This window comes from Arthrobacter zhaoxinii (assembly GCF_025244925.1).
In the GTDB taxonomy this organism is placed as follows: domain Bacteria; phylum Actinomycetota; class Actinomycetes; order Actinomycetales; family Micrococcaceae; genus Arthrobacter_B; species Arthrobacter_B zhaoxinii.
On sequence record NZ_CP104275.1, the window covers coordinates 1711974 to 1827316 of the forward strand.

The 115343-nt window shown below is 66.2% G+C and carries 101 protein-coding genes (2 of these 101 cut by a window edge); 62 read left to right on the forward strand and 39 right to left on the reverse strand.

Going from position 1 to position 115343, the window contains the following annotated elements:
• On the reverse strand, window positions 1-820 hold the 5' portion of the coding sequence (locus tag N2K95_RS08025) for an arginase family protein (protein WP_260653657.1). It extends 74 nt beyond the left edge of the window; 820 of the gene's 894 nt are visible here — the first part of the coding sequence; it begins with the start codon at window positions 818-820; its stop codon lies beyond the left edge, outside the window.
• An 85-nt stretch (window positions 821-905) separates the two neighbouring features.
• Between N2K95_RS08025 and abc-f the strand changes: the two genes are divergently transcribed.
• From abc-f to N2K95_RS08070, 9 genes are all read left to right on the forward strand, one after another.
• A complete protein-coding gene (abc-f, locus tag N2K95_RS08030) occupies window positions 906-2543 on the forward strand; it encodes a ribosomal protection-like ABC-F family protein (RefSeq protein ID WP_260653658.1) in 1638 nt (545 codons plus the stop codon).
• 143 nt (window positions 2544-2686) lie between these two features.
• On the forward strand, window positions 2687-3028 hold the full coding sequence (locus tag N2K95_RS08035; RefSeq protein ID WP_260653659.1) for a hypothetical protein: 342 nt from the start codon (window positions 2687-2689) through the stop codon (window positions 3026-3028).
• 134 nt (window positions 3029-3162) lie between these two features.
• Complete coding sequence (locus N2K95_RS08040; protein WP_260653660.1) at window positions 3163-4680, forward strand: carboxylesterase/lipase family protein; 1518 nt, start codon at window positions 3163-3165, stop codon at window positions 4678-4680.
• 95 nt (window positions 4681-4775) lie between these two features.
• Window positions 4776-6176, forward strand: a complete 1401-nt coding sequence (gene lpdA / locus N2K95_RS08045; protein WP_260653661.1) for a dihydrolipoyl dehydrogenase — start codon at window positions 4776-4778, stop codon at window positions 6174-6176.
• Window positions 6177-6287: 111 nt separating this feature from the next.
• A complete protein-coding gene (locus N2K95_RS08050; RefSeq protein ID WP_260653662.1) occupies window positions 6288-7859 on the forward strand; it encodes a DUF4389 domain-containing protein in 1572 nt (523 codons plus the stop codon).
• A 69-nt stretch (window positions 7860-7928) separates the two neighbouring features.
• A complete protein-coding gene (locus N2K95_RS08055) occupies window positions 7929-8753 on the forward strand; it encodes a hypothetical protein (protein WP_260653663.1) in 825 nt (274 codons plus the stop codon).
• 102 nt (window positions 8754-8855) lie between these two features.
• Window positions 8856-9299, forward strand: coding sequence for an acyl-CoA thioesterase (locus N2K95_RS08060; RefSeq protein ID WP_255792198.1), 444 nt, complete (start codon window positions 8856-8858; stop codon window positions 9297-9299).
• Between the two features lie 69 nt (window positions 9300-9368).
• A complete protein-coding gene (locus N2K95_RS08065) occupies window positions 9369-10505 on the forward strand; it encodes a glycosyltransferase (RefSeq protein WP_260653664.1) in 1137 nt (378 codons plus the stop codon).
• A gap of 12 nt (window positions 10506-10517) precedes the next feature.
• Window positions 10518-11621, forward strand: coding sequence for a glycosyltransferase (locus tag N2K95_RS08070; protein WP_260653665.1), 1104 nt, complete (start codon window positions 10518-10520; stop codon window positions 11619-11621).
• On the opposite strand, the gene N2K95_RS08075 is transcribed toward N2K95_RS08070, so the two are convergent.
• Window positions 11605-12510 carry a glycosyltransferase family 2 protein gene (locus tag N2K95_RS08075; RefSeq protein ID WP_260653666.1) on the reverse strand — a complete coding sequence of 302 codons (906 nt, stop codon included), beginning with the start codon at window positions 12508-12510 and terminating at the stop codon, window positions 11605-11607. The genes N2K95_RS08070 and N2K95_RS08075 overlap by 17 nt on opposite strands.
• Before the next feature lie 88 nt (window positions 12511-12598).
• On the opposite strand from N2K95_RS08075, the gene N2K95_RS08080 reads away from it, so the two are divergent.
• Window positions 12599-13699, forward strand: coding sequence for a glycosyltransferase family protein (locus tag N2K95_RS08080; protein ID WP_260653667.1), 1101 nt, complete (start codon window positions 12599-12601; stop codon window positions 13697-13699).
• A 138-nt stretch (window positions 13700-13837) separates the two neighbouring features.
• The gene (locus N2K95_RS08085; protein WP_260653668.1) at window positions 13838-15496 is read left to right on the forward strand and encodes an ABC1 kinase family protein; all 1659 of its coding nucleotides are present in this window, start codon (window positions 13838-13840) and stop codon (window positions 15494-15496) included.
• Between the two features lie 100 nt (window positions 15497-15596).
• Here the strand turns inward: N2K95_RS08085 and N2K95_RS08090 are convergent, their stop codons facing one another.
• Window positions 15597-16943: an MFS transporter gene (locus N2K95_RS08090; RefSeq protein ID WP_260653669.1), complete on the reverse strand. Its 1347-nt coding sequence runs from the start codon at window positions 16941-16943 to the stop codon at window positions 15597-15599.
• 231 nt (window positions 16944-17174) lie between these two features.
• Between N2K95_RS08090 and N2K95_RS08095 the strand changes: the two genes are divergently transcribed.
• The 3 genes from N2K95_RS08095 to N2K95_RS08105 are packed head-to-tail and all read left to right on the forward strand — an operon-like array spanning window position 17175 to window position 20715.
• Window positions 17175-18047 (forward strand): shikimate dehydrogenase, encoded by an 873-nt coding sequence (locus N2K95_RS08095; protein ID WP_260653670.1) that lies wholly within the window; start codon window positions 17175-17177, stop codon window positions 18045-18047.
• Between the two features lie 19 nt (window positions 18048-18066).
• Window positions 18067-19959 carry a bifunctional sugar phosphate isomerase/epimerase/4-hydroxyphenylpyruvate dioxygenase family protein gene (locus N2K95_RS08100; protein ID WP_260653671.1) on the forward strand — a complete coding sequence of 631 codons (1893 nt, stop codon included), beginning with the start codon at window positions 18067-18069 and terminating at the stop codon, window positions 19957-19959.
• A complete protein-coding gene (locus N2K95_RS08105; RefSeq protein WP_260653672.1) occupies window positions 19960-20715 on the forward strand; it encodes an IclR family transcriptional regulator domain-containing protein in 756 nt (251 codons plus the stop codon).
• Here the strand turns inward: N2K95_RS08105 and glsA are convergent.
• The 3 genes from glsA to N2K95_RS08120 are packed head-to-tail and all read right to left on the reverse strand — an operon-like array spanning window position 20712 to window position 24763.
• Window positions 20712-21662, reverse strand: a complete 951-nt coding sequence (glsA, locus tag N2K95_RS08110) for a glutaminase A (protein WP_260653673.1) — start codon at window positions 21660-21662, stop codon at window positions 20712-20714. The genes N2K95_RS08105 and glsA overlap by 4 nt on opposite strands.
• Window positions 21659-23365, reverse strand: coding sequence for a putative glutamine/gamma-aminobutyrate antiporter GadC (gene gadC / locus N2K95_RS08115; RefSeq protein WP_260653674.1), 1707 nt, complete (start codon window positions 23363-23365; stop codon window positions 21659-21661). The genes glsA and gadC overlap by 4 nt, the downstream gene beginning before the upstream one ends.
• An 18-nt stretch (window positions 23366-23383) precedes the next feature.
• Window positions 23384-24763 (reverse strand): glutamate decarboxylase, encoded by a 1380-nt coding sequence (locus N2K95_RS08120; protein WP_260651163.1) that lies wholly within the window; start codon window positions 24761-24763, stop codon window positions 23384-23386.
• Between the two features lie 299 nt (window positions 24764-25062).
• Here N2K95_RS08120 and N2K95_RS08125 point away from each other — a divergent pair, with 299 nt between their 5' ends.
• From N2K95_RS08125 to N2K95_RS08140, 4 genes are all read left to right on the forward strand, one after another.
• The gene (locus tag N2K95_RS08125; protein ID WP_260651164.1) at window positions 25063-25473 is read left to right on the forward strand and encodes an Hsp20/alpha crystallin family protein; all 411 of its coding nucleotides are present in this window, start codon (window positions 25063-25065) and stop codon (window positions 25471-25473) included.
• Between the two features lie 43 nt (window positions 25474-25516).
• On the forward strand, window positions 25517-27526 hold the full coding sequence (locus tag N2K95_RS08130) for an MFS transporter (RefSeq protein ID WP_260651165.1): 2010 nt from the start codon (window positions 25517-25519) through the stop codon (window positions 27524-27526).
• A gap of 163 nt (window positions 27527-27689) precedes the next feature.
• Entirely contained in the window at window positions 27690-29021 is a 1332-nt protein-coding gene (locus N2K95_RS08135; RefSeq protein WP_260653763.1) for an inorganic phosphate transporter, read from the forward strand.
• Complete coding sequence (locus N2K95_RS08140) at window positions 29018-29260, forward strand: hypothetical protein (protein ID WP_304659252.1); 243 nt, start codon at window positions 29018-29020, stop codon at window positions 29258-29260. Before N2K95_RS08135 ends, N2K95_RS08140 begins: the two co-directional genes overlap by 4 nt.
• 87 nt (window positions 29261-29347) lie before the next feature.
• On the opposite strand, the gene N2K95_RS08145 is transcribed toward N2K95_RS08140, so the two are convergent.
• On the reverse strand, window positions 29348-30421 hold the full coding sequence (locus N2K95_RS08145) for an alkene reductase (RefSeq protein WP_260653764.1): 1074 nt from the start codon (window positions 30419-30421) through the stop codon (window positions 29348-29350).
• A gap of 188 nt (window positions 30422-30609) precedes the next feature.
• Here N2K95_RS08145 and N2K95_RS08150 point away from each other — a divergent pair, with 188 nt between their 5' ends.
• Window positions 30610-31155, forward strand: a complete 546-nt coding sequence (locus N2K95_RS08150) for a dihydrofolate reductase family protein (RefSeq protein ID WP_260651166.1) — start codon at window positions 30610-30612, stop codon at window positions 31153-31155.
• Here the strand turns inward: N2K95_RS08150 and N2K95_RS08155 are convergent.
• The gene (locus N2K95_RS08155) at window positions 31152-31640 is read right to left on the reverse strand and encodes a PaaI family thioesterase (RefSeq protein ID WP_260651167.1); all 489 of its coding nucleotides are present in this window, start codon (window positions 31638-31640) and stop codon (window positions 31152-31154) included. The two genes, N2K95_RS08150 and N2K95_RS08155, sit on opposite strands and share 4 nt — an antisense overlap.
• A 64-nt stretch (window positions 31641-31704) precedes the next feature.
• On the opposite strand from N2K95_RS08155, the gene polA reads away from it, so the two are divergent.
• From polA to ligA, 4 genes are all read left to right on the forward strand, one after another.
• Window positions 31705-34473: a DNA polymerase I gene (polA, locus tag N2K95_RS08160; RefSeq protein WP_407080144.1), complete on the forward strand. Its 2769-nt coding sequence runs from the start codon at window positions 31705-31707 to the stop codon at window positions 34471-34473.
• 51 nt (window positions 34474-34524) lie between these two features.
• Window positions 34525-35856, forward strand: coding sequence for a GNAT family N-acetyltransferase (locus tag N2K95_RS08165; RefSeq protein ID WP_260651168.1), 1332 nt, complete (start codon window positions 34525-34527; stop codon window positions 35854-35856).
• Window positions 35857-36124: 268 nt separating this feature from the next.
• Complete coding sequence (rpsA, locus tag N2K95_RS08170) at window positions 36125-37597, forward strand: 30S ribosomal protein S1 (RefSeq protein ID WP_146362043.1); 1473 nt, start codon at window positions 36125-36127, stop codon at window positions 37595-37597.
• A gap of 255 nt (window positions 37598-37852) precedes the next feature.
• The gene (gene ligA / locus N2K95_RS08175; protein ID WP_260651169.1) at window positions 37853-39826 is read left to right on the forward strand and encodes an NAD-dependent DNA ligase LigA; all 1974 of its coding nucleotides are present in this window, start codon (window positions 37853-37855) and stop codon (window positions 39824-39826) included.
• A gap of 2 nt (window positions 39827-39828) precedes the next feature.
• On the opposite strand, the gene N2K95_RS08180 is transcribed toward ligA, so the two are convergent.
• From N2K95_RS08180 to N2K95_RS08210, 7 genes are all read right to left on the reverse strand, one after another.
• Window positions 39829-40845, reverse strand: coding sequence for a LacI family DNA-binding transcriptional regulator (locus N2K95_RS08180; protein WP_260651170.1), 1017 nt, complete (start codon window positions 40843-40845; stop codon window positions 39829-39831).
• A gap of 70 nt (window positions 40846-40915) precedes the next feature.
• Window positions 40916-42373 carry a GH1 family beta-glucosidase gene (locus N2K95_RS08185; RefSeq protein ID WP_260651171.1) on the reverse strand — a complete coding sequence of 486 codons (1458 nt, stop codon included), beginning with the start codon at window positions 42371-42373 and terminating at the stop codon, window positions 40916-40918.
• Window positions 42373-43281, reverse strand: coding sequence for a carbohydrate ABC transporter permease (locus N2K95_RS08190; RefSeq protein ID WP_407080145.1), 909 nt, complete (start codon window positions 43279-43281; stop codon window positions 42373-42375). Before N2K95_RS08190 ends, N2K95_RS08185 begins: the two co-directional genes overlap by 1 nt.
• Window positions 43282-43286: 5 nt before the next feature.
• Window positions 43287-44270, reverse strand: a complete 984-nt coding sequence (locus N2K95_RS08195; protein WP_260651173.1) for a carbohydrate ABC transporter permease — start codon at window positions 44268-44270, stop codon at window positions 43287-43289.
• Between the two features lie 59 nt (window positions 44271-44329).
• Window positions 44330-45652 (reverse strand): ABC transporter substrate-binding protein, encoded by a 1323-nt coding sequence (locus tag N2K95_RS08200; protein WP_260651174.1) that lies wholly within the window; start codon window positions 45650-45652, stop codon window positions 44330-44332.
• 296 nt (window positions 45653-45948) lie between these two features.
• The gene (locus N2K95_RS08205; protein ID WP_260651175.1) at window positions 45949-47124 is read right to left on the reverse strand and encodes a class I SAM-dependent methyltransferase; all 1176 of its coding nucleotides are present in this window, start codon (window positions 47122-47124) and stop codon (window positions 45949-45951) included.
• Window positions 47117-47794 carry an IMPACT family protein gene (locus tag N2K95_RS08210; RefSeq protein ID WP_260651176.1) on the reverse strand — a complete coding sequence of 226 codons (678 nt, stop codon included), beginning with the start codon at window positions 47792-47794 and terminating at the stop codon, window positions 47117-47119. The genes N2K95_RS08205 and N2K95_RS08210 overlap by 8 nt, the downstream gene beginning before the upstream one ends.
• A gap of 54 nt (window positions 47795-47848) precedes the next feature.
• On the opposite strand from N2K95_RS08210, the gene coaE reads away from it, so the two are divergent.
• The 5 genes from coaE to N2K95_RS08235 all read left to right on the forward strand — a co-directional run bounded on the left by coaE (window position 47849) and on the right by N2K95_RS08235 (window position 52511).
• Complete coding sequence (gene coaE, locus N2K95_RS08215) at window positions 47849-48469, forward strand: dephospho-CoA kinase (RefSeq protein WP_313771002.1); 621 nt, start codon at window positions 47849-47851, stop codon at window positions 48467-48469.
• A gap of 82 nt (window positions 48470-48551) precedes the next feature.
• Window positions 48552-50630 (forward strand): excinuclease ABC subunit UvrB, encoded by a 2079-nt coding sequence (gene uvrB / locus N2K95_RS08220; RefSeq protein WP_260651177.1) that lies wholly within the window; start codon window positions 48552-48554, stop codon window positions 50628-50630.
• Window positions 50631-50734: 104 nt separating this feature from the next.
• Complete coding sequence (locus tag N2K95_RS08225; RefSeq protein ID WP_260651178.1) at window positions 50735-51856, forward strand: NDMA-dependent alcohol dehydrogenase; 1122 nt, start codon at window positions 50735-50737, stop codon at window positions 51854-51856.
• A 60-nt stretch (window positions 51857-51916) separates the two neighbouring features.
• Window positions 51917-52363 (forward strand): hypothetical protein, encoded by a 447-nt coding sequence (locus N2K95_RS08230; protein WP_260651179.1) that lies wholly within the window; start codon window positions 51917-51919, stop codon window positions 52361-52363.
• Window positions 52326-52511 carry a hypothetical protein gene (locus N2K95_RS08235; RefSeq protein WP_260651180.1) on the forward strand — a complete coding sequence of 62 codons (186 nt, stop codon included), beginning with the start codon at window positions 52326-52328 and terminating at the stop codon, window positions 52509-52511. The genes N2K95_RS08230 and N2K95_RS08235 overlap by 38 nt, the downstream gene beginning before the upstream one ends.
• Window positions 52512-52585: 74 nt before the next feature.
• Here N2K95_RS08235 and N2K95_RS08240 read toward each other — a convergent pair whose 3' ends face one another.
• The 3 genes from N2K95_RS08240 to N2K95_RS08250 are packed head-to-tail and all read right to left on the reverse strand — an operon-like array spanning window position 52586 to window position 56926.
• On the reverse strand, window positions 52586-53851 hold the full coding sequence (locus tag N2K95_RS08240) for an alpha/beta hydrolase (protein ID WP_260653766.1): 1266 nt from the start codon (window positions 53849-53851) through the stop codon (window positions 52586-52588).
• A gap of 47 nt (window positions 53852-53898) precedes the next feature.
• Window positions 53899-54375, reverse strand: a complete 477-nt coding sequence (locus tag N2K95_RS08245) for a GNAT family N-acetyltransferase (RefSeq protein ID WP_260651181.1) — start codon at window positions 54373-54375, stop codon at window positions 53899-53901.
• Window positions 54376-54385: 10 nt separating this feature from the next.
• Window positions 54386-56926 (reverse strand): DEAD/DEAH box helicase, encoded by a 2541-nt coding sequence (locus N2K95_RS08250; protein WP_260651182.1) that lies wholly within the window; start codon window positions 56924-56926, stop codon window positions 54386-54388.
• Window positions 56927-56994: 68 nt separating this feature from the next.
• Between N2K95_RS08250 and N2K95_RS08255 the strand changes: the two genes are divergently transcribed.
• On the forward strand, window positions 56995-57774 hold the full coding sequence (locus tag N2K95_RS08255) for a trans-aconitate 2-methyltransferase (RefSeq protein ID WP_260651183.1): 780 nt from the start codon (window positions 56995-56997) through the stop codon (window positions 57772-57774).
• A 21-nt stretch (window positions 57775-57795) separates the two neighbouring features.
• Here N2K95_RS08255 and N2K95_RS08260 read toward each other — a convergent pair whose 3' ends face one another.
• Complete coding sequence (locus N2K95_RS08260; RefSeq protein ID WP_255792131.1) at window positions 57796-58434, reverse strand: MBL fold metallo-hydrolase; 639 nt, start codon at window positions 58432-58434, stop codon at window positions 57796-57798.
• Between the two features lie 73 nt (window positions 58435-58507).
• Between N2K95_RS08260 and N2K95_RS08265 the strand changes: the two genes are divergently transcribed.
• The 6 genes from N2K95_RS08265 (at window position 58508) to N2K95_RS08290 (ending at window position 67152) form a co-directional block, all read left to right on the forward strand.
• Window positions 58508-60241 (forward strand): ABC transporter ATP-binding protein, encoded by a 1734-nt coding sequence (locus tag N2K95_RS08265; RefSeq protein ID WP_260651184.1) that lies wholly within the window; start codon window positions 58508-58510, stop codon window positions 60239-60241.
• Window positions 60238-62187, forward strand: a complete 1950-nt coding sequence (locus N2K95_RS08270) for an ABC transporter ATP-binding protein (RefSeq protein ID WP_260651185.1) — start codon at window positions 60238-60240, stop codon at window positions 62185-62187. The genes N2K95_RS08265 and N2K95_RS08270 overlap by 4 nt, the downstream gene beginning before the upstream one ends.
• Window positions 62188-62196: 9 nt before the next feature.
• Window positions 62197-62613, forward strand: coding sequence for a GntR family transcriptional regulator (locus N2K95_RS08275; protein WP_260651186.1), 417 nt, complete (start codon window positions 62197-62199; stop codon window positions 62611-62613).
• 201 nt (window positions 62614-62814) lie between these two features.
• Window positions 62815-65718: an excinuclease ABC subunit UvrA gene (uvrA, locus tag N2K95_RS08280; protein ID WP_260651187.1), complete on the forward strand. Its 2904-nt coding sequence runs from the start codon at window positions 62815-62817 to the stop codon at window positions 65716-65718.
• A gap of 80 nt (window positions 65719-65798) precedes the next feature.
• Window positions 65799-66497: an HAD hydrolase-like protein gene (locus tag N2K95_RS08285; protein ID WP_260651188.1), complete on the forward strand. Its 699-nt coding sequence runs from the start codon at window positions 65799-65801 to the stop codon at window positions 66495-66497.
• Window positions 66484-67152 (forward strand): lysophospholipid acyltransferase family protein, encoded by a 669-nt coding sequence (locus N2K95_RS08290; RefSeq protein WP_255792123.1) that lies wholly within the window; start codon window positions 66484-66486, stop codon window positions 67150-67152. The genes N2K95_RS08285 and N2K95_RS08290 overlap by 14 nt, the downstream gene beginning before the upstream one ends.
• Before the next feature lie 40 nt (window positions 67153-67192).
• On the opposite strand, the gene N2K95_RS08295 is transcribed toward N2K95_RS08290, so the two are convergent.
• Window positions 67193-68296 carry a DUF2510 domain-containing protein gene (locus tag N2K95_RS08295; protein ID WP_260651189.1) on the reverse strand — a complete coding sequence of 368 codons (1104 nt, stop codon included), beginning with the start codon at window positions 68294-68296 and terminating at the stop codon, window positions 67193-67195.
• 206 nt (window positions 68297-68502) lie between these two features.
• Window positions 68503-70230: a DUF4041 domain-containing protein gene (locus tag N2K95_RS08300; protein ID WP_260651190.1), complete on the reverse strand. Its 1728-nt coding sequence runs from the start codon at window positions 70228-70230 to the stop codon at window positions 68503-68505.
• Window positions 70231-70350: 120 nt separating this feature from the next.
• Here N2K95_RS08300 and uvrC point away from each other — a divergent pair, with 120 nt between their 5' ends.
• The 9 genes from uvrC (at window position 70351) to secG (ending at window position 79810) form a co-directional block, all read left to right on the forward strand.
• A complete protein-coding gene (uvrC, locus tag N2K95_RS08305) occupies window positions 70351-72357 on the forward strand; it encodes an excinuclease ABC subunit UvrC (protein WP_260651191.1) in 2007 nt (668 codons plus the stop codon).
• Between the two features lie 82 nt (window positions 72358-72439).
• Window positions 72440-73339 carry an RNase adapter RapZ gene (gene rapZ, locus N2K95_RS08310; RefSeq protein ID WP_260651192.1) on the forward strand — a complete coding sequence of 300 codons (900 nt, stop codon included), beginning with the start codon at window positions 72440-72442 and terminating at the stop codon, window positions 73337-73339.
• Window positions 73339-74355, forward strand: coding sequence for a gluconeogenesis factor YvcK family protein (locus tag N2K95_RS08315; protein ID WP_260651193.1), 1017 nt, complete (start codon window positions 73339-73341; stop codon window positions 74353-74355). The genes rapZ and N2K95_RS08315 overlap by 1 nt, the downstream gene beginning before the upstream one ends.
• A 10-nt stretch (window positions 74356-74365) precedes the next feature.
• The gene (gene whiA, locus N2K95_RS08320; RefSeq protein WP_255792114.1) at window positions 74366-75346 is read left to right on the forward strand and encodes a DNA-binding protein WhiA; all 981 of its coding nucleotides are present in this window, start codon (window positions 74366-74368) and stop codon (window positions 75344-75346) included.
• A 108-nt stretch (window positions 75347-75454) separates the two neighbouring features.
• Window positions 75455-76081, forward strand: a complete 627-nt coding sequence (locus tag N2K95_RS08325) for a superoxide dismutase (protein WP_260651194.1) — start codon at window positions 75455-75457, stop codon at window positions 76079-76081.
• A gap of 238 nt (window positions 76082-76319) precedes the next feature.
• A complete protein-coding gene (gene gap, locus N2K95_RS08330; protein ID WP_260651195.1) occupies window positions 76320-77324 on the forward strand; it encodes a type I glyceraldehyde-3-phosphate dehydrogenase in 1005 nt (334 codons plus the stop codon).
• Window positions 77325-77348: 24 nt separating this feature from the next.
• The gene (locus N2K95_RS08335) at window positions 77349-78575 is read left to right on the forward strand and encodes a phosphoglycerate kinase (RefSeq protein ID WP_260651196.1); all 1227 of its coding nucleotides are present in this window, start codon (window positions 77349-77351) and stop codon (window positions 78573-78575) included.
• Between the two features lie 105 nt (window positions 78576-78680).
• Window positions 78681-79496 (forward strand): triose-phosphate isomerase, encoded by an 816-nt coding sequence (tpiA, locus tag N2K95_RS08340; RefSeq protein ID WP_260651197.1) that lies wholly within the window; start codon window positions 78681-78683, stop codon window positions 79494-79496.
• A gap of 62 nt (window positions 79497-79558) precedes the next feature.
• A complete protein-coding gene (gene secG, locus N2K95_RS08345) occupies window positions 79559-79810 on the forward strand; it encodes a preprotein translocase subunit SecG (RefSeq protein WP_255792108.1) in 252 nt (83 codons plus the stop codon).
• Window positions 79811-79895: 85 nt separating this feature from the next.
• Here the strand turns inward: secG and pgl are convergent, their stop codons facing one another.
• The 6 genes from pgl to tkt are packed head-to-tail and all read right to left on the reverse strand — an operon-like array spanning window position 79896 to window position 88163.
• On the reverse strand, window positions 79896-80723 hold the full coding sequence (pgl, locus tag N2K95_RS08350) for a 6-phosphogluconolactonase (RefSeq protein ID WP_260651198.1): 828 nt from the start codon (window positions 80721-80723) through the stop codon (window positions 79896-79898).
• Window positions 80720-81655, reverse strand: coding sequence for a glucose-6-phosphate dehydrogenase assembly protein OpcA (locus tag N2K95_RS08355; protein WP_260651199.1), 936 nt, complete (start codon window positions 81653-81655; stop codon window positions 80720-80722). The genes pgl and N2K95_RS08355 overlap by 4 nt, the downstream gene beginning before the upstream one ends.
• Complete coding sequence (gene zwf, locus N2K95_RS08360) at window positions 81652-83196, reverse strand: glucose-6-phosphate dehydrogenase (protein WP_260651200.1); 1545 nt, start codon at window positions 83194-83196, stop codon at window positions 81652-81654. Before zwf ends, N2K95_RS08355 begins: the two co-directional genes overlap by 4 nt.
• Window positions 83197-84825, reverse strand: a complete 1629-nt coding sequence (locus tag N2K95_RS08365) for a glucose-6-phosphate isomerase (RefSeq protein WP_260651201.1) — start codon at window positions 84823-84825, stop codon at window positions 83197-83199.
• Window positions 84826-84831: 6 nt separating this feature from the next.
• The gene (tal, locus tag N2K95_RS08370) at window positions 84832-85947 is read right to left on the reverse strand and encodes a transaldolase (RefSeq protein WP_260651202.1); all 1116 of its coding nucleotides are present in this window, start codon (window positions 85945-85947) and stop codon (window positions 84832-84834) included.
• Window positions 85948-85973: 26 nt separating this feature from the next.
• Complete coding sequence (tkt, locus tag N2K95_RS08375) at window positions 85974-88163, reverse strand: transketolase (RefSeq protein ID WP_260651203.1); 2190 nt, start codon at window positions 88161-88163, stop codon at window positions 85974-85976.
• 480 nt (window positions 88164-88643) lie between these two features.
• Between tkt and N2K95_RS08380 the strand changes: the two genes are divergently transcribed.
• Complete coding sequence (locus N2K95_RS08380) at window positions 88644-89540, forward strand: heme o synthase (RefSeq protein ID WP_260653767.1); 897 nt, start codon at window positions 88644-88646, stop codon at window positions 89538-89540.
• A 683-nt stretch (window positions 89541-90223) separates the two neighbouring features.
• Here the strand turns inward: N2K95_RS08380 and N2K95_RS08385 are convergent.
• Genes N2K95_RS08385 through N2K95_RS08395 form a run of 3 tightly spaced genes read right to left on the reverse strand, consistent with a single transcriptional unit; the run spans window position 90224 to window position 92951 of the window.
• Window positions 90224-91237 (reverse strand): COX15/CtaA family protein, encoded by a 1014-nt coding sequence (locus tag N2K95_RS08385; RefSeq protein WP_260651204.1) that lies wholly within the window; start codon window positions 91235-91237, stop codon window positions 90224-90226.
• Between the two features lie 5 nt (window positions 91238-91242).
• Window positions 91243-91986 (reverse strand): ABC transporter permease, encoded by a 744-nt coding sequence (locus N2K95_RS08390; RefSeq protein WP_260651205.1) that lies wholly within the window; start codon window positions 91984-91986, stop codon window positions 91243-91245.
• A complete protein-coding gene (locus tag N2K95_RS08395) occupies window positions 91983-92951 on the reverse strand; it encodes an ABC transporter ATP-binding protein (protein ID WP_255792094.1) in 969 nt (322 codons plus the stop codon). The genes N2K95_RS08390 and N2K95_RS08395 overlap by 4 nt, the downstream gene beginning before the upstream one ends.
• A 112-nt stretch (window positions 92952-93063) precedes the next feature.
• Here N2K95_RS08395 and N2K95_RS08400 point away from each other — a divergent pair, with 112 nt between their 5' ends.
• From N2K95_RS08400 to N2K95_RS08435, 8 genes are all read left to right on the forward strand, one after another.
• A complete protein-coding gene (locus tag N2K95_RS08400; RefSeq protein ID WP_407080072.1) occupies window positions 93064-93855 on the forward strand; it encodes a helix-turn-helix transcriptional regulator in 792 nt (263 codons plus the stop codon).
• Window positions 93855-95330, forward strand: coding sequence for a Fe-S cluster assembly protein SufB (sufB, locus tag N2K95_RS08405; RefSeq protein WP_255792092.1), 1476 nt, complete (start codon window positions 93855-93857; stop codon window positions 95328-95330). Before N2K95_RS08400 ends, sufB begins: the two co-directional genes overlap by 1 nt.
• Window positions 95330-96664, forward strand: coding sequence for a Fe-S cluster assembly protein SufD (gene sufD, locus N2K95_RS08410; protein ID WP_260651207.1), 1335 nt, complete (start codon window positions 95330-95332; stop codon window positions 96662-96664). Before sufB ends, sufD begins: the two co-directional genes overlap by 1 nt.
• A gap of 109 nt (window positions 96665-96773) precedes the next feature.
• Window positions 96774-97547 (forward strand): Fe-S cluster assembly ATPase SufC, encoded by a 774-nt coding sequence (gene sufC / locus N2K95_RS08415; RefSeq protein WP_255792090.1) that lies wholly within the window; start codon window positions 96774-96776, stop codon window positions 97545-97547.
• 23 nt (window positions 97548-97570) lie between these two features.
• The gene (locus N2K95_RS08420; protein ID WP_229948292.1) at window positions 97571-97900 is read left to right on the forward strand and encodes a metal-sulfur cluster assembly factor; all 330 of its coding nucleotides are present in this window, start codon (window positions 97571-97573) and stop codon (window positions 97898-97900) included.
• Between the two features lie 91 nt (window positions 97901-97991).
• Window positions 97992-98390 (forward strand): nuclear transport factor 2 family protein, encoded by a 399-nt coding sequence (locus tag N2K95_RS08425; RefSeq protein ID WP_260651208.1) that lies wholly within the window; start codon window positions 97992-97994, stop codon window positions 98388-98390.
• A 113-nt stretch (window positions 98391-98503) separates the two neighbouring features.
• Window positions 98504-99064 carry an RNA 2'-phosphotransferase gene (locus tag N2K95_RS08430; protein WP_260651209.1) on the forward strand — a complete coding sequence of 187 codons (561 nt, stop codon included), beginning with the start codon at window positions 98504-98506 and terminating at the stop codon, window positions 99062-99064.
• A gap of 386 nt (window positions 99065-99450) precedes the next feature.
• Window positions 99451-101277, forward strand: a complete 1827-nt coding sequence (locus N2K95_RS08435) for an HNH endonuclease signature motif containing protein (protein ID WP_260651210.1) — start codon at window positions 99451-99453, stop codon at window positions 101275-101277.
• A gap of 166 nt (window positions 101278-101443) precedes the next feature.
• Here the strand turns inward: N2K95_RS08435 and ypfJ are convergent, their stop codons facing one another.
• The 4 genes from ypfJ to N2K95_RS08455 are packed head-to-tail and all read right to left on the reverse strand — an operon-like array spanning window position 101444 to window position 104381.
• Entirely contained in the window at window positions 101444-102346 is a 903-nt protein-coding gene (gene ypfJ / locus N2K95_RS08440; RefSeq protein WP_255792084.1) for a KPN_02809 family neutral zinc metallopeptidase, read from the reverse strand.
• Between the two features lie 9 nt (window positions 102347-102355).
• Window positions 102356-103012, reverse strand: a complete 657-nt coding sequence (locus N2K95_RS08445; protein WP_260651211.1) for an energy-coupling factor transporter transmembrane component T — start codon at window positions 103010-103012, stop codon at window positions 102356-102358.
• Complete coding sequence (locus N2K95_RS08450) at window positions 103009-103722, reverse strand: energy-coupling factor ABC transporter ATP-binding protein (protein WP_260651212.1); 714 nt, start codon at window positions 103720-103722, stop codon at window positions 103009-103011. The genes N2K95_RS08445 and N2K95_RS08450 overlap by 4 nt, the downstream gene beginning before the upstream one ends.
• On the reverse strand, window positions 103722-104381 hold the full coding sequence (locus N2K95_RS08455; protein ID WP_260651213.1) for a biotin transporter BioY: 660 nt from the start codon (window positions 104379-104381) through the stop codon (window positions 103722-103724). Before N2K95_RS08455 ends, N2K95_RS08450 begins: the two co-directional genes overlap by 1 nt.
• A gap of 254 nt (window positions 104382-104635) precedes the next feature.
• On the opposite strand from N2K95_RS08455, the gene N2K95_RS08460 reads away from it, so the two are divergent.
• Window positions 104636-106234 (forward strand): ABC-F family ATP-binding cassette domain-containing protein, encoded by a 1599-nt coding sequence (locus tag N2K95_RS08460; RefSeq protein WP_255792079.1) that lies wholly within the window; start codon window positions 104636-104638, stop codon window positions 106232-106234.
• Window positions 106235-106308: 74 nt separating this feature from the next.
• Here the strand turns inward: N2K95_RS08460 and N2K95_RS08465 are convergent, their stop codons facing one another.
• Genes N2K95_RS08465 through N2K95_RS08475 form a run of 3 tightly spaced genes read right to left on the reverse strand, consistent with a single transcriptional unit; the run spans window position 106309 to window position 107835 of the window.
• Window positions 106309-107181, reverse strand: a complete 873-nt coding sequence (locus tag N2K95_RS08465) for an SURF1 family cytochrome oxidase biogenesis protein (RefSeq protein WP_260651214.1) — start codon at window positions 107179-107181, stop codon at window positions 106309-106311.
• Window positions 107182-107430 carry a hypothetical protein gene (locus tag N2K95_RS08470; protein ID WP_255792077.1) on the reverse strand — a complete coding sequence of 83 codons (249 nt, stop codon included), beginning with the start codon at window positions 107428-107430 and terminating at the stop codon, window positions 107182-107184.
• Between the two features lie 9 nt (window positions 107431-107439).
• Complete coding sequence (locus N2K95_RS08475) at window positions 107440-107835, reverse strand: DUF3099 domain-containing protein (protein ID WP_260651215.1); 396 nt, start codon at window positions 107833-107835, stop codon at window positions 107440-107442.
• 137 nt (window positions 107836-107972) lie between these two features.
• Here N2K95_RS08475 and N2K95_RS08480 point away from each other — a divergent pair, with 137 nt between their 5' ends.
• On the forward strand, window positions 107973-108701 hold the full coding sequence (locus N2K95_RS08480; protein ID WP_260651216.1) for a beta-ketoacyl-ACP reductase: 729 nt from the start codon (window positions 107973-107975) through the stop codon (window positions 108699-108701).
• Between the two features lie 121 nt (window positions 108702-108822).
• Window positions 108823-109599 carry an SDR family oxidoreductase gene (locus N2K95_RS08485; protein WP_260651217.1) on the forward strand — a complete coding sequence of 259 codons (777 nt, stop codon included), beginning with the start codon at window positions 108823-108825 and terminating at the stop codon, window positions 109597-109599.
• 13 nt (window positions 109600-109612) lie between these two features.
• On the opposite strand, the gene serB is transcribed toward N2K95_RS08485, so the two are convergent.
• The gene (gene serB / locus N2K95_RS08490) at window positions 109613-110518 is read right to left on the reverse strand and encodes a phosphoserine phosphatase SerB (RefSeq protein ID WP_260651218.1); all 906 of its coding nucleotides are present in this window, start codon (window positions 110516-110518) and stop codon (window positions 109613-109615) included.
• Between the two features lie 128 nt (window positions 110519-110646).
• On the opposite strand from serB, the gene N2K95_RS08495 reads away from it, so the two are divergent.
• The 6 genes from N2K95_RS08495 to N2K95_RS08520 all read left to right on the forward strand — a co-directional run bounded on the left by N2K95_RS08495 (window position 110647) and on the right by N2K95_RS08520 (window position 115231).
• Window positions 110647-111435 (forward strand): ABC transporter ATP-binding protein, encoded by a 789-nt coding sequence (locus tag N2K95_RS08495; protein ID WP_255792072.1) that lies wholly within the window; start codon window positions 110647-110649, stop codon window positions 111433-111435.
• A 15-nt stretch (window positions 111436-111450) separates the two neighbouring features.
• Window positions 111451-112254 (forward strand): TrmH family RNA methyltransferase, encoded by an 804-nt coding sequence (locus tag N2K95_RS08500; RefSeq protein WP_260651219.1) that lies wholly within the window; start codon window positions 111451-111453, stop codon window positions 112252-112254.
• Window positions 112255-112349: 95 nt separating this feature from the next.
• Window positions 112350-113249 (forward strand): hypothetical protein, encoded by a 900-nt coding sequence (locus N2K95_RS08505; protein ID WP_260651220.1) that lies wholly within the window; start codon window positions 112350-112352, stop codon window positions 113247-113249.
• Window positions 113250-113379: 130 nt separating this feature from the next.
• A complete protein-coding gene (locus N2K95_RS08510) occupies window positions 113380-113637 on the forward strand; it encodes a type B 50S ribosomal protein L31 (RefSeq protein ID WP_146361982.1) in 258 nt (85 codons plus the stop codon).
• A gap of 117 nt (window positions 113638-113754) precedes the next feature.
• Window positions 113755-114831 carry a lipoate--protein ligase family protein gene (locus N2K95_RS08515; RefSeq protein WP_260651221.1) on the forward strand — a complete coding sequence of 359 codons (1077 nt, stop codon included), beginning with the start codon at window positions 113755-113757 and terminating at the stop codon, window positions 114829-114831.
• Window positions 114832-114892: 61 nt separating this feature from the next.
• On the forward strand, window positions 114893-115231 hold the full coding sequence (locus N2K95_RS08520; protein WP_255792068.1) for a cupin domain-containing protein: 339 nt from the start codon (window positions 114893-114895) through the stop codon (window positions 115229-115231).
• 9 nt (window positions 115232-115240) lie between these two features.
• Here N2K95_RS08520 and pepN read toward each other — a convergent pair whose 3' ends face one another.
• Window positions 115241-115343, reverse strand: the final stretch of a protein-coding gene (pepN, locus tag N2K95_RS08525) for an aminopeptidase N (RefSeq protein ID WP_260651222.1). Its footprint extends 2507 nt past the window's final position; only the last 103 of its 2610 coding nucleotides appear in the window; the start codon falls outside the window, past its right edge; the stop codon is at window positions 115241-115243.

Sequence of the window (115343 nt, forward strand, 5' to 3'; positions counted from 1 at the left end):
CCACTATCTCGCCGGCATCGCCCAGGGCATCGATGATCCGCAGCAGATCAGGCACCCGCATACCGCGGGTGCCGCCGCCCGTCGCCCCGGAGAAGTCCCGCCGGTCCAGCACATCCAGGTCAACATGGACAGCCAGTTTGGCGGCGCCCGTCAGTGCCAGCCAGTCCAGGATCTTCCGGGTGTCCTCCGGGGTGTCCGTGATGCCCACGCTGGCGATGCCCATCCGCTGTTTGTTGGCAATGCCGGGGTCCTGCCAGTCCTGCAGGCCGACATGGAGGATGTTCGACGGCGGCACCACCGCGGGCAGGGCGGCGAGGAACTCCGGGTCGCCCTCTCCGGCCAGCGTTGCCAGGGACATCGAACGGAAGCCGGTGTAACTGTCACCCGGCATCCCGGTGTCAGGGTGCGCGTCCACCCACAGCACCGCCAGATCCGCTCCGTATCGCGAGGCAAGGTAGCTGAAGGGTGCCACGGACACCGAGCATTCCCCGCCGAAAGTGACCACCGAGGCCGGAGCGTGTTCGGACACCACCCGCAGCCCGTCCCGGAGCTGGCGCAGGACCGCAGCGCGGGCATAAATACCGTTGACCGTCTCCACGGCCTCATCCGACGTGTCGGTGCTTACCGTCACGTAACCCGTGGGACCGTCGTGCTCGGGGGAAAGCAGCTCGAGCAGGGCCGGCCCGAGATGGTAGGAGAGCTGGGTCTGGTGCGGCTGCCCCGCGGGCAGCGACCCGACCGCGCCTGCTCCGGCAGCTCCCTGCCACTGCGGAAAGATCAGCCGAAGGTTTCCGGGGCCGGATGGATGCATGGAGGTCATGATCGTCCTTTGCTGCGGGTCAGATGCCACCTTACCGCTGCGGAACCGGGGCAAAACAGGTGCGGACACAAAATAGAATGGAGGAATGACTGCAACCCTCGTCGCCCGGGACCTTTCCGGCGGCCACGCGCACCGCACCCTTTTCGAGCATCTTTCCCTCACCGTCTCCCCGGGGGATGTCGTGGGTGTGGTGGGTGCCAACGGTGCCGGGAAATCGACGCTGCTGCGGCTGCTGGCCGGGGCAGCCGAACCGCAGGCCGGCACGGTCAGCACCTCGCCTGTTGATGCCTTCGTAGGCTGGCTTCCGCAGGAACACGTCCGGCTGGCCGGCGAAACCGTGGGCCGCTACCTGGCCCGCCGCACCGGGGCGGCAGCTGCCACCGAGGCTATGGAGACGGCGGCCGAAGCGCTGGGATCGGAACTGCCGGGTGCTGACGATACCTACGCTGCCGCCCTGGACCGGTGGCTGGCCTCCGGCGCCGCCGACCTGGAGGACCGGGCACCTGCGGTCCTGGCGGATCTGGGCCTGGGGCTCGGCCTGGACACCCCAATGGCCGGGCTCTCGGGCGGGCAGGCGGCGCGTGTGGCGCTGGCCGCACTGCTGCTGAGCCGCTTCGACATTGTCCTGCTTGACGAACCCACCAATGACCTCGACCTGGACGGGCTGGAACGCCTGGAACAGTTTGTCCGGGGCCTGCGCGGCGGCGTCGTCCTGGTCTCCCATGACCGCGAATTCCTGGCCCGGTGCGTGACGACGGTTGTCGAGCTGGACCTGGCGCAGAACAGCACCGCGGTCTATGAAGGCGGCTATGAGGCGTACCTGGAGGAACGCGCCGTCGCCCGCCGGCACGCCCGCGAGGCCTACGACGAATTCGCCGACAAGAAGGCAGATCTGGTCTCCCGCGCCCGGACCACCCGGGAATGGAGTTCGCAGGGCGTGCGCAACGCCATGAAGAAAAACCCCGACAATGACAAGATCCGGCGCAAGGCCAGCACCGAATCGTCCGAAAAACAGGCGCGGAAGGTCCGGCAGATGGAATCCCGCATCGCCCGGCTGGACGAGGTGGAGGAACCGCGCAAGGAATGGCAGCTGCAGCTGCGCATCGGATCCGCGCCCCGCTCCAGCTCGGTGGTCTCCACCCTGAACGACGCCGTGCTGAACCGCGGCGGGTTCACCCTGGGCCCCGTGTCGGTGCAGGTCAACGCGGGGGAGCGGATCGGCATTACCGGTCCCAACGGTGCCGGGAAATCCACCCTGCTGCAGCTGCTGCTGGGACGGGAGGTGCCCGATTCCGGCACCGCCTCCCTGGGCGCCTCCGTGGCCGTGGGGGAGATCGACCAGGGCCGCGGCCAGCTCCCTGCGCATCTCCCGCTCGGGGACGCCTTTGAAGCCGCCGTCCCGGAACTCTCCTCCGCGGAAGCGCGGACCCTGCTGGCCAAGTTCGGGCTCAAGGCGGACCAGGTGTCCAGCCGGGTCGACGCGCTGTCTCCGGGGGAGCGTACCCGCGCTTCACTGGCTCTCCTTCAGGCCCGCGGGGTGAACCTGCTGGTCCTGGACGAGCCCACCAACCATCTGGACCTGCCCGCCATTGAGCAGCTCGAAGAGGCACTGGAAAGCTATGAAGGAGCACTGCTGCTGGTGTCCCACGACCGCCGGCTGCTGGAGAACGTGCGCCTGGACCGACGCTGGGAAGTGAAGGACGGGGTGGTCCGCGCAGGGTAGCCCGGACCATTCCCGGCCCGTCCCGAAGCGGCGGGAACGCCCCGGCGCGCGGAATGTGATACAAAGTATGCTGTGAGGCACCCTTGGGAGGTGTGGCACGCAGGTCTCGGGCGATTTCACGGAAGAAGTGTCCTCATGGCTTCATGGATGAGAAAGCGCAGCTCAGCTGCAGCGCACGGCAGCAGGGGCAGCCGCAGCGCAACGACGGTTCGACATGGGCTCGCGGTGACTACACACGCTTCCTTCGGGCAATTCGGAACCGGCCAGTGAAGGCGCTGCGGTCGGCGGATGTGCCGGTCCTGATCCTTGTCTGGATGCTGTGCGTGGGAACCGACTGGTCCACCGGCACGAAGATCGCCCTTAACGTTGCAGCGGTTGCTGCCCTTTGCCTCAAGGAAGCGGTCATGCACCGCCGCCTGATGTCCCGCCCGGTGCATGGGCGGCGCAGCGCAGGGGTACGCCGGCAGCTCGTCTCCGCCGCTTAGGCACTTCTCCGGCGTGCCGGACCCTGATGTTGGGCCGGTACCACCGGTAACCGACGCCGTCTCTGGTGGCCTCCCCGGGGCGCGCCTATCGTAGATAGTCGCAAGGCAGCTTCCCCGGCTGGAAAGAGTCGACCGTGGCTATTGACGTTGCATCGCTGGTGGTTGAGACCGGCAACGGACTGGTGCAGGGCATTGTGGACCACGGCGTGCGCACCTGGCGCGGCATCCCTTACGCGGCGCCGCCGGTCGGCGGACTCCGGCTCCGTGCGCCGCAGCCGCCCCGCAGCTGGAACGGCATCCGCGACGCCGCGAGGTTCGGCCCGGTGCCCCCGCAGTCCAAGGCGCCGAGCCTCACCGGGACCCGGCGAAGGGTGGCCATGGATGAGGACTGCCTGTCCCTGAATGTCTCCGCACCGCTGGATCCGGCGGACGGACTGCTGCCGGTGCTGGTCTACCTGTACGGCGGCGCCTTCAGTTCCGGTTCCTCCGCGGAGCCTACGTACCGGGGAACCAAGCTGGTCCGGGACGGCGGCGTCCTCTACGTCTCGCTCAACTACCGCATCGGGGCGCTGGGGTTCATGGACTTCCGCGCGTACTCGACGCCGGAACGGCCGTTCGACGCCAACATGGGCCTGCGGGACCAGCTCGCCGCCCTGGAATGGGTGCAGCAGAACATTGAAGCCTTCGGCGGCGACCCGGACAATGTCACCCTGTTCGGCGAATCGGCGGGAGGTCTCGCCGTCACCACCCTGATGTGCGTTCCCGCCGCCCGGGGCCTGTTCCATCAGGCCTATGCACAGAGCGCGGCGCCGTCGGCAGCCTATTCATCGGACCTGCATGCGGCCTGGGCGGCCGACCTGCTGGAGATTCTGGGGGTTGAACCCTCTGCAGCCGCGGAAGCCCTGACCAGCATTGACGCGGCGAAGCTGGTCAACGCCACCCGGAAACTGACGACGAAGATCGGCCCGGCCAAGCAGCCCGGCTCGCTCAGCGTCTCTCCGGTCATTGACGGGGACTTCCTCCCCAGGCATCCGATCGACGCCTTCTTTGCGGGCGAATCCGCTCCGGTTCCCCTCGTGCTGGGCACCATGGCCCGGGAAGGTGCGCTTTTCGCCAAGGTCTCCAACATTCTGCCCTCCACACCCGAACTCATCGAAAAAATGTTCGCGGGCACCGACCCGCTGGCCCGGGACCGGGTGGTTGCCGCCTATCCGGGCTACCCGTCCCGCAGGCGGTCGGAGGAGATCAGCGGTGACCTGGTGTTCTGGTATCCAAGCCAGATGGTTGCCGAAGGGCATTCACGCATTGCTCCCACGTGGTCATACCGCTATGACTATGCAACGCCGGCGATGAACCTGCTGGGGTTCGGCGCGACCCATTCCTTCGATGTGCCGGTGATGTTCGGCGACATCGGAACCGGGACGGCGAGGGCCCTGACCCTGTTGGGCGGAACCGACGAGCTGAAGGCCCTGTCCGAACGGTTCCAGGGCTCGCTGCTGAGCCTGGCCAGGCATTCGCACCCCGGCGCCGGCTGGCCCGCCTACGACGAGTTCCACCGGCACACCCGCGTGTTCGACAAGCATGACCGGATCGAATCGGATCCGTTCCCGGAACGGCGCCGGGCCTGGTCAGGCTACCGGGGCTACATCTGAAGGTTCCCGGCACCCGTGCCCTCAGCGTCACCGCGTGAGAGCCTTAAGCCGGCTGAGAGATTTTCCCGCACCCCAGGCAAGGAGAGTTGGTTCCCATGAGCGAACATTACGACGTCGTGGTCCTGGGGGCCGGCCCGGGCGGATATGTGGCGGCCATCCGTGCCGCCCAACTGGGGTTGAAGACGGCAATCGTCGAGGAGAAATACTGGGGCGGGGTCTGCCTCAACGTGGGCTGCATTCCCTCCAAGGCGCTGCTCCGCAATGCCGAACTCGCACAGATCTTCACCAATCAGGCCAAAACCTTCGGCATGACAGGCGAGGTCAGCTTCGATTTCGGTGCTGCCTTTGACCGCAGCCGCCAGGTGGCTGACGGCCGGGTCAAGGGCGTCCACTTCCTGATGAAGAAAAACAAGATCACCGAATATGACGGGCACGGCGTTTTTTCCGATGACCACACGCTCGAGGTGGCCCTGTCCAAGGGCGGCAGCGAGACGATCACCTTCGACAACGCGATCATCGCGACCGGCACCTATGTGCGGCTGCTTCCCGGCGTCGAACTAAGCGAGAACGTGGTGACGTATGAGGCCCAGATCATGGACCGGGAGCTGCCGAAGAAGATCGTGATTGTCGGTGCCGGCGCCATCGGCATGGAGTTCGGCTACGTGCACCGCAGCTACGGCGTGGACGTGACCATCATCGAATTCCTGGACCGTGCACTGCCGAACGAGGACGCGGACGTGTCCAAGGAAATCGCCAAGCAGTACAAGAAGCTCGGTATTCCCATCCTTACCTCCACAAAGGTGGAAACGGTGAAGGACAACGGGTCTTCCGTCACCGTGACCTACACGGATAAGAACGGCCAACCGGGCAGCATCGAAGCGGACCGGGTGATGATGTCCATCGGCTTTGCCCCGCGCACCGAGGGCTACGGGCTGGAAACGACAGGGGTGCAGTTGACCGAACGCGGAGCCATCGGCATTGACGACTACATGCGCACCAACGTCCCGCACATCTACGCGATCGGTGACATCACCGCCAAGCTGCAGCTCGCCCATGTGGCGGAGGCGATGGGCGTGGTGGCGGCCGAAACCATCGGCAAGGCGGAAACCCTGCCGCTGGGCGATTACCGCATGATGCCGCGTGCCACGTTCTGCCAGCCGCAGGTGGCCAGCTTTGGACTCACCGAACAGCAGGCCCGCGACGAAGGGCACGATGTGGTGGTGAGTACCTTCCCGTTCACCGCCAACGGCAAGGCACACGGCCTGGGTGAACCGGTCGGCTTCGTGAAGCTCGTGGCGGACAAGGAGCATCTGGAGCTCCTGGGCGGTCATCTGATCGGACCGGATGTCTCCGAGCTGCTGCCTGAACTGACGCTGGCGCAGAAATGGGACCTGACCGCCCATGAGCTCGCCCGCAACGTGCATACCCATCCCACCCTGAGCGAGGCCCTGCAGGAAGCCTTCCACGGATTGACAGGCCACATGATCAACTTCTAGCCGGGCGGCGGCAGCAGGCCATGCCGGCTTGACTCTGTTCCGGACGCGGCGAACGCTTGAAGACGAACCCGCCGGGAACTTTCCGCCTTGCTGAAAGCGAAGGGCACCGTCATGAACCCGGGCAGAATCGTCCTGATCGTTATCGGCTCCCTGCTGGTCCTTGCCGGGCTGACCGCAGGGGCGGCTGCCGCTGCGCTCGGGCTCCTGGCTGCCGCCCAGCGCGACGACGGGTACCTGTCGGTTCCCGAAGAGACCTACAGCGTCGGCTCGTATGCCCTGACCAGCGAAAACATTGAGGTGAGCTCCGGTATCAGCGCCGGGGACAACGTCGGCACGGTGCAGATCCGGGGCACCAATCCGGACGGCGAGCTGTTCATCGGGATCGCCTCAGACACCGACGTCGACCGGTACCTCGCCGGAGTGGCCCACTCCGAACTCGGCGACGTGACCTTTGAACCGTTCTCCGCCGAGTATGAGGAGACCCCGGGCACCGCAGCACCGGCACCGCCCGGGGAGCAGGATTTCTGGGCTGCGTCCTCCGAGGGAGCCGGAACCCGGGAAATAGACTGGCCCCTGCAAGAGGGGGAATGGACCGTCGTCGTGATGAACGCCGACGCCGCGCCCCGGGTCACGGCCGAACTGCAGGCGGGTGTGCGCTCTGACGTGTTCGGTCCGCTCACCTGGTGGCTCATCCTCGGAGCCGTTGTCCTGGTGCTCGGCGGCGTGGCGCTGATCCTTGCCGGCATCCTCACCGGCCGGAAGCCCGGCAGCGCATATCCGGCGGCCGGCGCGTATCCGGGCCCCGAAGGAGGACACGGTCCCTACGGGTACGGCGTGGCTGCGGCCGCCCCCGAGGTGCCCGTGTTGTCCGCCGCGGGGGCGGGGCAGCTGACCGCGGGAGGATACGGCGGGCCGTACCCGGCGCGGCTCTACGGGGAACTCGATCCGGGGCTGTCCCGCTGGCTGTGGCTCGTGAAGTGGTTCCTGGCCATCCCGCACTACATCCTGCTTGCCTTCCTGTGGATTGCGTTTGGTGTGGCGACCGTTGTTGCCGGATTCGCCATCCTCTTCACCACCCGCTATCCACGGGCACTGTTCGATTTCAATGTGGGTGTCATCCGGTGGAGCTGGCGCGTGGCCTTCTATGCCACCGGAGTATTGGGCACGGACCGGTATCCGCCCTTCAGCCTGGAACGGACCGACTATCCGGCGGACTTCGACGTCGCATACCCGGACCGCCTCTCCCGCGGACTGGTGCTGGTGAAGTGGTGGCTGCTGGTCCTCCCGCAGGCACTGATCGTGGGGGCCTTCAGCGGTTCCGGCTACGTTGTGGTGCGGCAGGCAGGGCCGCTCGGCGGCTGGGACCGGAGCATGGGCGGCGGGGACTGGGACGGGCCGGTGGACTGGGTGACGGACCCTGCAGCCGAAAGCCTGCGCTCAGTGGGCGGCTGGACCGCCTCCCTGCTGGCCCTGCTGGTGGTGGTTGCCGCCGTCGCGCTGCTGTTTACCGGCCGCTATCCGCGTGCGCTCTTCGACCTCGTGATGGGTCTGCAGCGGTGGTCCTACCGGGTCCTCGCCTACACGGCGCTGATGCGCGACGAGTATCCTCCGTTCCGGCTGGACCAGGGGCCGGTTGATGCCCGCGACCTGCCGCCCGCCGGTGACGTGGCCCGTGCCGGCTAAGGGCTGCATCGGCGCATTTCTGGTCCTGCACCGGGGTCCGCGGCGCGGTCCGTAGGGCATACTGGCCCGATGACCAGGTTGGAAGGGCCGCTTGCCGACCCTCAGTCGGGGGCTTGGATTGCCGCGCGGCTGGCTCAGGCCGGAACCGTCTCGGGTACGGTTCCGCAGGGGTATGCCGCCTATGCCCGGATTTTCCATCCGATCCGTGCGCAGCTGCTGGATTGGCGGCCGGACGGACCGGTAACCGTCGAATCCCGCAACATGCGGTGGGAGGAACTTGCCGAGGCGCGGGGAACAGTTGCGCACCCGCTGATGCAGTGGTCCGCCATCCTCGCCGGTTACCGCAATCCGGTATGGAACGAACGCGGATGGCATTATGAAGACCCGCTGGTGGGTGCATTGCCCGCCGGAACATTGGCCGAGGTGGTCCGCCTCCTCGCCGCACACACGCAGCCCCCCGGCCGTTGCCTGGCCGGGCTGTGGGACGGGTGGGGCTGGGTCACCGGTGCCGGGGAAACCTCCGCTGTTTCCGCCGGCGGCCCGGCGCCGCAGGAGGCACTGCCGCTTCCGGGATATGCCGCGGCGGACCGTGTACCGCGGCTGGAACTGCCGGCTCGCGACTACCTGCTGTTTACCGGGGACCTGGCGGTCTTCGCCGACCCGGGATGGCAGGAACGCAACGGCTGGGATCCGCTCCAGAGCCCCAACCTGCTGTGGCCCCAGGACGCGGCATGGTTCCTCGCTTCCGAGATCGACTTCGATTCCACGCTCGTAGGCGGCTCGGTTGAACTAATCACCGACCTGCTGCAGGCCGGCACGTTCGAAGCCATGGCGGTACCGCTGGACGGCGATCTGACCCGGCTCGGAGACCTCAGAAACGAGACCCCGGACTGAGGCCCCGGCCGCCACAGAGGGTCGGGCAGCTAACACGGGTCTGTGATCAAGGCATCCACGGATCGGTCCGGTCCGCCCCGGACCTGTGGATAAGCTGAATATATGGCCCTTGAGAACATCAATTTCCACACCCGTAAGTGGGTCCGCCCCGAGGATCTGAACGCCAACGGCACCCTGTTCGGCGGCAGCCTGCTGCGCTGGATCGACGAAGAGGCCACCGTGTACGCCATCCTGCAGATGGGCAACGGCCGGGTGGTCACCAAGTTCATGTCGGAGATCAACTTCGTCAGCTCGGCGGTGCAGGGAGACCTGATCGAAATGGGGCTTACCGCCACCAAGTTCGGCCGGACGTCGCTCACCATGCAGGCCGAGGTGCGGAACATGATCACCCGCCGCAGCATCCTGACGATCGACAAGATTGTGTTCGTCAACCTGGATGAGCACGGCAAACCCGTCCCGCACGGCTACACCACCATCAGCTACGACCGCGACCGCATCCCGTCCCAGCACATTCCGCCGGTGCCTTTCGGCACGGAGCCGTTCTAGCCGCAACGCCCGTCCTGCCAGCCTGCGCCCTCCCGGCCCGGGCGGGGGATTCAAGGCATACTTACTCATATGAGTCTCGACTTCCCCCTGCCGCAGGGGCGCGCGGCGGCCGGGAAGCCGCTGCGGATAGCCATCCTGGCCCACCTGCACCATCCGATCTCCAGTCCGTTCCTCGGCGGCCTGGAAATGCACACCTCGCTGATGGCGGACGAGTTCGCCTCGCGCGGCCATGACGTCACGCTTTTCGCCAAGGCCGGGTCCGTTTCCCGGGGCCGGGTGGTCGATGTCCTCCCGGAAAGCTTTGACTTCCACCGCAGTCCTGCCCCGGACCGCCGGCAGGAGACCCTGGACAGCGCGCTGGGCACGGCCATTGCGGCTGTCCGGGACGGCGGGTTCGACGTCGTCGTCAACAACTCGCTGAGCCTGCTGCCGTATCTCGAGCTCGCGGATGTGCCCATGCTGACCATCCTGCACACACCGCCGCTGCCGTGGATCGTCGACGCAGTCGAGGACGGCCGGGCACCCCTGTCACCGCTGCACCGGTTTGTCAGCGTTTCCGCCCGCAATGCCACCGGCTGGTCCACCCACCTGCCGGACCTGCACGTCATCCACAACGGCATCCGCCTGGCGGACTGGCCCGCCGGCACCGGGTCCCGCCCGGGGACCGCAGTCTGGGCCGGACGGGTCACCCCGGAAAAGGGCCTGCACATTGCCATCGACGCGGCGCGGACGGCAGGCATGGAACTGCACTTTGCCGGGCCGATCAGCGACGCGAAGTACTTTGAACGCACCGTGGCCCCGCATCTGGGCCGCGGGGTTCGCCACGTCGGCCACCTCGACCACCGGAACCTGGCCGCCTTCCTCGGATCGGGGGAGGTCTTCATCGCCTCCCCGGTCTGGTCCGAGCCTTTCGGACTCACCGCGCTTGAAGCCATGGCCTGCGGCACCCCGGTGGCGGCCCTGCCCCTGGGCGCCATGCCGGAGATCATCGACGACGACGCCGGCCGGCTCGCCGAAGGCCTCGGTGCGGATGCCCTGGCCGCCGCCGTCACCGCCGCACGCCGCCTGGACCGGGACCGCGTGCGGAATTCGGCGGCCCGCTTCAGTGCGGCGGCCATGGTGGACTCCTACGAAGAGCAGGTGCGGTTCCTGCTCAATCCGGACTGGCTGCCGTCCGCCCCGCCCGCCGAAGCCCTCGTCCCGTAACCGGAGTTGTCCTTGCCTTCCCCGCGCCTGCCCCGCGTCGCCTATTACGCCCACCACCACGGCACCGGACACCTGCGCCACGCCGCCAACATTGCCCGGCTGGGCGGGGTGGAGCTGCTGGTCACCGGGACCGCCCCTGCCGCAGGGGAACCCCGGCTGCCCGGCGGCGCACGGTTCGCTCCGCTGCCGCCCGACGTCGGCCCGGGCGGCCCCTACGCGCCCGGACCGGGGGAGTTCCTGCACTATGCACCCTCGGGTCCGGCACTGCAGGCCCGGTTTGGACAGCTTCTCCGGCTCTGGGAGGAGTTCTCCCCGGACGTAGTGGTAGTGGACGTGTCCGTGGAGGCGGCCGTCTTTGCCCGGCTGGCCGGCTATCCCGTGATCCACCGGCGGATGCACGGGGAGCGGACGGATCCGCCCCACCGGCTGGCCTATGAGTCCGTGCACCGGCTGATCGCCTACTTCCCGGAAGCTATCGAGGACCCGGCGCATCTGCAGGCCTACGGAGCAAAGAGCACGTATCTGGGCATGCTTGGCCCGGATACGGCACCGCCCGCCGGGCTCGTCCCCGTGCAGCCCCGGACCGTTGCAGTGCAGACCTCCCTGGGCGGCAGCGGCGTGTCACTCGAAGACGTGCTCGCCGCGGCCCGCCAGACCCCGGAATGGCAGTGGGAGGTTATGGGGCACACCGCCGGCGCACCCGGAAAGATACCGGCGAACGTGTCGCTGCCGGGCGTAGTGGCGGATCCGGGACCCCGGCTTGCCGCCGCGGATGTGGTGGTCACCTCCGCCGGACACAACGCCGTGGCCGCAGCGGCTGCCGCCCGGCGTCCGGCACTGCTGATCCCCGAACCCCGCCCGTTCCGCGAACAGGCGGTCTTCGCCTCTTCGCTGGCTGCGGCGGGGGCAGCCTCCGCTGCGGACTTCGCCTCCGTGCAGGATTGGCAGCGCACACTGGAGGACCTGCGCGGAACCGATCCGGAGCTGCTGGCCCGGACGCTGCTGGTATCCCCGGAAGATTTCCGGAAGCGCTTCCTGGCCGCGGTGGACGCGGCCGTGTCCGGCGGAGCCGGGAACGCGGACGCTGCCGGCAGGGTGGTCAGTACGGCGCGTTGACCCGAACCGCTGCAAGCTCAGCGGAACCGGGACGGCGCAGCAGACGCAGCTCCCGGCCGCCGCGGTCCCAGGAGACGTAGCCGTCCCGGGCAAAGGCCTCGAGCCAGCCGGTCATCGGCCAGGTGCCCCATTTGCGCCGGAACGCTTCGGCGTTGATCACGATCGATTCCAGGTGCTGCAGCGGCGGCCGGTGCACCCCGTGGTGCTGGTGGAACATGGTTGCCGCGGAGAACGCCAGGGGGACGGCTTCCCGCCGGGCCGTGAAGGCGAAGTCCGTGTCCTCGCCGCCGTAGCCGGCGAAGGATTCGTCAAAGCCGCCGATCCGGTCGAAGGTGTCCCGGCGGACCGCAAATCCCAAAGACCAGAACAGGGCGTATTCCTGCGAGGCTGCTGCGGGCTCTCCCGGCGCCGGTGCCAGGGCAGCGCGGGCATGGTGCGGCACGGAATCGCGCAGCAGCACTGACTCGTCGCCGTCGGCTACCCAGGCCTGGACGTCCGCGTCCGCCGCGAGATAGCGGGGCGCGGCCATCACCAGGCCGCCTGTGCGGTCCAGGTCGGCCAGCAGCTGTTCGAACATCTCCGGGCCGGGAATGCAGTCCACGTCCAGGAAGACCAAAGTGCGGGACCGGGCGGCGGCAGCGGCGGCATTCCGGCCCGCTCCCAGCGGCAGCGGTCCGCCGGGCTCCGACGCCGTGTGGACCACCCGCAGAGGCACTTCACTGGGCGGGGGAACAGCCGAGGGCTGGTTCAGGTAGCAGACCACGATTTCGGCGGGCCGGCACGTGGAGCGGCCGATGCCGCGGACTGCATTGGCCAGATGGGCGTCCCGTCCCGAGCTGATGATCAGGACCGAAAACTCCTGGGGGGAGCCCGTATGCCGAGGCTGCATTCTTCCCTTCCGCCGGGGGTACCCGACCCGGGCGCCCGAAACCACTAAGTATACTGAAGAAGGTTTTTTCGGCGGAGAAGGAGCAGGCGTGGGCACGGCGGCAGATTCAATGATCAGGGTGGCGTCAGTGCCGCACAGCCAGGTCTACATCCGGCATACCGGTGCCGTCCCCGGCGAGCGGAATCCCGTAGTGCGCCTGCCGGACCCCGATCCCCGCAATCCGGGCCAGTCCACGGAAGCGACGTGGTGGCCGCCGGTCATGCTGGACGCGGCCTGGATCCGGGAGAACGCGGACAGCTTCGACCTGATGCACATCCACTTCGGCTTCGATGCCATTTCCCCCGCGGATCTCCGGGCCGTCACCACGGAGTTGAAGGCGCAGGGAAAACCGCTGGTCTACACGGTCCACGACCTGCGCAATCCGCACCACCTCACGCCGGAGGCGCACGACGCGCAGCTTGACGTGCTGATTTCCGCAGCCGATGCGCTGATCACGCTCACGCCCGGGGCGGCCGACGTCGTCGAGCGTCGATGGGGCCGCCGCCCGCAGGTGCTGCCGCACCCGCACGTTGTCGGGCTCGACGAGCTGGAGCGGCGCCAGGCCCGGCGGCTCGCGGCCGGTCCCCGCGGGGAGTTCCGCGTCGGGGTGCACCTGAAGAGCCTGCGCCCGAACATGATGGACGGGGCGGTGCTGCCGGACCTGCTCGACGCCGTGGAGCAGCTTCCCGGTGCCGTGCTGCAGGTGAACGGGCACCCGGACATCCTCACTCCCGGAGGGGAGAAGTTCCGTCCGGAACTGCACCGCTGGCTTACGGAAGCCGCCGACGCCGGGCGGCTGGAGCTGCAGGTCCGCGACTACTTCGACGAGCCTGCACTGTGGGACTACCTGTCGGGCCTGGATGTGTCCGTGCTGCCGTACCGGTTCGGCACCCACTCCGGCTGGCTGGAGGCCTGCACCGACCTGGGTACGAGTGTGCTGGCGCCGTCCTGCGGTTTCTATGCCCAGCAGCGCTCCACCGTTACCGAATTCGTCCACGACGAAGAGGGACTGGATGCCCAGTCCCTCGCCAGGGGGCTCAAGCAGCTGCATTCATCCCGTTCCTGGCCCGGACTGAGCCGGGAGGAACGGACCGCCGAGCGCCGCCGGGTGGCCGCCGCCCACGAAGACATCTACCGCTCCCTGCTCTAGGCTTCCGGGATTGGGTCGGCGGACCGCCGCGCATGCGTCGCACGGGACCCGGGGCCTGTCGGCGGAACCTGTCCTCCCGCTAGTGTTTCGGTAACGAAGCGCAGCCCACCTGAGGATCGTCGCGGACGGAGCAGAGCCATGATCAGCCAGCTGGACCGTTACCGGCAGATCGCCGAGATCCTGTCCCGCAACGGTTTGGGCTTCCTGGTGTCCGCTCTCGGCCTCGAGGGCAGGCTGCCGTTCCGCAGGCAGCAGGAGCCGGTTCCGGCCGGGCGGCCGCGCACCCGGCCCCAGTACCTGCGCACGGCCCTCGAGGAGCTCGGCCCCACGTATGTGAAGATCGGCCAGCTGCTCTCCACCCGCCCCGACCTGCTCCCGCCGGATTACCAGCGGGAGCTGGCGAAGCTGCAGGACAATGCCGAAGCGGTACCGTGGCCGCAGATCGTGGAAGAGCTGCGTCAGGAACTGGGCGGGGACCCGCTGGAGGTCTTTGGCTCCTTCGACACCACCGTCATGGCGAGCGCCTCGATTGGACAGGTCTATGCCGCGACACTGAAGGACGGTACGGAGGTGGTGGTCAAGGTGCGCCGGCCCGGGATTGCAGCCCAGGTGGACCAGGACCTGGAGATCCTGCAGAACCTGGCCAATGCGGCCGGCAAACGCTGGGAGGCGGCCCGGGACTATGACATCACCGGGCTGATGGATGAATTCGCCGCCACCCTCCGCTCCGAGCTGGACTACCTCCAGGAAGGACGCAACGCGGACCGTTTCCAGGTCAACTTCGAAAACGACGCGGCGATTACCATTCCTGCGGTGTACTGGGACCACAGCACCTCCCGGGTCCTGACGATGGACCGGATCCGGGGAATGAAGGTCACGGATGTGGACGCGCTCGACGCCGCGGGGATCGACCGTCCCGCTCTCGCGGTGGCTGCGGCCCGCGTGGAAATGAAAATGGTCTTCGAGGACGGGTTCTTCCATGCAGACCCGCACCCCGGGAATCTTTTCGTGCAGCCCGGCGGCCGGGTGGGACTGATTGACTTCGGGATGGTGGGGGAGGTGGACGAGAAGCTCCGCAGCCAGCTCTCGGCCCTGTTCATCGGCATAGTGCGCAAGGACCCCGAGCGGATTACCAATGCACTTGTTCGGATCAACGCTTCCGGCATGCGGGTGAACCGGGTAAAGCTGAGGATGGACCTGGGACCGCTGATCCGTCTGTACTCCGGCAAGGACCTGGGCAGCGCGCCGGTGGGGACCATCATCAGCACCGGACTGGGCATCCTGCGTACGCACCACATCCAGCTTCCCCGCGAAATGGCGCTGCTGCTTCGGATGCTGATCATGACCGAGGGCATGGGCGAGGTGCTGGATCCCCAGTTCCGGCTGGGCCCCACCCTGGGCCCGTACGCCCGCAGGATGGCGCTGCAGCAGCTGAACCCCGTGAACTACGCCCGCAGGCTCGGCCGTGCGGGAACGGAGGTCCTGGAGCTGGGAGCGGAACTGCCGGACCAGGCACGCCGGCTGCTCAACACCCTGGAAATCGAGGGCGTGGAGGTCCACCTCCGCGGTGAGGAACTGCTGCCGCTGGTGATGCGGCTGGAGCGCGTGGGAAACCGGCTGGTGGCGGCGATCTTCGCTTCGGCGTTTATCCGGGGTGTGGGCGAGCTGACGCTGGGTGACTCGTCCCGCTGGAAATCGTGGCAGGCACCGCTGATGAGCGCCGGGCTCGCGTCCACCGGCGCGCTGGGCGGGTACATTGCCTGGACTTCGCGACGGGCCCGGCTGCGCGGCATGTGACCCGGCGGCACAGTATCCACCCGGATATGCCACAGGGCCGGGGCGGGAAATTTTCCCGCCCCCGCCCTGTGGCTGATGCGTAGGCTGCCGGGGGAATTCCCTATGCCGTGGCCGGGCGCACCGGGGCGGCGGTCTTGGCCGGGCCCAGACCCAGTTCGGCGGTGGGGGTGTGCGCGGTTTCCTTGGCAGTGAGGGCGGAAATCGCAGCGATGGCACAGATGACGCCGGTGAACATGCTGGTCACCACCCATCCGCCGGGTTCCAGCCCCCCGATGGCCGCAACGATGGACGGTGCAAAACCGGCCATCAGGAAGCCGAGCTGCGTGCCGATGGCCAGGCCGGAGAAGCGGACCTTGGCGCTGAACATCTCTCCGTAGAAGGACGGCCAGACGGCGTTCGCCGCGGCGTAGCCGAAGGAGAAGACTGCTACGGAAAGGGCGAACTGCAGCAGCGTGTTACCGGATTCCATGGACAGTAGGTAGAACGGCATGATCACTGCACTGGAGACTGCGCCGTAGACGAAGACCGGACGGCGCCCGATCCGGTCGGCCAGCCGGCCGAACAACGGCTGCGTGAACAGTGCAAAGACGTTGCCGGCCACCACGAGCCAGAGCGTAATATTCGCGTCCACGTTGCCCACCTCGGTGCCGTACTTGATGGCCAGCGTTCCGTACACGGTGGACACCGCCGCAATGAAGGCGCAGCAGATGACGCGAAGCACATCGCGCCAGTGGTCCTTGAGCAGGACGCCTACCGGCAGCTTCACAATCTCGTTGCGTTCCTTTGCCTCCGTGAAGGTGGGGGTTTCGTGCAGCGAGCGGCGGATGAAGAAGGTGACAATAACAACCACGGCGCTGAGCCAGAACGGAATGCGCCAGCCGATGCCGTATTTGATGTCGTCCGGCAGGGCAACCACGGGGATGAACACCAGTGCGGCAAGGATCTGCCCGCCCTGGGTTCCCGTGAGTGTCCAGGACGTGAAGAACGAGCGCCGGTTGTCCGGTGCGTGTTCCAGGGTCATGGAACTGGCGCCGGCCTGCTCGCCGGCTGCGGAAAGGCCCTGCATCAGGCGGCAGAAGACCAGCAGGACCGGAGCCCACCAGCCGATCGTGTTGAAGTCCGGCAGGCAGCCGATCAGGAAGGTGGACCCGCCCATCAGCAGGAGGGTGAACATCAGGACCTTCTGGCGGCCCACCCGGTCACCGAAGTGTCCGAGGATGACGGCGCCCACCGGACGGGCGATGTAGGCGAAACCAAAGGTGGCAAGCGACATAACGCTGGCCTGGGTGTCGGCATCCGGGAAGAACACGCGCGGAAAAATGAGCGCGGCGGCGGAACCGAAAATGAAGAAATCGTAGTACTCGACGGCACTGCCCATAAAGCTGGCAGTGGCGGCCTTGCGCGGGGTCTTACCCGTCGCGGGTCCAGCGGGGGCGGATGCGTCCATTGCATCTCTCCTGACGGTGGCTGAAGTGGGGGGCAGAGCGGAGATGGAAAGTGTGCTGCGGAAGCCTGGATGGGACGCCCGGTGTGCACTATGCGCACCTGTGTGCATTCTCCGTACACTTGAAGTAATGTAGCCCACAGTTATGGGCCGGGCAAGCCGCGGCCAAATCGGCCCGCGTTCGTCGGAACCGGCCCTGCACACGTATGCACATGCACCGGAAGGAACAGCACCATGAGCGGCACCGGGGAATCATTCGTTGTCGGATTGATCGGGGAGGGCATTACGGCTTCCCTCACTCCTCCCATGCATGAAAAGGAAGCGGATCAGCAGGGCCTGCGCTACATCTACCGGCCCATCGACCTCACCGTCCTGAACCGCCCGGGCACCGACGTGGGAGCGCTGCTGCGCGCCGGCCGGGACCTGGGCTTCAACGCTTTCAACGTTACCCATCCCTGCAAGCAATTGGTCCTCGCTGAACTGGATGTTGTGTCCGACGACGCCGCCCGGCTGGGCGCTGTCAACACGGTCCTGATCCGGGACGGCCGGTTCATCGGACACAACACCGATTTCTCCGGCTTCGGCGGGGCGCTGGCCGGCGGGCTTCCGGATGCCGCACTGGATTCGGTGGTCCAGCTGGGCGTGGGCGGGGCCGGTGCGGCCGTGGCCTATGCCCTGCTCAAGGCGGGTACCGGCGAGCTGACCCTGCTGGACCTGGATCCTGTGCGTGCTGCCGAGCGCGCCGCAGCGCTGTCCGGGCTTTTCCCGGACCAGCGGATCACCGCAGGCACGCCGGCGGACCTCCCCTCGGTCCTGCCCGGAGCCGACGGCCTGGTCCATGCCACACCGGTGGGGATGCATTCCCATCCCGGCATCGCCGTGGACCTGGACCTGCTCAGTTCCTCCCAGTGGGTGGCCGACGTCGTCTACCGTCCGGTGGAAACGGAACTGATCCGCGGAGCCCGGGAGCGCGGGTGCCGGGTGCTGGACGGCGGCCGGATGGCCGTGGGCCAGGCCGTGGACGCCTTCGAACTGATCACCGGCATCCGTCCCGACGCCGCGCGGATGCTCACCCACTTCCACGAACTGATTAGCCAGGGCCGCTGAAGGCCGGGACCGGAGCACCATGCGTACGTCAATTGCCACCGTCTGCCTGAGCGGGACGCTCGAAGAGAAAATGCGCGCCTGCGCGGATGCCGGTTTCGACGGCATTGAAATCTTCGAGCCGGACCTTTTGGTGTCCCCGTCCAGCCCGGAGCAGATCCGCGCCCTGGCGGACACCCTGGGACTGACCCTGGACCTGTACCAGCCGTTCCGCGACTTCGAAGGCGTGGAGGAGCCCCTCCTGACTGCCAACCTGGACCGGGCCCGGGCCAAGTTCGAGCTGATGAACCGCCTGGGCATCGGGACCATGCTGCTGTGCAGCAACGTGGGCACGGCGACCATTGACGACGACGCCGCGGCGGCGGACCAGCTGCGCCGGCTGGGGAAGCTGGCTGCAGGCTACGGGGTAAAGGTTGCCTACGAAGCCCTTGCCTGGGGCCGCTACGTGAATGACTTCGAGCATGCCCAGCGCATTGTGGACCTCGCCGACCACCCGCAGATCGGCACCTGCTTGGACAGCTTCCACATCCTCTCCCGCGGCTGGGACCCGGCTGCGATCGAAAAAATCCCCGCGGAGAAGATCTTCTTCGTCCAGCTCGCCGACGCGCCGGAACTGTCCCTGGATGTCCTCTCCTGGAGCCGGCACTACCGGGTCTTTCCGGGAGAGGGCGCATTCGACCTGGTGCGGTTCATGGCCCACCTGGTCCGCAGCGGCTATGACGGGCCGGTGTCCCTGGAGATCTTCAACGACGTGTTCCGGCAGACCGCCGAGGACCGCACCGCCGTGGACGCCATGCGGTCCCTCATCTGGCTGGAGGAGCGCACGGCGTCGTACCTCGCACGGCACGACGCCGGCACGCACTATCCCATGTCCCTCGCGACCCTGCCGAGCGTGGCCGAGCCCACCGGCTTCAACTTCGCCGAGGTCAAGGCCGGGAGCCCGGACACGGTGTCCGCGCTCCTGCATCAGCTGGGCTTCACCTTCGCCGGGCGGCACCGGACCAAACCCGTGCAGCTGTGGACCTCCGGCACGGCGCGGGTGATCATCAACGGGCAGCAGGCCGGGGGAATGGAACCGGGCATCTCCGCGCTGGGGCTGGATGTGCAGGACCCGCAGGCTGCGGCGTCCCGTGCGGTGCAGCTGCGCGCCCGGCCTGTCAGCCGGCGCAGCCAGGCGGACGAGCAGGTGCTGCAGGCCGTGTTTGCCCCGGATTCCACGGAGGTCTTCCTCTGCGAGGCCACCGCCGACGGCACGGCCGCGTGGGCGGACGAATTCGGACCTGCGGCAGAGAACGGTCCCGGCGGAACCGGCCCTGACGAACCCGCCGGACAGCCGCTGATTTCGGCCATTGACCATATCAACCTGTCGCAGCCCTGGCAGCACTTCGACGAAGCCGTCCTTTTCTACGAATCCACGCTTTCCCTGACTCCCATTGCCTCGCAGGAGGTTCCCAGCCCCATGGGCCTGGTCCGCAGCCAGGTGATGCGCAGCGCCGACGGCGGGGTGCGGCTGGCGCTGAACATCGCCCCGCTGATCGTGGAATCCGAGCCCGGCGGCGCGGAGTACCCCCAGCACGTGGCCTTCACCTCCACCGATCTGGTCGCCACCGCCCGCCAGGCCGCCGAAAGGGGGCTGCGGTTCCTGCCCGTGCCGGCCAATTACTATGAGGACCTGGCCGCCCGCTTCCGGCTTGATCCGGGGTTCCTGGCCGAACTACAGGATCTGAACCTGCTGTATGACCGCGACGGCGACGGCGAATTCCTGCACTTCTACACGGGCACCGTGGGCAATGTGTTCTTCGAAGTGGTGGAGCGGCGCGGCGGGTATGAGGGCTACGGTGCACCCAATGCCCCCGTCCGGCTGGCGTCCCAGTACCTTGCCTCCCGCGGGGAGCCGAAACGGAAGGCAGGTTAAGTGGAGGCCGCAGACGGCTATTACGTGAAGTCGGTGGAGAAGGCCTTCGCCGTGCTGGGCACCTTCACGTTGAACGTGCCCGAACACACCGTCAGCTCCGCAGCCGCGGCGGCAGGCATCAGCCGGGCTGCGGCTCGCCGGTTCCTCCTTACCCTCCGGGACCTGGGTTACCTGGGCTTTGACGGAACCACGTTCCGGCTGGCGCCGCGCACCCTGGATATCGGTTCCTCGTTCCTGGCACACCTCTCGCTGCCGCACGCGGCTGAGCCGCACCTGAAGCAGCTCTCCGCGGACCTCGGTGAGACCACGTCGCTGTGCATCCTGGACGGGTCCGACGTCGTCTACGTTTCGCGGATCACCTCGCCCCGCCTGATGCGGGTGGCAGTCAACGTCGGCACCCGGTTCCCGGCCTGGGCCACGTCCATGGGCAGGGTGCTGCTGGCGTCCCTCCCTGAGGCGGAGCAGGAAGCGTACTTCGACACGGTGGAACTGCTGCCCTACACCGCGCACACCGTCCGCACCGTGGAGGAGCTGCGGAAGGCAGTGCACGACGCCGGCGATCGGGGCTGGTCACGGGTGGCCGACGAGCTGGAAGACGGCCTGCGGGGCGTGGCCGTTCCGGTCCGCAGCGGCGACGGCACAGTTGTGGCCGCTGCGAACGTGTCGCTGCAGCTGCACAGCTCGGCACGTGCGGAGGAGACCGTGATCCCGCCGCTGCGGGCAGCCGCGGACCGGATCGGCCGCGACCTCGGCTAGTCGCTGTACTCGCTGGCCTTGTAAATGCTCAGGCCCAGCGCCGCGGCAACCTGCGCGACCGCCCGCTGTGCCTTGACGCTGTTGCCCACCTCATCCAGCGGCGGCGCGAACCCGGCAATAGCCAGTTTGCCGGGCATGATGGCCAGGATGCCGCCGCCCACGCCGGACTTACCGGGCAGCCCCACCCGGTAGGCCCAGTCTCCGGAAGCGGTGTACATGCCTTCCATGGTCATTTCCGCGAGCATGGCCGGGATGTTAGCCGCGGAGACCACCCGGTCTCCGGTCAGGGGGTTGATGCCCTTGTTCGCGATGGTGGCGCCCATGGCGGCCAGGTCCCGGGCGGTGACCAGGGTGGAACACTGCCGGGTATACACGTCGCACGCCTCCATTGGATCCGAATACATGGTGCCGCCCGAATACAGCAGCCAGGCTATGGCCCGGTTGTGGAAGTTGGTGGACTGTTCGGAGTCGTTCACCTCGTCGCTCAGACTGATTCTCCGGCCGGCGAAAGCACTCTGGACCTGCAGGATCGCCTCCCACCGATCCTCGGCGTTGTCTCCCGGAATCAGTGAAACGGTGGACATGGCCCCCGCGTTGACCAGGGGAGACACCGGAGTGTCGCCGTGCAGCGCAACGGAGATCACCGAGTTGAACGGTTCCCCGGTGGGGTCCGCCCCGACCTTCTCCTGGAAGGTTTCCAGTCCCACCTGTTCCATCGCCCATGCCATGGAGAACACTTTGGAAATGGATTCCAGCGCGAACTCGAACCCGGTGTCACCGGCTTCGAACAAGGCTCCGTCCGCCGTCATCGCGCAGACCCCGAAAAGGTCCGGATTTACCGACGCCAGATACGGGATGTAGCCGGCGTTCCTGCCCCCGGAGTCGTTCCGGTGGTCCGCATAAGCGGTCCGGACAGCAGCTTCTACCGCGGAATCGTTCAGCCTCATACCGCGGAGCTCCCGCCTGAGGTTCCCTTGCCGCGCCTCGTGCCCGTTGGCGCCGCCGGGACGGTGTCCGGTGCCGCTGCGGCAGGCTCCCCGTGCCCCCCGCCGCCGTCAGCGTGCGAGAACGTCATCGGTGAACCTGAAGCCTCAGCTTCACGGGTGAGCTGCTGGGTGGAAATGCTGGACTCGGTGACCGTCCCGGGATGCGTATGTTCAATCTGCCAGGTGAACGGAACGAACGCGCTGGAGCCGTCGCGCCAATGCGGTTTGCGGAAGGCATAGATCACGAACGGCAGGATCACCATCACCACTGCTCCGCCCACCAAGATGCCCACGTACACTTCCGGGGATCCCACGGAGATCTGGTCCGGCGGGATGAAGCTGAAGGCGAAAGCCATCAGCGAACCGAGGAAACCCACGCCGCCGATGATCCACATTCCCACGTCGCCTCCGGGCACGCGGTAGGGCCGCGGACGGTTCGGCTGGCTGTAGCGCAGGTAAATCGCGGCAGCGAACATCAGCATGTACATGATGAGGTACAGGATCACCGTCAGCTGGCTCAGGATCTGGTAGGCGGCCTGCACCGAGGGCAGCACTACATAGGTCAGTCCCAGGCCGGTGACCATGAAGGCCTGGAAGAACAGGATGTGGGTGCCCATGCCGTTCTTGTTGGTGTGCTGCCAGAAGCGGGGCAGGTAGCCTGCTTTCGCCACGGCGAGCATGCCTGTTGACGGACCTGCCACCCAGGTCACCACACCCGCGAGGACGCCGATCAGCAGCATAAACGCGACTATCGGTCCGGCCCAGCCGATGCCGGCCCACTCGAACATGTCGTTGTAGGAGGTCAGCAGGGACTGGGTGAGGTTGATGTCGGCCTGGGGCACCACGAACGCGATGGCCAGGGTTCCCAGCACGAAGATGATGACCGTGCCCGCCGCCGCGGTCAGCACCGCGATCGGGTAGTCCCGGGTGGGGTTCTTGACCTCTTTCACGTGGATGGCGTTCATTTCCATGCCGGCGTAGAACAGGAAGATCGATGCCGCGAGCACCACGTTGGAGAAGTTGCCGAAGTCCGGAATAAGTTCGCCCCAGCCCATCTGGATCTGCGGGGTATTGCCCGCAAAGAAGTAGGCGAAACCGAGAACGATCAGAATCACCGCCGGGATGATGGTGCCGATGATGCCGCCCCATTGGCTCACCCGCGAGAAGGCCTTCGCGCCCCGGAAGGCAATGAACGTGGCCAGCCAGTAGACCACCAGGACAACCGCCAGGACGAAGAGCTTATTGCCGGCCAGCTGCGCATCCAGGTTCTGGTTGTCCCCGGTGTACGCAAGCGACACGGCGCCGAACGTCAGGACAGTGGGGAACCAGATGGTGACCTCGATGAAGAGCATAAACATGGCCAGGAAGGCCCACCGCGGTCCGAAGGCCTCGCCGACCCACCGGAAGACCCCGCCCGTTTCCGGCCAGCCGGTGGCCAGCTCGGCCGCCACGATGGAGACCGGAATCAGGAAGACGACGGCGGCCAGGACGTAGTAGAAAATCGAGCTCAGGCCGTACTCGGCCTCCGACGGAAGTCCGCGGAGACTGACCACGGCCACAATGTTCATCACGGCCAGGGCGCCGATGGTGATTTGCGCATTCTGCTTCGACTTCGCCCGCTGCTGGTTCGCTGCGGAGGAATTTGCTGCCTTCGAATCGCTCATATAACCCACCTCCTGGGATTAGTGATGGAATCCGGGATGCTCCGCCTCGCGGGGCATCGGGGCGCTGAGCTGCTCGAGGTACGTCGTTTCGCGGCGGATGTCCGCCAGCAGCTTGTCCGCCAGGTCCATGCTCAGGCCGTTGCGGACCACAATCCGTTCCACCGTCAGGTTCGAGAGGTCGTCCGGCAGGGGATAGGCGGGCACCAGCCAGCCCCTGGTGCGGAGCCGGTCGGCCAGGTCATACAGGTTCCACTTGTCCGTATGGCCTTCCTTCAGGCGCCACGCGAAGACCGGGATGTCCGAACCGTCGTTCCACAGCTCGAAGGGGCCCAATTCCGCGATCGCTCCGGAGAGATGCAGCGCAACGTCCTGCGATGCCTGCTGGATCCGCGCATACCCGTCGCGGCCCAGGCGAAGGAACAAATAGAACTGCAGGACTACCTGCGCGCCGGGGCGGGAGAAGTTCAGGGCGAAGGTCGGCATGTCCCCGCCGAGATAGCTGACATAGAAGATCAGGTCCTCCGGAAGCCACTGCCGTTCCCGCCAGACCACCCAGCCGAGGCCCGGATAGACGAGGCCGTATTTATGGCCGGAAGTGCTGATTGAGTGGACCCGTTCCAGCCGGAAATCCCATTCCAGGTCCTGTTGGATGAACGGAGCGATCATGGCACCGGACGCCCCGTCCACATGGATGGGAATGTCCAGGCCCGTGGAGGACTGGATTTCGTCGAGCTTGGCGGCGATCTGCTGTACCGGCTCATACATGCCGGTGTAGGTCACACCCATGATCGCGACGACGCCGATGGTGTTTTCATCGACGTAGTTCTCCAGCCCGAAGCCGTCCAGGCATTTATGCTCCTCGCTGATGGGCACCAGCCGAGGCTCCACGTCGAAGTAATTGCAGAACTTCTCCCAGCACACCTGCACCGCTGAACTCATCACGAGGTTGGGCTTATCCGTCGGTTTTCCCTCGCTGCGGCGCCGGTGCTGCCACAGCCGCTTGAATGCCAGTCCGCCCAGCATGCAGGCTTCGGAGGAACCGACGGTCGAGGTGCCGATGGTTTCCCGGGGGGACGGCGCATGCCACAGATCGGCAAGGATCTGCCAGCAGTTCTGCTCAATCTGCGCGGTCTGCGGGTACTCGTCCTTGTCGATCATGTTCTTGTCGAACGTCTCGCTGTAGAGCCGGTTCGCGTGGTCGTCCATCCAGGTACTGACGAAGGTCGCCAGGTTCAGCCGGGCGTTGCCGTCCAGCATGGTCTCGTCGTGGACAATCTGGTAGGCCGTTTCCGGCAGCATTTCGCCGTCGTTCAGCCGATACTTCGGGGCGGCGGTCTCTTCGCCGGGACGGGCAAAAAGTGGATTTACGGAAAGGGAATCAGGATTATTGTGCGCCATTTGGAGGCCTCTCATTGACAGGATGCCTACCGGCATCGGGCCGTAGTGAACGGCGGTGGGTGTCCACAAAGGGCTGCGCGCAGGAAAAACTCTACGCGCGCCGAAAATCCATGACTAGGCCCGGCCGCCGCTTAGTAGCGGCGCAGGCCAAAACGCGCAAAAAGCCGGCCGGGGCCGGGGAAAACCCCGGCATTCCATTGAGGACGGCACGCGGCCGGACGTAGCCTTGCTGCACCGTTTGTTCCTTCCGGCGCCCCGGCCCTCCGCCGCCGGGCCGGGCAAGAGAGAAAGAGAATTCCATGGCTTCCCTTGCACGACGCGAGCGTTTTGAACTGCCCGACCAGGTCCGCAGGTTTTTCGAGGGGGACTGGGAGGTTCCGGCATTCCCGGTCGAGGAATACCAGGACGGTTCGGCCATGGTGATCCGGGCCGAACTGCCCAACATCAATCCCGAGCAGGACCTCGACGTCACCGTCAGCGACGGGATCCTGCACATCAAGGGGGAGCGGAAGGAACGAACCGAGCATAAGGGAAAGCACGGGTACCGTTCCGAATTCCGCTACGGGTCGTTCACCCGGGAGATCGCGCTGCCCTCCGGCGCCAGCCAGGACAACGTCACGGCCTCCTACAACGACGGCGTCCTGGAAATCCGTGTGCCGGTCCCCGAATCCGGACCGTCGTCCACCAAGATTCCCGTCTCGCGGGGCTAGTCCGTCCTTCCGCAGCCTGCATCACCGAGCCTGAAGGACCGGTATGAGCGCCGAGCCCGCAGCACGCAGGAGCGCGCGGAGGTTCCCCGACTGGCTGGTCATCGCCACGCTGGGGTGCGGCGGGATTGTGGTCTCGCTGGAGAAAACGGCCGTGGTCCCGCTGCTGCCGGAGTATCCCCGGATTTTCGGGGTCACTTCTGATGACGTCTCCTGGATGGTCACCGTCACCCTGCTCTCCGCAGCGGTGGCCACCCCCATCGTGTCCCGTCTGGCGGACATGTACGGCAAGCGCCGGATGCTGCTGCTGGCAATGGTCCTCATGGTTGCCGGCGCTTTCACGGCCTCGATCGGGGGGACGTTTACCTGGGCCCTCATCGGACGGGGGCTGCAGGGGGCCGCCGGTGCCGTGATCCCGGTGGGCATCAGCATCCTCCGGGACGCCCTGCCGCAGCAGAAAATCGCCGGGGCGGTGTCGCTGATGAGCGCGAGCTTCGGCATCGGCAGCGCCCTGGGACTTCCCCTCTCCGGGCTGGTCTACGAACGGCTCGGCTGGCAGGCCACGTTCTGGGTGGTGGGGGTCGTCGGCGTGCTGCTGATTGCCGCCGTCGTTGTTTTCGTTCCGGAGTCCACGGTCCGCAGCCCGGCCCCCTTTGACTACGCCGGCGCGTTCCTGCTGTCCGCCGGCATGACGGCGGTGCTGCTGGCCATTACCAAGGGCGGGGTCTGGGGGTGGAGCAGTTATCCGGTCCTTGGGCTGTTAGCCGCCGCGGCCGTTTCCTTTGCCTTGTGGTTTCCCGCGGAGCTGCGCACCGGCCAGCCCCTGGTGGACCTGCGGACCTCCGCCCGGCGGCCGGTGCTGCTCACCAATATCGGAGCCGTCCTGGTCGGGTTTTCGATGTACGCCAATATGCTCGTCACCACGCAGCAGCTGCAGCTGTCGAGGGAAACCGGTTACGGCTTCGGGCTCAGTGTGCTGGCCGCCGGACTCACCATGATCCCCTCGGGGCTGGCGATGGTGGCAGTTGCCCCGGTGTCTGCGCGCATCACCAACACCTACGGAGCCAGGGCCACCCTGGTCACCGGCTGCTCGGTCATGGCCGCCGGGTATCTCGTCCGGGTCCTTTTCGTGCAGACCGTTCCGGAAATCATTATCGGGGCGGTGATCGTCTCGGTGGGCACCGCAATTTCGATGGCAGCCATGCCGACCATCATCATGAGCAACGTTCCGCTGACCGACACCGCGGCGGCGAACGGCGTCAACACCCTGCTCCGGTCCGTAGGCACCTCCACCTGCAGCGCCGCAGTGGCAACGATCCTTGCCTCGCTGACGGTCAGTATCGGCGGCGGCACCTTTCCGGGCCTGGATGCCTTCCGCACCATTTTCGTGCTGGCCGGCTTCGCCGCCCTGGCCGCTACGGGCGTGGCCTGCCTCATTCCGCGCTCCGGCAGCCGGGAAGCCACCCATCCGGACCTGCACTCCGGCACCGGTACCCGGGAGCCGCGGCCGGCGGAGCAGAAACGGGAGATCCTGGTCCGCGGACGGCTCCTTGCGGCAGCGGACGGCAGGCCCGTGGGCCGGGGCACCGTCACGGTGCTGGACAGCGAGGGCGGGCCGGTGGACTGGGGCCGGGCCGACGACGACGGCCGCTATGCCGTCCTGCTTCCGGGCGGCGGGCGGTACGTCATGGTGGCCAGCCAGGTCCGCTGGCGGCCGGTTTCCGAGGTGCTGGCCTTCCCGGATGCGTCCGCCAGCCATGACATTCACTTCCGCGAGCAGCTGTCCCTCACCGGCCGGGTCCGGCACGCCGGCCGCCCCGTGGCAGACGCCCTCGTGATCCTGGTCCGGCCCGGAGGCGGGAGCACCGTGTCCACCCGCTCGGACACCAGGGGCAACTACGAGCTGCCCCTGCCGGGTCCCGGCCTGTATGTCCTGGGCATCGTTGAGCCGGACGGACGGACTACGCACTGCCGGCGGGTCCTCCTGCCCGCACCGGACACCGTCATAGACCTGGAACTCGCAGGGCGGGAGCCGCACACCGGCCTGAGGATCTGAGCTCTGCCGCCGCCGGCGAGATTAAGGGCACATCCGCCGCTTTGGTCCGCGCCCGCCTCAGCGCATACGATCAATCTGGCGCAGAGCGGGCGTCGGCAGTTCTACATGCCGAGGCATGACCCGCTGCGCGGATTCTTTCACTCGTCTTTAGATAGGGTATTTGGTGGACCTCACCCTCATGGTCGCGCTGGTGATCGCGCTAGCACTATTCTTCGACTTCACCAACGGTTTTCATGACACCGCCAACGCGATGGCTACCCCCATCGCCACCGGTGCCATCAAACCAAAAACCGCCGTCGCACTGGCGGCCGTGCTTAACCTGGTGGGTGCTTTCCTCTCCACGGAGGTAGCCAAAACCATTTCCGGCGGACTCATCAAGGAAGGTGAGGGCGGGATCCAGATCACTCCGGTCATGATCTTCGCCGGCCTGATGGGTGCAGTCATCTGGAACCTGATCACCTGGCTGCGGGGACTGCCGAGCAGTTCCTCCCACGCCCTGTTCGGCGGTCTCATCGGTGCCGCCATAGTCGGTGCCGGATTCGGTTCGGTGGATTACTCCGTGCTGATGTCCAAGGTTGTCCTGCCGGCGCTGATCGCTCCGTGCATCGCCCTGTTCGTGGCTTACCTCGCCACCAAGCTGGCGTACCGGATCACCCGCCGGCATGATCCCGATTCCGGCAGCAAGCTGCCCCGCAAGCGCGGCGGCTTCCGCTACGCCCAGATCTTCTCCTCCTCCCTGGTGGCCCTGGCACACGGCACCAACGACGCCCAGAAGACCATGGGTGTGATCACCCTTGTCCTGGTTGCCGGCGGCCTGCAGACCTCCGGAACCGGCCCCGAGTTCTGGGTTGTCGCGTCCTGTGCCATTGCCATTGCCGCCGGAACCTACGCCGGTGGCTGGCGCATCATCCGCACCATGGGAACCGGCCTGACCGAGGTCAAGCCGGCACAGGGCTTTGCTGCCGAAACCAGTACGGCCGCCGCCATCCTGGCGTCGTCCCACCTGGGCTTCGCGCTGTCCACCACACAGGTGGCCTCCGGCTCCGTGATCGGTTCGGGCCTGGGCCGCAAGGGCGCCGAGGTCCGCTGGGGCACCGCCGGTAAGGTCGGCGCCGGCTGGCTCCTTACGCTTCCCGCCGCCGCCGCCATGGGTGCCGTCGCGGCCCTCATCGCGTCCATCGGCACTGCAGGTGTGGTCGCAATCGCCATCATCGGCACCCTCACCATCCTCGGCATGTTCCTGTGGTCCCGCCGCAGCCCGGTGAACCACGACAACGCGGTGAGCGACATTGAGAACGCGGGCGAAGTGGTCCGCATCAAGAAGAGCCGCGGCAAGAACAGCGGCAAGGGCAAGCGCAAGTCCGGCGGGAACCGCACTTCCGGCGGCAACCGCACGTCCGGTACGTCCGCCTCCGCCGGTACCCCGGGCAACAACTCCAGCACCACGGGCACGGACGGCAGCTACGCCGGCACCGTCCAGGAAGGTTCCAAATGAATATCCACTGGATGGACTACCTGACGGTCTTCGGCGTCACCCTCGCCGCGGCCCTGACCGTGGTCTGCATCTATTCGTTCGGGGTCCGCCTCTACGCGGTCTCGCTCGACGCGGAGACAGACTCCACCCCGCGCAACCGCGTTGCCCTGGCCAAAGCCGGCGCGTTTGCCTGCTTCGCCCTCAGCGCCGCAGCGGTACTGTTCGGCATTTACCTGATTGTCCCGGCCCTGCACAGCTAGGACCTCCAACACCGGCCAACGCCTCCGGGATAGTCAAAGGCCCGCAGGATCCCTACGGATCCTGCGGGCCTTTGACGTTGCCGGAGCTTAGTTCTGCGACGCAGCTTCGGGAGCGTAGAACGGGTAGTCCGTGTAGCCCTCGGGGCCGAACGAGTAGAACGTGGCGGCGTCCGGCGTGTTCAGCGGCAGGTCTTCCTGCCAGCGGCGCACGAGGTCCGGGTTGGCAATGGCCGGCCGGCCAACGACGACGGCGTCCCCGAGTCCGTCTTCCATGATCGCCAGGGCTTCCTCACGGGTGGTGAGCGGGCCGAACCCCGTGTTGAGCAGTACCTTGCCGCCGAAGCGGGTGCGCAGGGCCTGGACCAGGTCGCCGGCGGGGTCGCGGTGCAGGATGCTCAGGTAGGCGAGTCCCAGCGGAGCCACGGCATCCAGCAGGGCGCCGTAGGTGGCGAGCACATCCTCGGCGTCCATTTCCAGGCAGCCCTGGACATTGTGTTCCGGTGAGATGCGCAGGCCCACCCGGTCGGCGCCGATTTCGGCCGCCACTGCGGAAAGTGTCTCAATGACGAACCGGGCACGGTTCTCCGGGCTGCCGCCGTAGTTGTCCGTCCGCTGGTTCGCCACCGGGGACAGGAATTCGTGGAGGAGGTAGCCGTTGGCGCCGTGCAGTTCCACGCCGTCGAACCCGGCGTCCACCGCTGCCCGGGACCCGCGGACAAAGTCAGCGGTCACCGAAGCCAGTTCCGCGGTCTCCAGCGCGCGCGGCACCGTGTAGGTCTGCTTGCCCTCGTAGGTGTGGGACATGCCGTCCACGGCAATGGCGCTCGGAGCCACCAGATCCAGCCCGCCGTTGATGTTCGGGTGGGTCACGCGGCCTGCGTGCATCACCTGCGCAACGATGCGGCCGCCGGCTGCATGCACGGCGTCCGTGACCTTCCGCCAGCCCTCCAGCTGCTCCGGATCCACGAGCCCGGGCTGGCCCGGGAAACCCTGTCCTTCGCGGCTGGGGTAGGTGCCCTCGCTGACGATCAGGCCGAGGGAGGCACGCTGGCTGTAGTGCTCAACCATCATCGGGCCGGGGATACCCTCGCGGCCGGCGCGCTGGCGGGTCAGCGGAGCCATCACGAGGCGGTTGGACAGCTCGAAGCTGCCCGCGGTCATCGGGGAAAACAGGTTCACTAAATAACTCTTCCTATAGTTGCCGCCGCCGGCACCCGCAGAGGCAGGCCCGGGAACGGCAGTCACGTTCCATAGGCGGCAACCGGGACCCCGCTGAACCTATTCCGCCCGAGGTGTGTTCTGTGGCGCAGCCCATATCTGTTCGGCCTCCGGATGGCTAACATGGCGGCATGGTGCGCACCGTGTACTACGCCTCCGTGTCCCTGGACGGATTCAACGCCCACAACGACGCCGAGCGGCGGGGCAACGGGGGATTCCAGGTGGCGGAATCACCCGCAAACGCCGGCGCCGTCGTGATGGGTGCGGGTACCTATGCCCGGCTGCAGGAGCCGGGGGAGAGCGGTTCCCCTGCGTGGGACTGTCCGCCCAAACCCGTGTGGGTCTACACACACCACGAATTTCCCGGCGTCCCGGGGGCCGACATTATGTTTGTCCGCGGCCCGGTGGGGGAATTCGCCGCGGACATCTCGGAGTCGGCCAACGGGGGAGAGATATGGGTGCGCGGCGCCGACCTGGCCGGCCAGTATCTGCATCACGGTCTGCTGGACGAACTGCGCCTCGTGGTGCATCCGGTCCTGCTCAGGCAGGGCCGCCCCCTGCTGCCCCTGCCCCTGCTGCCGGCCGCGGCGCGGCCGGCCGTGCTGCTCAGCGCCGGCCCGTCCGCCGACGGCAGCATCCGCCTCTGCTATGGATTCGGCGCGCGCCCGGACGCTTAGCGGGACTCGCGGATCATGTTCGTGATGCGGGCCGTGGAGAGCCTGCGGCCGTCCTCGTCGGTCATGACTACTTCATGCGTGGTGAGGGTGTTGCCCAGGTGCACGGCGGTGGCCGTTCCGGTGACCAGCCCGGAGGACGCGGACCGGTGGTGCGTGGCACTGATTTCTATTCCGACGGCGTGCCGCCCGGGCCCGGCGTGGATGCCGGCGCCGAAGGAGCCGAGGGTCTCGGCGAGGACCAGGTGCGCGCCGCCGTGCAGGATGCCCGCCACCTGTTCGTTGCCCTCCACGGGCATGGTCGCCACCAGCCGGTCCGCAGTCATTTCGAGGAAGCGGATGCCCATCTTTGCCACCAGCCGGCCGACGCCGTGCGCGGACAGCCAGTCATGCATCTCCTCCGGCACACCGGCGTCGATGAGTTCCTGCTTGTGGGGGTTGGTGTCCGCCTGACGGCCGGCAGGGCCCGGCGTGAAAATCTCGCTCATGGCAACTAGGCTTGCATTTGTGAGTGAATCTACCAAACTGGCCACGACCCCCCTTAACGGCAACATGAACGGCGACACGGAAGACAGCACTACCACCGTCGAAACCTCCAGCACCCCGTCTGCCGGTGCAGCCGCCGCTTCCCTGGGAACCGTGAACGCCGGAGGGCACAACCGGTTGCTGGTGATTGACGGGCACTCCATGGCGTTCCGGGCCTTCTACGCGCTCCCCGCCGAGAACTTCTCCACCGACACCGGCCAGCACACCAACGCCGTCTACGGTTTTACCTCCATGCTGATCAACCTGATCAAGGAGGAGAAGCCCACTCACGTGGCCGTCGCCTTTGACCTGGATACCCCTACGTTCCGGTCGGAGGAATACACCGAATACAAGGGCGGGCGGAACAAGACCCCCGAGGAGTTCCACGGCCAGATTGACCTGATTATCAAGGTCATGGAAGCCATGCGCATTCCCACCCTGTCGATGGACGGGTACGAAGCGGACGACATCCTGGCAACCCTGGCGGAAAAGGCCTCCGCCCTCAACTGGGACGTTATGGTCGTTTCCGGAGACCGGGATGCCTTCCAGCTGGTGGATGACCACGTCACCGTGTTCTACCCGAAGAAGGGGGTCTCCGACCTGCCGCGGATGGACGCGGCAGCCGTGGAAGCCAAGTACCTGGTTCCCCCGGACAAGTACTCCGACCTCGCCGCCCTCGTGGGTGAGAGTGCGGACAACCTCCCCGGCGTTCCCGGCGTCGGACCCAAGACCGCTGCGAAGTGGATCAAGCTTTACGGCGGGCTCGAGGGGATTCTCGAGAACCTGGACTCCATCAAGGGCAAGGTCGGCGATTCCCTGCGCGAGAACATCGAAGACGTCAAGCGGAACCGGCGCCTGAACCGGCTGCTCCGGGACCTGGACCTTCCCGTGGAGCTTGAGGCCATGGCTGCCCGCCGGCCGGACCGGGAGGCCATCGAGGAACTCTTCGACGCCCTGCAGTTCAACGCACTGCGCAAGCGGCTCTTCGACGTCTACGGGGAAGAAGAGGGCGAGAGCGCCGCGCACAACGAAGTGGCCGCGCCCGCACACAGCATCATCACCGACGCCGGGGAGCTCGCGACCTGGATCCGCGCCACCAACCAGGCCCGGACAGCCGTGCAGCTGGTCACCGAGGGTGCGGCAGGGGCACGCGACGTCGTCGGCCTTGCCCTCGTCACCGATGCAGCCGCCGCCTACGTGCCCCTGACCGAACTCGACGCCGACGCCGAGCAGGTCCTCGCGGCCTGGCTGGCGGACCGGGACGCGCCGAAGGTGGTGCACGATTTCAAGGAGGCCTACAAGGCCCTCGCCGCCCGCGGCCTTCACCTGGCCGGGGAAGTCGACGACACCGCCATTTCCGGCTACCTGATCCAGCCGGACCGCCGCAGCTACGAGCTGGCGGACCTGGCCCAGTACCACCTGCGGATGAACATTGTGCCGGCCGTGGCCGCCAGCAACCAGCTGGAACTGTCCCTCGGCGATGAGGACGCAGCCACGCCCGCCGTATCCAAGGCCTTTGCCGCCCTGCGGCTGAGCGAGCACTTTGCCGGCCAGCTCGTGGAGCGCGGTGCCTACCAGCTGCTCGGCGGGCTGGAACTGCCGTTGTCCGAGGTCCTCGCGGAAATGGAACTGGCCGGCATTGCCGTGTCCTCCGAGAAGCTGGACCGGCTGCTGGACGATTTCAGCGCCACCATTACCCGTGTGAGCGAGGAAGCCTTCCGGATCATCGGCAAGGAGATCAACCTCGGCTCCCCGAAGCAGCTGCAGGCGGTCCTGTTCGACGAGCTCGGCCTGCCGAAGACCAAGAAGATCAAGACCGGGTACTCCACCGACGCGGACGCGCTGACGGACCTGATCGTGAAGACCGGACACCCGTTCCTGGAGCAGCTGCTGGCGTTCCGTGACGCGTCCAAGCTGCGTTCCACGGTGGAGGGGCTGCGGAAGTCCGTGGCCGACGACGGCCGCATCCACACCACCTACGCGCAGACGGTGGCGGCCACCGGACGGCTGTCCTCGATCAACCCGAACCTGCAGAACATCCCGATCCGTTCCGAAGAGGGCCGCCGCATCCGCGAGGTCTTCGTGGTCGGTGAAGGCTACGACTCGCTGCTCACCGCGGACTACTCGCAGATCGAAATGCGCATCATGGCGCACCTGTCCGGCGACGAAGGGCTGATCTCCGCCTTCCAGGCGGGCGAGGACCTGCACCGCTTTGTCGGTTCGCACGTGTTCAACGTGGCGCCCGAAGAGGTCACCAGTGCCATGCGCTCGAAGGTCAAGGCCATGTCCTACGGCCTGGTCTACGGACTGAGTTCGTTTGGCCTGTCCAAGCAGCTGGCCATCCCGGTGGATGAAGCCCGAACCCTCATCCGCGACTACTTCGAGCGGTTCGGTGCCGTGCGCGACTACCTGCGCGGCGTCGTCGAGCAGGCCCGCAAGGACGGTTTCACCTCGACCATCGAGGGCCGCCGCCGGTACCTGCCGGACCTGTCCAGCGACAACCGGCAGCTGCGCGAAATGGCTGAACGTGCGGCGCTCAACGCACCCATCCAGGGATCCGCAGCGGACATCATTAAGAAGGCCATGCTCGGCGTGGACCGGGAACTGAAGGCGCAGGGGCTGAAATCCCGGATGCTGCTGCAGGTCCATGATGAACTGGTCCTCGAAGTCGCCCCCGGAGAGCGGGACGCGGTGGAGAAGCTGGTGCGGGCGCAGATGGGCTCCGCGGCGGATCTGTCTGTTCCGCTGGATGTCTCCGTCGGCGAGGGCATCAGCTGGCACGAGGCAGGGCATTAAGGCGCAGGGCACTAAGCGGGAGGGACCCGCAGCATAGCCACAGGGGGAACCATGGGCACGGACCGCAGTACGGACGGCAGCACCGACGGGCTCCGGTTTGAGTCCTTCCCGGCCGGGTACGACGCAGCGGACCCGGCCAAGGCTGACGAGCGGACCGCCAGGTGGTTCGACGCCGTGAACCTGGGCTTCCACGAGGACCGCACCAAAGAGGAGCGGCTGCCCGCCCAGGTGGACGGTTACCTGCGGGACGGCCGCGTCCTGACGGCGGTGTACGACGATCGCCTGCCGGAGTACGCCTGGGACCCGGCAGTGCCCGTGGCCACCTACGCCACCATGGTCAATGACCTGAACGCCGGGGGAAGCGCACTGCTGCCCACGCACCTGGTCACGGCGGTCACCGTCCGGCCCACGCACCGGCGCCGGGGCATCCTGCGGCGGATGATTACCGCGGACCTCGCCCGGGCCAAGGACTCCGGTCTGGCGCTGGCGGCTCTCACCGCGTCCGAGGCAACCATTTACGGGCGCTTCGGGTTCGGCGCCGCTACCTCCACCGCCGGCGTCGAGCTGGAGACCCGCGGCGGCCTGGAGTTCACTGCGCCGCCGCGCGGCAGCATCGCGATTGCCGACGGCGACAAGCTCCGGGGGCTGGTGCCTGACATCTTCCGGGCCCACCTGGAACGTACCTTCGGCGCCCTGGGCCGGCAGCATGCGTACGCCATGCGTGCTGCCGGGAAGTGGAACGGGGAAAACACGGACCCGGACCTGGCTGTACGCGGTGTTCTCCGGTACAACGCAGACGGCGTCCCGGACGGCTACGCGGCCTACAAGTCCCTGGGCTGGCAGCACCGCCCGCACACAGTGAAGATCACTGACCTGGTGGCGGCCAGCGACGAGGCGTACCGCGAACTGTGGCGCTACCTCGGCTCGATTGACCTGGTGGACCGGCTGACTTTCAGCGAAGCGCCCGTGGAGGATCCGCTGCCCTGGATGCTTGCGGACCGGCGGCGCTACAAGGTGAAGGACGTCGAGGACGTCCTGTGGCTGCGGATCCTGGATCCCGCGGCCGCCCTTGCGGCCCGCGGCTACTTCGGCGACGGCACGGTGGTGCTCGACGTCGATGATCCGATGGGGCTGGCAGCGGGAACCTTCCTGCTCGAAGTACGCGGCGGCGTCGGGACCGTCCGCGCGGCCGGACCCGGCGGGCACACGGACACCCCGCGGGTGGAACTGGGCGCGGCCGCCCTGGGGTCCCTTTACCTGGGGGCCGTCAGCGCGCGGACACTGGCGGCTGCCGGGGGAGTGCGGGCCGGGGAGGAAGCGCTGGCCGTCCTGGACGAATTGTTCACCGCAGGCCCGGCACCGTACTGCAGCACGCATTTCTAACCACCTGAGTGGCAGGCAGGTATTTTAGTGCCGGCGGCACAGCGGTTCCCTTTGACCTGCGTTGGCGCATCCGGCTAGACTGATCGGGCGCGTAATAGCGCAAGTTATTACCAATCCTGTCCATCTCCGGGCAAACAAGCTGTTCGTCGCAGGCATCTACGTGCCTTCGTCATTCACTTGGGCAAGTATCTTGCCTGCGGTTAATCCCGCCGGTTAGTGGAAACCAGTCCGGAATACAAAACAACTTCCACATCGGAGTCCCAACTACATGACCATCACCACCAACGAGAAGTCCGGTACCCCGCAGGTCGCCATCAACGACATCGGTACTGCCGAGGACTTCCTCGCCGCGATTGACGCAACGATCAAGTACTTCAACGACGGCGATCTCGTCGAAGGTACCGTTGTCAAGGTTGACCGCGACGAGGTCCTGCTCGACATCGGTTACAAGACCGAGGGTGTCATTCCTTCCCGCGAGCTTTCCATCAAGCACGACGTTGATCCCGGAGACGTTGTCTCCGTCGGCGATCAGGTCGAAGCCCTGGTGCTCACCAAGGAAGACAAAGAAGGCCGTCTGATCCTCTCCAAGAAGCGTGCTCAGTACGAGCGTGCCTGGGGCGACATCGAGAAGGTCAAGGAAGAAGACGGCGTCGTTACCGGTACCGTCATCGAGGTTGTCAAGGGTGGTCTTATCCTCGACATCGGGCTGCGCGGCTTCCTGCCTGCATCCCTCGTGGAGATGCGTCGCGTCCGCGACCTGGCTCCGTACATCGGTCAGCAGATCGAAGCCAAGATCATCGAGCTGGACAAGAACCGCAACAACGTTGTTCTGTCCCGCCGTGCCTGGCTCGAGCAGACCCAGTCCGAGGTCCGTTCCACGTTCCTCAACAAGCTGGAAAAGGGCCAGGTTCGTCCGGGCGTTGTTTCCTCCATCGTCAACTTCGGTGCATTCGTGGACCTTGGCGGCGTAGACGGTCTCGTCCACGTTTCCGAGCTGTCCTGGAAGCACATCGACCACCCCTCCGAGGTTGTCGAAGTTGGCCAGGAAGTCACCGTTGAGGTTCTGGAAGTTGACCTCGACCGCGAGCGTGTCTCCCTGTCGCTGAAGGCTACGCAGGAAGATCCGTGGCAGACCTTCGCCCGCACCCACGCCCTCGGCCAGGTTGTTCCGGGTAAGGTCACCAAGCTGGTTCCGTTCGGTGCGTTCGTCCGCGTCGAAGACGGCATCGAAGGCCTGGTCCACATCTCCGAACTGGCAGTCCGCCACGTAGAGCTCGCCGAGCAGGTTGTCTCCGTTGGAGATGAACTGTTCGTCAAGGTCATCGACATCGATCTTGAGCGTCGCCGCATCTCGCTGTCCCTCAAGCAGGCCAACGAGGGCGTCGATCCCGAGGGCACCGAATTCGATCCGGCTCTGTACGGCATGGCCGCAGAGTACGACGAAGCCGGCAACTACAAGTACCCGGAGGGCTTCGACCCCGAGTCCAACGAATGGCTCGAAGGCTACGAGACCCAGCGCGCCGCTTGGGAGCAGCAGTACGCTGACGCCCAGGCCCGTTGGGAAGCCCACAAGAAGCAGGTCGCCCAGCACAACTCCGAGGACATCGCTGCTGCATCGGAATCCAACGATTCCGGCACCACCAGCTACTCCTCCGAGCCTGCCGTTGCAGAGACGGGTGCCGGCACGCTGGCTTCCGACGAAGCCCTGGCTGCACTGCGCGAGAAGCTCACGGGAAACTAATTCCCCCAGGTTCCGCAGTCCGGTAACCCGGACCGCGTAACCGACATCAGCGGACCTCCACTTCGGTGGGGGTCCGCTTTTGCGTGCGGGCGTGTCTTTCCCCTGCCCAGGGCCTTCAGCCGTAGGGTGGCGGAAGGAAACCGTCCGCACGGATCAGGGGGCATCATGCCGCAGCCAGAGCCAGAGCCTAGTCCGGGGCCTACGCCCCTTTCCGCTGGCGGCCCGGAGATTACGGCCGGGAACTACGAGCAGTCCGTGGCCCGGGCCCTTTCCGCGGCCAGGGCCTATGAGCGCACCGACGTCGAGGAAATGTCCGACGACCGTTTCGACCGGCTCCGGGCCGCGGTTCTTGCCTACGAAACAGCCAACGGCCTTGCCGCATCACACGGCCTGCACACCGCAGTAGGGCACGGGGGAGCCGAAGGCGGCGATACGAAACACGCAGCCCCGGCCGGTTCCTTGGAGAAGCCCGGCGAGGAGAAGGTCATCGAGTTCGCCGCACAGCATCCCGATGCCGTGGTGGAGCCGAAAATCGACGGAATGGCCCTCATTCTCCGCTACAAGGACGGGCGTCTCTTTTCAGCGGCGAGGCGCGGAGACGGCCATACCGGTGAAAGCGTCATTGACAAGGTCCGCGGCGTCGACGGCCTGCCTGAGCTCGCCGGAGAGGGAGACTTCGAGGTCCGCGGCGAGCTGTACCTGAACGACGCGAACAAGGGTACCGCGGACGCCCTCCGCGCCGCAGCAGGCAAGCCCCCGTTCAGGAACGCCCGCAACGGCGTGGCCGGAATGCTGGCCAAAGACGGATCCGTCTATGCCGGCCTGTTCTCCTTTGCTGCCTACTCCACCACCATCCGCGGCGACGCTGACCATCTTGAGGCAATGGAGGAACTGGCTGGCCTGGGCTTCACCACCGCCCGCTCCCTGTTGCCGCCGTCCGTGCTGGCAGCGCCGGACCCGATGGCAGCAGTCGCTGCCCTGGGCGCCGAGCGCAGCGAGCTGAACTTCCCCATCGACGGTGCGGTCCTGAAAGTCCCCGCCGCGGCTGAGCGGCACGCCCTCGGGGAAGGGGCACGGGCGCCGAAGTGGGCGGTGGCCTACAAGTACCCGCCGGTGGAAGCGCCCACCGTCGTCGAAGACATCGAACTCGACATCGGCAAGACCGGACGGTTGTCCCTCCGTGCCCGGTTTGCGCCCGTGGACGTGGACGGCTCCACCATCGAATATGCCTCGCTGCACAACGTCCGGGACCTGCTGAGGAAGGACATCCGCGTCGGCGACACCGTCATGGCGTACAAGGCCAACGACATCATCCCGCAGATCCATCTGCCCCGTGCCGATCTGCGGACCGCGTCCTCCCGGCCGTGGGAACCCCCGGCCACCTGCCCCAGGTGCGGCGGCGGGTTCGATAAGTCCACCGAGCTGTGGCGCTGCCCCAACCCCGGATGCTCCGTTTCCGGGCGCATTTCCTACGCGGTCTCGGCAGACGCCGGCCTGGACATTGACGGCGTCGGCGGCGCCGTCGGGGATGCCCTTATCGAGGCGGGACTGGTTCAGGACGTCTCAGACCTCTTCCGCCTCACCGCAGATCAGCTGGCAGGGCTCCCGCTGGGCACCACTGATACGGGAGCCGACCGCGTTCTCGGGGCAAAGAACGCGAACAAGATCAGAGGCCGGATCGAGGAGGCTAAGTCGCGGCCGCTGAACCGGGTCATTACGGCCCTGGCCATGCGCTACACGGGACGCACCTTCGGCCGCCGCCTGGCCGCATCCTTCGGAACCATGGACAACCTCCGGGCCGCTTCCGTCGAGGAGCTGGCACGTGTTGAAGGCATCGGCTGGACAAAGGCCGAGGTGATCCACGCAGGGCTGAAGGCCAACGGGCCGGTGATCGACCGTCTGGCAGCCGCGGGGGTAAACATGGGAGCTCCGGCACCGGAGGGGCGGGACGCCGGGGCTCCGAAGCTGACCACCCCGGACGGCGGAGCCATGAACGTAGTCATCACCGGCTCGTTGAAAGGCAGCGCACTGGGTTCGCTGACGCGGGCGGCCGCGCAGGAACTCATCGAAGCCAACGGCGGCCGCGCGGCCGGCTCGGTATCCTCATCCACCTCACTGCTGGTGTGTGCCGAGCCCGGGAGCAGCAAGTTCCTCAAGGCTCAGCAGCTGGGCATCAGGATCGTCACTCCTGATGAGTTCGCGCAGATGCTGGACGACGGCGAGGGCTAACCTCAGGCAGAATCCCGGGGCACCAGGGAAGTGGGCAGGCGGTAGACGCGTGCTGCCGGCCTGCCTTCGATGAGTTCCACCAGAAGCTCCGCCATCTTTTCACCCAGGGCGGAGATGGGATGGTGGATGGTGGTCAGGGCCGGGCTGACACTGGTGGCAAAGTAGTCATCGTCAAAGCCAACGACGGCGATGTCCTCGGGGATGCGCAGGCCCCGCTCCTTGATGACCGAGTAGGCTCCGGCTGCCATCTGGTCATTGGCAACGAAGATGCCGTCCAGCGGCTTGTCCCTCTCGAGCAGGCGGCGCATGGCTGCCGCCCCGGACGTCACGGTGAAGTCCCCGATTTCCACCAGTGCGTCGTCCAGGCCGCCCGCAGCCAGCGCGGCGCGCCATCCGGCCAGCCGGTCCACGCCCGGCGGCATGTCCTGGGGACCGGCGATTGTGGCGATATGACGGCGTCCGCCCTCCACCAGGCGCGCCGTGGCTGCCACCGCACCTTCCTCGTTGTCGACCTCCACGAAATAGCTTTCGTCGGCGTTGACCAGCGGCCGCCCGGCGAAGACGACCGGCAGTGAGTGCGTCAGGCTGGCCCAGGAGTGGTCCCCGCTGTGGTGGGAAACCACGAGCACGCCGTCCACGTTGCCGCCCATCAAATACCGGCGCGTCTTCTCCGGATCAGCCTCCGAGGAGGTGACGATGTTGAGCATGTAGTCGGTGGTGTTCAGGTACTTGGTCACGCCTTCAACCACGGTGGCGAAGAAGGGATCGGCGAACACCTTGGAGGTGGACTCCGGCACCAGCAGGGTAACCGTATACGTCCGCCGAATGGCCAGGGTCCGGGCGGCACGGTTGGGCACGTAGTTCAGCGTCCGGACGGCTTCCTCAACGGACTCGGCCAGGTGCGGAGCGACGGACGGCGATCCGTTGACCACGCGGGACACGGTGGCGCGGGAAACGCCGGCCAGCGCGGCCACCATTTCCAGGGTGGGGGCCGGCCTGCTGCCGGGTTCAGCACTCATTCTTATCTCCCTGTACTGACTTCGGTTCCGCGCGGCGGAAAAAGCAGGCCGGCCCCCAGTTTACGGTCACTTAGGCAACCGGTGCGGTTTCTGCAGCTTGGTGCCCGTGCGTACCCGTGCCCCGGAGCTCAGCAATCAGGGCGCTGTAGGCGTGGCCGCTGTCCTTGACCGTACGCGCCATGGTGTCGTAATCGACGCGCACAATCCCGAACCGCTTGTTGTAGCCCCAGGACCACTCGAAGTTGTCCAGCAGCGACCAGACGAAGTACCCGCGCACATCGGCGCCGGCGTCAACGGCACGCCCGACGGCGGCGATGTGGTCCAGGATGAACTGGGTGCGTTCCGGGTCATGCACCGATCCGTCCGTGCTCACGGCGTCGTTGTAGGCGGCACCGTTTTCGGTGACGTAGAGCGGGGGCAGCGTCGGGTATTCCTCGCCCAGTCGGACCAGGAGCCTGCGCAGCCCGTCGGGGTTGACCTCCCAGCCCATGGCGGTCCGGGGCAGTCCCCGGGTGGGGAAGGTGATGTGTTCGGCACCGATCCAGGGTGAGGCAACCGGGCGGCCCGAGCCTCCCGAGTGGCCGTCGGCACCACTCGTGTCCGGGTGTCCGCTGATCTGGTCGTCGTGGTAATGGTTCACGCCCAGGAAATCGATCGGAGTCCCGATGATCTCCAGGTCCCCGTCGAGGATGACTTCGCGCAGGCCGAAAGGCTCAAGATCCGTCAGGGTGTCTTCCGGGTACGCACCCCGAAGGATGGGGTCGAGGAAGATGCGGTTCTGCAGGGAGTCAAAGAGCCGGGCCGCTTCCAGATCCACCGGATCAGCGGCGTCGAGGGGGATCGAGTTGCTGAGGTTGAGCGTGATGCCCAGCTGCTGGGCGCCGCGGCTTCGGAGTTCGTTGACGGCCAGGCCGTGTGCCAGGTGCTGATGGTGCACGGCAGCGATGGCCGCACGGGGTTCCTGCCGGCCGGGCGCGTGGACGCCGGAGCCGTAGCCCAGCAGGGAGGAACAGAACGGTTCGTTGAACGTGGTCCAGTGCTGCACCCGGTCGCCCAGGGCGGTGTAGACATCGTTGGCGTACTCGGCAAAGCGGTAGGCCGTGTCGCGGTTCGCCCATCCGCCCTTTTCCTCCAGCGCCTGCGGCAGGTCCCAGTGGTAGAGGGTCAGCCAGGGCAGGATTCCCGCTTCCAGGAGTTCGTCCACCAGCCGGGAGTAGAAGTCCAGCCCCTTGGCGTTGGTACTGCGGTCTCCCGGGCGGACCCGGGCCCAGCTGGTGGAGAACCGGTAGGAGTCCAGGCCGAGTTCCTTCATGAGGGCGACGTCGGCCGGCATCCGGTGGTAGTGGTCCACCGCGGTTTCCGGGGTGTGGCCGTTGAGCGTGCGTCCCGGGATGCGGGAGAAGGCGTCCCAGACGGAATCTTCCTTTCCGTCTTCCCAGGCCGCGCCCTCAATCTGTGCGGCAGCGGTAGCTGATCCCCAGATGAAACCGTCCGGCCAGCTGCTCCGCTGTGGCATATTGTTCGTCATTAACCCTTCACTGCTCCCTGCATAATTCCGGATATAAGTTGTTTTCCTGCCAAGACAAAGAGAATCAGCAGGGGGATGGTGGCCAGGACGGCACCGGTCAGGACCACGGAGTAGTCCACGTACCGGGCGGACTGCAGCTGGCTCAGCGCCGTCTGCAGCGTCGGGTTGCTGCTGCCAAGCACCAGCAGCGGCCACATGAAATCAGTCCACGCCATCATGAACGTGAACAGGCTGAGGATGGCCATGGCAGGCCTCGCGGCGGGCAGGGCAACATGCCAGAACGTCTTGATCATGTTGGCCCCGTCCATGCGCGCGGATTCGATCAGCTCGTCGGGGATGGTGTCCACGAGGTACTGGCGCATAAAGAAGACCCCGAACGCGGTGACCAGGCTGGGCACGATGACGGCACCGACCTCACCGGTCCAGCCCAGCCGCTGCATCACCATAAACAAGGGGATGATGCCCAGCTGTGTCGGGATGGCCATGGTGGCGATCACGGCCACCATGAGTATGCCGTTGCCGCGGAACTTGAGCTTGGCAAAGGCGTAGCCTGCCAGGGTGGAGAAAAGGACCACGGAAACGGTGATCGTCCCGGAGATCAGGATGCTGTTGCCGAGTGCCTTCCAGAACGGCACCGTGTCGAAGACTTCGGCGGCATTGGTCCAGAAATTTCCGCCCGGCAGCAGCGGGGGCCAGTCCAGGCCGAGTGCTTCGTTGGACCGGCTGCCCATGACGGCGGACCACCACAGCGGGTACGCGGACCCGATGAGGAACGCCAGCAGGATCCCGTAGGTGAGGAAACCCGGGCGCCTGCCGTCAACGAGTGAACCCCGTTTCCGGGACTTCCGCACCGGTTTTCCCGAGCCGGAGTCGATGCCGGTGCCGGGTACGGCACGGGCTCTTTGCATAACGCTCATCGCTTGCTCCTAACCCGGCGGGGTTTCGTATCCGCCGTGGCGATGCTCTTGGAGATCATGAAGTTGACCAGGCCTACCAGCACGATGATCAGGAACAGGAGCCAGGCCACCGCAGAAGCCTCGCCGAAGTTCTGGCGCTGGAAGGCCATCTCCCAGAGGTAAAGCACAGTGGTCTGGAACTGGCGCTGGCTTCCGCCGGCCGTCACTGCGTCGAACAGCCGCGGTTCGGAGAAGATCTGCAGTCCGCCGATGGTGGAGGTGATCACCACGAAGATCATCGTGGGGCGGATGCTGGGAAGCGTGATGCTGAAGAACCGCCGGAAGGGACCGGCGCCGTCCAGCGCTGCGGATTCGTAGATATCCCGGGGAACCGACTGCATTGCGGCGAGGAGGATCAGGGCGTTGTACCCGGTCCAACGCCAGTTAACCATCGTGGCGATGGCAAAGTGGCTGGGCAGCGTCTCGGTTTTCCAGAGGATGGGGTCGATGCCCAGGTTGCCCAGCAGGTTGTTGATCAGTCCGTACTCTTCACCGAACATGTTGGTGAAGATCAGGGCGACCGCCACCGGAGTCACCACGTAGGGCAGCAGGATGCTCATGCGCCAGAAGGTCCGCGCCCGCAGCTGCTGGTCCAGCACTGCCGCCAGGAACAGTGCGACTGCCAGCTGCGGAATGGCCGAGAGGAGGAAGATGCTGAAGGTGTTGACCATCGAGTTCCAGAAGAACCGGTCGCCCAGCACGTCCCGGAAATTCTGCAGCCCCACGAACTCGCCCTGCCCTTTGAGCAGGTGCCAGTCGTGCACGGAAACGTAGAAAGTGAACAGGAGCGGGAACAGGCCCACAATCGCAAAAACGATGAAGAAGGGGGAGATGTACAGGTAGGGGGAAGCCTTGACGTCCCAGACCTGCAGACGTTGACGGAAGGTGGGCCGGGGGAGGTCCGGCCGGGCCGTGTCGGGACGGCTAAGTGTAGTGGTCATGGGACTCTCGAACTCCAAGGGGGGCCTTCGGTCCTGCCGAAGGCCCCCGGTCGATGGTGCTAGTTGTTGCTGATAACCAGCTCGTCGAGGAGCTTGAGCGCTTCTGCCCAGGCGCCTTCCGTATCGGTGTCGCCCGTTTCGAGGCGATCCAGAGCGGGGCCAAAGACGTTCTCCTGGATGACGGAGTCATCAGGGCCCTTGAACTGCGCTATGACGCCTTCTGCACGGGAGGCCAGAATCGCTCCGGTTGGCGCGTTGTTGAAGTACTCGTTCGGAGCAGCCGCCTCAGCAAGTTCCTTCTGTGCATCAAGGGTGCTGGGGAAGTTGTTCGCTGCAGCACTCTGCTTGACCTGCTGGTCCGGGTGGGTCAGCCACGCTGCAAGCTTTGCAGCTTCGGTCTTGTGCTCGGAGGTTTCCGGAACGGACAGGAAGGCGCCGCCCCAGTTGGAGGCACCGCCCGGGAAGACGTCGGCGAAGTCCCAGCCGCTGTCGGTGCCGCCGCCTGCCGATTCAATGGAACCCTGGATGGTGCCGAGCATCCATCCGGGGCAGACGAACGTGGCGAAGGAACCGTCCAGGAAGCCCTGGCCGTTGCCCCAGTTCCATTCTTCCTGGTTGGCTGACAGGCCGTCCTGCGTGGCCGAAGCCAGCTGGGCGAACTTGTCCTCCATCTCCTTGTTCCCTTCGATGTTCAGTTCACCGTCGGCGGTGTAGTAGCCCTCGTCCATCTGGTTGACCATGGAGTTCCAGACGAAACCGTTCTGGTCGAACCAGGGCTTTCCGGTCTTCTCGTGATACTGGCGGCCGAGATCGAAGTACGTTTCCCAGGTGGCGTCGTCGCCGCCGAAGAGCTCTGCAACGGACTCGCGGTCGCTGGGCATGCCGGCGGCTTCGAACAGCTTGCCGTTGTAGCACATGCCCGCGGGGCCGATGTCGGTGCCATAACCGATCACCCGTCCCTCACTGTCGGTGCCCTGCTCGTACTTCCAGTCCACCCAGCGGTCCTTGATGTCTTCAGCGCCGTACTCGTTGAGGTCAACGAACTTATCGGAGACCTCCATAACGGCGCCCAGCCAGCCTTCTTCGATGGCTACAACGTCGCTCAGGCCGGAGCCGGCGGACAGCTTGGTGAACGTATCGGTGCGGGCATTGCCGCCGGTGTCGATGTTGCTGGCCTTGATGGTGATTCCGGGATTGGCCTTCTCATACTCTTCGTAGAGATCGTCATAGCCGAAGGTGCCGAAGGTGGTGACGGTCAGTTCAACGGGATTGTCGGCACTTGCCGCCTCATCCTCGCCGCCGCCGCCGCCGCAGCCTACGGCCAGCAGCGCCACTACGGCGGCACCTGCAATTGCCGCCGCGGGATGTCGGAAATTCTTCACGGTCACTCCTTTGTGTGTGGGTAGAGCAAGTAATAATCCCGGGCAGTGGACCGTGCCGTTATAGTGCTCTGGGGCGGGATCCGACGGAAGCGGGACTTTGATGTGTGGTGAAACGGGGCCAGACGCCCAGCCGGATCAGATTCCGTACCGAGAGAGCGCTCTCTTGACTTGATCCACAGCCTAGGAGTGATGTGTATCACTGTCAAGAGAGCGCTCTCTCGGCGTGTTGGGAGTGTCGCCGCGAAGGAACCATCCCCGTATGGGGACGGCAGGGATTCCTGCCGTCCTGGCCGCGTTTAGCGGCGGGTACTGACGGTAACTGTGAACTTCGGGTTGCGGGCCACCTCGCGGGTGGGCCCCACGAGCCGCGTCAGGGCGGGTTTGTACAGCAGGTGGCTGTTCCAGACGGTCCACAGCTCCCCGCCCGGTTTGAGGACGCGGCCGGCGTCTGCGAAGAGCTTCAGGGCAATGCCGGCATACACCGCTGCCCCGACATGGAAGGGCGGGTTCAGCACCACCAGGTCTTCGGACTGGTCGGGAAGCGGAGCCAGGGCATCGGCACGGGCAACGACGGCGCGGTCAGCCACGCCGTTGGCGGCCAGGGTCCGCTCGGCGGACGCGGCGGCCGCGGCGGACTGATCCGTTGCCAGGACCCGCAGGCCCGGACGCGTCAGCGCCAGGTACGCAGCAATGGTTCCCGTTCCGCAGCCCAAATCCACGGCGTGTTCGGCTGCGCGGGCCCCGGCCAGATGCGGCAGCAGGAACCGGGTGCCCGGGTCCAGCGCGGCCCCGCCGAACGCCGCCCCGTAGGCCCAGAGTTCCAGCGGCTGCGCCAGCCCGACGTCGTGCCGCTCGGACACCGGAAAACGCGTCACCGGACGCTGCTCCGGCGGCAGGGGAGAGGCTGCAGTCAGGACACGCGACTTCTGCCGCCCGAGCCCTGCCGTCACCGAGCCGAAATAGCGCGCCAGGACCTCGTTCATGGCCGTAGTCATGTGCTTGATCCGGCCCCCTGCGTATACCGTGACGTCCGGCGCGGCGGAGGCTGCGACCAGGGCCGCAATCTCTTCCAGGGCTGCCAGGGAGCGCGGCAGCCGCAGCAGGACCACACGGGCACCCTCCACGAGCGGTGCCGTGAGGGCATGGTGCGTAAACGCGTCCGCCAGCCCCAGGTCCGCGGCGTTTGCCTCCAGCGCCTGTTCACCGCTCAGCGGATCCTGATGGACGCGGAGGCTGCGCAGCCCGTAACCGGCCGCCGCTCCAAGGGTCAGGGCACCATAGGCATCGCCGATGACGACGACGCCGCCCGGCCGGCCGGAGTCCGCTGCCGCGGCCTCGAGGTCGGCGGCAGCCGTGTCGAGCAGGAGCCGGTCCGCGGCGTCCCAGGCCTGCAGGTTGGGGGCCTCCACATCCGGCCGGCGGCGCAGCCGGGCAAAGTCAAAGTCGGTCCGGCCCGGTACAGGGTCAGTCACGGTCAATCCATTCTGTTCCTAGGGGGACCGGCTCGGAGGCTCCGGCGGTCAGGGCGGCGAGACGCGCGTGGAAGGCAGTTAGGGCTTCCGGGGTGTCCGGCAGTGCGACGTTGATGGAGGCACCTGCGGCCGAGTACTCGGTGCCCAGTACGCTCACGCCTGCTGTCCGGAGGTCGTTTTCCAGCCGTCCGGCCGCTGAGTGTCCTGCGGGAATACCGTAAAGCTGCATCCGGCGCCGCCGCAGCAGGGGCGCGGTGGCGAGGGCGGAGGAGACGGACTCGGAATAGGCACGGACCAGTCCGCCGGCACCGAGCAGGATGCCGCCGAAGTACCGAACGGTCACCGCGGTGATATCGCTGAGGTCGGTGGCCCCGCGAAACGTTTCCCGCTTGGTCAGTGCCTCCAGCATCGGGATGCCGGCGGTGCCGGAGGGTTCGCCGTCGTCGCTGGAGCGCTGGACCTCACGGGCCGGGCCGAGCACGAAGGCGCTGCAGTGGTGCCGGGCGTCATGGAATTCCCGGCGCAGGTCCGCCACCAGGGCGCGGGCCTGCTCCTCGGTTTCAGTGCGCCGCAGCACGGTGATGAAGCGGGAGCGTTTTATCTCGAGTTCGGAGCGGTGCTCTGCGGCGATGGTGGTGTAGCGCCCCGCCGCCGCGTCAATATCGCTCACCTTTCCAGTCTAGTGGCCGCCGCCGGTCCCCGTGCCGGCGGTAGGGTGGGGGGCATGCTCAAGGTTGGACTCACCGGCGGGATCGCCGCCGGAAAATCCCTGGTTGCCCGTACCCTCGTGGACTGCGGCGCGGTGCTGGTGGACGCCGACGCCCTGGCCCGGGAAGTGGTGGAGCCCGGCACACCTGGCCTGGCCGCCGTCGTCGAGGCTTTTGGCCCCGCCATCCTGGCCGCCGACGGTTCCCTGGACCGTCCGGCGCTGGCCGCCGTGGTCTTCGGTGACGAGGAGCGCAGGAAGGTGCTGAACGGCATTGTCCACCCGCTGGTCCGGGCACGTGCCGCGGAGCTGGCGGCCGAGGTGCCCGCGGACGGGATCCTGGTCCAGGACATCCCGCTCCTGGTGGAAACCGGCCAGGCCGGGAACTTCGATTTTGTCCTGGTTGTCGAGGCACCCGAGGATGTCCGGCTGGACCGCATGGTCCGGATGCGGGGGATGGAACCCGACGCCGCTCGGGCCCGGATTGCCGCGCAGGCCAGCGCGGAGCAGCGGGCCGAAGCCGCCGACGTCGTGCTGCACAACACCGGCACCGAGCAGGAGCTGGCTGCGGCCGTACGGGACCTCTGGGAAACCCGGCTGGTGCCGCTGAATGCCGCCCGGACCCGGGCGGCACGGTAGGACCCGGACCGGCGGGTATTCCCCGTTCAGCCGCTAGCAAAGCGGACCACGGCTGTCCGCAGAGCGGAGTAGCTTTAAACCCATGAGTCTTGCGCAGGACATCAAGAGAGTAGTGGCACCGTTTGAGGTCATCAGTGACTACAAGCCCGCCGGTGACCAGCCCACCGCCATCAAGGAACTCGCCGAGCGGATCAACGCGGGCGAGAAGGACGTTGTCCTCCTGGGCGCCACCGGTACCGGTAAGAGCGCGACGGCGGCCTGGCTGGTGGAGCAGGTCCAGCGCCCAACGCTGGTGATGGTCCAGAACAAGACGCTGGCCGCCCAGCTGGCCAACGAATTCCGGGAGCTGCTGCCCAACAACGCGGTGGAGTACTTCGTCTCCTATTACGACTACTACCAGCCTGAAGCGTACGTTCCGCAGACGGACACCTTCATCGAGAAGGACTCCTCCATCAATGAGGAAGTCGAACGTCTGCGCCACTCGGCCACCAACGCCCTGCTGACCCGCCGCGACGTCATCGTGGTGGCCACCGTGTCCTGCATCTACGGCCTGGGCACCCCGGAAGAGTACATCGAGGCGATGGTGACGCTGCGCCGGGGCCAGCAGATGAACCGTGATGACCTGCTGCGCCGCTTCGTAGCCATGCAGTACGTCCGCAATGACATGGACTTCCACCGCGGCACCTTCCGGGTGCGCGGCGACACCGTGGAAATCATTCCGATGTACGAGGAAAACGCGATCCGCGTGGAATTCTTCGGCGACGAGATCGAGAACATCTACACCCTGCATCCGCTGACCGGCGACGTCATCCATGAAGAGAACGAAATGTACGTCTTCCCGGCGTCGCACTACGTGGCCGGCGAGGACCGGATGCACCGTGCCATCCGCCAGATCGAGGACGAGCTGCAGGTGCGGCTGAAGGAACTTGAATCCCAGAACAAGCTGGTGGAAGCCCAGCGGCTGCGGATGCGCACCACCTACGACCTGGAAATGATGCAGCAGATGGGTTTCTGCAACGGCATCGAGAACTACTCGCGGCATATCGACGGCCGCGGCCCGGGCACCGCCCCGCACTGCCTGCTGGATTACTTCCCGGATGACTTCCTGCTGGTGGTGGACGAATCCCACGTCACCATTCCGCAGATCGGTGCCATGTACGAAGGCGACATGTCCCGCAAGCGCACCCTGGTGGACCACGGCTTCCGGCTTCCCTCGGCCATGGACAACCGTCCGCTCAAGTGGGACGAGTTCCTGGAGCGGATCGGCCAGACCGTGTACATGTCCGCCACCCCCGGCAAATACGAACTGTCCAAGGCGGACGGCTACGTGGAACAGATCATCCGGCCCACCGGCCTGGTGGACCCGCAGGTGGTGGTGAAGCCCAGCAAGGGCCAGATCGATGACCTGCTCGGCGAAATCCGCACCCGCACCGAGCGGGACGAGCGCGTGCTGGTCACCACGCTCACCAAGCGGATGGCGGAGGACCTCACGGGCTATCTGCTGGAGCACGGGGTCAAGGTGGAATACCTGCACTCCGACGTCGATACCCTGCGCCGCGTGGAACTGCTCCGCGAACTGCGGATGGGCACCTTCGACGTGCTGGTCGGCATTAACCTGCTGCGTGAGGGCCTGGACCTTCCCGAGGTGTCCCTGGTCAGCATCCTCGACGCCGACAAGGAAGGCTTCCTGCGCTCCTCCACGTCACTGATCCAGACCATCGGCCGTGCCGCACGTAACGTCTCCGGCGAGGTCCACATGTACGCGGACCGGATCACCGATTCCATGGCCAAGGCCATCGATGAAACCAACCGCCGCCGCGAGATCCAGGTCGCCTACAACAAGAAGCACGGCGTGGACCCGCAGCCGCTGCGCAAGAAGATCGCGGACATCACGGACCAGCTGGCCCGCGAGGACGCCGACACCAAGGCGCTCCTGGAAGAGGCCGCGAAGAAGAAGACGAAGGGCAAGGGCAAGGGGGTCCGGAAGGACGGCCTCGCCGCCGCTCCCGCCGAGGACCTCACCACGCTCATTGCTTCCATGACCGAGCAGATGCATGCCGCCGCCGCCGAGCTGCAGTTCGAGCTCGCGGCACGGCTCCGCGACGAGGTGGGGGACCTGAAGAAGGAACTGCGCCAGATGCAGGCCGCCGGACACGCGTAGGCCGCCGGTCCACGCGGGACGGAAGACCCGTAGGAGTACCTGCGAACACTGCGGTGCGGCTGCTGTAGCCTGCCACTCCAATCACAACGATGTGGAGGACCAGGATGAAAACACGTGCAGCAGTTCTGTGGGAAGCACCCGGCAAATGGACCGTTCAGGAGGTGGACCTGGACGAACCGGGACCCACCGAGGTCCTGGTGGAGATGGTGGCCACCGGCCTTTGCCATTCCGATGACCATTTCGTCACCGGGGATATCCAGACCGGCATGACGCCGATGGTCGGCGGCCATGAAGGCGCCGGCATCGTCCGCAAGGTGGGCTCCGAGGTGCATGACCTGGCCGAGGGCGACCACATTGTCACGGCCTTCATCCCCGGTTGCGGGAAGTGCCGCTGGTGTGCCGCGGGAATGCAGAACCTGTGTGACTACGGAGCAATCATCCTCGAGGGGAACCAGCCTTCGGGCGGCTTCCGGATGCACTCCGACGGAACGGACGTGGGTACGGTCAGCACCCTGGGCACCTTCGCGCAGTGGCAGGTTTACGATCAGATGTCCGTCGTGAAAATCGACCCGGAAGTACCGCTGGAGGTTGCCTGCCTGGTGGCCTGCGGCGTCGCCACCGGGTTCGGCTCGGCGACCAACGCGGCACAGGTCCGGGGAGGGGACGTTGTCCTGGTCATCGGCGCCGGCGGCATCGGCATGAATGCGGTCCAGGGGGCTGCACTGTCCGGCGCCGCCCACGTGGTGGTGGTCGATCCGGCACCGGCCAAGAAGGATTTTGCCCCGCAGTTCGGCGCCACTGAGGTCTTCGCGGACTTCGGTGAAGCCGATGCCTTCGTTCGGTCCGTCACCAACGGCCAGGGCGCGGATTCGGCGATTATCTGCATCGGTGTCGTCACGGGTGCCGACATCGGCCGGGCATATGGTGCCATCCGCAAGGGCGGAACCGTTGTGGTCACCGGGATCGGCAAGGACACCGACGACGAGATCCCGGGGATCAACGCCTTTACCCTGGCCATGTACCAGAAGCGCATCCAGGGCGCGCTCTACGGTATGGCGTCCCCGCGGGAGGCGATGCCGATGCTGCTGCGCCTCTACCAGGCCGGCCGGCTGAAGCTGGACGAGCTGATCACCAAGCGGTACTCCCTGGACGAGATCAACGAGGCCTACAACGATATGCGTGAGGGCATCAATATCCGCGGAATCATCGATTTCACTAAGGCCTGACCGGCGGGGCTGCCGGCCGGGTCGGCCGGGAATGTCGGCGGCCGGCGCTACGGTGGAAGCATGCAGTTCACCTCCCCGCCGTCCCCGCCGGCGCTTCCGGCAGACAGTGCCACCTCCTGGTGGGAAATTGTCGCCGCGCTGGGCCCGCTGGCCGTCCTGCTTGCGGGTGCCCTGACCTTTTTCATCGGATGGAAAACCCTGGAGCAGCGCCGGAAAGCGGATCAGCGGTCGGAATGGTGGACCCGTGCCCAGTGGGCCATCGAAGCGTCCCTGTCGGAGGATCCCCGGCGGCAGGAAACCGGCCTAGGCGTTTTGGATCTGCTGGCCCAGAGCGACCTGGCCGGTGCCGAAGAGGCAGCGATCATCAGCATTGCCTGGGCGCGCCCGCTGACGGCGTTAGTGGACTCGAACGGCGATATGGGCCAGAATGAAATCATCACGAGCGGACCCGGAACGGAGGAGGCTGACGATGACAACAGCAGCACTGCCGCTGGCACACGGAGGTAAGACCCCGCGGGGCACCGATCAGGCTGACCGGGACCGGGACCGCGAACGGGTGCAGATCCGAGCCGCACGGCTCCGTCTCACCACTGACCGCAAGCTCGGCAAGCCCACCCCGGACTGGGTCCGGAAACTGGCCGACCGGCCGCTGTAGCGACCCCAGGACAACAACAGGCATAACGAAGCAGGTCCCCGGCAGACGCCGGGGACCTGCTTCGTTATGCCGGCCTACGCGTCGGCGCCGCGGGCCATGCCCAGCAGCCGGGTGAAAATCGCTTCGCCGTCGTCGGCAATGCCGTCATGGTGGAAGTCGGCGCTTTCCCAGACCTTCAGTCCCTGCACGGCTGCGGCGGTTTCCAGGGAGAGGTCCCGGTCCACGTAGATGTCATCCGTGTAGACCGCGGCGGCCACGGGCACGGCGTTGCGCGCCAGTTGCGCGGTGTCATAGAGGGGACCCCAGTCGGATTTCCGGGCCAGCAGCTCGGCCGTGTCCCGAAGCGGGATCAGTGCCGGGTCCTCGTCGAAGTACCAGGGGTAGACCATCTCGCCGGTGTACAGCGGCTGGGGCGCCGTGGGTTCAAACTCAGGGAAGGACTGCAGTACGCGCTCCGCCGCCCAGTTGGTGGCTTCGCCCTGGCCGTAGATCGACTCGTGCATCACCGCGTAGAGCGGATTCGCCGCGCGGCTGACCAGCCCGTGGACAGCTTCCAGGAAGGTGGCCGAGAGCCGTTCCCCGTCCGGGGTGGGGACAAACGCCTCCTGCAGCAGGTAATGCAGGCCGTCCACCCGGGTGTTGCCGCCCAGATAGGACCCGGCCATCTGGAACCGCCGCACGGTCAGGCGCTCCCCGGTGGGAAGGAACTCCGGGACGGACTCCAGGTGCCGGGCAATCCGGGTGGTGGCCTCCCGGTCCTCCGGGTAGCGGGCGAAGTGCTCCGCGTTGCGTGCGGCCACCCGCCGGAACGTCGCTTCGTAGACCCGGTCCGCCGGCCCGGTCAACGGGGCCAGGCCTCCGGTCACCAGGCATTCCTTCAAACCACCGGGGGCAAAGGAGAGGTAGGTCAGGGTGCAGAAACCGCCGTAGCTCTGCCCGTACGTGCTCCACGGTCCGGAGCCGAGGGCCTGCCGGATCAGTTCGGCATCGGCCACAATCGAGTCAGCCCGGAAACGGGCGAGATACGCGGCCTGCGCGGCAGCGTCTCCGCGCAGCGGAAGAGTCTGCCCGTCGGCCGGAGTGGACAGGCCGGTGCCGCGCTGGTCCAGCATGAGGATCCGGAAGTGCCTGGCCGCGGCTTTCGTCCAGCCGCCGAACTGCAGCAGCCGGTTTCCCTTGCCGCCCGGGCCGCCCTGCAGGTAGAGCAGCCACGGCAGGTCCTGCACTTCGGCGGCGGGGAGTTCGGCGTCGGTATATTCGCGGGCGAAGACCGTGATGCTTTCGCCGTCGGGATCCGAGTGGTCCAGCGGCACCGTGAACCGGTGGTCCGTCACGTTCATTCCGCGCACCGGGTAGCTACGCGAGGCAGTGTGGGGGACGTGCTCGTTCACTCGGCACCCCCGAAGGAGGCGAGTGCGTCTCCGGTGAGCCGGAAGGTCGTCCAGTCGTCCTGCGCCGCGGCACCCAGGGACCGATAGAAGCCGATGGAGGGTTCGTTCCAGTTCAGCACGCACCACTCCACCCGGGCGTAGCCGCGTTCGACGGCGGTTTCCGCCAGCGTCCGCAGCAGCGCCTTTCCGATACCCCTGCCCCGGGCCTCGGGCCGGACATACAGATCCTCGAGGTAGATGCCGTGCACACCCTCCCAGGTGGAGTAGTTCAGGAACCACAGGGCGAACCCCTGCACCGTGCCCCCGTCCACCGCCACATGGGCGAAGATGGCCGGATGCTCCCCGAAGAGGTTCGCTTCCAGCGCCTCCACGGTGTTTTTCACCGCGTGCGGCTCTTTTTCGTAGATGGCCAGGTCGTGGATCAGCTCAAGGATGACGGGGACGTCTTCCCGGCGTGCGGGACGGATCTGCATGGGCTCCAGCCTAATCCAGGCGTCCGGCGGAGATCACCTTGATGACGGGGCTGCCGGCCTCGTCCGACGCGGCCAGGTCCACTTCGGCGGTGATGCCCCAGTCCAGGTGGTTGGCCGGGTCCTTGAAGATCTGCCGGACCTCCCATTTGCCGGGGAGTTCCTTGATGATCAGCAGGTTGGGTCCGCGGCCGTCCGGGCCGTCGTCAATATCCTCGTGTTCCTCGAAGTAGGCGTCCAGGACCTCTGCCCAGCGGTCGGCGTCCCAGCCGGCGTCGCCGTCGAGCTCTCCCAGGGTGCGGTCGTCCTCGTCGGCGAACAGCTTCACCCGGGAGAACATCTCATTGCGCACCATGACCCGGAACGCCCGGACGTTGGCGGTCAGCCGGTCCGGCACCGGCGGAAGCAGCGGCTCGTTCGAGGCATCGGGGTTGATCCCGCTGGTCAGCTCCTCCCATTCGTCCAGCAGCGAGGAGTCGGTCTGGCGGACCAGTTCACCTAGCCATTCGATGATGTCTTCCAGGTCTTCGCGCAGCCGCTCCGGCGGCACGGTGTGCAGCAGGGCCTTGTAGGTGTCCGAGAGGTAGCGCAGCAGCACGCCTTCGGAACGGGCCAGGGAGTAGAACTGCACGTACTCGCCGAAGCTCATGGCCCGCTCGTACATGTCCCGGACAATCGACTTGGGGCTGAGTTCGAACTCGCCCAGCCAGGGAGCACCGGAGCGGTACACCTCGAAGGACTGCTCCAGGAGTTCGGCCAGCGGCTGCGGGTAGGTCACTTCCTCCAGCAGGGCCATCCGCTCGTCGTACTCGATGCCCTGGGACTTCATGGCCGCAATAGCTTCTCCGCGTGCCTTCTTCTCCTGGGCGGAGAGCACCTGGCGGGGCTTTTCCATGATCGCTTCGATCACGGAGACCACGTCCAGGGCGTAGGACGGGCTGTCCGGGTCCAGGATCTCCAGGGAGGCCATGGCAAACGGGGACAGCGGCTGGTTCAGGGCAAAGTTCGGCTGCAGGTGCACCTTCAGGCGGACGGTGCGGCCGTCGGCGTCGGGCTCCGGCAGCACCTCGACAATGCCGGCGGTCTTGAGTTCCCGGTAAATGCTCAGGGCTTTCTTCATCAGCGCCAGCTGCGAGGAGCGGGTCTCGTGGTTGTTGGTCAGCAGCTTCTTCGCCGCGGTGAACGGATCACCCGGGCGCTCCAGCAGGTTCAGCAGCATGGAGTGGGTGATGTTGAAGCTGGAGGTCAGCGGTTCCGGAGTGCCGTCCACCAGCTTCTCGAAGGTCGGCTTGCCCCAGGAGACAAAACCGGCCTGCGGCTTCTTCTTCACCACCTGGCGCAGCTTCTTCTGGTCGTCACCGAACTTGGCGTGCGCCTTGGCCATGGCCTTGACGTTTTCGATCACGTGTTCCGGTGCCTGCACGACGACGGTGCCTGCCGTGTCGTACCCGGCCCGCCCGGCGCGTCCGGCGATCTGGTGGAACTCGCGGACCTTCAGGGGCCGGGTGCGCGTGCCGTCGTACTTGGACAGGGCGGTGATCAGCACGGTGCGGATGGGCACGTTGATGCCGACCCCCAGGGTGTCCGTGCCGCAGATGACCTTCAGCAGGCCGGCCTGGGCCAGCTGCTCCACCAGGCGCCGGTACTTGGGCAGCATGCCGGCGTGGTGCACGCCGATGCCGTGCCGGACCAGCCGGTTCAGGGTCTTGCCGAACCCGGGGGCAAACCGGAAGCCGGCGATCAGCTCGGCGATCCGGTCCTTTTCCTCGCGGGTACAGACGTTGATGCTCATGAGGGCCTGGGCCCGGTCAATGGCTTCGATCTGGGAAAAATGCACTACGTAGACCGGCACCTGCTTGGTGGCCAGCAGTTCCTCCAGGGACTCCTGGACCGGGGTCTCCACGTAGTAGTAGTGCAGGGGGATGGGCCGCTGCACGGAGGAGACCGTGACGGTGTCCCGGTTGGTGAGTTCGCTGAGCTCGTTCGCGATCCGGGTCATGTCGCCCAGGGTGGCGGACATCAGCAGGAACTGGGCCTGCGGCAGCTCCAGCAGCGGAACCTGCCAGGCCCAGCCGCGCTGCGGATCGGAGTAGAAATGGAACTCGTCCATGATGACGGTGCCCAGGTCCGCGTCGGCGCCTTCGCGCAGGGCGATGTTGGCCAGGATCTCCGCGGTGCAGCAGATGATCGGGGCGTCCTTGTTCACCGAGGAGTCGCCGGTGACCATCCCGACGTTCTCGGCACCGAAGATTTCGCACAGGGCGAAGAACTTCTCCGACACCAGGGCCTTGATGGGCGCCGTGTAGTAGCTGCGCTCGTCCTGTGCCATGGCGTAGAAATGCGCGGCGATCGCCACCATCGACTTACCGGACCCGGTGGGGGTGGCAAGGATGACGTTGTTGCCCGTCACCAGTTCCATGACTGCCTCGTCCTGCGCCGGGTACAGGGACATACCGCGGCTTTCCACCCACTCCAGGAAGGACGTGTAGGTCTCGTCGGGATCAACGGTGCGGGTGCTGGACGGGCCGGAGGCAAGCTGCTCAAGAAGTTTCATGTCCATACCAGAGTATCGGGCCGCGCCGATCCCGTTTTCCGCCGGATGCGGCGGGTAGGCTCGGCGGCATGAAATGGGACCCCGAAAAGTACACACAGTTCTCCTCGCACCGCGACCGCCCCTTCTTCGACCTCACGGCCCGGGTTGCCGCATCCTCCCCGGCGCGCGTGGTGGATCTTGGCTGCGGCACGGGCGTCCTCACTGCAGCGCTCGCCGCCCGCTGGCCGCAGGCGCAGGTCACCGGTCTGGACTCCTCGCAGGACATGGTCGACGCCGCCCGGACACTGGAGGATGCGCCGTCGAACCTGGACTTTGTGCACGGCAGGATTGAGGACTGGAATCCGGAACCCGGCACGGACGTGGTGGTCTCCAACGCCGCGCTGCAGTGGGTGCCGGGCCACCGGGACCTCCTGCGGCGGTGGGCCAAGCAGCTCGACGCCGGCGCGTGGCTGGCGGTGCAGGTGCCGGGCAACTTCACCGCGCCCTCCCATGTGCTGATGCGGGAACTGGCGGCGAGCGCCGCCTGGGCGCCGAAGCTGGACGGGGTGCTGCGCCATGCCGACGCCGTGGACGAGCCGGAGGATTACCTGGCCCTCTTCACCGAGGCCGGGTTCGAGGCGGATGTCTGGGAAACCAGCTACGCCCAGGTCCTGACCGGGGAGGATCCGGTACTGGAATGGGTGCGGGGCACAGCCCTGCGTCCGGTCATCAACGCCCTGTCCGCCGAGGACTTCGCCGCCTTCGAGGCCGAATACGCTTCCCTGCTGCGGACGGCCTACCCGCAGCACGCCTGGGGAACCGTCTTCCCGTTCCGGAGGCTCTTTATGGTGGGCCGGAAGGCGGCCTAGCGGCAGACCGGAGCGCGGCTGCTACCAGCCGCGCTCTTTCCACTCCCGCAGGTGCGGCCGCTCGGCGCCCAGGGTGGTGCCGGCGCCGTGACCGGGGTGCACCACGGTGTCATCCGGCAGATAATCGAACACACGTTCGAATACGTCGCGGTACAGCTGCGCAAAGCGCTCCGGATCCTTCTGCGTGTTGCCCAGCCCGCCGGGGAAGAGGGAATCTCCGGTGAACAGGTGGGCGGGGCCGTGCGGGTCCCGGTAGAGCAGGGCCACGGAGCCCGGGGTGTGGCCGCGCAGCGAGATCGCCTCCAGCTCAAAGTCGGGGAACGTGCCGGTGTCCCCGTGGTCCAGGGGAACAACCGTGGGCACCTCAATGTCGGGAATGTCCGCCGTGCCGGCTGCGGTCCGCGCGCCGGTGGCCGCCACCGTTTCGGCGAGCGCCCGGACGTGGTCCCAGTGGCTGTGCGTGGTGATGACCAGTTCCAGCTTCGCCGGAACCGCGGCATCCTGCGCCCCGTCGGCCAGCAGCCGCTGGATGGCGGGGAAGTCGGCGGCGGCGTCGATAAGCACCTGCGCGCCGGACGCCTTCCCGGTGAGCAGGTAGACGTTGTTGTCCATGTCGCTGACGGACACGCTGCGGATAGTGATGTTCTCCAGATCCTCCATTCGGCCAGTCTAGCGAGGCACTCGGCGCAGGGGACCTATTGTCTGCGCTCGCGGACGGGCGTACGTTGCAAGGATGCTTCTGAGGCTGGTCCGGGAAAACCTCGCCCCCTACAAAGGCGCGGTGGCCGCCGTCGTTCTCCTGCAGCTGCTGCAGACCGTAGCCACGCTGTATCTGCCCACCCTGAACGCCGACATCATTGACCGCGGTGTGGTCACCGGGGATACCGGCGTCATCATGCAGGTAGGCGGATGGATGCTTGCCGTCACGGCGGGCCAGGTCGTGTGTTCGGTTGCGGCCACCTATCTTGCCTCCCGGGTGGCCATGAGCGCCGGCCGGAATATCCGGGCAGCGCTGTTCACCAACGTGGAGACCTTCTCCTCCCGGGAAGTCGGCCTGTTCGGGCCGCCGTCACTGATCACCCGCACCACCAATGATGTGCAGCAGGTGCAGATGACGCTGCTGATGACCTTCACCATGATGGTCTCGGCTCCCATCATGGGCGTGGGCGGGGTCCTGCTGGCCCTGAACCAGGACATTCCGCTCTCCGGCATCCTGCTGCTGATCCTGCCCGCCCTGTTCCTGGTGATCGGGCTGGTCCTGCGGAGGCTGATTCCCCTGTTCCGGCGGGCCCAGCGGCAGATCGACAGGGTCAACTCGGTGCTGCGGGAACAGATCATGGGCATCAGCGTCATCCGGGCCTTCATCCGGGAGCACTCCGAGCAGGACCGCTTCGCCGGAGCGAACAGGGACCTCACTCAGACCCAGCTGCGGGTCAGCCAGCTGCTGGCCCTGCTGTTTCCCGCCGCCATGCTGGTCGCCAACCTCGCCACGGTCGCGGTGGTCTGGTTCGGCGCCTTCCGGATCGACGCCGGACAGATGCAGATCGGTGCGCTCACCGCCTTTATTGCCTACATCATGCAGATCCTCGTGGCCGTCATGATGTCCATGTTCATGATCATGATGCTTCCCCGCGCCGCGGTGTGTGCCGAACGCATCTTCGAGGTGCTGGATACCCGCACCAGCGTCTCCGATGCCCCCGGGGCGGGAGAGCTGGCGTACGACGGCGGACGGCTCACCTTTACGGATGTCGGCTACAGCTACCCGGGGGCGGAGGATCCGGTGCTGTTCAACCTCAGCTTCGAAGCCCTGCCGGGGGAGACCACCGCCATCATCGGTTCCACCGGGGCAGGGAAGACCACACTGCTGCATCTGGTTCCGCGGCTGCTCGACTCCACATCCGGCAGCATCGCCGTGGACGGGCAGGACATTGCCGGGGTCACGCTCTCCTCACTGCGGCGCGGCATCGGCCTCGTGCCGCAGCGGGCGTACCTGTTCAGCGGCACCATTGCCTCGAACCTGCGCTTCGGCCGGCCGGAGGCCACCGACGCTGAACTCTGGGAGGCGCTGGAGACCGCGCAGGCGGCGGACTTCGTGCGGACGTCCGAGGGAGGACTGGACCACCGCGTGGAGCAGGGCGGGTCCAACTTCTCCGGGGGACAGCGCCAACGCCTGGCCATTGCCCGGGCTCTGGTGGTCCGGCCGTCCATTTACCTGTTCGATGACAGCTTCTCCGCCCTCGACTTCGCCACCGACGCCCGGCTGCGGGCGGCGCTGAAGCCGCAGACCCGGAACGCAACGGTCATCGTGGTCGCCCAGCGGGTGAACACCATCACCGACGCCGCCCGGATCATCGTGCTGGAGGAAGGACGGATAGCGGGGCAGGGAACCCATGCCGAGCTGATGGAGTCCTCGGACACCTACCGGGAGATCGTCGCGTCGCAGCTGACCGCGGAGGAAGTCGCATGAGCACCCCGGGGGTACGGGGACGCCCGGGGGCTCCTGCAACGGCCAGGCCGGAGAACTTTGCCGCCAGTGTCCGGCCGATCCTGGGGCTGATGGCACCGGACCGGGTACGGGTGGCGGCGGTACTGGCTGCCGCCGTCGTCTCCGTGGCGCTCGCGGTCAGTGCACCGAGGATCCTGGGGGAGGCCACCAACGTCATCTTCGACGGGTTCATCGGGCAGTCCCTGCCGGCGGGGATGTCCAAGGACGCCCAGGTACAGATGCTGCGGGACTCGGGGGAGGGGGAACTGGCGGACATGCTTGCCGTCATGGACGTGGTCCCCGGGCAGGGGCTGGACTTCGCCCGGCTCGGCGGCATCCTGCTCGGCGTGCTGGGAATCTACCTCGCGGCGTTCGCGTTCGGCTGGTTCCAGGCACGGGTGACCGCCCGAGTTGTCCAGAACGCCATGTACCGGCTGCGCCGCGACGTCGACGGCAAACTGTTCGGCCTGCCCATGTCCCACTTCCAGCAGCAGTCACGCGGCGACGTCCTGAGCCGCGTCACCAATGACATCGACAACCTGGCCCAGACCCTCTCGCAGAGCCTGACCCAGATTGTCACCTCGGTCCTGACCATCATCGGCGTGCTGGCAATGATGGTCTCCATTTCCCCGCTGCTGGCCCTGATCGCCGTGATCACCGTGCCGGTCTCCGCCCTGGTCACCGTGCTCATTGCCCGGCGCTCGCAGGCGGAGTTCAAGACCCAGTGGAAATCCACCGGCGAGGTGAACGGCTACATCGAGGAAATGTTCACCGGCCAGGATGTTGTGAAGGCCTTCGGCCAGCAGGAACGGGTGATCGAGGGATTCGCACCGGCCAACCACCGCCTGTACCGCTCCGCGTTCCGCGCGCAGTTCGTCTCGGGCATCATCATGCCGGCGATGATGTTCATCTCGAACCTCAACTATGTGGCGGTGGCCGTGGTCGGCGGCCTGCAGGTGGCGGGCGGGCAGCTGTCCATCGGCGGCGTGCAGGCCTTCGTGCAGTACAGCCGTCAGTTCAGCCAGCCGCTGGGCCAGCTCGGCGGGCTGATCAACATGCTCCAGTCCGGCGTCGCCTCCGCGGAACGCGTGTTCGCGCTGCTGGATGCCAGGGAGCAGGATCCGGACCCCGAGCGGCCCGAACACCTCGAGGCCGTCCGGGGACGGGTGGCCTTTGAAGACGTGTCCTTCAGTTACAGCCCCGACGCGCCGCTCATCCGGGATCTGTCCTTCACTGCCGAGCCGGGGCAGACCGTGGCTATCGTGGGCCCCACCGGCGCCGGCAAGACCACCCTGGTCAATCTCCTGATGCGGTTCTACGAGGTGGACGCCGGCCGCATCACGATCGACGGCGTGGACACTGCCCGGCTCGCCCGCGAGGAACTGCGCAGCCACATCGGCATGGTGCTCCAGGACGCCTGGCTGTTCGAGGGCACCGTCCGGGAGAACCTGGTCTACGGCGCACCCGGCGCCACCGAGGAGCAGATTGTCGCTGCGGCGCAGGCCACCCACGTGGACCACTTCGTCCGTTCCCTGCCGGAGGGCTACGACACCGTGCTCGGCTACGACGGCGGGGCGCTCAGCCAGGGCCAGCGGCAGCTGCTGACCATCGCCCGGGCCTGGCTTTCGAACCCGTCCATCCTGGTGCTGGACGAAGCGACCAGTTCCGTGGACACCCGCACCGAAGTCGCGATCCGGCTGGCCATGAACGCCCTGCGGCAGGACCGCACCAGCTTCGTGATTGCCCACCGCCTGTCCACCATCCGGGACGCGGACATCATCCTGGTGGTTCGGGACGGGCAGATCGTGGAGCAGGGACCGCATGAGACACTGCTGGCGGCGGAGGGCTTCTACTCCGAGCTCTACCGCTCCCAGTTCGCCGGCCCGGCGGAGACCGCGGAGGAGCCTGCCGATCCTGCCGGGCATTAGCATTGCAGCATGACGCCTGACACAAAGCCCGGATCCGACGCACCCCCTGCCGGCAACGACCCCGGCGTGCTGGCAAAGGTCCGGATAGACGCTTCCAGCTCGGTTCCCCCATATGAACAGCTGCGCCTGCAGATCCTGGACAGCGTGAATGACGGCCGCCTCGCCGTCGGAACGCGGCTGCCTCCGGTCCGTGCCCTGGCCGGACACCTGGGACTAGCGGTGAACACCGTGGCGAAGGCCTACCGCGAACTGGAGCAGGCGCAGGTGGTCACCACCCGGTCCCGCGCCGGCACGGTCATCGCCGCGAACGGTGACAGCAGCCGCGGCCGGGTGGCCGAAGCCGCCGCCGCGTATGCCGAGACGGTACGGGCCAACGGCGTCTCGGATGACGATGCTGTTTCCCTCGTGCGGGCTGCCCTGGGCTAGGCGGTTTCCGGCACGGCATCCCACTCGGTGGTGCTCCTGGTGCTGGTGGGACCTCAGGAGAACCTCCAGCCCCAAACCGTGGGACCCCGTGCGCGTGCGAGGGAGCCCCGGCAGCTCCGTCCACCCGATCCGCTTCGCCCGCGGCGAAACCCGGGGGGTCGAATACTTTTTCGAATCGGCGTTTGAACTAGAGTGGAAAACGTGCCTAAATCGACTCTTCCGACGGCGGACACCACGTTCGTGCCGCATAAAGCCAATGACCTTTCCCGTCTGGTAGTGAAAGGCGCGCGCGAGCACAACCTCCGCAACGTTGACCTGGACCTTCCGCGGGACGCCATGATCGTCTTCACCGGCCTGTCCGGTTCGGGCAAATCCTCCCTGGCGTTCGACACCATCTTCGCCGAGGGCCAGCGCCGCTACGTCGAGTCCCTCTCCGCGTACGCGCGCATGTTCCTGGGCCAGGTGGACAAGCCCGACGTCGACTTCATCGAGGGCCTCTCGCCCGCCGTCTCGATCGACCAGAAGTCCACCAGCAAGAACCCGCGCTCCACGGTCGGCACCATCACCGAGATCCACGACTACATGCGCCTGCTCTGGGCCCGTGTGGGCCGCCCCTTCTGCCCGGTGTGCGGCGAGCCCGTCAGCCGGCAGACGCCGCAGCAGATCGTGGACCAGCTCCTCGAACTGGAAGAGGGCACCCGCTTCCAGATCCTTGCCCCGGTGGTCCGCGGACGGAAGGGCGAATTCGTCGATCTGTTCAAGGAACTCGCCGCCAAGGGATACTCCCGTGCCCGGGTGGACGGCAAGCAGATCCAGCTGTCCGAACCGCCGAAGCTCGGCAAGCAGTACAAGCACAACATCGAAGTGGTCGTGGACCGCCTGGTGGCCAAGGACGGCATCCGGCAGCGGCTCACGGACTCCGTGGAAACCGGACTCGGTCTTGCCGACGGGCGCGTAGTGGTGGACTTCGTGGACCTGCCCGAGGACAGCAGCGAACGTACCCGCACCTTCTCCGAGAACCTCGCCTGCCCGAACGAGCACCCGCTGGCCATCGACGAAATCGAACCGCGGTCCTTCTCCTTCAACAACCCGTTCGGCGCCTGCCCGGTCTGCACCGGCATCGGCTCCCGGCTGGAAGTGGACGAGGACCTGATCATTCCGGACCCCTCCAAGTCCCTGGCCGAGGGTGCCATCGCCCCGTGGTCCCTGGGCACCGCCACCACGGAGTACTGGAACCGGCTGCTCGACGGCCTGGCCAAGGACATGGGCTTCTCCATGGATACCCCCTGGAAGAAGCTCCCGGCCAAGGTGCGCGAGGCAGTGCTCCACGGCAAGGACCACAAGGTAGTGGTCCAGTACCGGAACCGCTTCGGCCGCGAACGCAAGTACAGCACCGGCTTCGAAGGCGTCATCCAGTACATCCACCGCAAGCATGAGGAAACCGAGTCGGACCACGCCCGCGACCGGTACGAAGAGTACATGCGGGAAATTGCCTGCCCCGAGTGCGGGGGAGCGCGCCTGAACCCGGCATCCCTGTCCGTGCTGATCAACGGCCGCAACATCGCGGAGATCAGCGCCCTGCCGCTGCGTGAAGCCGCGGACTTCCTCAACACCCTGGTCCTCACCGGACGCGAAGCACAGATTGCCAACCAGGTGCTGAAGGAAATCCAGGCCCGCCTGACCTTCCTGCTCGACGTCGGCCTCGAGTACCTGAGCCTGAACCGCCCGGCAGCCACGCTGTCCGGCGGCGAAGCCCAGCGCATCCGCCTGGCCACGCAGATCGGTTCCGGTCTCGTGGGCGTGCTGTACGTCCTGGATGAGCCGTCCATCGGCCTGCACCAGAAGGACAACCGTCGCCTGATCGATACCCTGATCAGGCTGCGCAGCCTGGGCAACACCCTGATTGTGGTGGAACACGACGAAGACACGATCCAGGAAGCGGACTGGATTGTCGACGTCGGCCCCGGCGCCGGTGAGCGCGGCGGCGAGGTGGTGCACTCCGGGCCGTTGGCCGAGCTGCTGACCAACGAGCGGTCCATCACCGGCGCGTACCTCTCCGGCCGGAAGAAGATCGAAATTCCGGCGAAGCGGCGCAAGGTGGACAAGTCCCGCCAGCTGAAGATCGTCGGGGCGCGGGAAAACAACCTGCAGAACCTGAACGTGGACGTTCCGCTGGGCGTTTTCACTGCCGTCACGGGCGTCAGCGGATCCGGCAAGTCCACCCTGATCAACGACATCCTCTACAAGACGATGGCGAACAAGCTCAACGGCGCCAAGCACGTGGCCGGCCGGCACACCCGCGTGGAGGGCCTGGAGCAGCTGGACAAGGTCATCCACGTGGACCAGAGCCCGATCGGACGGACCCCGCGGTCCAACCCCGCCACCTACACCGGTGTCTGGGACCACATCCGCAAGCTCTTCGCCGAGACCAACGAGGCGAAGGTGCGCGGCTACCTGCCGGGCCGCTTCTCCTTCAACGTCAAGGGCGGCCGCTGCGAGGCCTGCCACGGCGACGGCACGCTGAAGATCGAAATGAACTTCCTGCCCGACGTGTATGTTCCCTGCGAGGTGTGCCACGGCGCCCGGTTCAACCGGGAAACCATGGAGGTGCACTACAAGGGCAAGAACATCGCCGAGGTGCTGGACATGCCGATCGAGGAAGCCGCGGAGTTCTTCGCCGCCTTCGGTCCGATTTCCCGGCACCTGAACACGCTGGTGGACGTGGGCCTGGGCTACGTCCGTCTGGGCCAGCCCGCCACCACGCTCTCCGGTGGCGAGGCACAGCGCGTGAAGCTCGCCAGCGAACTGCAGAAGCGCTCCAACGGCCGCAGCATCTACGTCCTCGACGAGCCCACCACGGGCCTGCACTTCGAAGACGTCCGCAAGCTGCTGGAGGTCCTGCAGGGACTGGTGGACAAGGGCAACACCGTGATCACCATCGAGCACAACCTTGACGTCATCAAGAGTGCCGACTGGATCATTGACCTCGGTCCCGACGGCGGCACCGGCGGCGGCAAGGTGGTGGCCTCCGGCACCCCGGAGAAGGTCGCCAAGGTTGAGGGCAGCCACACCGCCACGTTCCTGGCGGAAATCCTCAACCCGTAACGGGATACCTGCCCGGCACATATACTGTGCCGGGCATATCTTTTTCCCTTAGCCCGCCGGGATATGCCAAACTTAGGCCCGTGACTTCTCCCCGGCTCTTGGTGCTTTTCGATCTTGATGGAACGCTGGTGGACCCGGCGGGTGCCATCACGGGCGGCATCAGTTCCGCATTGGCGGCCTGCGGGCTTCCCGTACCCTCCGAGGCGGACCTGCACCGCATGGTCGGCCCGTCCCTGATGACCTCCCTGCGGGACATTGCCGGCGTGCCGGAAGACCGCCTGGACGCCGTCATCGCGCACTACCGGCAGGGCTACCGGCAGTCCGGCATGAGGCAGAGCCGTCCGTACCCCGGCATCATCGGAGCGGTCGAACGGCTCCGCCGCGAGGGCACCGTCGCCGTGGCAACCCAGAAGCCCGAACACCTGGCGGTGGAACTGCTCGGTGTGCAGGGCATGGGTGATCTGTTTGCCTCCGTGCACGGCTCCCCGGCAGACGAGCTTGCCGCAGCCGCACTGAACGGGAAGGCCGGCATCATCCGCGCGGCCCTGGAGCGGCATGCCGGGTCCTATGACCGGGCCGTGATGATCGGAGACCGCCGGCACGACGTCGAGGGTGCCGCCGCCAACGGCATTGACTGCATCGGCGTTTCCTGGGGCTTCGCCGCCGACGGCGAGCTGGAAGCCGCCGGTGCCGCCGTCGTCGTGGACAGCGCCGGGGACCTTCCCGATGCAGTGCTGGGTTACGCACGGAACGGAGCGGCACTCCATGGTTCTGTATAACCTGACCCGGGCAAGCACCCGCGGGCTTGTTGCCGGTCTCTGCCGGCCTACGATCACCGGGCTGGAGCACGTTCCGGCCAGCGGCCCGTTTATCGTCGCCTGCAACCACCAGTCCTTCCTGGACAGTGTCCTGGTGCAGGCGCTGCTTCCCCGCCGCGTGGGGTTCTTCGCCAAGGCCGAATACTTCACCGGCACCGGCCTCAAGGGGCTCGCGATGAAGAGCTTCTTTGAAGGCGTCGGGTCCATTCCGGTGCAGCGCGACCAGCAGGCCGCCAGTGTTGCCGCGCTCAAGACGCTGCTGGACATCCTGGAGGAGGGCGGCGGCGTCGGGATCTACCCCGAAGGCACCCGCTCCCGCGACGGGCTGCTCTACCGAGGCCGCACCGGCGTCGGCTGGCTGGCGCTGACCTCCGGAGCGCCGGTGGTCCCGGTCGGGCTCATCGACACCGACAAGCTGCAGCCTGCCGGGAAGAAAACGGTCAAACCCGGGCACTTCACCCTCAAGGTGGGGCAGCCGCTGTACTTCCAGAAGACCGGCCCCGACCACGCGCTGCCGGCCCGCCGGCAGGCCACGGACCGGGTGATGGAGGCCATCGCGGAACTCAGCGGCCAGCAGCGCTCCGAGAGCTACAACCGGAACCGGCCGGAAGGGTAGGAAGGGCCGAGGCGCTGTGAGGATCGTAGGCCTGCCCGGGCTACTGCGTCATGCGCACCCGGGAGGTCCAGGAGTCACCGTCCCAGTAGCGGAAGGGCGCCACTCCTTCGGGATCAGGGTAAAAACCGGGTGACTTGCTGATTGTTTCGTTCGCTGTATCCGAGGCCTGGTCTTCCGAGGGCGTATCCGCATCGTCGTCACTCAGGCTGATCACTCCGGTCTGAATCAACGGCGCGTTATTTTGAGCAAGTTTCGCAGCTGCTTTTTCGGCTCGGAGGCGCTGGGCGTCAGCGGCTTTTTCTTCACGCCGGCGTGCTACCTCAGCGGCTTTCTGGTCGCGAAGGCGCTGTGCCTCGGCAGCTTTTTCCGCTGCAGCGTTAGCCTTCTGACTCTCGGCATCAAGTTTTGCCTGATTTATTTCAGCAATCGCTTCACGGATTCCTCGCACCTGGGAATTCTCGGCCAGGATCTTCTCCAGATCTGCTACGGCCCGCCCGTAGGCCTTCTCTGCCAGACTGATATTGGAACGGTGCACCAAGGCTTTGAAGCGAATATTTTCGGAGTGCTTCTTGCTGGCAGTCAGCGGTTTCAGACACTCCTTTGCTGCGACCATCTGACCGAGTTCGAGGTGAGCTTGTGATCTTAGGATGGCCAGCAGTGCAGTGACTTCGGAATCTACGGGCACGCGGTCCGTCAATCGCAGAATCTCCTCCCAGTCCTGCCGGTCAGCATAGAGCTCGGTAAGGCTGAGCAATGCAGGGTAGGTCGGATCCAACTGTTCGACGTACTGGATTGCCTCAGTATCCCTCTGCAACGACTGCAGAGCTTCAGCCAGAACCAACGTCAACGCGGCGCTCGTTAACGGCAGACTCACAATCACGCCGCCGGCTATCTCCAAGTCGTAAATGAATCCGGACAGGTATTTAAGGACGAACGGGTTGGTTTCAATCGGTGCCGGGCCGTGGATCACGCTCCGCAGCTGCGCCGCGCAGGCCTCGTCATTGCCGGCTCGAAACTGCTGGAGTCCCAATAGTGCTGCGGCGGCATGTCCGTACACGGGATGCTGCATCACCTGGGGATCAAGCCCGGGAACCTGCTGGGAGATCGCGTAGGCATAGAGTGCCTTCTCTTCCTTCGGAGCCAACAGGCCGGGTTTAGGCGCAGGCGCCGGCCTGGTCGCGGGAGCCGGCGCAGGGTTGCGGCGAGGAGCGGTCCGCGCGGCAGGCCTTCGTGACGACGCAGATGTTCCAGCCACCTTTGTCCGCCCTGCATAGGCACTGACACCTGTGTTGGAAACTCGAACGGTCACCCCCGGCATCAGTCTGATTGACGTGCTCTTCTTAAATCCCACTACACACCTTCCGTTAGTGACAGGCTGAGCCTGAACTCGCTGGCTTCCGATTCTTCCTTGAATTCCAGAGTGGTTACGCCCACCAGCCGTTTGACCGCTTCTTTGACTTCTGCAGGGGAAGCATAGAAGAACTCACGTCTGAGATTGACTTTATTCACCCGCCGGGACTCGAATTCCCGATGGAGTTGGGTCTCCAGGGCCGCCGCGTCCTCGCTGAAGAAAAGGACATGTATGTCGTAGAGGAACGGTACGCCGGCGCCACTCAGTTCTCGGATGCGTTCAGTGGGCTCGAGCCTCCGGGTCATCCCGATTTTCACGATGCGGTCCCCAAAGGCGCCAAGATTGGAGATGACGTAGACATAACCCGTGCGCACGTTGGCCTGACGGTTTTCAATGTCACGAAGCTTGGCCTCCGCTTCCTCAACGAACTGTTGCATGGCGGCGACGGCGTCGGGTTCACCGCTGTCGACCGCGATGGCCAGCGCTGCAAGGTACTTGTCACGCTCCTGCTCCATCTTGTCGCGTGCCTTCTGCAGCTCTTTCTCCACCTTTTCCTGCTCGCGCGCTTCCTCCCTGAGGGCACGCTGGGTTTCACGTTCAGCGGCTACCTTCGCGTGGTAGTCAGCAGTCAGCTTCAACTCATCCAACCGCAGCCGGTGATAGTCGTCGGTGATCGCAATCGCCATGCTCTTCCCGAGTTTTTCAATGGACGTTTTTGCACGTTCAAGCCGTGACGTATTTGCGTCAAGCGAGTGAGCACGGACGGTGCGTACGCAGTTGTCCGCTTCGGCGTTGTAGGCCCTCAACATCAGCTTGCACTGTTCCTTTACCATCTGGGCACCCTTTTTTATGTCTCCGTTGACCGCCCAATTAGTAGCCCCGGTGACCGCCCGTTCTTTCACAACTTCCTTGATGGAGGCCCTTAGCTGAGACAAGCGGTCCTTGTACTGGACGGCGTCCTCGAGCGGATGGGCGAAGTCATAGATACCCAGATCCTGCAGCAGGTTGATCTCACGTGTTTCAACTATCCGCGACTCGAGCTCTGCTAATACGGCTTCCCGCTCACGAATTTGGTGGTTCAGGTCCTGAAGGTGCGCGAGCCCTGCGGGATCCGGCTCAGGAACAGAAGCCGGGGGATTCACCACGCCCGAGCCATCGACGGCAGATTTCTGCTCCGCTGAGCCGTCATCAAGGACCGCCCCGTGGTGCCTGAGCAGATCCGGGAGCCCTCCAGTCCACCCTTGCGATACCGAGCGGACCTTCCACTCGCCGTTACGCCGGTAGATTTCACCCGCAACGGCAACGCGTTCAGTGGATAAACCCTCGCATGGGATGCTGAACAGGGTTCCAGAGTCTGCAGACAGAGTGAGCTCCAGCGAGGATAGTCCGCCCAATCGCGACTCTTCAGAATCCAAGGCACCCGCCACCGCAATGGTATGGACCTCCTTGGGAAGGCGGTCCAGAAAAATCTCCGCTTTGTGCGCATGCCCGGTTGCGGTATCGCTTCTCCCTAGATATCGGGCAGCACCGCCCAGATAATCCGGCTGGTTATAAAAGACAATGTCCGCGTTGGTGGTTACCCGCCTGTTGGCATCAAGTAGGAGGATGAACAGGTCCACCTCCTGGGTGCCGGACTGCGCCGTCCAGTGAAGCTCCATCCGGAGTCCGCGGTGAACAGGCGACGCGATGAGGGCATTTGCCCCTTTGGGCAGCGAAACATTGGGCATAGAAGGACCATATAACGGACGTCCGACAAAAAACGCAGGGATAGCACCCGGGGGTTCAGCGCCCCGCGAAACCCCGCACGCGCGTCCGGGGCAGCCCGCCGTCGAACGTAGGATGGAGAAGTGGCAGATCCAGCAACCTACCGGCCGAAAACAGGGGAGATCCCCACGGCACCGGGCGTTTACCGCTTCCGGGACGAGCACGGCCGGGTCATCTATGTGGGCAAGGCCAAGAACCTCCGCTCCCGCCTGAACTCCTACTTCGCGAACCCCCGAGGGCTGCTGCCCAAGACCCGGGCCATGGTGCACACCGCCGCCGGTGTCGAATGGACGGTGGTCGGCACCGAGCTCGAGGCGCTGCAGCTCGAGTACACCTGGATCAAGGAATTCAATCCCCGGTTCAACATCATGTTCCGGGACGACAAGTCCTACCCCTATCTCGCCGTGACCATGGGGGAGAAGTACCCGCGCGCCCAGGTTATGCGCGGTGACCGGCGCAAGGACACCCGCTACTTCGGACCGTTCTATCCGGCCAAGGCCATCCGGGAAACCCTGGACACCCTGCTCCGCGTCTTCCCCGTCCGCACCTGCAGCAGCGGCGTCTTCAAGCGTGCCGAACGCACCGGCCGGCCGTGCCTGCTCGGCTACATCGACAAGTGCTCGGCCCCCTGCGTGGGACGGATCAGCCCCGAGGACCACCGCGAGCTCGCCGCCGAGCTGTGCGACTTCATGGCCGGCGAAGGCAAACGCTTCATCTCCAGCCTCGAAAAGGAAATGCAGGCCGCCGTCGCGGAACTGGATTACGAAACCGCCGCCCGGCTCCGGGATGACATCTCCGCGCTCCGGAAGGTGTTCGAGCGCAACAACGTGGTGCTCAGCGAAGACACCGACGCAGACATCTTCGCGCTGGAAGAAGACGAACTCGAAGCCTCCGCCCAGGTGTTCCACGTCCGCGGCGGACGCATCCGCGGCCAGCGCGGCTGGGTGGTGGAAAAGGTCGAAGACAATGACACCTCGGACCTGGTGGAGCACCTGATCCAGCAGGTCTACGGGGAGGCCAACTCCACGGACCGGATTCCGCGCCAGGTCCTGGTGCCGGTCCTCCCGCCGGACGCCGAGGAACTCGCCGAGTGGCTGGGCGGGCTGCGCGGAGCCAAGGTGGACATCCGGGTGCCGATGCGCGGTGACAAGAAGGCACTGATGGAGACCGTGGCACGCAACGCCGCGGATGCCCTGCGGCTGCACAAGAGCCGCCGCGCCGGGGACATCACCACCCGCTCCGCCGCCCTGCAGGAATTGCAGGAAGCCCTCGACCTGCCCTCGCCGCCGCTGCGCATCGAGTGCTACGACATCTCCCATGTACAGGGAACCAACGTGGTTGCCTCCATGGTGGTGGCGGAAGACGGCCTGCCGAAGAAATCGGACTACCGCAAGTTCTCCATCACCGGCGACGCCGCACGCGACGATACGTCCTCCATGTACAACGTCATTTCCCGCCGTTTCCGCAACTACCTGGCCGAAAACGCGGACCCCGCCGCCGATCCCGATGCCCCGGTGGACCTGCCGGACGAGCGCGGCGGCGACGGCGACGTCCAGCCGCTGACCGACACCCTGACCCCGGCAGTCAAGGCCAGGTTCGCCTACCCGCCGAACCTCGTGGTGGTGGACGGCGGCCAGCCGCAGGTGGCGGCGGCGTCGAAAGCCCTGGCAGACCTGGGCATCACCGACGTGCAGGTGGTCGGACTGGCCAAGCGCCTGGAGGAGGTCTGGGTTCCGGACAGCGACTTCCCGGTGATCCTCCCGCGTGCCTCCGAGGCGCTGTTCCTGCTCCAGCGCGTCCGGGATGAGGCTCACCGCTTCGCCATCACCTTCCACCGGCAGAAGCGGGGTAAGTCCATGACTGCGTCCCTGCTCGATGAGGTGCCCGGACTGGGACCGTCCAAACGGCAGGCGTTGCTCAAGCACTTCGGGTCGGTAAAGAAACTGCGGGCTGCCACCGAGGACGAGCTGCGGGAGGTTCCGGGTATCGGACCGGCCATGGCCGCCAACCTGCGCAGCCGCCTGGCCGACAAGGAAACGGCGGGGGTGCCGGCGGTCAATATGGCCACCGGCGAAATCCTGGAAACTTAGCTAGGCTTGGAAACCGGCGTGTCGGCTTCGAAACGTTCGGAGTTTCTTCAAAAAGCAGGGCAATCAGAATGGGACCACAGCAATGACGCAAGAGGACCGGTTAACCGTAGTCAAACCCGAGGAATCGGAGCTGCTCGTGGTGACGGGCATGTCCGGTGCCGGGCGCAGCACTGCTGCCAACGCTCTGGAAGACCACGGCTGGTACGTCGTGGAGAACCTGCCGCCGCTGATGCTGGGGACCCTCACCGAACTGGTGTCCCGGATGCCGCAGTCCATCCCGAAGCTTGCCGTGGTGATCGATGTCCGCAGCAAGGAGCTCTTCCAGGACATCCGCGAGGCACTGCGGAACCTGCGCGCGGCCGGCGTCGGCTACCGGCTGCTGTTCCTGGACGCCGACGACTCCACCCTGGTCCGCCGCTTTGAACAGGGCCGCCGCCCGCACCCGCTCCAGGGTGACGGCAGCATCCTGGACGGTATCGCCGCCGAACGCGAGGTCCTGACGGAACTGCGGGAATCCTCCGACGTCGTGGTGGACACCTCCAAGCTGAATGTCCATGCCCTGGCCACCACCGTCACCGAGCTGTTCACGGAGTCCGGCCCGATTGTCCTGCGCCTGAACGTTATGAGCTTCGGCTTCAAATACGGCCTGCCGGTGGACGCGAACTACGTGGCCGACGTCCGCTTCATCCCCAATCCGCACTGGGTCCCGCAGCTGCGCCCGCACACCGGGCTGGATGAGGACGTCCGCGACTACGTCCTGCAGGCCAAGGGCACCGCGGATTTCCTGGACCGCTACGTTGAGGCCCTGGAACCCGTGATTGACGGCTACCGCCGCGAAAACAAGCACTACGCCACCATCGCCGTCGGCTGCACGGGCGGCAAGCACCGCTCCGTTGCGGTCACGGAGGAACTGGCCAAGCGGCTGGACCAGCTTCCCCACGTGACGGTCAGCTCGCACCACCGGGATCTGGGGCGCGAATAGTGTCCTTCCTCACCGGACCGCTGCCCCTGATTCCCGAGGGCGGACGGGAGAGCGGGGACAAGGCCGGATCAATCGTCGCCCTCGGCGGCGGACACGGCCTGTCTTCGTCCCTCTCGGCCCTCCGCCTGCTCACCACCGACCTCACCGCCATTGTCACGGTTGCCGACGACGGCGGCTCCTCCGGCCGCCTCCGCCGTGAGCTGGGCGTCCTCCCGCCCGGGGACCTGCGGATGGCGCTGGCGGCACTCTGCGATGACACCGACTGGGGGCGCACCTGGCGCGACGTTATGCAGCACCGCTTCCGCTCCCAGCCCGGCGTCGAAGGCTCCCTGGATGACCACGCCCTCGGCAACCTGCTGATCGTGACGCTCTGGGAGCTGCTGGGGGACCCCGTCGCCGGCCTCCAGTGGGCCGGTGCGCTGCTGGGCGCCCGCGGCCAGGTGCTGCCGATGTCCACGCTGCCGCTGACCATTGAAGGGGACGTGCTGCGCCGCACGGCGGCCGGAGACGTGCTTGAAACCATCAGCGGCCAGGCCAGCCTCGCCGCCGCCGGGGCCCGCAGCAACGTCGCCGACGTCCGGCTCCTGCCGGTCGACGCCCCGGCCTGCCCGGCCGCACTGGAGGCCATCGACCGTGCCGACTGGGTGGTTCTGGGACCCGGCTCCTGGTACACCTCCGTCCTGCCGCACCTGATGCTGCCGCAGCTGCGCGATGCGTTGTGCGCCACATCCGCAAAGCGGTGCCTGACCATGAATCTCAGCAACGAGACAACCGAAACGTCGGGAATGAGCGCAGTGGACCATCTGGCGGTTATCCGCCGTTACGCGCCGGAGTTCAAGGTGGACGCCGTGCTGGTGGACCCGTCCGTGGTGGCGGACAAAGGAGCCTTCGAGGACGCTGTAGCAGAACTCGGCGGCCGTCCGGTCTTCGGTAAGGTGGGGGCAGCATCGGGGCGTCCGATCCATGATCCGCTCCGCCTCGCAACCGCCTTCCACGATATATTTGGGGAGAATTAGGAGTGTTTTTGTGGCGTTAACCGCAGCAGTAAAAGAGGAACTTTCACGTCTGGACGTGAAGAAGTCCTCAGTCCGCAAGGCCGAGGTGTCGGCAATGCTGCGTTTTGCCGGCGGACTGCACATCATTTCCGGCCGCATCGTCATTGAAGCCGAGGTGGACCTGGCATCCACCGCCCGCCGGCTGCGTGCTGCCATCGCCGAGGTGTACGGCCACGCCAGCGACATCATTGTCGTCTCCGGCGGGGGACTGCGCCGCGGCAACCGCTACGTGGTGCGCGTCGTCAAGGACGGGGAATCCCTGGCCCGGCAGACCGGCCTGCTCGATGCCCGGGGCCGTCCCGTCCGGGGCCTGCCCTCCGTCGTCGTCAACGGTTCGGCGGCCGACGCCGAGGCCGTCTGGCGGGGTGCCTTCCTCGCCCACGGTTCCCTCACCGAACCCGGCCGCTCGTCCTCGCTTGAAGTCACCTGCCCCGGACCCGAAGCGGCCCTGGCCCTGGTCGGCTCCGCCCGCCGGATCGGCATCTCGGCCAAGGCGCGCGAGGTCCGCGGCGTGGACCGAGTGGTGATCCGCGACGGCGACACCATCGCTGCCCTGCTCACCCGGATGGGCGCCCACGACGCGCTGATGGTCTGGGAAGAGCGCCGCATGCGCAAGGAAGTGCGGGCCACCGCCAACCGGCTGGCCAACTTCGACGACGCGAACCTGCGCCGCTCCGCGCAGGCCGCCGTCGCCGCCGGCGCCCGGGTGGACCGTGCCCTGGAGATCCTCGGCGAGGACGTCCCGGAGCACCTGCGCTACGCCGGCGAGCTGCGCGTGGCGCACAAGCAGGCCAGCCTGGACGAGCTGGGACACCTGGCGGACCCGCCCATGACCAAGGATGCGATTGCCGGCCGGATCCGGCGCCTGCTGGCCATGGCCGACAAGCGCGCAGCCGAGCTGGGGATTCCGGGTACCGAGTCCAGTGTCACTCCGGAAATGTTGGATGAATAACGTTATTGCATAGGATGGACTAAGCCTGCTGCCTTTTTCGGCAGCACGATGAGTTTCCGGATGGGAATTCCGTCCGGAACATTGATCCGACACCAACGGAGGATTTTCGTGAACGAGTACACACTGCCGGAACTGCCGTACGACTACGCGGCGCTTGAACCGCACATTTCCGCCCGCATCATGGAACTGCACCACGACAAGCACCACGCCACGTACGTTGCCGGCGCCAACACGGCCCTGGCCCAGATGGCTGAAGCACGCGACAAGGGCGAGTTCGGCACCATCGGCAAGCTCTCCAAGGACCTGGCCTTCCACCTGGGCGGCCACACCAACCACAGCATCTTCTGGAACAACATGTCCCCGGACGGCGGCGACAAGCCCGAAGGCGAACTGGCAGCAGCCATCGACGAGTTCTTCGGTTCCTTCGACGGCTTCCGCGGCCAGTTCAACGCCGTGGCCAACTCCATCCAGGGCTCCGGCTGGTCCATCCTTGCCTACGAACCGCTGGGCAAGAACCTGGTCATCGAGCAGCTCTACGACCAGCAGGGCAACGTTCCCGTGGGCACCATCCCCCTGCTGATGCTCGACATGTGGGAGCACTCCTACTACCTGGACTACGCCAACGTGAAGGGCGACTACGTCAAGGCATGGTGGAACATCGTGAACTGGGCCGACGTCGCAGCCCGCTTCGAGGCCGCCCGCACCGGCGCCAAGAGCCTCATCATCCCGGCCTAGTTCCCCGGAAAGCCGCATATTCTGCGGGCGCCCCGGTCCGTACGGAGACTGTGACGCGTAAGATAAATCCGTAGGTCCGGTCCCGCCCGGTGCTTTCCGGCACCGGGCGGACAGGGCCACGGCGCCGCGGCCGGAAGGGTTTACCCAAGCGGAAGTGTCAGGCCGCAGTCAGTCCGGTGGCTTCTTACCCTGAGGTCACACAGCTCTCGATTGAACCCCTACTCAAGGAGACAGAACAGTGACTACTCGTGTTGGAATCAACGGATTCGGGCGTATTGGCCGCAACTACTTCCGGGCCGCCCTGGAGCAGAACGCCGACCTCGACATCGTCGCCGTGAATGACCTCACCAGCCCTGAGACCCTCGCCCACCTCCTCAAGTACGATTCCGTCACCGGGCGTCTGGGGGCCGACGTCAAAGTCAGCGAGGGGAACATCGTCGTCGGGGGTAAGACCATCCGTGTCCTCGCCGAGCGGGATCCCTCGAACCTTCCCTGGAGCGATCTGGGCGTGGATATCGTCATCGAGTCCACCGGATTCTTCACCAAGGCCGAGGACGCCAAAAAGCACATCGACGCCGGCGCCAAAAAGGTCCTGATCTCCGCCCCGGGCAAGGGCGCCGACCTGACCGTGGTTATGGGTGTCAACGACGGCGACTACGACCCCGCGTCCCACAACATCATTTCGAACGCCTCCTGCACCACCAACTGCCTCGGCCCGCTGGCCAAGGTCCTCCACGAGGCGTTCGGCATTGAACGCGGCCTGATGACCACCGTCCACGCGTACACCGCGGACCAGAATCTGCAGGACGGCCCGCACCGCGACCTGCGCCGTGCCCGCGCTGCAGCCCTGAACATCGTGCCCACCACCACCGGAGCCGCAAAGGCCATCGGCCTGGTCCTGCCGGCCCTCGACGGCAAGCTGGACGGCTTCGCGCTGCGCGTTCCGGTGCCCACGGGTTCGGTCACCGACCTGACCGTGACGGTTTCCAAGGAAGCCACGGTGGAGCAGATCAACGATGTCTACAAGGCCGCAGGCAACGGGCCGCTGGCAGGCATTCTGCGCTACACGGACGAGCCGATTGTCTCTTCCGACATCGTCACCGATCCTGCCTCGTGCATCTTCGACTCCGGCCTGACCCGCGTGATGGGCAACCAGGTGAAGGTTGTGGGCTGGTACGACAACGAGTGGGGCTACTCCTGCCGCCTCGTGGACCTCACCAAGCTTGTAGCCTCAAAGCTTTAATCAACCGAGTACGCAAAGGTAGACATGACTGTCAAAACTCTCCCCGACCTGGTCAGCGAAGGCGTCGACGGCAGGTACGTCCTCGTCCGCTCGGACCTGAACGTACCGCTCGACGACGGCCGGGTTACCGACGACGGACGTATCCGGGCGTCGATTCCCACCCTGCAGACCCTCGTGGAGCACGGTGCCAAGGTCATTGTGATGGCCCACCTCGGCCGCCCGAAGGGCAAGCCGGAGGAGAAGTACTCGCTGCGTCCCGCCGTCGACCGCCTCGCCGAGCTCTCCCCGTTCCCGGTGGAGTTCGCCGAAGACGTGGTAGGCGACAGTGCCCGCGGGCTGGCCGGCTCGCTGGCCGCCGGGTCCGTTCTTGTGCTGCAGAACATCCGCTTCGATCCGCGCGAAACCTCCAAGGACGACGCCGAGCGCCAGGCCCTGGCCGGGGAGCTGGCAGCCCTGACCGGGGACAACGGCGCCTACGTAGACGATGCTTTCGGTGCCGTGCACCGGAAGCATGCCAGCGTCTACGATGTTGCCGAGGCGCTGCCCGCCTATGAAGGCGGGCTGGTGCATACCGAGGTCGAGGTGCTCAAACGCCTCACCGAGAACCCGGAGAAGCCGTACGTGGTGGTCCTGGGCGGTTCCAAGGTGTCCGACAAGCTGGCAGTGATCGAGAACCTGATGGACCGGGCGGACTACCTCCTGGTGGGCGGCGGCATGGTCTTCACGTTCCTGGCGGCGCAGGGCTACAACGTCGGCGCCTCGCTGCTCGAGACAGACCAGATCGAAAACGTCAAGGGCTACCTCAGCCGTGCCAAGGAGGTCGGCTGCGAATTCGTCCTCCCCACCGACATTGTGGTGGCGGATAAGTTCGCTGCGGACGCAGATGTCGAGACCGTACCTGCCGATGCCATGGAGAACGGCCGTTTCGGTGCCTCCGGCCTCGGCCTGGATATCGGTCCCGATTCCGCGGCAGCGTTCGCCGAGCGGATCCGCGGCGGGAAGACCATCTTCTGGAACGGCCCCATGGGCGTGTTCGAGTTCGAGGCCTTTGCCAACGGCACCCGTGCCGTGGCCCAGGGGCTGAAGGACTCCAGCGGCTTCAGCGTGGTCGGCGGCGGCGATTCGGCGGCAGCCGTCCGGAAGCTCGGCTTCTCGGAAGCCGATTTCGGCCACATCTCCACCGGCGGCGGCGCCAGCCTCGAGTACCTGGAAGGCAAGGCCCTGCCGGGCCTTACCGTCCTCGACAAGTAAAACCAATGGTGCGGGCCCGCTGGCATAAGCGGGCCCGCACCTGCATGTCCCATCCCGCCCGGCCTTCAACGGCCGGTGCACCGCGAGCAAGAAACCGGAGTAACCATGACCACCTCCACGAACGGCAAGTTCGACCGCACACCCCTGATCGCCGGCAACTGGAAGATGAACATGGACCACGTCCAGGGCATCACCCTGCTGCAGAAGCTGGCATGGACGCTGAGCGACGCACGCCACGACTACGGCCGCGTGGAGGTTGTGGTGTTCCCTCCGTTCACCGACCTGCGCAGCACGCAGACCCTGGTGGCCGGCGACAAGCTGAAGGTGGAATACGGCGCGCAGGATCTCTCGCCGAACGATTCCGGCGCCTTTACCGGAGACATCTCCGGCCAGTTCCTCGCCAAGCTCGGCTGCAGCTACGTCCTCGTGGGGCACAGCGAACGCCGGTCCGTCCACGGTGAGAGCGACGAGCTGCTGAATGAAAAGCTCAAGGCCGCCTACCGCCACAACCTGGTGCCCATCCTCTGCGTAGGCGAAGGCCTTGAGGTCCGCCAGGCGGGCGACCACGTGCTGCACACCCTTGCGCAGGTCCGCAAGGACCTTGCCGGCCTGAACGCCGAGCAGGTTTCCAACCTCGTCATTGCCTACGAACCCATCTGGGCCATCGGAACGGGCGAAGTGGCGGGTCCCGACGACGCACAGGAAATGTGCGCGGCCATCCGTGCCGAAATCGCGGATCTGTACGACGACAGCGTAGCTGCCAAGACCCGCCTGCTCTACGGCGGCTCGGTCAAGGCCGCCAATGCGGCAAGCATTCTGGGCGAACGGGACGTGGACGGCGTGCTGGTGGGCGGCGCCAGTTTGGATGTGGGCGAATTTGCTAATATTGTCAGGTTCGAACAACATCTGGTGACTGACTGAACTGCAGCTGAAGGGCGCCGCAGCGGCGTCTCCAATTCCCTGAGTCACCCGAAAGGCCCTAAGTGGAAATTCTGAAGATCGTCCTGCTGGTGCTCCTTGCCATCACGAGCCTGCTGCTGACGCTGCTCATCCTGCTGCACAAGGGCCGCGGCGGCGGCATGTCCGACATGTTCGGCGGCGGCATGACCAGCAGCCTTGGGTCCTCCGGTGTTGCGGAAAAGAACCTTAACCGCTTCACGGTGGCACTGGCCATTTCCTGGGGCGTGGTCATCGTGGCTCTGGGACTGCTCCAGCGCTTCGCCGGCGAAGCCTAGGCGGCAAGCAGTACCGGTAGAAATACCCAAAGGAATGGCCCCCGGATATTTCCGGGGGCCATTCCTTTATATATGTGGACCGGGCCTAGTCCTCGTCCTCTTCCGTGTCGGAATCGTGGGACGCGAAGAGACGCCGGGACAGCTGCGACGCCGCTGCCTGGTCAATCAGCCACCGGGTCTTGGTGCGGCCGCGGGCACCGGCGGCAGGAACCTGGATTTCTCCGGCACCGGCCAGGGCCAGGCCGACGGCACCGGCCTTGTCGTTGCCGGCAACGCCCAACCAGACCTCGGAAGCGGTGTTGATGCTTTCCAGTGTCAGGGAAATCCGTTCCGGCGGGGGCTTCGGGGCGTCCCGGACCGCAACGGTGGTGGCGCCCACGGTGCGCACGCCCGGGGTTTCCGGGAACAGGGACGCAATGTGCGCGTCCGGGCCTACGCCGAGGAGCAGGACGTCGAAGCGGGGCAGCCGCGGATCCAGCGGTTCAAACCCGGCCTCGAGCTGCTCGGCGGCGGCCGCTTCGGCCAGCTGCCGCGCATAGTCAGCTGCGGCGTCTTCCACCGTGTCGGCCTCGTTGGCCGTGGCGACGGCGTGGATCCGGTCAGCGGGAACGCCGAGCGGGTCCAGCATTGCCTGCCGGGCCTGAAGGGAGTTGAGCTCCGGGTCTCCGGCCGGAAGGAACCGTTCGTCACCCCACCAGAAGTTCACCCGGGTCCAGTCCACGGCCGTCCGCGCCGGATTGGCGGTCACGGCCTCGAGGGTTGCGATGCCTACCGTACCGCCGGTCAGCACCACTGTTGCTTCCCCGCGGCGGCTCTGGACATCCACGAGCTTGGTGATCAGCCGTGCGGCTGTGGTTGCTACGAGCGCCTGCGGATCCGGATGGATGCTGACGCCGTTGGGGGAGGGCGTCATGCCTGTGCCCCTTCCTGGGACAGGCAGGCTGCCAGTCCCTCAGTGAGTACTTCTCCGAAAACCTCGTCCGGATCCAGCCGGCGCATTTCCTCCGCCAGGCAGTCCCGCAGGGTGCGCCGGGGCAGGGCGATCTGCTGCTCGGGCTGTCCCGGCTGGGTCAGGTGGGCGGTGAGCTGGTCGGGCCGGGCCAGCTCCACGTCTCCGCCGTCGCAGCTGAACACCACGCGGTAAATACCGGTGCCGGCCTGGCCCTCGATAATCTCCAGGGGTACGTCCAGCGCTTTCTTGAGCCACGCCGCCAGCAGGAAGGTGCTGGCCGAGTCCGAGGCGCCCTCGACGATGATCGACCGGACCTTCGCGGCTCCGACACCGTCCAGGACTGCGGCCAGCTGAATGCGCCAGTTGGTCAGCCGGGTCCAGCTGAGATCCGTGTCGCCGGCCGCATAGCTGTCGGCCAGTCCCAGCAGTGCCTTCTTCGGGTCATCCTCTGTGGCAGCGTCCGTGATGCGGCGGTGCGCAATGGCGCCCAGCGGTGTCTGCGCCGGATCCTGCGGAACTCCGTGCGGCCACCAGACCACTATGGGCGCGTCCGGCAGCAGCAGGGCGGACACCAGGGATTCGCTTTCCCCCGCAAGTTCGCCGTACCCGGACAGCACTATCACTTCCGAGGCACCGGCGTCTCCGCCCACCCGGATCTGCGCGTCGAGACGCGTTTTCTCGTCCGCGCTGCCCTCGGCCAGCACGATAATGCGGCAGGGGTGTTCACGGCTGGCCTCGTTGGCGGCGGCAATGGCCTCCTCGACGAAGTCCGGCTGTGTATCCACCACCAGGGTCAGCACGCGGCCGAGTGTCACCACTCCGCCCTTTTCACGCATGGCAACAATTTCCTTGGACACCTTGGAGGTGGTGGTGTCCGGCAGTTCTACTATCACGGCCTTCTCCAGGTCCTTCCGTCTTGGGCGAGCAGCTCGTTGGCGGAGTCCGGCCCCCAGCTTCCGGGGGCGTAAGGCTCAGGCTGGGAATCCAGGGACGCCCAGTATTCTTCGAACGGATCCACGATCTTCCAGGACAGTTCGACTTCCTCATGCCGCGGGAAGAGCGGAGGCTCACCCAGCAGCACATCCAGGATCAGGCGTTCATAGGCCTCGGGGCTGGACTCGGTAAAGGAGTGCCCGTAGCCGAAGTCCATGGAAACGTCGCGGACTTCCATCTGGGTGCCCGGCACCTTGGAGCCGAAGCGGATGGTGGCGCCTTCGTCCGGCTGCACACGGATGACGACGGCGTTCTGGCCGAAGTCGTCGCCGTTGTGTTCGCGGAACAGCAGGTTGGGGGAGCGCTTGAAGACCACCGCAATTTCCGTGACGCGGCGTCCCAGCCGTTTGCCGGCCCGGAGATAGAACGGAACCCCGGCCCAGCGGCGGGTATTGATGTCCAGCCGGACTGCGGCGAAGGTTTCCGTCTTGGAGTCCGGGTTGAACCCTTCCTCCTCGAGGAAACCGGTGACCTTCTCGCCGCCCTGCCAGCCGCCGGTGTACTGCCCGCGCGCGGAGCTGCGGGAAAGGTCCTCCGGCAGCCGGACCGCGGCCAGCACCTTCTCCTTTTCGGCGCGGAGGTGCTCCGCGTTGAAGGAAATGGGCTCCTCCATCGCGGTCAGCGCGAGGAGCTGGAGCAGGTGGTTCTGGATGACGTCGCGGGCCGCGCCCACGCCGTCGTAATACCCTGCGCGGCCGCCGATGCCGATGTCTTCGGCCATGGTGATCTGTACGTGGTCCACGTAGTTGGCGTTCCAGATCGGTTCGAACAACTGGTTCGCGAAGCGCAGGGCCAGGATGTTCTGGACCGTTTCCTTGCCCAGGTAGTGGTCGATCCGGAACACCGAGTCGGCGGGGAAGACGGACTCCACCACGTTGTTCAGTTCCCGGGCCGAGGCCAGGTCATGGCCGAACGGCTTTTCGATCACCACCCGCCGCCACTTGCCCTCGGAGGTCTTGGCGAGTCCGTGCTCGGAGAGCTGCTGGCAGACCTGTTCAAAGGATTTGGGCGGCACCGAGAGATAGAACGCGTGGTTGCCCCGGGTTCCGCGGCGTTCGTCCAGGTCCTCGAGGGTCGCCTTGAGGTTCCCGAAGGCTTCGTCGCTGTCGAAACCGCCCTCTACAAACCGAATGCCTTCGGCCAGCTGCTTCCACACGCCTTCGTCGAAGTCGGTCCGGGCATGGGCCTGGACCGACTCCTTCACCTGCGCGGCGAACTCCTCGTCGCTCCACGGGCGGCGGCCGAAGCCCACCAGCGAAAAGCTCGGGGGGAGCAGGCCGCGGTTGGCCAGGTCGTAGACGGCGGGAATGAGCTTCTTCCGTGCGAGGTCTCCGGTGACGCCGAAGATCACCAGGGAGGACGGACCGGCGATCCGGCTCAGCCGGAGGTCGCGCGGATCCCGGAGGGGGTTGCCCGTCCCTGTCTTCTCCTCGGCGCGCATTTAGTTGCTGCTTTCTTCTGCTGCCAGGGCGCGCACGACGTTTTCGATTTCGCGGATCCCTTCGTCGCGGTTCAGCAGGTGCAGGCGCAGGACCGGGCGGCCCTGGTCCGCAAGGACCTGAGCGTCGCCGGCTGCCTGCGCACTGATGAGCTCACCGAAGGTGAAGGGCCGGTCCGGAATGGAAACGTCTTCGGCGGGCCTGCCGGTGATCTGCAGGTAAACGCCCTGCGCCGGCCCGCCCTTGTGGAACTGGCCGGTGGAGTGCAGGAACCGCGGACCCCAGCCGAAAGTCACGGGACGGCCGGTGGCTGCTGCCAGCTCCGGGCGGATGCCTGCGAGCTCTGCCTGCCGGGCACGGTCGAGGTAGGCCTGGACGCTGAGGTAGCCGTCCGTGCCGAGGTGGCGGAGCAGGGCGGCCAGCGCGCCCCGGAGGGTATGTGCGGTGCCGAGCAGGTCGGCCGGGCCGCGCACCTCGACGGACCCGTCCACGAAGGACGGCTCCGTGGCTTCGGGGGTGGCGTCCAGCAGTCCGCGTGCTGCCTTCTTCGCAGCCTCGACGTCGGGCTGGTCGAACGGGTTGATGTTCAGCAGGCGTCCCGCCACCGCGGTGGCGAACTCCCAGAGCATCATGGAGCCGCCCAGGCTGCCGGAGACCACTACCTGGTCCCCTTCGGGGAGGGCCTCCGAGTCAACGGGGACAATCCGGACGGTGAGCACGTCGCCGGCTCCGGAAACCATCTCCGGTGCGCCGGGCTCGACGGCGACGGGCAGCAGGCCGGTGCCGAGCTTGCCGGTGGACTCGGCAATCAGCTGTTCGGCCCAGTCCGGGAAGCCGGCCAGGCCGGAGCCTTCGTCCACAATAACGATCTTGTTGCGCAGCGGGTCGGTTCCGCCGAGTGCCGCTCCGAGTTCCAAACCGATGTTGTCCGGTGCGTCGTCCCGCAGGATTTCCGCCGTCATCTCGGCGTCGTCCAGCAGGGTCTCAATGTCCGCTCCGGCCAGGCCCGAGGGCACCAGGCCGAACGCGGTCAGGGCGGAGTAGCGCCCGCCGACGTTGGGATCGGCGTTGAACACGGCGCGGTACCCGGCCTCGCGGGCCGCCGCGTCCAGCGGCGACCCCGGGTCGGTGACAACCACAATGCGTGACTTGGCGTCGATACCGGCGTCGGTGAAGGCCTGTTCGAAGACCCGGCGCTGCGAATCGGTTTCCACCGTGGAGCCCGACTTGGAGCTCACCACAATGACGGTTTCCGCCAGGCGGTCGCCCAGGGCTGCGGCGACGACGTCGGGGTCGGTGGAATCCAGCACGGTCAGGTCCACACCCGCGGAGCGGGTAATGACCTCGGGCGCCAGGGAAGAGCCGCCCATGCCGGCCAGGACCACGCGGGTCACCGACTCGGCAGCGAGCTCTTCCCGAAGCGCCGCGATCTGTCCCACGAGCGGCCGGGAGCTTTCTCCGGGATTGAGCCAGCCCAGGCGAATGGACGCCTCGGCTTCGGCATCGGGACCCCACAGGGTGGGATCCTGCGCCACGAGGCGGGAGGCAACTTCATCTCCCACGAGTTCGGGCACCTTGGCGTCGACGGCGGCACTTGCCGCCCCGGCTGCTTCAAAGGACAGTGTGGTCATGTTTTCCTATGCCTCTTTCGCGGTATCCAGTGCGTTCTGAACGGTCTGCAGGAGTTCGCCCCAGCTGACCACGAACTTATCGAGGCCTTCGGTCTCCAGCTGCTCCACAACGTCGTTGTAGGAGATGCCCAGGCCGTCGAGCTGGTCCAGCACGCCGTTGGATTCGGTGTAGGTGCCGGTGATCGTGTCGCCGGTGACCTCGCCGTGGTCCGCTGTGGCTTCCAGCGTCTTTTCCGGCATGGTGTTCACCGTGTTCGGAGCCACGAGACCCGTGACGTACAGGGTGTCCGGCAGGGCAGGATCCTTCACGCCGGTGGAGGCCCACAGCGGACGCTGGGCGTTGGCGCCGGCTGCTGCCAGCACCTGCCAGCGCTCGGAGGCGAACTGCTCTTCGAAGACCTGGTACGCCAGCCGGGCGTTGGCCAGTCCGGCCTTGCCCTTCAGGCCCTTGGCCTCGTCGGAACCGACGGCGTCGAGGCGCTTGTCGATCTCGGCGTCGACACGGGAGACGAAGAAGGACGCGACGGAGTGGATGGTGGACAGATCGTGCCCGTTCTCCTTCGCCTGCTCAATGCCGAGCATGTACGCGTTGATGACCTCGCGGTAGCGCTCGAGCGAGAAAATCAGGGTCACGTTCACGCTGATGCCCGCGGCCAGCGTGGCGGTGATGGCCGGCAGGCCTTCCTGGGTGGCGGGGATCTTGATCAGGACGTTGGCGCGGCCAACCTTGTCGAAGAGTTCCTTCGCCTCATTGATGGTGCCCTGGGTGTCACGCGACAGGCGCGGATCCACCTCGATGGACACACGGCCGTCAACCCCGTTGGTTGCTTCGTAGACCGGCGCGAAGACATCGCAGGCCTGGATGACGTCGTCGGTGGTGATCTCGAAGACCGACTTGTTGACGTCGGCGCCGGAACGCGAGAGCTGCTGCACCTGGGCGGCGTAGGACTCGCCGTTGGCCAGGGCCGAGGCGAAGATGCTCGGGTTCGTGGTCACGCCGACCACGTTCCACTCATCGATGAGCTTCTTCAGGGAACCGGAGACAATCCGTTCGCGGGAAAGGTCGTCCAGCCAGATGGAGACGCCGGCGTCGGAAAGCCGGGCCGTGGGAGTGGAAGTCATTGTTGATGCTCCTTTATTAAGGGGAATTACTGCTGGTCGCCGGTCTCGGTGGACTGTGCTCCGGAGGACGCGCCGGTGGTGCCGGCGGGCGCGGATCCGCCGCCGCCGACTGCAGCGAGGGAATCCCGGGCTGCCTGGGCCACGGCGTCGGCGGTGATGCCGAATTCGCGGAACAGCGTCTTGTAGTCCGCGGACGCGCCGAAGTGCTCCAGCGAGACGCTGCGGCCGGCGTCGCCGACAATTTCGCGCCAGCCGAGCGCAATGCCGGCTTCGACGGAAACCCGGGCGCGGATGTCCTTCGGCAGGACGGACTCGCGGTATTCCTTGTCCTGCTTGTTGAACCACTCGATGCTCGGCATCGACACCACGCGGGCGGCTACGCCCTCGGCGGCGAGTGCTTCGCGGGCCTCAACAGCCAGCTGGACCTCGGAACCGGTGCCGACCAGGATGACGTCGGGCGTGACGACGCTGCCGTCACGGACGGCTTCGGCCAGCACATAGCCGCCGCGGGCAGCACCGTCGGCGGAGCCGAATTCGGTGGCCGTGGCAGCACCTTCGCCGCGTGCGTAGGTGGGGATGTTCTGGCGGGTCAGCACAATGCCGGCCGGGTTTTCGGTGTTCTCCAGGATGGTCCGCCAGGCGACGGCCACCTCGTTCGCGTCGCCGGGGCGGACGACGTCGAGTCCCGGGATCGCGCGCAGGGAGGCGAGCTGCTCCACCGGCTGGTGGGTGGGTCCGTCTTCGCCGAGGCCGATCGAATCGTGGGTCCAGACGTAGATGGCCGGCACGCCCATCAGGGCACCGAGGCGGATGGCCGGACGCTGGTAGTCGCTGAAGATCAGGAACGTACCGGAGAAGGCGCGGGTGTTGCTGTGCATGGTGATGCCGTTGACGATCGACGCCGCTGCGTGTTCGCGGATGCCGAAGTGCAGCACGCGGCCGTACGGGTTGCCGGACCAGGCGTTGGTCTGCTTCCCGGCGGGAATGAAGGAGGGCGAGCCCTCAATCGTGGTGTTGTTGGACTCGGCAAGGTCGGCGGAGCCGCCCCACAGTTCCGGCAGGGCCGGGCCGATCGCGGAGAGGACCTTGCCGGAGGCGGCACGGGTGGACATGTCCTTGCCGGCTTCGAAGACGGGCAGCGACGCTTCCCAGCCCTCGGGCAGCTCGCCCTTTTCGAGGCGGGCCAGCAGGGCGGAGCCTTCGGCGTTGGCCTCTTCCCAGGCCTTGAAGCCTTCGCTCCACTGTTTGTGGGCCTCGGCGCCGCGGGTCACTGCCTGGCGGGCGTGCTCGAGGACCTCGGGGTCGACGTCGAAGGTCTTGGCCGGGTCGAAGCCCAGCGTTTCCTTCAGTGCCGCTACTTCGTCGGTGCCCAGGGCGGAGCCGTGGATCTTGCCGGTGTTCTGCTTGTTCGGTGCAGGCCAGCCGATGATGGTGCGCAGGGAAATGATGGAGGGGCGGTTCGTTTCGGCCTTGGCTGCCATCAGTGCGTTGTACAGCTCGTTGACGTCTTCGACGTATTCGCCCGTCTTGGTCCAGTCCACCCGCTGGGTGTGCCAGCCGTAGGCTTCGTAGCGCTTGAGTACGTCTTCGGTGAAGGCAATGTCGGTGTCGTCTTCGATGGAGATGTGGTTCTCGTCGTAGACGACTACAAGGTTGCCCAGTTCCTGGTGACCGGCCAGCGAGGAGGCCTCGGCGGTGACGCCTTCCTGCAGGTCGCCGTCGGACGCGATGACCCAGATGGTGTGGTCGAACGGGCTGGTGCCCTCGGCGGCGTCGGCGTCCAGCAGGCCGCGCAGGCGGCGCTGGGCGAAGGCGAAGCCAACGGAGGAGGCGAGGCCCTGGCCGAGCGGGCCGGTGGTGATTTCGACGCCGTCGGTGTGGCGGTACTCCGGGTGGCCCGGGGTCTTGGAGCCCCAGGTGCGCAGGGACTGAAGGTCTTCGAGCTCCAGGCCGTAGCCGGAGAGGAAGAGCTCAATGTAGAGGGTCAGGGAGGTGTGCCCGGGGGAGAGGACGAAGCGGTCGCGTCCGATCCAGTGCGGATCGGACGGGTCGTGGCGCATGACCTTCTGGAACAGAAGGTACGCGGCCGGGGCCAGGCTCATGGCCGTGCCGGGGTGGCCGTTGCCGACCTTCTCCACGGCATCGGCGGCGAGGACGCGGACGGTGTCCACTGCCTTGCGGTCCGTTTCGGTCCAGATCAGTTCTTGCTCTTCCATATGTGGCACGTTTACCGGGCCCCTCTCTCTGCAGATAACCGGCACCGTACAGCACCGGACATGCCCGGAAGCCCCCGTGAACGGGGTGCGTCCGGTTCCTTTACCACTACAACCAAAGGCAGACGCAAATCGATACCGCGTTCACGGCATAACTTGTTCCGCGTTCCGCAGCCGATGCCGCGGATACTGCTTAATACTTGTTGTTGCTTTTACCGTTCCACGCCCATAATCGGCCGCAGGAAAGGTCCGTTCCAACCTTATCGTCTAAGGCTGCTTCCTGCCTGCCCCGGCCGTATCAGGCCGGGCATCGTGGCGGGAAGTTTGGAAGCCTGTCAGCTGTGCGGGCGGATGCGTCTTCGGTGCTTCGATTTCTACAGCCGATAGAGGTTATGATGAGGACGGACTTTTTCGTTCCAGATTGGATAAAGTGATCGCTTCGTGACTACCCAGCATGCCGAGTCTCCGGTCTACACGGGGAAGATGACGGCGGGCCGCAAAGCCCGGGCTTACGTGGCGCTCACCAAACCGCGCGTCATCGAACTCCTGCTCGTGACTACCCTGCCCACCATGATCTTCGCCGAGCGGGGCCTGCCGTCCCTGGGCCTGATCCTGGCCACCATGGTCGGCGGCGCACTGGCTGCCGGCAGCGCCGGCGCCTTCAACTGCTATATCGACCGCGATATGGACAAGCTGATGAAGCGGACAAAGAACCGTCCGCTGGTCACCGGCGAGGTCTCGCCGCGGGAGGCCATGGTCTTCGCGTGGGTACTGGGCATTGTCGCCATTGCCCTGCTGTGGTTCGGCGCCAACCCGCTCACGGGCCTCCTCGGCGTCGGGGCCATTTTCCTGTACGTGGTGTTCTACACCCTGATCCTCAAGCGCCGCACTACCCAGAACATCGTCTGGGGCGGCGCTGCCGGCTGCATGCCCGTGCTGATCGCGTGGGCCGCGGTCACCAACAAGGTGGAATGGCCGGCCATCATCCTGTTCATGATCATCTTCCTGTGGACGCCGCCGCACTACTGGCCGCTGTCCATGAAGTACGGCGAGGACTACCGCAACGCCAGCGTGCCGATGCTCGGCGCTGTGGCCGGTGCGAAGCTGGTCTCCGTCCAGGTGGTCCTGTACGCCTACGCCACGGTGGCCTGCTCGCTGCTGCTGGTTCCCGTGGGCGGTGCCGGCTGGGTCTACACCATTGCCGCGCTGCTGTCCGGAGGCTGGTTCATCGCCGAGGCGCACAAGCTGCACTCCCGGGCGCAGCGTGAAGAGCTCAATGACAAGTCCGCTATGAAGGTCTTCCACCTCTCCATCAGCTACCTCACGATCCTCTTCCTGGCCCTGGCCGTGGACCCGTTCGTGGGCAGCGCCCTGGTCTAGCTTTCCGCTGTACGGCGGCCGGATCCCCTCGGGGGTCCGGCCGTTGTTGTTTCCGGGGTTGGCTGGTGGCCGGGTGTCTGGAGCGACGGGCTCCGGCCGTTCCGGCGCTCCGGGCGTTCCGGGCGTTCCGTAACGGCGGCAACGAAACTCCCGGCTCGCAGAGCTCGCGGGGAGTATTAAAGCCGCCTAACCCGGAACGTCCTGCACGTCTGTTGCAGCAGCACGTGGCTCATCGGGCTGCAGCAACGGTTCATCTACTGAGCAGATAACGGGCTTTAGGACACCGGATAACCGCGTTATCTGCTCAGTAGACGGGGCGGTAGCCGGGAGCATGGAGGATGGAGGGGCTTCGGCCGGACATCCAGCCCCCTGCGCGCACAGCATCCCAGTCGATGGGGCAGATGTTGCCGGTGGGGTCACGCCCGCCACAGGAGCACCAGGGTGTGGGACACTGTGCAGCGGACGACCCCTGCGCGCACAGCATCCCAAACTATGGGACTCCTGTTGCCGGTGGGGTCACACCCCGAACAGCAGTACCAAAGCGTGGGACGCTGTGCGGGCACGCCCCCTGCGCCAAGAGAGCCAGGAGAGCAGGAGACCCTGGAAAAGGGCACAGACCCCCGGACACAAAAAAGGGCCGGACCCCGCGGGGGAGTCCGGCCCTTTCCTCGGGAACTGAAGGTCTACTTCCGGCCAGTCCGTTCGCGCCGGCCGAACCGAACCTTCCGGGCAGCCTGCGCCTGTGCCAGTGCCACGGCAGCACCGCCGGGGACCTGTTTGTTGAAACCGATGTACACGGCCTGCGCAGCGGCTGCCGTCAGCAGGCACGCACCAAGCATGTGCAGCGCCACCAGGGCGATCGGCAGGTGCAGGAAGTGCTGCGCGTAGCCGATGGCCGCCTGGGCCAGGACGACGACGGCCAGCAGGGCCACGGCCTTGCGCACCCGGGCATCCGCGCCCCGCCGGTAGACCAGGTACAGGGCCACGGCCAGGGCAAAGACCAGCAGGTACACGGGCACCACGTGGATGCGGGTGACCAGATCCGGGTTCAGGCCGTTGCGGGCGGCACCGTGGTCGCCGGCGTGCGGGCCGGAACCGGTCACGACAACACCCAGCACCACCGTGAGGGCGGACAGCACACCGATGGCGCCCAGCACGGGGCGGAGGCTCTTGTCCGCCAGCGGCGCGTGGCGTGCCTGGAGATCCAATGCGGACAGCCGGGACCGGTTGACCATCACCACGGCCGCGCTGATCATCACCGTCGAGGCAAGGAAGTGCAGGCCCACCACCCACGGGTTCAGGTCGGTCAGGACGGTAATTCCGCCGATCACGGCCTGGGCGGGAACGCCGGCCAGCAGGGCGATGGACAGCCACCACAGATCGCGGCGCTCGGCCCGGATCCGCCAGACGGAGAACACCGTGGCGAAGGCAATGGCCGTCAGCACGAAAGTGAGGAGCCGGTTGCCGAACTCGATGACGCCGTGCAGGCCCATTTCCGGCGTCGTCACCAGCGAGTCCGCGGTGCACAACGGCCACTCCGGGCAGCCGAGGCCGGAAGCCGTCAGACGGACCGCGCCGCCGGTCACCACAATCACGATGTTGGCCACCAGCGAAGCCAAGGCAAGGTTGCGGATCAGGGGTCCGGCAGCAGGGCTGTTCGATTGCCGGGCAGGGACCCCGGCCGAGGTCTGTGACACGGTTTCTAACTCCATTTGAACCAGCGGACAGCACCGAGGCCGCCCAGTATTGTCCACGCCAGAAGGATCAGCGTGGCGGAAATATTGAACTGCGAGTCGATCAGGGCCGAGCGCAGGGCGTCGCCCAGGGCCGCCGAGGGCAGGACTTCGATGAACGGCTGCAGCACTCCGGGCAGGTTGCCTACCGGGATGATGATACCGCCGGCCGCCGCCAGGAGGATCCAGAGCAGGTTCGTGATGGCCAGTGTGGCCTCAGGCCGTACCGTGCCGGCGACGAGCAGGCCCAAAGCTGTGAACGCCACCGCACCCAGGACCAGCTGCACCGCAGCCGGGAGTACCCCGCTCAGTTCCGGCTCCCAGCCGAACAGCAGGGCGACCACCGAGACCAGCACCACCTGGATGGCCAGGACGGCCAGGACCGCAATGACCTTTCCGGCAATCAGTCCGGTCCGGCCCAGCGGCGTGGTGGAGAGGTAGCGGAGCACACCGTAGCGACGGTCGAAACCGGTCGCGATGCCCTGGCCGGTGAAGGCGGTCGACATGGCGCAGAGCGCGAAAATCCCAGGGGCGGCCATGTTGATCCGGGGAGTTCCGTAGCCGTCCAGCAGGGGAGTGACCACCAGGGCCACCATGGCAAGCAGCGGCAGGACCACGGCGAGGATCAGCTGTTCGCCGTTGCGCAGCATGGTGAGGGCCTCGTAACGGCCCTGGTTCAGGATGCGTGCCGGCAGCGACGCGGGAGCGCTCATCGGATAGCCCTTCCGGAAAGATCAAGGAAAACGTCCTCGAGGGTGCGGGAGGCCATGTGCACGGAGGACGGCAGGATGCCGTGCTCCGCCCACCAGGCGGCCAGCGCGGCCAGGTCCTGCGGAGTCAGGGATCCGCGGACGGAATAGTGGCCGGGCGCAGCTTCGGAAACCTCCAGGTGGCGCAGCGGGCCGGAGGCGAGGCCGACGACGTCGAGCCCGGGGCCGGCGTCGAACGTCAGGAGGCGCTGTTCGGCCGGGGAGCCGGTGGCGGAGGTCAGCTCAGCGACCGTTCCGGAAGCCACGGTCTTGCCGGCGTCGATGATGTAGACGTAGTCCGCGAGTTTCTGCGCGTCGTCCATCAGGTGGGTCGTGAGGATGATGCCGAGGCCCTCGGCCCGCAGCTCCTCGATCAGCTCGAAGACAATCTGCCGCGACTGCGGATCCAGGCCGGCGCTGGGCTCGTCCAGGAAAAGCACTTCCGGGCGGCCGATCAGCGCGGCGGCCATCGCCAGGCGCTGCTTCTGCCCGCCGGAGAGGCGCCGGATGCCGGTGTTGGCAAAGCTGCCGATGCCCAGGCGCTCCACAAGTTCGGCCACGGGGCGCGGGGACTCATACATCCGGGCAACGTGTTCGAGGAGGGCAACGGGACGGGCCGACGGCGGGAGGCCGCCTTCCTGCAGCATAACGCCCACGCGGCTGCGCAGGTGGGCGTCGGCGCGGTAGGGGTCCTGCCCGAGCAGGCGGATTTCCCCGCCGTCAATGGACTGGAGGCCCTGGGCGCATTCCAGAGTGGTGGTTTTACCGGCGCCGTTGGCGCCGAGCAGGGCAGTGACGGAGCCGCGGCGGGCTGTGAAGTCGACGCCGGCGAGCACACGGATCATTTTGCCGTCGAGACCAGCAACCGGGCCGCAGTCCTTGATCAGACCTTTAATGGTCAGGCAGGGTTCATCGGTAGGCACCTGCATATTCTACGTTAGGTAGTACAGGCCGCCCGCACGGACAGCCGCCCCCGCCACTGCGGCAATAGCAAGCCTTGCCTTAGTGGAATCAGGGAACAGATTAGGACATGCTTGTGTTGTGTATTCTGTGAGCAACTCTGAACCCAAGGCAGCAGCCGTACCAGCTGCTGCCCGCGAAGCGGAGGAGCGCACCCGGGACAAGGTTCTGGGTGCGGTTCTGGAACACGGCCCTGTCAGCGCAGCCGAGCTGGGCGAACGGCTGGGCTTCACGCCTGCCGCCGTGCGCCGTCATCTGGATGCGCTGTCCGGGAAGGGCCTGATCCAGGTCAAGCTCGTCCGCAATTCCTCCTCCGGGGCCGGAAGGCCCGCCAGGCGCTATGTGCTGAGCCCGCAGGGCCAGGCGCACCTGGGCAACGACTACCTCGACATCGCCACGGAGGCGCTGCGCCAGCTCGGTGCCGCGCTCGGCCCGCAGGCGATCGAGGCTTTCGCCGCGGAGCGCTTCGGCCGCATGGAGGAACGCTACCGTCCCGTGGTCGAGGCCGCAGGGCCCGACGTCGGCGACCGCGCCCAGGCGCTGGCCGCGGAACTGACCAAGGACGGCTTCGTGGCGTCAACCACCATGATCGGCGCCGCCGCGAGGAAGAGTACGTTGCTCAGTGTCCAGCTGTGCCAGGCACACTGCCCCATCCAGGGACTCGCCACGGCCTACCCCGTCTTCTGTGACAAGGAGACCGAAGTTTTTGCCCGCCTCCTCGACGTGGACGTCCGCCGACTGTCCACGCTCTCCCGGGGCGGTCACGTTTGTACGACCCACATCCCAGTGGGTCGGACCCGATCCGCGCCGCAGGTTCCACTGCGCGTCGAGACCAACCAGTCCACATCCATTCATCAGCAAGAAAGGCCGTGATGACGGATCAAGTAACCCAGAAGCCAACGGCACCTTCATTGGTGCCGGAGTCTGTGATTTCAGACATCCTGGAAAAGAACCCCGAGCTCGAGGGCATCGGTACATACGAGTACGGATGGGCCGACTCGGACGTTGCCGGTGCAACCGCACGCCGCGGCCTGAGTGAGGAAGTCGTCCGCGACATTTCGGCTAAGAAGAGCGAGCCGCAGTGGATGCTGGACCTTCGTCTGAAGGGCCTGAAGTACTTCGAACGCAAGCCCATGCCGACCTGGGGTGCAGACCTCTCCGGCATCGACTTCGACAACATCAAGTACTTTGTGCGCTCCACGGAGAAGCAGGCCAACACCTGGGAAGACCTTCCCGAGGACATCCGCAACACGTACGAGAAGCTCGGCATCCCCGAAGCTGAGCGCGGCCGCCTGGTTTCCGGCGTCGCAGCGCAGTACGAGTCCGAGGTTGTGTACCACCAGCTCCGCGAGGACCTGGAACGCCAGGGCGTTATCTTCCTGGACACGGACACGGCGCTGAAGGAACACCCGGAAATGTTCCAGGAGTACTTCGGCACCGTCATCCCCGTCGGTGACAACAAGTTCGGCTCGCTGAACACTGCCGTGTGGTCCGGCGGTTCCTTCGTCTACGTCCCCAAGGGCGTTCACGTGGAGATCCCGCTGCAGGCCTACTTCCGTATCAATACGGAGAACATGGGCCAGTTCGAGCGCACGCTGATCATTGCGGACGAGGATTCCTACGTCCACTACATCGAGGGCTGCACCGCACCGATCTACACGTCGGACTCGCTGCACAGCGCCGTCGTCGAAATCATCGTGAAGAAGGGCGCCCGCGTCCGCTACACGACCATCCAGAACTGGTCCAACAACGTGTACAACCTGGTGACCAAGCGCGCCATTGCACACGAGGGCGCCACCATGGAATGGATCGACGGCAACATCGGCTCCAAGGTCACCATGAAGTACCCGGCTGTCTACCTGGTCGGCGAGCACGCCAAGGGTGAGACCCTGTCCATCGCCTTCGCCGGCGAAGGCCAGCACCAGGACACCGGATCCAAGATGGTCCACATTGCTCCGAACACCAAGAGCTCCATCATCTCCAAGTCCGTGGCCCGCGGCGGCGGCCGTGCCGCTTACCGCGGCCTGGTCCAGGTCCGCGAAGGCGCCACGCACTCGGCCAACACCGTGCGCTGCGACGCCCTGCTGGTGGACACCATCTCCCGCTCGGACACGTACCCGTACGTGGACATCCGCGAAGATGACGTCACCATGGGCCACGAAGCCACTGTTTCCCGCGTCAGCGAGGAGCAGCTGTTCTACCTCATGTCCCGCGGCCTTCCCGAGGACGAGGCAATGGCAATGATCGTGCGCGGCTTCATTGAGCCGATCGCCCGTGAACTGCCGATGGAATACGCCCTTGAACTCAACCGCCTCATCGAACTCCAGATGGAAGGAGCCGTCGGTTAATGTCGAAGCTTAACGACGTCGTCGAAACCGTGACCGAAAAGGTCAGCAATGTAGTGGAGGAGGTCAAGGCGAAGGTAGGTTCCCCCAAGGAAACCAACCGTGTGCGCATTGACGGCTTCACCGAGGAGGGCGAAAACCTTTCCCCGCTGAACGAGGATTCCTCACCGCTGGGCGGCGACAGCAGCAAGTCCCACAGCCACGGTGGCGGAGAGGGCATTCCGGACAGCTCACGGGCCGGCCGCACCACCTCCTTCCACCGTGCTGACTTCGGCAAAATGACCGGCCGTGAAGAAGACTGGCGGTTCACCCCGCTCAAGCGCCTGCGCGGACTGCACACCGCGGACCTCGACGGAACGGCTCCCGAGCTGGCCGTCGTCGCCCCCGACGGCGTGCGGGTCGAAAGCATTGCCCGTACGGACGCGCGCATCGGTTCTGCCGGCATCCCCGAAGACCGGGTTGCCGCCGCCGCATGGGAGGACTTCCGCGAAGCCACCTCCGTGACCATCCCCGCCGAAACCGTCATTGACGGCAGCGTCACGCTGACCATCAACGGTGTCAGCAAGGATCCGGCCGCCCAGCACATCGTCATCACCGCGGAGAAGTTCTCCAAGGGCGTGGTGGTCCTGGACCACAAGGGTTCGGCTGTGCTGTCCCAGAACGTGGAAATCGTTGTGGGCGACGGCGCGGAACTGACCGTTGTCTCCGTCCAGGACTGGGACGACGACGCCGTGCACGCCTCCGCGCAGTACGCGAAGATCGGCCGTGACGCGAAGTTCAAGCACGTCGTCGTCAGCCTCGGCGGCGACCTGGTGCGCGTCACCCCGTCCTCCAAGTTCACCGCCACCGGCGGCGACGTGGAAATGTTCGGCCTGTACTACGCAGACGCCGGACAGCACCTGGAACAGCGCCTCTTCGTGGACCACGCAGTGGCCAACTGCAAGTCCCGCGTGATGTACAAGGGCGCCCTGCAGGGCCGCGACGCGCACACCGTGTGGGTTGGCGACGTCCTGATCCGCAAGGAAGCAGAAGGCACCGACACGTACGAAGTCAACCGCAACCTGCTGCTGACCGAGGGCGGCCGCGCCGACTCCGTACCGAACCTGGAGATCGAGACCGGACTGATCGAGGGTGCCGGCCACGCCAGCGCCACCGGTCGGTTCGACGACGAGCACCTGTTCTACCTGATGGCACGCGGTATCCCCGAGGACACTGCCCGCCGCCTGGTGGTCCGTGGCTTCCTCACCGAGATCATCCAGCAGATCAAGGTCCCTGCCCTGGAAGAGCGTCTCATCGACGCCGTCGAGCGCGAGCTCGAAGCCTCCGGAGCCTACTGAGACTCTGAGCCCGGGTGCCGGAAAAACTCCGGCACCCGGACTTTGGTCGCCTTCCATCCCCAAAAGCTTAGTAACGCACCCGCGGGTGCAAAGGAGAAAGCCAACTCGCATGTCTACTCTTGAGATCAAGGATCTTCACGTCAGCATTGAGACCGAACAGGGCCGCAAGCCGATCCTGAAGGGTGTCAGCCTGACCATCAACACCGGTGAAACGCACGCCATCATGGGCCCGAACGGCTCCGGCAAGTCCACCCTGGCCTCCACCATCGCCGGCCACCCGCGCTACAGCGTGGACAGCGGTACCATCACTCTCGACGGCGAAGATGTCCTCGCGATGAGCGTTGACGAGCGTGCCCGCGCCGGTCTCTTCCTGGCCATGCAGTACCCGGTAGAGGTTCCCGGCGTCACCATGACCAACTTCCTGCGCACCGCCAAGACCGCGCTCGACGGCGAGGCCCCCTCGCTGCGCCACTGGACCAAGGACGTCAAGGCGGCCATGGCCGAGCTGCGCATCGACGCGGACTTTGCCCAGCGCAACGTCAACGAGGGCTTCTCCGGCGGCGAGAAGAAGCGCGTGGAGATCCTGCAGATGGAACTCTTCCACCCGAAGATCGCCATCCTCGACGAGACCGACTCCGGCCTCGACGTCGACGCCCTGAAGATCGTCTCCGAAGGCGTTAACCGCGAGCACTCCAAGGGCGGCATGGGTACGCTGCTCATCACGCACTACACGCGTATCCTTCGTTACATCAAGCCCGACTATGTACACGTCTTCGTTGACGGCCACATCGCCGAGCAGGGCGGCCCGGAACTTGCCGACCGCCTCGAAGAAGAAGGCTACGACCGCTTCACCGGTGCCAACGCCGCCGCAGCCGGCGCGTAGTAAAGACAGCTGAAGGAGTAAAAATGAGCGACTCCGAACTGGCCACCACGTCCCTTGAGGACGTCGAAGAGGCACTGAAGGACGTCATCGACCCCGAACTCGGGGTGAACGTCGTTGACCTCGGGCTGCTCTACGGACTGAAGTACGCCGAAGACGGTGCACTTCTGATCGACATGACACTGACGACGGCGGCCTGCCCGCTGACCGATGTGCTTGAAGAGCAGACTGCCCAGGCCCTGGACGGTGTCGTCGATGAGTGGCGACTGAACTGGGTATGGATGCCGCCGTGGGGACCTGACAAGATCACCGACGACGGCCGCGACCAGATGCGGGCCCTCGGCTTCAACATCTAAAGGTTTCCGCTGCCTGCAGCGGAACCACCAACAGAAAGGGCCGCTTCCCGATACGGGGAGCGGCCCTTTTTCGCGTGCTAGCGTGTCCGCCATGGGGAACAGCACGCATTTTCATGACCAGTATCTGGCGGCCTGGAACGAAGCCATGGCGTCCGGGGACAGCACTCCGATTGAAACCTTCCTGTCGCCGGATTATCACGGGTGGCTGGGGTCCGAAGCAGCCGCCACTGAGCCGTTTGACGCGGTGACGGCCCGCGCAGGGTTTGGCGGCACAGTTTCCGCGCTGCGGGGGAGCACCGTGCATGCGGACTTCCGGACCGTCACGCCCCGCGGCCGGGACGAGGCAGTGGTGTTCTACGAAATGACGTACCGTTCGGGCGGCGACGTGACCGGGCGGGCCCTGCTGATGGAATCCTGGCGGCTTGATGACGGGCGCTGGCTGCTCTGCCGTGACTTTACGGAAGTAAACGTCGGGCAGCCGGGGGCCTAGGGTGCAGGGGCACTCTTTGCCTGGCCAGGTCTTCCGGGTCGGGTCTTTACGGGCCGGCGCGGGTTCGACGGGAGTTGAGAAAAGTGGCATCAGTACCGAAAGGCGGCACCCAGATGGGCCGTAGTCCCAGCCGTACCGAAATAAGCCTTGTGCTGTCCCATGCGCTCCGTCATGCTCCGGAGAAGTATGCCCTTGAGCTGGATCCCGAAGGATGGGCCCCGGTGGATGATGTGCTGGCTGCGCTGCACCGGTTGGGTCCGGAGTGGGAATCCGTGGACGAGCAGGTGCTTCAGAACGTGCTTGACGCGGCGGAGAAGAAGCGGCACCAGATCAGCAACGGACGCATCCGCGCAGTGCACGGCCATTCCGTGGCGGTCCAGCCTGCAGGGGAGCCGGGTTCGCCCCCGGCGGTGCTTTTCCACGGCACTGCCCGTGCTGCCGTTCCCGCAATCCGTGCATCCGGGCTCCTGCCCATGAAGCGGCAGTCCGTCCACCTTGCGGAAACCGTTGACCAGGCCCGTCAGGTGGGCCGGCGCAAGGACGCCGATCCCGTGATCTTTACCGTGGATACGGACATCGCGGATGCACAGGGAGTAAGTTTCTACCGATCGGCGTCGGGTGTTTGGCTGTCCGATGCCATACCCGCATCCGCTGTGGGGCTGCTGGAGACCTGAGCTGAGGGCCGCCGGGTGAAAGCCAGGGATGAGCTGGTCTCCGGGATGCCGGTTGGGCGGCCGCTGGATCGGCGGACGCTGGCTGGGTGAACCCGGCGACTGTTTCCGGGCTGGTTTCCAGGAGCCACAGTGACGCGTCGGGGCCGGCGAGGCATAGGCGGACCTACGGGGCGGGCGGGGTTCGCTGGCGGGCCGGCGTCGTCCCCGCGGCAACTGCTGCCTGGCGACCGAATGGGTCCCCGCCAGTGATCATTGGCGAGCCAATCGGTGGCTGTTTCGGGACTAGGTAGTGGCCTTAGAAAGACAGGTATTTAAGGTTTTGCGAGGGGACGTTTTGGGCCTGTTTTTGGCCCGGAAATGTCAGTGCCGGGTGAAATCCTGAGGGTATGGATCAGCTCGGGAACACCGGACGGACAACCGAAGAGCAGGGCAGTGAAGACCAGCAGCCAACCGGGCAGATTGGTGAAGCAGATACGCCGCGTGCGGCCTGCTCTTTGTCGGTGTACCGGGCGGAACTGACTGCCGAACCCGTCGGGAATGCTGACGTTGACGCGGGTACCCAAACTTCTGCTGCCGCTCCCGAGAACGACTCTGAGGCCGGCACCCAGCCTGCCGACAATCCCGTACCAGATGTGAGGCTTGGCGCTGCGGGCCCATCCGTCTCCGAACCAGCCAATCCCGGAGCTCCCACCGCCACTGATTCCGGAGACGATTGTTCAGCCCCCGATTCCGGAGGTCCCGCAGTTTCCGATTCCGAAGGCCGGAATCCTGCCGAAGGATATCCGGACGGCTTCACCGGAACACTGGCCCTGCAGAACCTCGAATCCTTCGACGCGCAGACCGTCGGGGAAGCCCTGTCCCGGATGGCGCATCTGAAGTCCTGGGTGCAGGCACAGGAGGCCCGGCTGATGAACCGGATGCAGGAGGCTTTCCGCGACGATTTCCATGCCGCGTCCGGACGGCTCGAACCGGCAATGGCGTTCAGCCTCGCGGCGTCCGAATGCGCGGTCATCCTGAACATCCCGCAGGTCACCGCGCAGCGGCTGATGTTCGAAGCGGGCCTGCTGTGCGGCCCCCATGCCGCCACCCTGGCCGGGCTGGAAGAAGGGCAGCTTAGTTTCCAGCATGCGCAGGTGGTGTTGGAGCAGTGCGAGACCGTTCCCGCCGGGAAACTGCCCGAGTTTGAAGCAGACCTGCTGAAAGCTGCAGAAGGGAAGACCCGGGCCCAGTTCTCAGCCAAGGCCAGACGCTTGCGTGAAACGACATTCCCCGACACCGTCACCAAACGGCATCTGACGGCGTTCGAGCAGCGCAAGGTCACTTTGGACCGGGAAGAAGACGGTATGTCCTGCCTCTCCGCGTACCTGCGGGCCGAGGAAGCCCAGCAGATCTACACGACCCTCAGCACGGCGGCCCGGGGTGAGCAGGCGGCCGGCGATTCCCGGACCACGGACCAGCTGCGTGCGGACATCCTCGCGCAGCTGCTGATGGGCGGTCTTGACCCAACACTGGTGAGTGCAGGTACCGGCAGCAGCAGTGATGTCCGTAAAGGGACCGGCGGTGTTCGCGGTCCGGAAGGCGATGTCGAGACTGTGACGGGCGGGGGACGCGGGACCGGCAAGACCGGCGCGGGCGGGACCGGCTGCGACGACGGCGGTATCGTGCCGCGGGCGGAAATCATGGTCCTCATCAACGCTGAAACCCTCTTCGGAGCCGACGACCAGCCCGCCGAATTGCACGGGTACGGACCTATCAGCGCTGAAGCGGCCCGACGACTCGCACGGAACGCTGCCGGCTGGACCGGTTTGGCACAGGATCCGGAGACGGGAGAGATCCTCGGGGTAGGACGGCGCCGAAAAGTCCCGGCCGGCCTCAGACGCTGGCTCCGCGCAAGGGATGGAACCTGTCGTTTCCCCGGCTGCAGGGTCAGTACCGCGAACTCGGATATCGACCACACCACCGACTGGGCACAAGGCGGCCCCACGGATCACGGGAACCTGGAGCACCTCTGCCGGCGGCACCACCGGTTCAAGACCCTGGGCTACTGGACAGCCTTCCAACCGACACCCGGAGTGATCGAGTGGACCTCACCGGCAGGCCGGGTCTACCGGACCGAACCCTTCCTAGAACTGGGCCGGCCGCAAGCTGGACCACCGGACACAGCAGCGGACCCGGTGGTAGGACATCGGCAAGTGGCAACAGCGCCCTTCTAATCCGGACCGGTATAGGAGCGAGCATCCAACGGACGGACCCTTCGGGGACAGGGTCCGGTTCGGTCCACGCCCGCCGGTTCCGTGGTCCGCTTCGGACCACGGGCCTGCCTCGGTCCTGGGTTCTGGGGTTTGCTCCCAATTCCGCAGGCCAGGCAGGGCCCAGACCCTACGGGTTAGACAGGTCCGATGCGCTGAAGGTATCGCACGTTTCCAGGCTGCCGCCGTCGTTGTAGCCCGCCAGGAACCAGGCCTGGCGCTGGGCGCTGGAGCCGTGGGTCCAGCTTTCCGGGTTTACCTGTCCCGTGGCTGAAGCCTGGATCCGGTCATCGCCGATGGCAGACGCCGCAGAGAGGGCGTCGCTGATGTCGGTCTCGGTGAACGGTGCCAGGAACGGCACGTCCGAGCCGGGAGCGGGCTGGTCCGCCGCATGCCGCGCCCACAGGCCGGCATAGCAGTCGGCCTGCAGTTCGGTCCGCACCGACGCGGACTCCGCACCCTGCGGGTCCGCGTTCCGGCCCGCACTGGAGCCGGTGATCTGCTGGATATGGTGCCCGAACTCATGCGCAACAACGTATTCCTGGGCCAGCGGACCGCCGGAGGAACCGTAGTTCGTGACCAGGTCCGAGAAGAACGCAGTGTCGTAGTAGGTCTGCTCGTCCGCAGGGCAGTAGAACGGACCGACAGCACTGGTGGCAGAACCGCAGCCGGTGCTGGTCCGGTCCGTAAAGAGAACCACCCCGGGCTCGGTGTAGGTCAGGCCGTAGCCGTCCAGATACGGTGCCCAGAAGCTGTCGAGGCTTTCGGCAGTACCAAGGATGCGGCAGTCCAGCCGTTCGTTGGCGTCTTCACCGTTCAGGCAGGTGTCGATGCTTTCCGACTGCGCCTGGCCGGCAGCCACACCGGATCCGTCACTCAGCCCCAGCCCGTCAATCACGTCCGATCCGAAGAACAGGGACAGGATCAGCAGCAGACCGCCGCCCAGTCCGCCGCCTACGGCGATGCCTTTGCCCTTGCCGCGCCGGTCACTGACACGGGAGGAATCCAGACGCGCGTTGTTATTGAAACTCATGCCCTCAGGTTATCGGTTGCCTTTGGCAACCTCCGCGTCGGAGGTCCTTTCGCCGATGCCCCGTGCGGCCAGCGCGTCACCGGTCTGCCGGGCATAGGCAACAGCCCGGATGACCACCGGAACGGTGAGGGCACGGGGATTACGTTCCAGCCCCCGTGCCATGGCCGATTCACGGACATCCCGCGCCGAGCCGAGCAGGAACGGAATGCTGCGCAGCATCAACGCCAGGGTCAGCCCGAACCGTTCCGGGTCTGCGCCCAGCGGCCGCAGCGGACGCGCCAGGGAGACCAGTCCCTCCAGGAGGTCCTGCGGGGGAGTAGTCAGTGTCAGAAGCCGGGCCGCCGTCACGCAGACCACAATATTGCCGGTCACCATCACCGCAGCCTCTGCGCCGGAAGCCCACCACTGGAACGCCCCCAACAGCACCAGGATCGGCCACATCGAACGCAGCGGCTGCCAGGACATCCGCAGCAGGCGTGCAGCCGTGTACCCGGCAACCACCAGGACCACGGCAACCGCAAGCACCACAGGGGAGCGCAGCACCAGCACGGCCACGGACAGAACCACCAGGGCAGCCACCTTCAGCCCCAGCGGCGCCGTATGCACCGGAGAGGTGCCCCGCCGGTACGCCGCGAGCAGATCCGTAGACCGCGCTGAACGCTTCATCCCACCCCCAGCGCCAGCGCCCGGTAGGCGGCTATGCCTTCGCGCGGACCGCCGTCGAACACCACTGCACCGCCGTCCATCACCAGCACCCGGTCCGCATCGGCTGCGAAATCAAGGTCATGGGTGGTGTAGATAACCTGCTGGGGGAGTGATGCGAAGACCCGCCGCAGCCGTGCCGTGTTCCGCAGGTCCAGCAGGGTACTGGGCTCATCCGCCACCAGCACGGCAGGTTCCACGGCCAGCACGGAGGCCAGCGCCATCAGCTGCCGTTCGCCGCCGGAGAGGTCGTAGATGCTCCGGTCCGCCAGCTCCAGCAGCCCGAGGGCATCCAGCCGGGCTTCGGCCGCGGCACGGCGCTGGCCCCGGTGCCGGATGGATGCGCGCAGGGACAGTTCGACGTCGTCCCGGCCGGTGGGCATCACCAGCTGCGAGAGCGGATCGGTGAAGACAAACCCGACGCGCCGCCGCACGGCCGCCCCGTGTCTGGCAGTGTCCAGGCCGTCCACGCTGACCGTGCCGGTGTCCGGCAGCACCAGTCCGTTCAGCAGTTTCAGCAGCGTTGATTTGCCTGAGCCGTTGGCGCCGATGACGGCGGTGCGCGCAGTATTCAGCTCCAGCGACAGCGGATGCAGGATCGGCTCGCCGGACGCAGCGCCGCCGCCGTCGTCGGCGGGCAGCACACCGGCGTCCTGCAGGAGGATCGAGGGCATCAGCGGCTCCGGCGCTCCGGAGCGGCCATCGATGGGAAGGCCTTGAAGACGCTGACCGCCACCACGGCCGCAAGCACGTTCTTGATGACGTCCCCGGGCCAGAAAGCCATGTCCGCTGCCAGTGCTGCGGGGAAGGACAGATGGGCGTTGAGCATCAGCCCCGCAATTCCCGCCGGGTGAACAACGAGGAAGCTCGTGGCTAGTGCCGCGGCGAAGAGCAGGGCGGGACGGGCCCGGCGCGTACGCCGCAGCACTAGACCGGCCAGCAGCCCGACGACGGCGGCGGCCACGGGGAAGGACAGCAGGTAGCCGGCGGACGGGCCGGCCAGGACGCCCAGGCCTCCGCTGAAGCCGCTGAACACCGGCAGTCCGGCCAGACCGGCAAGCAGGAAAAGGCCGACGGCGGCCGCGCCCCGCGCCGGTCCCAGGAGCATGCCGGTGAGCATGACCGCCAGTGTTTGCAGGGTGATCGGCACGCCGGCTCCCAGCGGCACCCCTGGGAGAAGGGAGAAAACCGCGGTAAGGGCAGCAAAAACGGCAATCAGTGACAGGTCCGCCGATGTCCACCGGCGGCTTCGGGGGCGCGGCCGGCTGCCGGAAGAACCCTGGCTGCCGGTGCCGGGGACAGACTGCGGCGCATCGGCCGAAGTGTTGTTCATCGCTGCACTTTTCCTTATAGGGGAAGAAAAACGGACCGCATAACGTTTTGAACAGTAGCTGCGCCGGTGGCGGATTCCATTGGAGGTTTTCTACAAATGGACTCTGGCGGCTAGACTGGAAAGGCTGTTCCGGCCAACCAGGCCTATATGACCGGTCAATGTGACCCTTCCCGCCTCGGTGGATTCCCACCGTTTCGAGGCCCGCGCACCGCGCAGCGTATCCGCAAGACAAAAACCTTCGAAAGGTCCACTGAGTGATTTCCGTATCTGGTCTTGAGCTGCGCGCAGGCGCACGCCTTCTCTTGGAAGCGGTTTCGTTCCGTGTGGACAAGGGAGACAAGATCGGGCTGGTGGGCCGCAACGGCGCCGGCAAGACCACCCTCACCAAAGTCCTCGCGGGCGAGGCCCTCCCCGCCGCCGGCACAGTCAAGCGCGTCGGCGAGATCGGCTACCTTCCCCAGGATCCCCGCACGCCGGACATGGATCAGCTTGGCCGTGACCGCATCCTCTCCGCCCGGGGCCTGGACAAGGTTTCCGCGCAGCTGAAAAAGTGCCAGGACGAAATGGCCAGCGACGATCCGAAGATCTCGCAGAAGGCCATGAACCGCTATGACCGGCTGGAGTCGGAGTTCCTCTCCGCCGGCGGTTACGCGGCAGAGTCCGAGGCAGCCTCGATCTGCGCCAACCTGGCCTTGCCGGACCGGCTGCTGAACCAGCCCCTGAAGACCCTCTCCGGCGGCCAGCGCCGCCGCGTGGAACTGGCCCGCATCCTGTATTCCGATGCCGAGACCATGCTCCTCGATGAGCCCACCAACCACCTCGACGCCGATTCCATCGCCTGGCTGCGGGAATTCCTGAAGAACCACACCGGCGGCCTGATCGTGATCAGCCACGATACCGAGCTGCTTGAAGCCACCGTCAACAAGGTCTTCAGCCTGGACGCGAACCGCGCCACCATCGATATCTACAACATGGACTGGAAGCGCTACAAGGTCCAGCGCGAGACTGACGAGCGTGCCCGTAAGCGTGAGCGTGCCAACACCGAAAAGAAGGCCGGCATCCTCCTGGCCCAGGCCAACAAGATGAAGGCCCGCGCCTCCGGTGCCTCCGCGGCGCAGAGCATGCTCAAGCGCGTGGACCGCCTGATGGGCGGCCTGGACGCTGTCCGCGCCAATGACCGCGTGGCAGCCCTGCGCTTCCCGGATCCGGCTCCGTGCGGCAAGACTCCCATGACAGCCGAAGGCCTCAGCAAGAGCTACGGCTCGCTGGAGATCTTCACCGACGTGGACCTGGCCATCGACCGCGGGTCGAAGGTGGTCATCCTGGGCCTCAACGGTGCCGGCAAGACCACCCTGCTGCGGATGCTCGCCGGCGTGGACACCCCTGACACCGGCAGGGTCATCCCCGGACACGGGCTCAAGGTCGGCTACTACGCCCAGGAGCACGAAACCCTGGACACGGAGCGGACCGTGCTGGAGAACATGCGGTCCGCCGCCCCGGACATGGACGATGCCGAGGTCCGCAGCGTGCTGGGTTCCTTCATGTTCAGCGGCGACGACGTCAGCAAGAAGGCCGGAGTCCTGTCCGGCGGCGAGAAGACGCGTCTGGCCCTGGCCACCATCGTTGCGTCCTCCGCCAACGTCCTGCTCCTGGATGAGCCCACCAACAACCTGGACCCCGCTTCCCGTGCGGAGATCCTGGGCGCCCTCAGCAACTACACCGGAGCCGTGGTGATGGTCAGCCACGATGAGGGCGCCGTTGCCGCACTGAACCCGGAACGCGTAGTCCTCCTGCCCGACGGCGACGAGGACCACTGGAACGAGAACTACCTTGATCTGGTGACCCTGGCCTAGCCGGACCCTGCACAGACACTAACGGCCCTGCTCCGATTTGGAGCAGGGCCGTTAGTGTCTGGCGGGGGGGGTGCCTAGTAGCCCTGGGCGTCCAGGATGGCATCCTCTTCCTCTTCGCCCGTGGGGCCGCGCCTCTTACGCGGCGGACGACGTCGGGACGGGGCCGGGTGGGCGGCGATGATGTCGTCCTCGTCCTCTTCGTCGTCGTCAATGCCGTCGTAGTAGCGGTTCAGTGCTTCCTGCCGCGCGGCATAGCCCAGGCCGATGAACATCATCAGTGCGAAGCCGTACCACTGCAGGCCGTAGGAGAGGTGCAGCCCCTCATCCACCTCCGGCCGCGGTGCGCCTTCAGGTGCGACGGCGGCACCCGGGTCCTCGCTCGCCATCAGGCCGTAGGAGCCCTGGTGCAGCGGATAGTCCAGCTGCTCCGCGAAGGCGCCCAGATCGATCGAGGGAAGCTGGCCTTCAGGGGCGGAGCGGGTCAGGGTGGGTTCGGCGGCCTTGATCCGGGCCACCACGCTTACCCGTCCCTCGGGGGCGGCAGGGATGCTGTCCGGCCTGCCGGCCTCGTCGTCGCCGATCGGCAGCCAGCCGCGGTTGACCGCCACGCTGGTGCCGTCATCAAGCTTCAGCGGCACCAGGACTTCATAGCCGGGCCGGCCCTTCAGGGGACGGTTGCGGATGATGCGCTGCTCGGAGGAGTCGTACGTCCCCTCAAGCTTCACGGGCAGCCATTCTGCTGCTTCGTCATACGTATCGAAGTATTTGCCGGCCTCCTCGTACGGTACGGGTTCGGCGTCGTAATTGGACTCGATGAGGGCACTGTCGGCCAGGGAGGCGTCGCGGCGGTCCATCTGCCACCTGCCCAAACCGATGCAGGCAGCCGCCAGGACACAGACGAGCACAAACCAGCCGAACCAGCGGGCCGAAAAGAGGAAACGGTACATCTACTCCGTCCCGCCTTCGCCCAGCGGGAGGGTTTCCTTCCAGAGGCCGCGCGTGCGCAGGTAATCCTCCAGCCAGTCCCGGTGCTCATCGCAGGACAGCCAGGTCTTGCGGCGTTCCGGCGTGTGGATCCGGGGGTTGTTCCACAGCAGCCGCCAGGCGGCGTCGAGCCGGCAGGCTTTCCGGGAGCACACCGGCGTGCCGGCGCCTGTATCGGCAGAGTTGCCGGAAAGTGAATCGAGGAGGTTCATGCTGGGGGATCAGGCCTTGTCTTCGTCGTTGATGTCGTCGTCATTGTCTACGATTTCCCCCGACAACACAGTGGTTTCGGGGGTTTCTTCGGGTTCTTCCGCCGCCCGCGGCGCGTCCAGGGCAGTGGCCGGTGGGCGGTCTATCATCGCGTCGCTGGAGGTCATCAGGCGGGTATCCGAGCCGCCGTTGGCCATGATGACCGCAAAATAGGGGAGCACCACCGCACCGGCAATCACCACCCACAGCAGCCAGCCGTGGACAAAGAACATCAGGAACAGGCAGACCACGCGGATGCCCATGGACACGCCGTACTTGATCATGCGGGTGCGCATTTCATCCGTGTGCGGGCTGGGTGCGTCGGTGATTCTGGGGACGCTCTCCCCGCGGTTTGTGTCCCTAGCCATCAGTAGCCATCGGTAGTCTTCCTCACCCTCCAAACAGGTTCGTTCATTCTCTCACTCGCAGCGTCGTTGCAGAAGTTGAATCCGGCGCACGTAGGATCGAAGCGACCCCCAATCCCTGGCTGAAAGTAGGAACATCCGTGCAGAACACTCCAGAAACCCCCGCCGGCCGCAGTGTCCTGGTGACCGGCGGAAACCGCGGAATCGGGCTGGCAATCGCCAAGGCGTTCCTCGCCGGCGGTGACCGCGTGGCCATCACCTACCGCAGCGGCGAGGTTCCCGAGGGAATGCTGGGAGTCAAGGCGGATGTGACGGACATGGCATCGGTCGACGCCGCGTTCACCGAGGTGGAGGCCGCCCACGGTCCGGTGGAAGTCCTTGTAGCCAATGCCGGGATTACGCGGGACACTCTGCTGCTCCGGATGAGTGAAGACGATTTCTCCGACGTGATCGATACCAACCTCACCGGCGCCTTCCGGGTGGTCAAGCGGGCGTCCAAGGGCATGCTCCGGATGAAGAAGGGCCGGGTGGTGCTGATTTCCTCGGTGGTCGGACTCTACGGTTCGCCCGGGCAGATCAACTACGCGGCCTCCAAATCCGGACTCATCGGCATTGCCCGGTCCCTCACCCGCGAACTCGGCTCCCGCAACATCACCGCCAATGTCGTGGCCCCGGGATTCATCAACACCGACATGACCCGCGCCCTGCCCGAAGATACGCAGAAGAACTACCTGTCCTCCATCCCCGCCGGCAGGTTCGCCGAGCCGGAGGAAGTTGCCAACGTGGTGCGCTGGATTGCCGGCGACGAGGCAGGCTACATTTCCGGTGCGGTCATCCCGGTCGACGGCGGCCTGGGCATGGGGCACTAGCTCCGGCCAACGCCGTGCCCGCGAATCCTTGGAGGTTTCCTCAACTGCCGGCCGGGACCCCGGCTGGCAGGATGGGTTCGGAGAGCTGAACGCTTAGATACTTTCTACAAAAGGAGATCCCATGGGCCTGCTGCAGGGCAAAGCCGCGATCGTCACCGGATCATCGCGCGGAATCGGAGCCGAGGTGGCGCGCTTCTTGGCCGCCGAGGGCGCCGGCGTCGTCGTCAATTACCGCCAGAAGGCACCGCGCGCCAACAAGGTGGTGGCGGCTATCGAGGCCGACGGCGGACGTGCGGTGGCCGTGGGCGCGGACCTCACCGCCGCGGAAGGCCCGGCTGCCCTCGTGGCGGCAGCACAGGAGAACTTCGGCGGGCTCGACGTCCTCGTGCTGAACGCCTCCGGCGGCATGGAAACCGGTGTGGAGGAGGACTACGCGCTGAAGCTGAACCGCGACGCGCAGGTCAACATGCTCAATGCAGCGCTTGACGTTATGCCGGCCGGTTCGCGGGTGGTTTTCGTCACCAGCCACCAGGCCCACTTCATCCGCTCCGTGCCGACCATGCCCGAGTACGAAGCAGTGGCCCTCAGCAAGCGTGCCGGCGAGGATGCGCTGCGGGCTCTGCTGCCGCAGCTGGAGGAAAAGGGCATCTCCCTGGTGGTGGTCTCCGGCGACATGATCGAAGGCACCGTGACGGCGACCCTGCTGGACCGGGCCAACCCCGGCGCCATCGAAGCCCGGCGCGAGGAAGCCGGCCGGCTTTACTCCGTGCAGGAGTTCGGCGCCGAGGTGGCGCGCATGGCCACTGCCGATGTTCCGTCCGGACACACCGAATATGTGGGCGGCGCGGATTACCTGTCCGCAGATGCAGCAGCCGACCGGGCGGGCGACCCCGCCTAGGGCTTCATCCCGCCTAGAGCTTCACGAAGTGCTGCACCACGTCCAGGCGTGGCAGGTTCAGCACGGCATCCGCGGCGGCCTGCACTGCCGGTTTGGCGTTGAACGCCACTCCCAGTGCGGCCGCCGCGAGCATGTCCAGGTCATTGGCGCCGTCGCCCACCGCTATGGTGTGTTCCGGTGCCACGTCCAGCTCCTGCGCCCATTCGGCCAGTGAGCGGGCCTTGACGGCACGGTCCACCACCTCCCCGGACACTGCGCCGGTCAGCACCCCGTCTTCGATTTCCAGCAGGTTTGCGCGCCGGAAGGTGAGCCGCAGCCGGTCGGCCAGCGGATCCAGCACCTGGCTGAACCCGCCGGACACAACGGCAACGCCGTGCCCGGCGGCCAGGAACTCCTTCACCAGCAGTTCGGCTCCGTCGGAAAGCTCAATTCGAGCCCCCACTTCGTCAATGACGGATGCCGGCAGCCCCGCCAGGGTCTTCACCCTGGCATGCAGGCTCGCGGCAAAGTCCAGTTCACCGCGCATGGCCGCCTCGGTCACGGCCGCCACCTCGGCCTCCCGTCCCGCGTGGGCCGCCAGCAGCTCGATGACCTCCTGCTTGATCAGGGTGGAGTCCACGTCCAGCACCAGCAGCTTCCGTGCCTCCTTCAGCAGCGACGGCGGCACCACGGCGCTCTGCTCCCCGCCCGGCTTTGCCGGCACGGCAGCCGAAGCTGCGGCGACGGTGCGCCGCAGCCGGGAGAGGCCGCCGTCGTACCCCACATAAAGCTTGGACACAGTGAAACCGTTCCCCGCAGCGTTCTCCAGTTCCAGGATCCGCGCCCCCAAACCGGAGACGGCGGCCTGTACCGCGCCGAGATAGGCATCGGACAGGTCCGTCCCGTAGCTGACGACACTGTATTCGGGGGAGTTCGGCATGGTTTCCGTTCTGCTCGGTTCAGCGTTGCGGTACCTGTTCGGTACGGGGGTTTCCCGGCCGCATCTGCGTGGCCGCTACGGCGTATCGTTTCGCCAATGCCCCTTTCCTTAGCCTAATGTCTAGTGCTATGAGTGATGTTCTTGAATTTGCCGGCGTCAGCGTTGTGCGCGGCGGCAAGACCCTGTTGGACGGCGTTAACTGGCAGGTCAAGGAGGGGGAGCGTTGGGTGGTTATGGGCCCCAACGGCGCCGGAAAGACCACGCTGCTGCAGATTGCCGGCGGACGGATGCACCCCACCCGCGGCGTAGCGGGAATCCTGGAGGAAGTCCTCGGCGCAGTGGACGTTTTTGAACTGCGCCCCCGTATCGGCCTGGCCTCCGCTGCACTTGCCGGGCAGATCCCCGACGACGAGACTGTCCTCAACGTGGTGGTCACGGCGTCCTACGGGATGACCGGCCGCTGGCGGGAGAAGTACGAAAAGCTCGACGAACGCCGTGCCTTTAATCTTCTGCACGAGTGGGGCATGTCCACTTTCATGAACCGCCGCTTCTCCTCGCTCAGTGAGGGTGAGCGCAAGCGGGTGCAGATTGCGCGTGCCCTGATGACGGACCCGGAGCTGCTGCTGCTGGATGAGCCGGCCGCCGGCCTGGACCTTGCCGGGCGCGAGGACCTGCTCTTCCGCCTCGGCGAGCTGGCCCGTGACGAGGAAGCGCCGGCCATGGTGCTGGTCACCCATCACCTCGAAGAGGTTCCCACCGGCTTCACGCACGCCCTGCTGCTGCGCGACGGCGGCGTGGTGGCGTCCGGTCCCATCGAAGAGGTCTTCACCGAAGAACACCTGAGCACTGCCTTTGACCTGCCGCTGGAGCTGCGCCGCGAGGGCGGCCGGTATTCAGCCACCGCCCGGCGCAGCTAGGCGAGCGGTCCCCGGGTGAACCTCCAGTACCTGCAGTCTGCCGACGATCCGCGCGTTTCCGACTACACCTCCCTTACGGACACATCCCTGAGGAAGCGCCGCGAGCCGGAGGAGGGCATGTACATTGCCGAATCCTCCAAGGTCCTGCGCCGCGCCGTCGACGCCGGCCACCGTCCGCGGTCCTTCTTCCTGGCCGAGAAGTGGCTTCCGGACCTGCAGGACATCCTGGACCGTTTTCCGGAGGTGCCCGCTTTTGTAGGCACCGCCGAGGTGCTCGAGGAAATCACCGGTTTCCACCTGCACCGCGGCGCCCTGGCGGCCATGGAGCGGCCCGCCCCGCTGGATTTGTCCCGGCTGCTGGCCTCGTCCCGCCGCATCGCCGTGCTCGAAGACATCGTGGACCACACCAATATCGGCGCCATCTTCCGCTCGGCCGCGGCCCTGCAGGTGGATGCCGTCCTCGTCACACCGCGGTGCGCGGATCCGCTGTACCGCCGCGCCATCCGGGTGAGCATGGGTACCGTGTTCCAGGTTCCCTGGGTGCGCCTGACGGACTGGCCCGGGCAGCTGGAGCAGCTGCGGGACGCCGGCTTCGTGACTGCTGCCCTGGCCCTGCGCGAGGATTCCCTGACCCTGGATGAACTCAGCGCCCGCCGCGACGAGCGCCTTGCCCTCGTCCTTGGCACCGAAGGCGACGGCCTGGCCGAAACCACCCTTGCCGGCGTCGATCTGGCCGTACGTATCCCGATGAGCGGCGGCGTCGATTCGCTGAACGTGGCTGCCGCCAGCGCCGTGGCTTTCTGGGAGTGCCGCCCCTAAAGCGCCCGGGCAGCCCGCTGCCCTTACCCTGCAGCCGCCCGGGTGCCAGACTGTGGCCAGTCACCCACCCCTTTGAGGATGCCAGCGGAGCTGCCATGGAATCCCGTGCAAGGACCCGGCCAGGAAAGCTCCTGGCGCTGTGCACGGGATTGCTGCTGACCGTTTCGGCCTGCGGTCCCACCGCGCAGCAGCTGCAGGAACGGGAGGCCTCCGCGTCGGCGTCGCCATCCGGTACCCGGACCGTTCCGACAGCACCGTCCCGCAGCGCCGTTCCCTCGCCGCCGCCGTCGCCGCCCGTTTCCGAACCGGCCGCTCCACCGCGTGTGGGCGTCACGGGCAGCCAGACCGGGATGCCGCAGCCGGTCCAGGACTCCTGCCAATGGCTGCTTCGCCGGGATCCGGAGCCGATGTCAGGTGCAGAAGCGGGGGCCTGCGTCTCCGCGGCCATGGCCGCAGGGGAGGGAGGCATCCAGACCCTGCAGACCGAAACCAGCTGGCTTCCCGCCGGCACCTACAGCGTCCGGTTCGCCACCGCTCCGGGTTTCGCCATGACCCTGCAGGGCATGGATGAGGACCTGGCCGTGAACATCCGGGATGGAAAGCGGGTGCTGCGGAAAAACGGCAAGGACATTTCCGCGGATCCGAAAGGCTCGGCCGAAGCGGCCTATGCCGCGGTCCTCGCCGACGCCGCCGAGTTGACGGTGCGGCCGGAAAAACTCGCCGCACTGCTCGCACCGGCGGCAGAGGTGGCGGTTCGGTACGGGGCGGTCCTGGAGGGGGAGGCATACACACAGATCAGCGGCAGCTTTGACACCGCGGACACCGGACCGGTGAGCGGACAGGAACCGGACTCATCCGCTGTGCTGCCGGCGGGTTCGTTCTCGCTCTATCTGGACGACTACTACCGGCCCGTCCGGATCGAGATCTCCGGGCTGAACCAGGGGATCACCTCGACCATCACCGCGGTCAATGCGCAGTGGGGAACCCGCCCGTAAACACGCGCCGGACCGTTTCCTGCCGGGGAACGAAATGCGCTAGTATGGGTTGCTGGCCGAATGTACGGCCGATAAAGCTTTCAACCACACTGTGCCTGGCAAAATCCAGGCACCAAAAGAAGGTAAAACTGTGAAGTCTGATATCCACCCCAAGTATGCTCCGGTTGTCTTCCGTGACCTCGCGTCCGACACCGCTTTCCTGACGGCCTCCACCGCCACCTCCTCCAAGACGATCGAGTGGGAAGACGGAAACACCTACCCGCTCATCGAGGTGGAAATCTCCTCCGCATCGCACCCGTTCTACACGGGCAAGCAGCGCATCATGGACTCCGCCGGCCGCGTGGAGCGCTTCAACGCCCGCTTCAAGGGCTTCGGCGCCAAGAAGTAGCAGTTCAGAAATACACAGCAGTACTTGGAGAAAGGTCCGCCGGCATCAGCCCGGCGGGCCTTTCCCTGTAAGGGGACCATCGGAGTCCCGGCACCGGTTCGGATCAGAGGAGTCATGATGGCAAGCGCAGACAACAGCGGACGCCGGCACGGCGAATACAAAGTTCCCGGCGGCAAACTGGTTGTCGTGGACCTGGATGTCCGTGACGGCCGGCTGGCCGATGTCTCCCTCGGCGGCGACTTCTTCCTGGAACCGGATGAAGCGCTCGGGGACATCAACGCCGCGCTTGAAGGGCTGCCTGCCGAGACGTCGTTCGGTGACATTGCCGCAGCGGTCCGTTCCGGGCTGTCGCCGGATGCGGTCCTCTTCGGTTTCTCGCCCGAGGCCGTAGCCACCACCGTGCGCCGCGCCCTGGGCAAGGCCACCGGTTGGGGCGACCACCAGTGGGAAATCATCCCGCCCACCCCGCTCTCCACGCACATGCACGTGGCGATGGACGAGGTCCTGGCGGAGGAAGTCGGTGCCGGCAAGCGCAATCCAACGCTCCGGTTCTGGGAATGGGAGTCGCCGTCCGTGGTGATCGGGAGCTTCCAGTCGCTGAAGAACGAAGTCGATCCCGAAGGGGCCCGGCGGCACGGGGTCACCGTGGTCCGCCGCATCACCGGTGGCGGTGCCATGTTCATGGAACACGGCAACGCCATCACCTACTCCCTCTACGTTCCCCAGTCCCTGGTGGACGGGCTGAGCTTCGCGGATTCCTACCCCTTCCTGGATGCCTGGGTAATGGAGTCCTTGAAGAAGCTCGGCATTTCCGCCTGGTACGTTCCGCTGAACGACATGGCTACCGACCAGGGCAAGATCGGCGGTGCCGCCCAGAAGCGGTTCAGCAGCGGCGGGATGCTGCACCACGTCACCATGTCCTACAACATCGACGCCGACAAGATGGTGGAGGTGCTGCGGATCGGCAAGGAAAAGCTCTCGGATAAGGGCACCACCAGCGCCAAGAAACGGGTGGACCCGCTCAAACGGCAGACCGGCCTCTCGCGCGAGGACATCATTGCCACCATGATGGACACCTTCGCCACACGGTACGGCGCCGTGCCGGCCGGCATCAGCGACGAGGAGCTGGCCCTTGCGGAGCAGAAAGTCGCGGAAAAGTTTGACACCCCTGAGTGGCTGAAGCGCGTACCCTAAGCCCCCGGCCTCCGGACCGCCGAGCTACCCCGGCGGCGGTCCGTAGGCCTACACTGCGGACATGGAGAAAAAGTCGCTGACCGCCCTTGCCCGCCAACATCTGGAAACCTCTCGGCAGGCGGCCAGCGGACGCAGCGCGTCGACCGTCTACGGCGGCCACGAGCACGTGCTGCGGCAGACAGTGATCGCCCTTCGGGCCGGGTTCGTGATGGACGAGCATGAAAATCCCGGCGAGGCCACTGTCTTTGTCCTCAAGGGCCGTGTGGCCCTGTCGGCAGAGGGCAACACCTGGGACGGCTCCGTCGGGGACCTGCTGATTGTTCCGCAGGCCCGGCACTCCGTCGAAGCGCTGGAAGACTCGGCCATCCTCCTCACCGTGGCCAAGCTGCAGCTGGCCTGACCGGCGGACCTACAGGGCTGCCGCCTGGACGCGCAGGGACCGGAGCAGCTGGTCCTGCTGTTCAATGATGATCCGCCGCAGCGCCGCCGGAGCCCCGCGGTGCAGTTCCAGC

Excerpts from the sequence above, each read along its gene's own strand:
- N2K95_RS08290 (WP_255792123.1), top strand. The coding sequence starts at position 66,484 with ATGGTTCTGTATAACCTGACCCGGGCAAGCACCCGCGGGCTTGTTGCC.
- abc-f (WP_260653658.1), top strand. The coding sequence starts at position 906 with ATGACTGCAACCCTCGTCGCCCGGGACCTTTCCGGCGGCCACGCGCAC.
- N2K95_RS08395 (WP_255792094.1), bottom strand. The coding sequence starts at position 92,951 with ATGCAGGTGCCTACCGATGAACCCTGCCTGACCATTAAAGGTCTGATC.
- N2K95_RS08150 (WP_260651166.1), top strand. The coding sequence starts at position 30,610 with ATGGTGCGCACCGTGTACTACGCCTCCGTGTCCCTGGACGGATTCAAC.
- N2K95_RS08505 (WP_260651220.1), top strand. The coding sequence starts at position 112,350 with ATGGAATCCCGTGCAAGGACCCGGCCAGGAAAGCTCCTGGCGCTGTGC.
- N2K95_RS08300 (WP_260651190.1), bottom strand. The coding sequence starts at position 70,230 with ATGCCCAATGTTTCGCTGCCCAAAGGGGCAAATGCCCTCATCGCGTCG.
- N2K95_RS08180 (WP_260651170.1), bottom strand. The coding sequence starts at position 40,845 with ATGAGTGCTGAACCCGGCAGCAGGCCGGCCCCCACCCTGGAAATGGTG.
- N2K95_RS08165 (WP_260651168.1), top strand. The coding sequence starts at position 34,525 with ATGGGCACGGACCGCAGTACGGACGGCAGCACCGACGGGCTCCGGTTT.
- pgl (WP_260651198.1), bottom strand. The coding sequence starts at position 80,723 with ATGACGCCCTCCCCCAACGGCGTCAGCATCCATCCGGATCCGCAGGCG.
- N2K95_RS08450 (WP_260651212.1), bottom strand. The coding sequence starts at position 103,722 with ATGCCCTCGATCCTCCTGCAGGACGCCGGTGTGCTGCCCGCCGACGAC.
- sufC (WP_255792090.1), top strand. The coding sequence starts at position 96,774 with ATGTCTACTCTTGAGATCAAGGATCTTCACGTCAGCATTGAGACCGAA.
- gadC (WP_260653674.1), bottom strand. The coding sequence starts at position 23,365 with ATGAGCGATTCGAAGGCAGCAAATTCCTCCGCAGCGAACCAGCAGCGG.
- N2K95_RS08465 (WP_260651214.1), bottom strand. The coding sequence starts at position 107,181 with ATGTACCGTTTCCTCTTTTCGGCCCGCTGGTTCGGCTGGTTTGTGCTC.
- sufB (WP_255792092.1), top strand. The coding sequence starts at position 93,855 with ATGACGGATCAAGTAACCCAGAAGCCAACGGCACCTTCATTGGTGCCG.
- N2K95_RS08185 (WP_260651171.1), bottom strand. The coding sequence starts at position 42,373 with ATGACGAACAATATGCCACAGCGGAGCAGCTGGCCGGACGGTTTCATC.
- N2K95_RS08240 (WP_260653766.1), bottom strand. The coding sequence starts at position 53,851 with ATGAACGTGACGGACCACCGGTTCACGGTGCCGCTGGACCACTCGGAT.
- polA (WP_407080144.1), top strand. The coding sequence starts at position 31,705 with ATGAACGGCGACACGGAAGACAGCACTACCACCGTCGAAACCTCCAGC.
- N2K95_RS08485 (WP_260651217.1), top strand. The coding sequence starts at position 108,823 with ATGGGCCTGCTGCAGGGCAAAGCCGCGATCGTCACCGGATCATCGCGC.
- N2K95_RS08445 (WP_260651211.1), bottom strand. The coding sequence starts at position 103,012 with ATGAAGCGTTCAGCGCGGTCTACGGATCTGCTCGCGGCGTACCGGCGG.
- tpiA (WP_260651197.1), top strand. The coding sequence starts at position 78,681 with ATGACCACCTCCACGAACGGCAAGTTCGACCGCACACCCCTGATCGCC.
- N2K95_RS08495 (WP_255792072.1), top strand. The coding sequence starts at position 110,647 with ATGAGTGATGTTCTTGAATTTGCCGGCGTCAGCGTTGTGCGCGGCGGC.
- N2K95_RS08125 (WP_260651164.1), top strand. The coding sequence starts at position 25,063 with ATGGCTTCCCTTGCACGACGCGAGCGTTTTGAACTGCCCGACCAGGTC.
- N2K95_RS08250 (WP_260651182.1), bottom strand. The coding sequence starts at position 56,926 with ATGAAACTTCTTGAGCAGCTTGCCTCCGGCCCGTCCAGCACCCGCACC.
- N2K95_RS08225 (WP_260651178.1), top strand. The coding sequence starts at position 50,735 with ATGAAAACACGTGCAGCAGTTCTGTGGGAAGCACCCGGCAAATGGACC.
- N2K95_RS08050 (WP_260653662.1), top strand. The coding sequence starts at position 6,288 with ATGAACCCGGGCAGAATCGTCCTGATCGTTATCGGCTCCCTGCTGGTC.
- N2K95_RS08255 (WP_260651183.1), top strand. The coding sequence starts at position 56,995 with ATGAAATGGGACCCCGAAAAGTACACACAGTTCTCCTCGCACCGCGAC.
- N2K95_RS08155 (WP_260651167.1), bottom strand. The coding sequence starts at position 31,640 with ATGAGCGAGATTTTCACGCCGGGCCCTGCCGGCCGTCAGGCGGACACC.
- N2K95_RS08520 (WP_255792068.1), top strand. The coding sequence starts at position 114,893 with ATGGAGAAAAAGTCGCTGACCGCCCTTGCCCGCCAACATCTGGAAACC.
- N2K95_RS08085 (WP_260653668.1), top strand. The coding sequence starts at position 13,838 with ATGATCAGCCAGCTGGACCGTTACCGGCAGATCGCCGAGATCCTGTCC.
- N2K95_RS08260 (WP_255792131.1), bottom strand. The coding sequence starts at position 58,434 with ATGGAGGATCTGGAGAACATCACTATCCGCAGCGTGTCCGTCAGCGAC.
- N2K95_RS08130 (WP_260651165.1), top strand. The coding sequence starts at position 25,517 with ATGAGCGCCGAGCCCGCAGCACGCAGGAGCGCGCGGAGGTTCCCCGAC.
- N2K95_RS08235 (WP_260651180.1), top strand. The coding sequence starts at position 52,326 with ATGACAACAGCAGCACTGCCGCTGGCACACGGAGGTAAGACCCCGCGG.
- sufD (WP_260651207.1), top strand. The coding sequence starts at position 95,330 with ATGTCGAAGCTTAACGACGTCGTCGAAACCGTGACCGAAAAGGTCAGC.
- coaE (WP_313771002.1), top strand. The coding sequence starts at position 47,849 with ATGCTCAAGGTTGGACTCACCGGCGGGATCGCCGCCGGAAAATCCCTG.
- N2K95_RS08075 (WP_260653666.1), bottom strand. The coding sequence starts at position 12,510 with ATGCAGCCTCGGCATACGGGCTCCCCCCAGGAGTTTTCGGTCCTGATC.
- rapZ (WP_260651192.1), top strand. The coding sequence starts at position 72,440 with ATGACGCAAGAGGACCGGTTAACCGTAGTCAAACCCGAGGAATCGGAG.
- N2K95_RS08515 (WP_260651221.1), top strand. The coding sequence starts at position 113,755 with ATGGCAAGCGCAGACAACAGCGGACGCCGGCACGGCGAATACAAAGTT.
- N2K95_RS08065 (WP_260653664.1), top strand. The coding sequence starts at position 9,369 with ATGAGTCTCGACTTCCCCCTGCCGCAGGGGCGCGCGGCGGCCGGGAAG.
- N2K95_RS08230 (WP_260651179.1), top strand. The coding sequence starts at position 51,917 with ATGCAGTTCACCTCCCCGCCGTCCCCGCCGGCGCTTCCGGCAGACAGT.
- N2K95_RS08335 (WP_260651196.1), top strand. The coding sequence starts at position 77,349 with ATGACTGTCAAAACTCTCCCCGACCTGGTCAGCGAAGGCGTCGACGGC.
- serB (WP_260651218.1), bottom strand. The coding sequence starts at position 110,518 with ATGCCGAACTCCCCCGAATACAGTGTCGTCAGCTACGGGACGGACCTG.
- N2K95_RS08455 (WP_260651213.1), bottom strand. The coding sequence starts at position 104,381 with ATGAACAACACTTCGGCCGATGCGCCGCAGTCTGTCCCCGGCACCGGC.
- N2K95_RS08100 (WP_260653671.1), top strand. The coding sequence starts at position 18,067 with ATGCGTACGTCAATTGCCACCGTCTGCCTGAGCGGGACGCTCGAAGAG.
- uvrB (WP_260651177.1), top strand. The coding sequence starts at position 48,552 with ATGAGTCTTGCGCAGGACATCAAGAGAGTAGTGGCACCGTTTGAGGTC.
- tkt (WP_260651203.1), bottom strand. The coding sequence starts at position 88,163 with ATGGAAGAGCAAGAACTGATCTGGACCGAAACGGACCGCAAGGCAGTG.
- N2K95_RS08365 (WP_260651201.1), bottom strand. The coding sequence starts at position 84,825 with ATGACCACACTGTCCTTTGAAGCAGCCGGGGCGGCAAGTGCCGCCGTC.
- zwf (WP_260651200.1), bottom strand. The coding sequence starts at position 83,196 with ATGCGCGCCGAGGAGAAGACAGGGACGGGCAACCCCCTCCGGGATCCG.
- N2K95_RS08470 (WP_255792077.1), bottom strand. The coding sequence starts at position 107,430 with ATGAACCTCCTCGATTCACTTTCCGGCAACTCTGCCGATACAGGCGCC.
- rpsA (WP_146362043.1), top strand. The coding sequence starts at position 36,125 with ATGACCATCACCACCAACGAGAAGTCCGGTACCCCGCAGGTCGCCATC.
- N2K95_RS08265 (WP_260651184.1), top strand. The coding sequence starts at position 58,508 with ATGCTTCTGAGGCTGGTCCGGGAAAACCTCGCCCCCTACAAAGGCGCG.
- N2K95_RS08145 (WP_260653764.1), bottom strand. The coding sequence starts at position 30,421 with ATGACCGCGGGCAGCTTCGAGCTGTCCAACCGCCTCGTGATGGCTCCG.
- N2K95_RS08435 (WP_260651210.1), top strand. The coding sequence starts at position 99,451 with ATGGATCAGCTCGGGAACACCGGACGGACAACCGAAGAGCAGGGCAGT.
- N2K95_RS08475 (WP_260651215.1), bottom strand. The coding sequence starts at position 107,835 with ATGGCTAGGGACACAAACCGCGGGGAGAGCGTCCCCAGAATCACCGAC.
- N2K95_RS08420 (WP_229948292.1), top strand. The coding sequence starts at position 97,571 with ATGAGCGACTCCGAACTGGCCACCACGTCCCTTGAGGACGTCGAAGAG.
- tal (WP_260651202.1), bottom strand. The coding sequence starts at position 85,947 with ATGACTTCCACTCCCACGGCCCGGCTTTCCGACGCCGGCGTCTCCATC.
- N2K95_RS08120 (WP_260651163.1), bottom strand. The coding sequence starts at position 24,763 with ATGGCGCACAATAATCCTGATTCCCTTTCCGTAAATCCACTTTTTGCC.
- ypfJ (WP_255792084.1), bottom strand. The coding sequence starts at position 102,346 with ATGAGTTTCAATAACAACGCGCGTCTGGATTCCTCCCGTGTCAGTGAC.
- N2K95_RS08090 (WP_260653669.1), bottom strand. The coding sequence starts at position 16,943 with ATGGACGCATCCGCCCCCGCTGGACCCGCGACGGGTAAGACCCCGCGC.
- N2K95_RS08430 (WP_260651209.1), top strand. The coding sequence starts at position 98,504 with ATGGGCCGTAGTCCCAGCCGTACCGAAATAAGCCTTGTGCTGTCCCAT.
- N2K95_RS08380 (WP_260653767.1), top strand. The coding sequence starts at position 88,644 with ATGACGGCGGGCCGCAAAGCCCGGGCTTACGTGGCGCTCACCAAACCG.
- glsA (WP_260653673.1), bottom strand. The coding sequence starts at position 21,662 with ATGAGGCTGAACGATTCCGCGGTAGAAGCTGCTGTCCGGACCGCTTAT.
- N2K95_RS08190 (WP_407080145.1), bottom strand. The coding sequence starts at position 43,281 with ATGCAAAGAGCCCGTGCCGTACCCGGCACCGGCATCGACTCCGGCTCG.
- N2K95_RS08195 (WP_260651173.1), bottom strand. The coding sequence starts at position 44,270 with ATGACCACTACACTTAGCCGTCCCGACACGGCCCGGCCGGACCTCCCC.
- N2K95_RS08035 (WP_260653659.1), top strand. The coding sequence starts at position 2,687 with ATGGATGAGAAAGCGCAGCTCAGCTGCAGCGCACGGCAGCAGGGGCAG.
- N2K95_RS08275 (WP_260651186.1), top strand. The coding sequence starts at position 62,197 with ATGACGCCTGACACAAAGCCCGGATCCGACGCACCCCCTGCCGGCAAC.
- N2K95_RS08425 (WP_260651208.1), top strand. The coding sequence starts at position 97,992 with ATGGGGAACAGCACGCATTTTCATGACCAGTATCTGGCGGCCTGGAAC.
- N2K95_RS08140 (WP_304659252.1), top strand. The coding sequence starts at position 29,018 with ATGAATATCCACTGGATGGACTACCTGACGGTCTTCGGCGTCACCCTC.
- lpdA (WP_260653661.1), top strand. The coding sequence starts at position 4,776 with ATGAGCGAACATTACGACGTCGTGGTCCTGGGGGCCGGCCCGGGCGGA.
- N2K95_RS08055 (WP_260653663.1), top strand. The coding sequence starts at position 7,929 with ATGACCAGGTTGGAAGGGCCGCTTGCCGACCCTCAGTCGGGGGCTTGG.
- N2K95_RS08245 (WP_260651181.1), bottom strand. The coding sequence starts at position 54,375 with ATGCAGATCCGTCCCGCACGCCGGGAAGACGTCCCCGTCATCCTTGAG.
- N2K95_RS08390 (WP_260651205.1), bottom strand. The coding sequence starts at position 91,986 with ATGAGCGCTCCCGCGTCGCTGCCGGCACGCATCCTGAACCAGGGCCGT.
- N2K95_RS08060 (WP_255792198.1), top strand. The coding sequence starts at position 8,856 with ATGGCCCTTGAGAACATCAATTTCCACACCCGTAAGTGGGTCCGCCCC.
- N2K95_RS08270 (WP_260651185.1), top strand. The coding sequence starts at position 60,238 with ATGAGCACCCCGGGGGTACGGGGACGCCCGGGGGCTCCTGCAACGGCC.
- N2K95_RS08095 (WP_260653670.1), top strand. The coding sequence starts at position 17,175 with ATGAGCGGCACCGGGGAATCATTCGTTGTCGGATTGATCGGGGAGGGC.